Genomic DNA, 115,343 nt, shown 5'->3' with positions numbered 1-115,343 from the left:
CTGGAAAAGAGCCCGTCCACGGAAAAATGGTTCGCCGCCACCAACGGCGCCGCGCCGCTCAAGGGCGTGACCAACATCGGTTACGACGAATCGACCACCAGCACCCTCAACCTGGTGCCGTTCGAAACCGCGCTGGATGAGCAGTCGAGCCTGAAGTTTTCCGGTCTGAGCATGGACATCGCCGCCAGCGCCCAGGCGCAGAAGGTCAAGGCCGACGGCTACATGGACAACCTGAAACTGGTCACCGTGTCTGAAGACCAGGCGCCGGTGCAGGTCGAGCTCAACGGTCTGACCTTGGCCAGCAACCTCGCCAAGAGCAGCTACGGCTACTACACCGGCGAAAACACCCTGGAAGTGACCAGCAGCAAAACCACCTTTGGTGCCAAGCCCATGGTGCTGGGCGTGAAGAACTTCGAAATGAAGAACCGCACCGAAGAAAGCGGCAGCAATGCCTCGGGGCGTGCCGACTACAAAATCGGCGAAGTGTCGCTCAATGACAAGAAAGTGGGTTCGGCGGCCATGGCCATGAGCCTGAAGAACCTCGACATTCCGTCGACCATGTCGCTGATGCAGATCTACCAGACCAAGTTGCAGCCATACGAAAAAGCCGCCGCCGAGGCGGCAGCCCAGGGTCTGCCGGCGCCGGAGCTGAACCTGACCGAAGCGGAAAACGCCCAGGTCAAAGCCGATCTGCAGAAGCTGCTGGCCGCCGGCCCGCAACTGGCGCTGGAGAATCTGTCGTTCAACACCGCCAACGGCGAAAGCCGTGCCAATCTGGTGATCGACCTGACCAAGCCGCAATCGATGGATCTGCCGCCGGATCAACTCGGCAAGCAACTGATCGCGCTGCTCGACCTGAACATTCAGGTGTCCAAGCCGATGCTGGTCGATCTGCTCAGCGTGCAGGCGCAACTCGATGGCCAGACTGACGCCAAAGCCATCGTCGATCAGTCCAAGGAAGCGGCGGACATGTTCGCCGGCATGGCGGTTGGCTCGCAACTGGCTGTCGTCGACGGCACCAACGTGGTGACCAAACTGCATTACGCGGCCAATCAGGTCGAATTCAACGGCCAGAAAATGACCGTCGAGCAGTTTATCGGCTTCCTGATGAGCAAGTTTGCCGGCGTCACCCAAGTGCAATAAATCCACCGCGCGCTATCCAGACGCCCGGCCCCTGTGTGAACAGGCGCCGGGCGTTTTGCTGTGCGGGTTTTATACGGCGCTCATGCCGATTCTGAACAATTATTGCGTTGTGAAAATTCGACTACGCTTGCGTGCAGACTGCCTCACCAAGCTTGGCCGAGGGCTGTCATTGTCGGCCACCGTTACGAATGGGCAAGGAGGGCATTGCGACCCGGCTGGCCATGTAAGGATGCTGACGAATGCCGCGTATTGATGGTCCTGTAATACATCGTGGTTTGCGCCCTTTGTTCCGATTCGCCCTGTGCAGCCAGTTGCTCTGGCCGCTGCTGGCGTTGGCCGACACACCCTACGACGAGATGGTGCGCGATGCCCGTGCCGGGCATTACACGCCTGCGCTGACGGTGCTGCGTCAGGTGCCGCCGGGTCAGGCCAGCGACGGCCAGATCAGCGATCATCTGCAAATCGCCAGTTGGGCCGGGCTCGATGCCGAAGTGGTCAAGGTCTATGAGGCCCAGGGCCGCGACCGCGTTCTGCCGGTTCAGGCGCTGACCGCCGCAGCACGTGCCTATCGCAACCTCAAGCGCTGGGATCAGGCCACCCAGGTCTACAACAAGGCACTGGCGCTGGAGCCGGACAACGCCGACCTGCAACTGGGCCTGGCGCTGACCCAGGCCGATGCCGGCAAACCCGATCAGGCAGTCACCCGTGCGCAGGCGCTGGTCGCCGCCAAGCCCGACGATCCTTCGCGCCGCCTCGCCCTGGGCTATGCCCTCGGTCGCGCTGGCAAACCGTACGACGCATTATTCGAATTCGATCAGGCCTTTATCCGCGCCGGCAACAAACCGGAAGTCGCCCGCGAGTACGTGGTTGCCCTGCAAAAGGCTCGTCTGCCTGAGCCGGCGCTGCGTCTGGCCAGCCAACGTCCCGGTCTGATTGACCCGGTGACCTTGCGCCGCCTCGAAGGCGATCTCGCTGCCGAACGCGTACGCCTCGCCGAACTGGCTACCCGCAGCGAACAGGAACGCTACGTCATCGCCGACCGTGCGCTGGCCGACTACGACAAACTGCTCGCGACCTGGACGCCTGACGCCACTGCCCACGACGACGTGACGCGCTGGCGCATCGACCGCATGGGCGCGCTCAAAGCGCGGGCGCGCACCGCCGACGTCATCAGCGAATATCAAAAATTGCAGGCCGAGGGCGTGCAGATTCCGACCTACGCCCTGCGTTGGGTGGCGGCGTCGTATCTGGATCAGCGTGAGCCTGAGATGGCCACCGATCTGTATCGCCAGGTGCTTTCGGCACCGGACGCCGATGCCGGTGATCGTCTCGAAGACACCACGGCGCTGTACTACTCGCTGCTGGAAAGCGACCGCGCCGACGAGGCGCGCAAGGTCGCCGAAGATGCGGCAAAAGCCCAGCGGCCGCGCGTCGAACTGAAGGGCTTGCCGGTCGGCAATCCCAACGATGAGTGGATGGACGCTCAGCAACTCGCCGCCCAGGCCGGTACCTACAGTTCTGACTTGCCCCACGGTGAAGAGCGTTTGCAGGCTCTGGTCGATCAAGCGCCGGGCAACCTTGGCCTGCGTTTGGCCCAGGCTGATCTCTACCTCGCCCGGCAAATGCCACGCCGTGCGGAAAGCCTGCTCAAGGAAACCGAGGGCATGGCGCCGCGCGACGCCGGCCTGGAAGTCGCTCAGGCACGCACCGCCATGGAGTTGCAGGAGTGGCGGCAGAACGATGCACTGGTCGACGATGTGGTCGCGCGCTACCCGGACAACCGCCAGGTGCAGCGTCTGGCCCGCGAGCGCGAAGTGCATGACATGGCCGAACTGCGCGTCGAAGCCTACGGCGGCAAGGCCAACGGTGGCGGCAGCGGCGATGCCGGTGCGGTCAGCGGCAGCCGTGATTTCGGTATCCAGAGCACGCTGTACAGCCCGCCGATCAACGAAGACTGGCGCGTGTTCGCCGGCGCCGGTTATGCCACCGGCGATTTCGCCGAGGGCACCGGCCACCACCGCTTCCAGCGTGTCGGCCTGGAACGGCGCACCCGTGACATGACGCTCGAAGCCGAGGTGTCGAATCACGATTACGGCTTCGGTGACAAACAGGGCGCACGCCTGGCGATTGCCCGCGACATCAACGATCACTGGCAGTACGGCGGCAGCCTCGAATACCTCTCGGCCGAAACGCCGCTGCGCGCACTCAACAGCGATATCAAGGCCAACGGCGGCAGTGCGTTCCTGCGCTGGCGTGCCAACGAAAGCCGCGAGTGGCGCGTGTCGGTCAGTCCGTCGCACTTCAGCGATGGCAACAACCGTGTCGAAGCGCTGGTCACCGGGCGCGAAGGTATTTACAGCGCGCCGAATATTCAGGTCGACGCCGGTCTGGAAGTCGGCACCAGCCACAACTCGAAATCCGACGACGTGCCGTATTTCAACCCGAAATCCGACTTCAGCGTGATGCCGCTGGTCAACGTCAATCACGTGCTCTACCACCGCTACGAAACCTCCTGGAGCCAGCAGTTCCAGGCCGGCGCCGGCACCTACAGCCAGCGCGACCACGGCACCGGCGGCATGGCGTTGCTCGGTTATGGCCAACGGTACGCCTGGAACGACGTGTTCGATGTGGGCGGCATGTTCAGTGTGATCAACCGGCCTTACGACGGTGATCGGGAAACTGATCTCCGTTTGCTCGTCGACCTCACTTTCCGCTTCTAGAAGAGTTTGAAGATGCCATTTATCTCGCGTTTCATCCTTCTGCTGGGAGCGCTGCTGATCAGCGCCTGCGCCCAGCAAGCCCCGGCCTTTGCGCCGCCCTCCGAGCGCCCGGTCGCGGCCAGTGAACAACCGTGGCCGAAAAACCATGTGCTCGGCATCGCTTACCACGATGTCGAAGACCGTGATCCCGATCAGGCCGTGGTGGCGGTGCGCACCGAGCGCATGATCGAGCAACTCGCGTGGCTGCGCGAGAACGGCTACAAACCAGTGACCGTCGACCAGATCATGGCCGCGCGCAAGGGCGGCCCGGAGCTGCCGGCGAAAGCGGTATTGCTCAGTTTCGATGACGGTTATGCCAGCTTCTATACCCGCGTGCTGCCGGTGTTGCGCGCCTATAATTGGCACGCCTTGCTGGCGCCGGTCGGCACCTGGATCGACACGCCGCTGAACCAGCCGGTGGATTTTGCCGGCACGCCACGCCAGCGTTCGGATTTTCTGACCTGGGCGCAGATACGCGAAATTTCCAGGTCCGGGCTGGTAGAGATTGCTGCTCACACCGATGCCAACCACAAAGGCATCCTCGCCAACCCGCAGGGCAACCTGCAGCCGGCCGCTGCGACCCGGCGCTATGACCCTGTGACCAAGCGCTACGAATCCGAAGCCGATTTCCAGGCGCGCATTCGTACCGACGTGAAAAATATCTCCGAGAAGATTCGCAAGGTCACTGGCTACAAACCACGGGTCTGGGTCTGGCCGTACGGGGCCGCCGACGGTACGTCGCTGACCGTCGTCGGCGAGGAGGGCTATGAAATGGCCCTCACTCTGGACGACGGTCTCGACACGCTAGACAACCTGATGAGCGGGCCGCGCTTTCTCGTCGCCTCCGATCCTGACGGCGAGCATTTTGCCAACAGCATCGTCTCGGTGCAGGCCGAGGGGCCGATGCGCGTGGTGCATGTCGATCTCGACAACGTCTACGACCCGGACCCGGCGCAGCAGGACATCAACCTCGGCAAACTGGTGCAGCGCATGTCAGATCTGGGCGCCAGCACGGTATTCCTGCAAGCCTTCGCCGATCCCAAGGGCGATGGACTGGTGCACTCACTGTACTTTCCCAACCGTCACTTGCCGGTGCGCGCCGACCTGTTCGACCGCGTCGCCTGGCAACTGCGGACCCGCGCTCATGTGAAGGTCTATGCGTGGATGCCAGTGCTGAGTTTCGAACTGGATTCGAAGCTGCCGCGCGTGACCCGCTGGGACCCGGAAACCGGCACTGCATCGGTCGATCCGAAGCAGTACAAACGCCTGTCACCGTTCAATCCCGAAGTGCGCAAGATCATCGGTGAAATCTACGAAGACCTCGCGCGCCTGACCTCGGTCGACGGTGTGCTTTATCACGACGACGCGGTGCTGTCGGATTTCGAAGATGCCACGCCAGACGCGCTGAAGGCCTACGCCGCCCAGGGCTTGCCCGGCTCGATTGCCGCGCTGCGCGACGATCCGGCGGCGATGCAGCGCTGGACGCGCTTCAAGAGTCGCTACCTGATCGACTTCACCAACGAGCTGACCGCCAAGGTCCGTGCGATTCGCGGCCCGCAGGTGCTGACCGCGCGCAACATCTTCGCCGAACCGATGATCAATCCGCAGAGCGAAGCGTGGTTCGCGCAGAACCTCGATGACTTCCTCGCCACTTACGACTGGACGGCGCCGATGGCGATGCCTCTGATGGAAAAACAGACCGTGGCCGAGTCTGGCCCGTGGCTGGAAGCCTTGGTAGCGACGGTGAAAAAACGTCCCGGTGCGCTGAATCGCACGGTGTTCGAATTGCAGGCGCGCGACTGGAACCAAAAGGATCAGGCCGACATCGATGCCGCACAACTGGCGGACTGGATGGGCCGGCTCAAGCGTCAGGGTGCGACCAGTTTCGGCTACTACCCGGACAACTTCCTCGACAATCTGCCAGACCTGAAAACCGTAAGGCCTGCACTCTCCAACAAATGGAATCCATAACATGCTGGATAGACTGTTAGCCCTGCTTGTTCTGGCGATCGTGCTCGGCGTTCCGCTGGGGCTGATCTTCGTGGTCACCGGCCAGTTCCTGATGTCGTTCGTGTTCTTCTACCCGCTGTTCATGTCCGGGTTGTGGATCGCCGGCGGCCTGTATTTCTGGCTGCACTGGGAGCGCCACTGGCCGTGGCAGGACGACACGCTGCCGCCACCGCTGGAAGGCGAGCCGCTGATTTCGATCCTGATCCCTTGCTACAACGAAGGCGATAACGCCGCCGACACCATCCACGCGGCGCTGGCGCAGCATTACCCGAACATCGAAGTCATCGCGATCAACGACGGCTCCAAGGACAACACCGCCGAAGTGCTCGATGCGCTGGCCAAGGAAGACCCGCGCCTGCGGGTTCTGCATCTGGCGGAAAACCAGGGCAAGGCTGTGGCCCTGCGCATGGGCGCGATTGCTGCGCGCAGTGAGTATCTGGTGTGCATAGATGGTGATGCGTTGCTGGCGCCCAATACTGCGGCTTATCTGGTCGCGCCGATGCTGGATAACGCACGCCTTGGCGCGGTGACCGGCAACCCGCGCATTCGCACGCGTTCGACTTTGATCGGGCGCGTACAGGTTGGCGAATTCTCCTCGATCATCGGGCTGATCAAACGCACTCAGCGGGTGTTCGGACGCATCTTTACCGTTTCCGGTGTGATCGTCGCGTTCCGCCGCACTGCACTGAACCGGGTTGGCTACTGGAGCCCGGACATGATCACTGAGGACATCGACATCAGCTGGAAACTGCAGCTCGATCACTGGAGCATTTTCTACGAACCGCGCGCACTGTGCTGGATCCTCATGCCCGAGACCCTCGGCGGCCTGTGGAAGCAGCGTCTGCGCTGGGCTCAGGGCGGCGCCGAAGTGCTGTTCAAGAACATTCGCGGCATTTGGCAGTACCGCCATCGCTACTTGTGGCCGCTGCTGTTCGAATACTGCCTGTCCACCGGTTGGGCCTTCACCTTCCTGTTGTCGGTGATTTTCTGGGGCATGGGCAAGTTCATGGTCATGCCCGATGCGATCGCTGTCGATCACTTGATGCCACCGGCCTTCACCGGCCTGCTGCTGGCGTTCGTGTGCCTCGTGCAGTTCGGCGTCAGCATCATCATCGATCGCCGCTACGAGCCGGGCCTGGGCAAGACCATGTTCTGGGTGGTGTGGTACCCGTTGGTGTTCTGGCTCGTCAGTCTGCTGACCACGTTGGTCAGTTTCCCCAAGGTGTTGTTCAGCCAACACAAGAAACGCGCGCGCTGGGTCAGTCCTGATCGGGGCATCCGCCCGCTGGGCGACGACCAGGAGGAAGTCATCAAATGAAAATTATCCGCACTCGCCAACGGCCATTTCTGCTGGTGATCGACATCATCCTCACGGTGCTGGCCTGGGTCGGCCTGCTGTTGCTACTGGTGCGCGGCTTATGGCCATTGATCGAGACCACCGGCGGCCCGCGCATCGATAATTCGGCATTCGATGCCTTGGGCACTCTGCAGGTGTATATGTGGGTCGCGCTGGTCAACGCGGTGATCCTGATCGGGTGGGCGCGTTATCAACAACGCAAAAGTCGCAGTTTCGCCCAGCGTCGTCTGCCGTCGCCGGTGATTGGCGATGAAGGTCTGAGCCAGAGTTTCAAACTGTCCGACGAGCGTTTCCAGAAACTGCGCGCGCCGGGGGTAATGACCATTCACAACGATCACGAAGGCGACATCAGCCACGTCGAAACACACTTCTGGCCGGTACAGCAACAAGCCCTCCCCGCGCCCCTGGCGCCACTGGAAAACCCGCGGGTGATCTTTCTGCATGCCGAAGAAGACGACAGTCGCGAGCCGGTGAAACGCCTGACCTGATCTCCACGCGGCCTGTGTAGGAGCTGCCGAAGGCTGCGATCTTTTGATTTTGCTTATGTAAAAACAAGATCAAGAGATCGCAGCCTCGTTGCACTCGTCAGCTCCTACAGCACCGGTGTCAGGCCTGAATCAGCGTCGAGGCTTCTTTCATTCGTAAAGGTTGCTTCATCCGCTCGGCCAGCAATGCCATGGCGCGCTGTTTGTCGCAAGCCACCGCCGCAACGACGATACCGTTTTTCGCGAACAGGCCAATGAATGGCGGCTTTTCCGGCTCGCCGCTGAACTCGATTTCGTCCCATTCTGTCGCGTGACCGAGATAGTCGTAATTCTTGCCAAAGTGGTAGGTCCAGAAGAACGGCACATCCAGATAATGCTCCTCGCCGCCAAGCATGTTGGCAGCGGCGATGCGCGCGTGTTGCTGGGCCAGCCGCCAGTGTTCGATGCGGGTTGGCTGGCCGCTCAGCGGGAACGTGGCGATATCGCCAATGGCCCACAAGCCATCGGTCACGCGCATGCCGTCATCCACGCGCAACGATAGGTCTTCTTCCTTAGGCAGTGAGCCGAACGCCTCGGTAGCCGGATGGACGCCGACGCCGACGAGAACCAGATCTGCCGCCAGACGCAAACCATTGTCGAGCAGCACGCCCTCGACCTTGTCTTCGCCAAAGATCTCAGTAGCCTCGTGCTCGCTGATGAACTTCACCCCGTGCTCTTCGTGCAACGCGCGAATCGCCTTGCCCACGGCGTCGCCCAATTGCTTGGCAAACGGGACTGCGTGGCGGGCCAGAACGGTGACGTCGAGGCCGTACTCGCGCAGCGCCGCCGCGCATTCGAGGGCGATGAAGCTGTCGCCGATGATCACTGCGCGCTGCCCCGGTTGCGCAGCGTTGATGATCTGTTCAGCCTGGGCTTTTGAGCGCAGGACGAAGACGTTGGCCAGTTCGGCGCCGGGCAGTTTCAGCGAATTGGGCGCGCCACCGGTGGCGAGTACCGCAGCGTCGTAGTGCAGGATGCCGCCATTGTTCAGATGAAGGGTTTTGCCTGGAGCGTCGAGTGAACTGACTTCACCTTGCACGCGCTCGATGCGCTGCGCTTGATAGAAGGTTTCATCGCGCAGGGGCGGGACCTCTTTCGGTGACATTTCCCCCGCGAGCACAAATTTGCTCAACACCGTGCGGTCGTAGCCGGCATCCGGTTCGCCATCGACCAGCACGATGCGTCCGCCGAAACCCTTCTCCCGTAGCGCCGCCGCGCAAGCCGTGCCCGCCGCCCCGGCGCCGACCACCACGAACGTTCTTGGATCGTCAGCGGGCGGGGTGTGCGGATCGGGCAGGGGCTGGTCATCAACCCAGACATCATCGCCGCGTAGCTCCAGCGGGTAGCGCTTGAGACTGTCCAGCGATGGCGGCTCGCACAGGCCGCCGTCCTCGGCGCGGTAAGCGGCTTTATGCCAGGGGCAGATCAACCTGCCGTGACACAACGCACCCTCGGCCAACGGCGCACCGGCGTGTGGACACAGCCCCTGAAACGCCCGCAATTCTCCGTTGGCCCGCAGCAGAACAATCTTGCAGTCACCAATTTCGACTTGCAGGCCACGGTCTTGCGGGACATCGGATAGGCGGGCGACACGGTGCAGGGACATCTTCGGTTTCCTCGCAGGCATTTCTCATGTGAGTTGAGGTCGCCGCGCGAGGTTCAGCCATTTGCTAGTGCCAAGGCACGAACGGTACAGCTATAGTTTGCGGGCCGACGACGGCTTCACTGCACAAGGTGCTCCCGGAATGACCCGATTGACCTCTCTCAACCCATGGCTGGCGGCCATTGCCGTGACCCTTTGCGTGCAGTTCCCGGCACAGGCCCAGGAGCGCTTCACCCTGAGCATCCCGGGCGTGTCGGACAACCGCCTGTTCACTGCGGCCGCCGCCAGCGACGCGCCTGGTTGCGGCGGCAAGAACCAGTCGCCGGCGCTGAGCTGGAACGCCGGCCCGGCCGGTACCCAGAGCTACGCGATCGTCATGCACGACCCGGATGGGCAGAAAGGCCTGGGCGTGGATCACTGGATTCACTACGGCATCAAGCCCACCACCCACCAGATCGCGGCCGGTGTCGGCGCCAAATCCGCGCTCGAAGGCGTCGGCGGCACCAACAGCAAAGGCAACACCCATTACATGGGCCCATGCCCGCCAGTGGGTGACAGCGCGCACCACTACATCATCCAGATCTACGCCCTCGACCTCGCCCCGGACGCCCTGCCCGCCGGCCTGACCCGTGCCGAACTGATGGAAAAAATCAAAGGCCATGTGCTGCGCAACAGCAGTGCGGTGCGACGCTATCACCGCTGAGGTTCGCCGCTCCCGAGCGGCGGACTGCCCTGATACCCCAGGCATTTGGCATTGCCCCGCGAAAACGCGCACTATCAAGCCATTGCCAATGCGCTGGGAGGACACCGTGGCAGCAAAAATCGACCGCATCGCCCAACTGCTCAACTGCCCGGAGAAGGGCGAACAAATGCGGCGTGCAGTAACCGAGACACGTAAGGAATTTCTGCTGAATCAGCCGGAAGAAGACCTCGTTGAAGAAGATGAGGTGTTTGACGAAGCTGAGGAGGAGGGGGATGACGACGATGAATATGATGAGTTTGACTGGACGACGGAGTGAACTCAGCTGTGTGTTCACTACCTTCGAAACATCGAGCTTGGAAGTGTGATCTGAGAATGGTATTGGGGTCATTGGAAGAGTTTTTCTTGGACTACCCAAGAAAACTATCCAATAAAAAAAACTACTCAACAAACCACTAAAGAAAGCCAGTTGAATAAGGTCCGCGGTGCGAATCGTCATGTTTAACTTGATAGTTGCTTAAACTCGGACTCTCCACTCGTGAGTGGAGAGTCAGCAAGTCAGAGCGCGACAGGCAGATAGGTCATTTTTAGTGGTATCAGCCGCTTGGTCTCAGAATCCGTCTGCGCGTAGTGTTCAACCAGAGCGCGTACTAGATTATCCAGCGTCCAAAGCGTCAGCGGCACATTAGCTCGTTCAGCTTCGTAGTAAGCGTCCTTACTAAAACCTCCGGTACTGACATAGAGTCCGCGATCATCCTTGTGCCGTCCACCAAGGAAACTGCGTATCTGCTGACTGCCCATCTGCTCCTTGCGATGTTTAACTTCAACAATGATTCGTGGATTTTCAAATCCGAATCCGTCTGGTGACGCAATGATGTCTTTCCCGCGATCGGGCCCGGCCGGGGAGACCTGAGTTTTATAGCCCATCGCTCGCAAGATCCCGGCGACGAGATGCTGCATATCGTCCCACGGCAGCGCGCTGATCAAATCCTTGATGCGCTCGAGTGCCAGACTTTCCATTCCTGCCAGCGGATCGCTGTCTGGATACTCCTCTTCAACTGTCGGCAATGCAGGTGGTTTGTTTCCAGCAGCTTTAGCTTTCAATTCTTGAAGCGCGAAATCTGGAACGACGAATACTGTCAGCGTTGAGCCGAGGCTGTTTTTGCTCGCAGAGGTGAGACTGTCACGGTCGACTTCTTGATCAATCCACTGCACCGGACGTGTCAGAGACATGCCGAGATCGGCAAGATCTGGGTTGTGTTTGAAGTCACCAGTGATTTTGCCAACCAGATATGTGCGGTTGGCGGGAGAGTACGTAACGACCCAGTCGCCAGGCTGAATCTCATTGATAAACCGCCAGACTTGCGAAGCACCTGATATGGCAGTGCCTGGTTTGATGTTTGGCTCGACGTCTTGATAAAGGCGGGTGACTTCCTTTCGTGACATTCCAGGTTTGGCTAGCGGAGCAAGCTGTGACCATCCGATTGCTACTACACCGCGTTCACGGAAGTCATCGTACAGGCGACCAGATTCGCCGCGGATCATCCACATTTTGGTCATATCACCTCCTTGGTTTTTGTGAGTTGGTTGGAATCAGGACGCTAAAGCTAAAGCATCAGGTGAAACGCAGCTAGGTAGGTGCTCCGCGAACAACCACAGCCGATTTTCGTCAGTAGGGCTGTAGGGCTAAGGGCAGTTGTAAACTCTAAATTGACGACTGCCCACTCGGCCGACGACGCCGTGGTTCACCGGAGCCTATGTAACTCCTCCAAATAACCATAAACAGTCACCCACAAAAAAGCCCCGGACCATCACAGCCCGGGGCTTTCTCGTTTGATTCATGGTGCACCAGGCGGGATTCGAACCCACGACCCCTGCCTTCGGAGTCCTAAAAGTCGGCGTTTAGAATCAATACGTTAGCGGGGATTAGCTGGGAAATCAACGGGTTGTGTTAGCTGGGGTTAGCGAGTTTTCGCCCTGATTAGTGGGGCGAGTGTGGCAAATTTGTGGCATTTGATGTCCGACAGCGTAGCTACTCGGCTTGCCGTAAGCCCAAACATTATCATTCCATGATAAATACACGTGCTTCTGATTCGCTGGCATGATCCGGGCGTCAAGCTCATGCTGAGCTTAAATTTAGCGTTGTGAGCAGGAAAGCACGTGGCGATTGATGAAACGCATCACAGTGGTATGAGCGGCAACGACGAAGGAGGCCATACTGAGTTTGTACCCACATTAGATTGGTCAGACGAGGACTTACGTACCCACCTTGCGCAGAGATGGCAGCAGAAAAGCTCTTCGACTCTACGAGTAATAGGTCGTGTATCTCGCGCTGAAGGAAAAAACTTCGGATTTCTTAACGAATTACATCATCCCGACTCAGGCAACAGACTTCCTTCGGCAGTTGCCAGTCCAGGCGCGAGTATGTCTGTTTTCGTGCCCCCGTCAGAACTGCGCACTTATCTGAAAACGGGGCAGGTGGATGGCTTCGCTGTCGCCGAGTTGGATCTTTCGCCGTTGATCGAGCGAACAAGCCGCGCTGACCCATTAGCCTGCATGGTCCGCCCTAACACCCTAGAGCCCCTCAGCCACATACCCGAAAGTTGGTGGCATATTCAGGATATCCAATCAGCACCGTTGCCTTTTATTGTTACCAAGGTGCGCGATGCCGTGGAAGACCTAGTGCGAAGAGAGACCGCACAAGCCGGGGAGAAACTTCAGGCTATGCGCGAGGAGGTCGAGGCAACCGTCGATAGAAAAGCAGTACTTGATGATGAATACAGGCGCATCGAGGTCGAGATCGGTCAGCGTACTGACCGCATCGCAGCGTTAGAAGCAGAGTTTGCACAGAGGACGTCTACCTTGCAGAACAAGTTTGGAGAGCTGGAATCCTTTTTCCGTGAAAGAGGCGAGCGTATGGTCGCACTCAATCTTGTGGACAGGGCTGACATAGAGAAAGTGCTGCCCTCTCAAACGACATTTGATGCACGCAACGGCTATCACTTCGGCAAAGAGCTTGAAGGCAGTCTTGAGCGGCTTGCTTCGTACATCCAAGCTTTCCTATGGCGCAAGGGTGTTCTATTTACTCGTGCTCAGTTGCTCGACTTCATAACCCTACTACGCACTAATGACTTAATTGTTCTGGCGGGGGATTCAGGCTCGGGCAAGACCAGCCTAGTGAAGTCGTTTGCGCAGGCTGTAGGGGGGCGTTGCACCGTTGTACCCGTAAAGCCCAACTGGACTGGGTCGGACGACCTGCTTGGCTACTACAACCCGATTGAACGGCGTTATCACCCATCGCAGTTTTTACTGGCATTGCTGGAGGCGGCGCGTGAGCCGCAAATACCTCACTTCATCTGCCTAGACGAAATGAACCTCGCGCGGGTGGAATATTATTTTGCCGATTTTCTGAGTTTGCTGGAAACGAGGAGTCAGGCGCCTTGGATACATCTTTATTCTTCAACTGAAGAACGGCAGGCAATTGTCGATAACAAAATTTTCCTCACGCTCGAGGAAGAGGCCAGAAAACGCGCCGGCCTTGGAGACGATGCCTCGTTTTGCGAGATATTGATGAATGATCAGGCGAACCTCGAGCTTCGCAGGCTGGCGGGCTTTCAGGAGGCAGACACCCTACTCAACTACCACGCGAAGATCAGGCGCTCGCTATCGGGCATGATCGATATACCTGCCGGTTTCCGTTTTCCGGAGAACGTCTGGATCATCGGGGCAATCAACGTGGACGAGACCACCCACTATCTCTCACCTAAAATTCTTGATCGTGCCCACGTCATGCGCTTTCGCAATCCCGTATTGATGGACTGGGATGAAGTCGAGAGTGAGCTGCAGGCGTTCGATCTCGATCTGCAGCTGCCTATGAATATCTTGAGCACTGATATCGGTTCGCGCGCTGAGTATCCGGCATTTGATCAATCCGATGCTCAGGTAAAACTGCTGATTTCCCTGTCACGAGACTATCTCGATCCGCTTGGCATTGAGTTTGGTATGCGCGCTATCAGGCAGTCGCTGAATTACATCCTGAAGGCAGCCGAAGCGGGCATCGGGACAATAGTCGCGTTGAACAATGTCGTTGTGCACAAAATTCTGCCCAAAATTATCCTGGATGTCGAAAAGGCCTCATCCAACGGGCAGAAGCGACGTGATTTACTGATCGGATTGCGCGACTCATTGGCTCAAACATTGGTACAGCTTGACCGAAGCCAAGTGACCGAGTCAGCGGTCGAGTCTCTGGATGAGCTGATTTCGCGCTCTGAGAGTAACAACGGCATCGCGAATTTCTGGACCCGTTGATGTCACTGCAAATCGAAGTGCGATACCTAGTGATTAACTGGCAATCGGAAGGCGTTGCGCGGGACATTAAGGCGGCACCTCACGCGCTGGAGATAGAGCGGGATGCCAGCGGCGAGTTATCTGTTGAGAGCACCGTCTTCAACGATTTCCATCCCTGGCTCGGCATACGCCTTGAGTCCGCCCTCGACAATACAATCCCTGTTTTCGTCAGTGCATCCGGTGAAGAAACCCCCATGTTGCGCATTGCCGATCAGCAGGGCTGCGGCCAGTGGTGGTTGCAGCACGACGGTTGGGATCCGCTGAACAAACGTCACTTCAGCGAGCTTCATCGTAGTGCGGGCGCTTATTTCATTCGGCTCGGCAATTTGAGGCTGCGGATTGAGAACAGACTCTCGAGTTTCGGTCGCGCCGACATCCAGGCCTACATCAACGACTTTCGAGGTGATCTTCTCTGGATGATCATGAACGATGCCGCCGCAGCTACTGCCTCAGGCCAAGGTCCTGGGTCAGGTGCCGAGTTGGCTGTCGCGTTGAAAGCGTTGAACGCTGCCTCCAACAGAGTGCTGGCATCTCCCGCAGTCGATATTCGAGAAGGGCAGGCGCCGCAGTCGATCGCGAAGTTGCGGCCAAACGCAGCTACTTTTCATGAGTACTTACGCAATCCTGCGGCTCGATACTTTACAGGTCGGGTGTTCAACGAGTCAGCAGATATTCCCGAGAATCGGTACGTGCGTCATATGCTAGCGGTGGCCCTCAAGGTGGCCGCTGCTTATATGTCCGCAGCCACTTTGCAGACTGACTTCCTGCGTCGACTGACCTCACAGGAGGCCGAGCGTGCCTCGCGTGACAGCGCAATAAAATCGCGTGCTGTCGATCCCGAAGTTTTTGATCATCAGACGCAAGACATTGCGCGTCGGCTCGAAGCACTTACATGCTTCACCGGGCCGTCTACAGAATATCCCGACCAAATAGCTCGTTTCCCGATTCGCTTGGGCAAAAGGTACGGAGACAAATGTGCTTTTTTCTACGAGCGTCAGGACGGCCAACAGGCTTCCGGCGACGCAGAGATCGATTATAGAGTTGTGGTATTGCCTGAGGATGTGTTCGAGCTGATCCTTGCAGCTCATCACTTCTGCAAAGACCTGACACTGGCAGGCTGCGCGCAAACTTCTGTGAAGATTACCTCTAGTGGGAAACGATATCGCGAACTCAAGTTCATTTCGGTGCACGGAATTTGGGCACAAACCCATGCGCTCGAAAACCGGGCTGCGAAGCGCAAATACCTCGAGGTCAAAGATTGGCAGGTTGCGCTCTCCACCAATGAACTGCGCGAACTAAAGCGTGAGGCAGCCATTGCCCAGCGACGAGCGAAGCGCTCGTCCGAGAAGAGGATAGCCATTGCATCCTCTATACAGGAAATAGCCCGAGAGGCTGGGCTGCTGCAAGCGACAGATGCCAGCTTGGCAAAATTCGGGGTCGCACCGAGTTCGAGTTTTCCGCTCGGAATGCGGCTCGTGTCCAACCCGGACTACTCCGCATGCGTATCGGCATTCAATAAAATCCGTCAGCTGATTAATCGAGGTGGGCTAGACCTGTCCAAGCTGGACGAAATCAATAACATCGGAATACTGCATGCGAGTGAAATCTATGAAAAATGGTGCCTCATCAAAATACTCACGCTGCTGATCCACGACTTTCGCTTCGAGCCTGAAATCGGATGGGAAGAAAAGCTCATTACCAGCACGCTGACACGATCAAATAACGTCAGGTTTGAATGCTTGCGCCATGATTTGAAAATCAGTGCATCTCTCACCTGCCAAGCAGAAATGTTGTCGGGCCGCAGGCCTGATTTCGTCCTCGACATCACCCACACCGAAGACGAACAGTCGACACGTTACAACCCACCCAAAGGACGGCGTATCGGGCTTGTGATGGACGCTAAGTTTAGAAGCAAATGGAGGAAGGGCGAGCTTACCCAGATGCTCGATGAGCTGATACTCATTAAGGGCTACGACCAGGCGCTGGAGAATGCCAAGGTCTTCATTCTCCAGCCCTGCGGGCTCACCGTACGTCCGGCCAAATCACCACTCGAATGGGGCGCTCATAGCGATTACAGCAGAACGAACGCTCACCGCCAGGGCTGGATACAAGCAGGCGTCACCTCCTCCGGCGCCCAATCCACTCAACACCTCAAACGCCTGCTCGCCTTGGCATTCCAGAGCTCATTCCCTGCGCCGAGGCAACTGAGCTCGGATCAGGATGACACCATCTGGGAATCCCGAAGCTTCTGCATCGGCTGTGGCGAGCGCCACGACAATCAATCAATCAAAGCGAAGCGCACCAAGAGTGGTGCGATGCGATGGTTGCTGGACTGCAGACACTGTGGTGTGTGGACGACCAGAACCCACTGCTACTCCTGCCCTACGCCTCTTTTCAAAAACGGCACCGTCTGGACGTACCACACCACTATCGCTGATCAAGTGACGAATGTGATCTGTCCCAGCTGCGGCGCGTATTTTGATAAGGATTTTGAGTAGATGTTGGATATTTGCAATCTGCAGCTTGGCGTGAGGTTAATCTATGGGATATTTCGCAGTGCAGTCCGAGATATGGGCTCATACAAGGCCGCCGACACTCAAGCGAAGCCGTGTCCCTAGCCAGTCTTTGCTTGCGAGCAATGCCTCTATCGCTGCCCTTTAGGAAAGATACGGTAACAGATCGAGACGATTGAGTTGCGTCTATGCCTAAACCTAACCGCTGCTGGACTTCCTCAGTGGTGCCCGCAAAAATCTTGACTGAAAACCAGGGCTACATTCACCAAGCATCATGCGTTTTACACTTTTGAAGTGGAACCTATGCTTTTCGAGTAGCCGGCGATTGAGTACATCTTGCTGTTCTATTGTTCCAAATTCCTCCTTAGGCCAACGCCTGGTAGTAGCCATGCGCTACGGATACCATCGGTAGCTAGTCCCGAAAGTAAAAGCTGATGTCGATTATTCAAAACCATCGGAAAGCTATCGCGCGCCTATTGATGCGCTGCTTGGTAGACCGCGAGTTGGTAGCTCGCGACCTTGCCAATCCCCTGCATATCGTGCTTCCCCGCTGGGACGCTAAACTGGGCGACGCGATCGTTTCCTCATTCTTCTTTCGCGAAGCGCGTAAGCTCGGTGCCCGGGTCACTGTGCTCACCGTACCGGAGCTGGTCGACCTGCATAGGCTCGATTTTGGCGTCGACCGGGTCATACCTGTCAATGGCGCACCTACGCTGGCCGGGCTGGGCCCACTGGTACGGGAACTGGGATCGGTCGATGTGTTTGTCCACCTAGTTGGCCGTATCCAACCCATCGAGATGCTGTTCATCCGTTTGCTTAAGCCCGCCCGGGTCTACTCGCTGGATGACGCCTTGCACTGCGTCAGCGGCAAGCTGGGTGATGCCACCGCGCAGCTCAACGTGGTCGAGCGCTACACCCGGGTCCTGCTCGACCTTGGTGCGACCCTGATCAACCGCGACTATATTGTCCCGCTCCCGCTCCCGCTCCCGCTCCTGGAACGGCAGGGCGGCAGCAACATTACACATATCCTGATCAACCCCTATGCCAGCAGACCTGATAAAAGCCTTGGGTTCGCCAAAGCGCTCTCGCTGGTCCGGGCCTTGGCGGATGCCTGGCCGCAGCACCATATCGGCATTCTGTGCAGTCCCGCCAGCCGGGCTGAGGCACTGCAGCTCGAGCACGCCATCGCCCGCTGCAACGTCCGAACACTGGTCGAACTGGATACGCCCCGCGCGGTCGGGGGTGCAATCCAGCGGGCCAAAGTGGTTGTGAGTGTCGATACTGCCATCGTGCACATGGCCGTCGGACTGAAGGCGTCATTGGTCGCGATCTATCCGGCCAGCAACTCTTCCAATCCCTGGCTGCCGCCGCTTTCACACCATACCCGGATTGTGTTTAGTCGCCAGGGACAACGTCAGCACACGCATACCGGCAAGAAAAACATGAACGAATTCACTGATGTTGACGTGATTCAACCAGTCGCCGAACTGCTGCAAGAGTCGATCGCTGAGACTCTCGCAGTGGATGCGCATATCGTTTCAGGTCTGGGTGTGGCCACTGGCACACTGGCCCGCCAGCTGCCCTTGATTAGCCGCTCTTTTCCTGAAGTCGCCGATTGCCATCCCGGCACACTGAACCTGCAACTGCGACAGCCGCTGCGCTTGATCAATCCCCATCATCGCACCGCGCCGCTCGCCTGGACACCGAGCGGACGTACCAAGGAGGTGTTCGACTTGCTGCGCATCGAGCTGGAGTTCGACCACCTTGCCCACCGCGTGCCGGCTTGGCTGTACGTCGCCCATGGCTCGCCACACTGGCATACCCCGACCGTGCACGAGGTAATCGCTGCTCGCCTAGAGCTAAACGGGGCTCAACGTTGCCGCGTGCACATGCCGGCGCATGCGGTGGAACTTATCTAAACACTATCAGCCACAGTGTTGGATCAAGCGCTCACTCTCCCCCAGCCAATAGCCACGATCGGGTTGGATATGCAGAAAGATGCGTGACAGCAGGGTACCCTCGTCAAGGAATTCCGCCACCGTTTCGTCGCGTGTCACTGTCCGCTTGAACCAGGTGTTGTACAGCTTCAGCAGGCTTACGTCGTGGAGCAGGAAATCGCTCACTGCAATGTCCGTGCGCCTCATCACCGCGCAACTGTCGAAGTTGTAAACCGGTCGATAACCCGGGTCGCATACCGAGGGCGAAATTGGCACCAGCTGATGCGGCGACCTGGCGACAAGCTCCTTGATCCCTCCCGGGTTGCCCCAGGCATGTGTCTCGACCGCGAGCCCGGTCGCCAGTGCCTCAGCGAGATCGGCGTTTCCCGGCAGTGAGGCGAACAGGCATTCGCTGTGCCAGTGCAGTCGCTCGTCGAGTCCCGTCGGGAACAACAGGGAGGTCGGGTCGCGCAGCAGGATGCTGTCCGCGTCTATCCAGGCCCCGCCATGGCGATGAACGTAGGCCATGCGGATGAAGTCGCTCCTGGCGACGATCGCCTCGATCCCCTTGTCCATGCTGAAGGTAAGCGGCTCGAAGCGCCAATCCTTGCCGAGGATAGAAGCATCTATGCAATGCTCCAGGCTGCCCGGGGTTAGCAGGGTGAAATTGTCCCCCAGCGCCCGTTGCATGGAGACCAGGGCCAAGGCGATCCACGGCGGCATGCTTTGCCCCGCCGCCGTTTCCCAGTAGCTCACGTAGTTCACACGCACAACGGGGTCCTCTCTGCCGTCACGCCGCTACTGCCCAGCAGCCCGAGGTCCTCCAGGTAGTGCCGCAGCAGCGTCAGCGAGGGTATGCATTCGACCTGGCGCAGGAACTCGTTCCCCAGAGCCGCCTTGTACAGCCGCAACCAATTGGCCGCCGGCACCCGCGCCAGAAATGCCGGCAAGGCTTGGTAATTTTCCGTCGAAAACAGTAGACGCAACGTGCGCAGGATCGGTTGGTAATCCTCGGCCCCAAGCAGTTTGGCCAATGTGTCGTCCAGCTGGTGGCTGATTTCCACCATGTTCAGGCGCTCCTCGACGGTGGCATCCGTCAGGGCGACCCGCGGATCGATGGCAACCGGGTAGATCGCCTGGAACGAGCGGGCACCGGCTAGCAGCGACTCACGCAACACCTTGTCGGCGGTTGATCCCGTCACCAGCACATCGTCACCGAAGATGACGTGCACGCCGCTCCATCGATAAAAGTTCTCCGAGGGAATCACATGGTCCTGGACAAGATTGACCCGCTCACGCTCTTCAGTACTCAGGCTTGCGTAGTTCTCGCAGGGAGGGGCGATGCGCGGCAGCTTGACGTTGATCAGGGTGGGCAGGCCCATATGGGCGAGCTTGACGTTGATCTCCTCCACCACGATGTCGTAGAGCACGTTGGCCGTCGAAGGCACGTTGCGCCAGCCAGTGGTCATCAGCACCACATTGTCGTCGTGCTCCCGCGCGCTGGTGAACAGCCGTGCCCAGTGTGACTCCGGGTCATCCAGCTGCCGCTCCAGATAGTTGATCACCAGGCCGGCGAGAAAAAGGATGTCCTTCTGGCTGCCGTACTTGGCACGGCTATAGATGGCCGTAAGCTCGGAGGCGCTTGCACCACTGCTCATGTCGCGGAATCCGTTGGTGTCGTCGGGCGTAAGACAGTTCAGTGCATGACCACCGAGCACCGCGACATAGCTGTCCATATCGATCAGGTCTTGCGCAAGCAAGCCGCCAGCGAACGCGCGCAGACCTCTATTCACGTCCTCCGCCTGCGGCCGGGCCACGGCCTCGCGAAAGCGCGCCAGCTGTTCGTCGACAGGAGCCGTGGCGAGTAGTTTCCAGTCATTCGATCGGGAGTTCACGGGACAGTCCTTGTATCGGTGCCAGACGACAGGCTGAAGAAATCCAGGGGCATGTCGATGCGCCTACGCCCTTCGAAGTAGCTGATCCGGTCCAGGCCCAGCGGTTGCAGTTCATCGACCAGGGTGCGGATGCCGGCCCCCGCGTCCAGCGGATCGTGGGCGTCGGAACCTATGGTGAAGGCCGCGCCGTGGGCGATCAATTGGGGCAGCAGGGTGCGTGATGGATAGCTCCAGACGCCCTGAACTTCACGAGTCGAACCGGGCAACAGGCTCGACTTGCGAATACCCGAGGCATTCAGTTCGTAGGCCACACCATTGCGGGCGAACAGCTGCAGCAGCGGTTCCATCCGGCGCAGCACTACGTCTTCCGCCACGCCGCGCAGCAGCGTGTCGGCATGCCCAACTGCGTCGAACAACCCGCACTCCAGTAAGGCGTGCAGTTGGGCGAAATAACGGTCGAGAAAGGCCGGCGCGGATAGCCGGGGCAACTCCCAGACCTTGGCCATGGGCTCGCCCGGCAACTCGACGTAGTGGATCGAGCCGATGGCGAAATCCAGCTCGTACCGGGCCAGTATCTCGCGGTTGTAGGCATTCGCACCCGGCATGTAGTCGAACTCCAGTCCGCGCAGGATCTTGATCTTCCCCTGGTGCTCCTGTCGTGCCCGCTCAATATCGGCGAAATAGCGCTCCAGTTCCGCCTCCAGCAGGCGATTGTCGCTGTCCACCGGGAACGGCGCGTGATCGGTGATGGTGAGGATCTTCACTCCGGCGGCGATTGACGCCCGCACCAACTCATCCACCGTACCGACGGCATGCTTGGAATAAAAGGTATGGCTGTGGGAGTCGATCATGCCGGCACCATTCGTTCCAACAGACCATCGTGATTAGCCAGTTCCTTGACCAGCCAGTAGGGGTTATTCGCCTTGCGCAGGATCTTGTGCACCAGTTCGAGGTCGTCGAGACGCGCCAGCAGATCCCTCAGCGGTTGGCTGTAAAGGGCGCGGACCAGGGGCGTGTCGCGTACATGGCTGGCCAGTCGCTCCCAGCCAATCCGGTCAAAGTGGATATTGCCCAAGCGCTGGTGCTCGATGCCGTACAGGTAGACGTCACCATTAGGTTTCACCGTCAGGTCCATGCCGTTGGCGTGGGGAGGCGGGTTGAGGCTGCCGAGGGTGAAGCGCTTGTTGACCCGGGCTTCGATCGCGTCGATGTAGCCATGCAGATCCAGGTAACCCGGTGGCGTGTCGGCCGCCGGGTGGACGAGGTTCTTGTAGTCGATACCGAACCGTTCCTCGCCGACCACCAGCGTATCTTCCAGGGCATTGCCCGCGACGATCCCGGCGTCGAGGCCCCAGCGCGCCAGTTCCTCCCGGAGGTAGTCGCGGGTGAACTCCCGATCAGTGTCGATCGAGCGAAACGAAAAGCTCAGCCCGGCCGGTTTGTTTCGTCGCAGGTAATCCAGGCTGAAGCCATGAGCCCGCCATTTCACCTTTTCGATATGGTGGCTGTCCGAGCTCAGTCTGATATTGCAGGTGTCGCCCCGGCTGACCACGATTCGATTGGTGGCGTCATAGAACTCCGCCATCTTCTCGTGGGGAAAGAAGCCGCTTGTGATGAACTCGAAACGCTTGCCGCCCTGGGAAAGCTCAAGAATCTCGTGGAAGACTCTGGCGTTGTTGAGGGGTTCGCCCTCTCCGCTGATGGAGATGCGCTTGACGTCGGGGGCGTTGATCAGCGCCGCCAGGTTCTCCCGGGCGAGGCTCGATAACTCCATGCTCATCCCCGTCTTGTGCTTGTCGGCGTACATGCAGAACGCGCAACCGATGCCGCAGATTTGGGTGATATCGATGTACAGCAGGTGGCCTTTCAGATCCATCTTTCTTGACTCGTTGCTAGCCTGTACGAGCGCACAGGCGTGGGTTGTACATGACCGGTAGGCACCGGACGCGTGAGGCATCAGTAAGGCTGCAATACCTGCAGTTGCGGGATCTGCACAGAGTCGCGATGGACCACTGTATGCAGTACCCGATCCTCTCGGACCGCAGCCATGTCCGGGTAATCGCTGTAGTGGTCGTTGCTGATCACATAGGTCTCGACATCGAACTCCGCGGCGGCCAGCACCGGATGGTCGGCGGTGAGGCTGGGCGGCATAACCAGTACCCGGGCCTGCGGAAACATCGCTTGGAGTGCGTTGTCGCTCATATCGAGCTGGCGGCGGATGCCCGGATCGAAGACCAAGGTCACGCCATAAGTCGCGGCCAGGTGAGGCACAAGTGTCTTGAGCACCTCCAGACCGATGAAGCGCCGTTTTGCGCCCGCTTCGTTCAGGTAGCAAAGATTATTGCCATCTACCACCAAGTTGCGGATTTCGTTTTCCAGCAGGCGAATGGTGTCGCGCAGGCGCCGCTTGCGTTTTTCCTCTTCCCGTTCCAGTTTGCGCTGGTGGAATTGCCGATCCTTCAACACCCTATCCGGACTGCGTTGCCCGATACCAAAGCGGTTTTCACATTCGTCATGGGCCATCCTTTTATCGAATGAGCTTTGCGCATTGTCCAACTGGTTGATGAAGCATTCGGCATCGATGAGGTCCCGCTCCGTCGCCCGCAACTGGTCATGAGTAATTTTCCAATTGCGATACACCTCTCCGGCCACCGCCTCCCAGTGGGCGCTGTCCTTTCTGACTTCGTCGGCGACGCCCTGCAGGCGTTGCACGTCATTGTCCAGTTGCGTGATGGTGGCCTTGGCCTGCAATGAATCGAAGCCCTGGTATCGCCGCGAATTGGCGCTCAGGCGCAGCTGCTCCCGTTCGCTTTCGCCGAGCCCGGATACCAAGCCCTCTTGCCGGCTCTTGAACTGCGCCAGCCGCTCCTGCAGGGTGCTGACCTGGCGCTCAGCCACGCACCGTTCACTGGAAAACCAGTGCAACGGCGACCAGCCCGCCTCGGCAACGCCCTTGGCGCTGTTCAGCTCAGCGCGGCTGGCCTTGATGCTCTGTTCGACCCTGGCAAGCTGCTCCCGCGCGGCGAGAGTTTCCCGTTGCACCTGAGCGAGCCTGCTATGGTTGCTCTCCTGGTCGAATCGCTCGAACCATTCGAGGTCGGCACGCAGACTCTGGATGTCTGCATTGATCTTTATGATTTCCCCCTTGAGGGATACCAGTCGCTTGGCGTGATGGTTGCTGTACACGGTTCTCGCTCCTACTCAATCCGTTGGTTCAGGTGGCGCTCTGCGCGGCGCGTTTGCCGGAGGCATGCACGGCTTTCGCCGCAAGGTTCAGCGCGACCACCGTGGCCGCGCCGGCAGCAAAGCAGATGACGTTGGTCAGGAGAAATTCGAGAGGGGAAATCACAGGGTTCATGGACTCACTCCTTGGTCGTCTAAAGAGGGCATCAGGCGCCCAGGCGTATCCCGCATTTGCCACAGAAGTTGGCGTCGGCCGCGACTATCGCGTGGCAACCGGGACAGGTGGGTTTGAGCAACATCTTCTGGCGCATATGTCCGATCTGGATGACGCAGGGCACGGTGACCCGGTACGCCGGGCTTGCTAGGTCGAATGCCGTCCAGATCCCGGTGATGGCCCAGCCCACCGGGCCAGCCAGCACTGCTAGACCGCGACCCAGGGTGCTCGAACCCGCCAGCACCACGCCACGCCCTACCAGGCTGCTCATGGTCGCGCTGGCGACCACCGCTGCCACGTTGTAGGAAGCCAACCCGGAACTACCGAGTGAAGCCAGCAAGGCCGCCAATGCCCCCGGCCCCATGCCGGGTCGGTACGCCAGTCCGCCCAGGGATTCGAACAGTGTTTTGCGGTCTTCCTCGCTCATCCGCGCCAGGGACTGGGCGAATACCTTGGTGATGATTGCCATTTCCATCTCGGCGCAGCTGGCGCTCGCCTTGTTCTTCGCGCCGACGTGCCCGGCCACATCCGCCAACAGCTCGCGGTACGGCACACCACTGCCGCCGCGGAACAAGTTGACCAGTGAGTTGCCGCCAAAGCGAGTCAGCTCCTCGGCGAAAATAGCCCGGGTCGACTCGCCGACACCCTTGTCCTTGTCGGCCATCAACTGACGACAGACTGAAGATGACAGGGAGATGCGGCCCTTGCCGTTGTCGGTGATCACATCTATCAACAGGCCCACGTCGTCGGCGCTGGCACTCATCAATACATCCGCAAGATCGGGGTCGTGAATGATCGGCATCCCGGCACTCCTTATTGTTCGCTAGAAGAAGGATCGTGTGGCGTGGTCTGGCTGACCCAGGCGCCCGCTATCGCGGCCAACCACTTGCGTGGGCCGGATTTTGAAATCTCGCGCAGCATCAGCGCATCGAGCTTGAGACAGGCGCGTCTACGCCACTCATCGCGGGCATTGGCTCTGGCAACTTCTGGCGAGGCGCCCAAAAGGCTGGGGCGCTGATCCGGGTGGACCTTGCATTCGCGCAGGACCTTCTCCACTGGATTGACCGCCTGAAGTCTATCTTCGGCCTCCAACTTGTGAGCTGCAGCCAGGTAATCGCCACTGTTGTCGATCGCGCTGGCCAGCAGTGCCCAGTCCTGAGGGCGCATTAACAGGAAAGCTGGTGGCACACCTAGAGCCTCGGCAAGACGCTCGATCGTGCTCAGGTCCGGGTTGGCATCGCTACCATGAACTGGTGATTTCAGGGCCCGCAGCGTGCTGCGTGCGATACCGGTTTGCTGCTGGATCTTTACCGCAGACAAAGGTCTGGGAGCCAATGCATCGCGTTGCGTTTCCCGTTGCGCGCCTGCGACCGCGATAACGGCGGACAGATTGCGGCTAAACCATTGGCTGAGTGATAACTGAGTAGATTGCGGCGTGAGGGTATTCATTGCCATCATCTCGCTATTAGATGATGGCACTTTAGTTAAGTGGTTGGCGATTTGAAAGAGGCTAGTGGAGCGCATGAGCTCCATTTTTGCAGGCGTAAGGCGAACTAAGGATTTAGGTGGAGCGTAGACAATCCATTAATCCGTCCGCGCGGCTTGGCAGGGCCCGAAAGCCCCTACCAATGTTTTTTGAGGGTATTTCGGTTTACGAAGCTCAACCTGGCCCGATAGTTTAGTATCCGACCCATGAGTTGCAGCACAAATTTCCCTGTCTGGATCCAGCGGGAGTATGAGTCGGGGGAACAAGGACCGTGTCCAAGAAGCAGCGTGTATTGACTTGTTGGGTCGGAGGGAATGATCTCAAGGCACCAGGGGGGGGTGAGGTCGGCCCGATTTTATCGACCTTACAATCGGCGTCATTTGACTATGTTGAGTTGCTCAGCTCATATCCTGCAGAACGTGTTGAGCCTTACCTTGCCTGGCTTAAAGCGGGTGTGGACATAGGTATTGAGCTTCACTATGAGTCGCTGAGCTCCCCGGTGCATTTCGGTGAAATCTACAAGGCGGCGAATAAGCACTTGGAACGGCTGTCCTCGCCTCGAACAGATCTTTCAATACTGATCAGCCCTGGCACGCCTGCGATGCAGGCAATCTGGATTCTGCTAGGCAAAACACGCTATCCAGCTACCTTTTATCAGTCCTCTCTAGAGCAGGGCGTTCAGACAGTTGATGTTCCATTCGAGATCACTGCGGAGTATGTGCCTGCAGCTAACACCATCACCGGTGACAAACTGCTACAGCTTTCCGAGGGGCAAGCTCCGTTCAACGCGGCCTTCGACAGCATTATTACGCAAAGCAGCCGCATGCTGATTCTAAAATCTCAAGCCCAGATTTTGGCGCAAAAGCAGGTTCCGGTGCTTATTTATGGTGAAACTGGCACGGGAAAAGAGCTTTTCGCCAGGGCCTTACACAATGCCAGCTCTCGTTCATCCGAGCCTTTTATCGCAGTCAATTGTGGTGCCATCCCGCCAGAGTTGATCGACTCCACGCTTTTCGGTCACCGCAAGGGAGCGTTTACCGGGGCTGTCGAGAATCGAGTCGGTGTTTTCCAGCAAGCTCATGGGGGAACTCTCTTCTTGGATGAGTTCGGTGAACTCACTTCAGACGCACAGGTACGCCTGCTACGGGTGCTGCAAGAGGGTGTTGTAACTCCGGTGGGAGCTAGTCAGGACATTAAGGTGGATGTGCGTTTGATCACTGCGACCCATCGCAACCTGATGCAGGCCGTGGCGGACGGGCGCTTCAGGGAAGACCTGTTCTACCGCGTAGCCGTAGGTGTCTTGCACCTACCACCGCTTCGTGAGCGAGAGGGAGATCTGCTGCTGCTGGCGGATTCGCTGTTGAAGGAAATCACGGCTCAGGATAATTCCCTTAAAGGTAAGAGAATTTCCATAGATGCAAAAAATCTTATTATTCGCCACCCTTGGCGAGGCAATGTTCGGGAATTGCAATCGACTTTATTGCGAGCAGCGCTCTGGTGTTCTGGCAGCGTGATAGGCGCGGCTGACATCGAGCAGGCTTTGTTTCAGATGCCTCAGGATAAGCAAAGTCCAACGTCCCTAGATGTATCTCAAGGCATTGATTTGCAAGAAGTAATGTCTGGCGTGGCTGATCATTATCTTCGCCAGGCACTTAGGATTACGGGTAATAACAAAACCCGGGCGGCGGGCCTGCTAGGCCTCAAAAGCCAGCAGACGCTGAGCAACTGGATGAGCAAGTACGGTATCGACTAAAAATTTGGCACGGTCCTCGCTATAGGATCGATATGGACAGAATAGCCTTTATGAAATCAGTCAACTTCGAATTCCTCCGCTCCGGCAATGAATTACTGGCGAATCTTGCTGGCCTGGCCGAGGCGGTGCTGCATATCGATCCGGGCAGCGCGCTGACTCGCCTTCGCAGCTTCGCTGAGGAACTTACCAAATCCGTTTACAAGGAAGAGTTGCTGCCGCGTATGCCGCAGTCAACCTTCTACGACCTGGTGAAAAACTCGGTCTTCACGGACTGCGTCAGCAAGCCTCTTGTACACCAGATCAATTTTCTGCGCGTTCAAGGCAACGACACTGCCCATGGTGCGGAAGGTAATCTGCATAACGCCCAGCAGGCGCTGAAAACTGCCCATCAGCTGGCTATGTACATGGCTATCAAATACTACGGGGTTGCCCAAGCTGCGATTCCCGAGTTTGCCGATGTTCAGGACCCAACTGCTGCGCTAGCGACGCTGCAGAAAACTGTTTTCAGCTATGAAAAGGAACTGAGCCAGCAGCAGGAAGAGCTTCAGCGTGTGATGGACAAGCTTGAGCAAGAGCGCGTCCGCAACCTCTACAAGCTCGATCCGCCAGCCCGGCCCGATCAAGAAAAGCGCCAGCAACAGAGCCAGCAGGTTTCTGACAGCCTGCAATGGAGCGAGTCGAAGACTCGCAAGCTCATGATCGACCTAATGCTGCGCCAAGCCGGCTGGGATGTGAGTGATTCCGCGCAGGTTGGGCAGGAGGTCGACGTCGATTTCCCTGACAACGCCAGTGGCAAGGGCCGTGCGGACTATGTGCTGTGGGGTGATAACGGCCAGCCGTTGGCTGTGATCGAGGCCAAGAAGACCGGCAACGTCAGCCTGCAGGCCGGTCGCGAGCAGGCGCGCATGTACGCCGATGGTTTCGAGCGCATGGGCATGCAGAGGCCAGTGATCTTCTGCAGCAACGGCTACGAAACCTTCATCTGGGATGACGCGCAGTACAATACCTACCGCCCGGTGTACGGCCTCTACAGCAAGAGCAGCCTCGAGTACCTGTCGTATCAGCGCAAGTATCGTATCGCCGAGCTGGAGCAGCACAACCCCGACTTGAACATTGCCGACCGCCCTTATCAGATCGAGGCCATCAAGACCGTTGCCGCGCATTTCCAAAATCAGCGGCGCAAAGCCCTCATCATTCAGGCCACCGGTACCGGCAAGACCCGTGTGGCCATTGCCCTGGCTGAGCTGCTACTGCGCACCGGCTGGGCCAAGCGAGTGTTGTTTCTCTGCGACCGCAAAGAGCTGCGTGTTCAGGCTGACGATGCTTTCAAGCAGAACTTGCCGAGCGAGCCACGCTGCGTCATCGGTGAAACCAGCAAGGTGGATCAGACGGCGCGAATCTTCATTGCCACTTACCCGGGAATGATGAACCGCTTCGCTCAGCTCGACGTGGGCTTCTTCGACCTGATCATTGCCGATGAGAGCCACCGTAGTATCTACAACAGATATCGCGATATCTTCGACTACTTCGATGCGCTGCAAGTTGGCCTCACCGCCACGCCGGTCAAATTCATCAGCCGTAACACGTTCGATATTTTCGATTGCGAGACCACCGACCCTACGTTTGAGTTTGGTCTGGATGCCGCCATCAACAACGAGCCGCCTTATCTGGTGCCGTTTCGCGTCAAGGATTTAACCACCGATTTTCTGCGTGATGGCATTCATTACAGAGACCTGAGTGACGAACAAAAGGCCCAGCTTGAGGAAGATCTCGGCGAAGAGGAGGCCCAGCGCACGACCATCGCCGGCAAGGACATTGGCCGTAAGATCTTCAGTGAAGACACCGATCGCATCATTCTGGAAAACCTGATCGACAACGGCATCAAGGATGAAACCGGCTCTCTGGTAGGCAAGACAATCATCTTCGCTCAGCGCCAGGATCACGCCGAGCATCTCGAAAAGCTCTTCTGCAAACTCTACCCGCAGTACGGGACCAAGGTTTGCAAGGTTATCCATAACGGGATCACTCATGTGGGCTCGTTGATCAAGGAATTCAAAAAGCCGGATAACGACTTTCGGATAGCCATCTCGGTCGACATGCTGGACACCGGTATCGACGTGCCAGAGGTGGTGAACCTTGTGTTCGCCAAGCCGGTGAAGTCCTGGGTCAAATTCTGGCAGATGATTGGTCGAGGCACCCGTCTGCGTCCTAATCTGTTTGGTCGGGGCAAAGACAAGCTAGAGTTCCTGATCTTCGATCACTATGGCAACTTCGACTTCTTCGAGCAGGAGTACCAGGAGCCGGAAGACACTGGTAGCAAGTCCCTGCTGCGAACTACCTTCGAGGCGCGGCTGGAACTGGCCCAGGCAGCGCTGACACTCAACCATGCCGAAGCTTTCGATGCCGCCATTGACTTGTTGCGCGCCGACATCAATGACCTTCCGGAAACCAGCGTGGCGGTCAAGCGCGAGCTGCGTAACGTGCACCAGTTGCAGCAGACCGACCTGCTAAAACGTTTTGAGGCTAATACTCAGCATCTCTTGAGCAACACCATTGCCCCGCTGATGTCCGCTCGGGTATTGCACGACAAACACGCTACCGCGCTCGACAAGCTGGTCGCCAACATTGAACGCTGTCTGGTGGAGCAGGCCAGTTGTTTCGAGGACGGCAAGATCGCCCTTCTGGCTGAGCTGGACAAGCTTGCTGTGAATATCCAGGCCGTGCGCCAGAAGGATGAGATTCTCGCCGAGGTGCGCAGTGCGGCTTTCTGGCAGCAGCCGAGCATTAGCAAGCTGGAGAACGCCCGCCAGGAACTGCGCGGCATCATGAAATACCGGCAGACGGGGAGCGCGGTCAGTTACGGAGTTGGAGTCACCAAGGCCAAGGATGACAACGTGGTGGCTGAGGAGCGTCGAGTCGTGATCTCGGGTGCCAGCGAGGCGATGCAGTATCGTGGTCGACTGAAAAAAATTCTCACAGATATGCTCGCCGCCAATCCGATTCTACAAAAAATCCACAAAGGCGAGCCAATCGCTGAGCCAGACTTGAAAACCCTGACCTCGACTATTCTTACCAGCCATCCCGGAGTAAGCCTAGATTTGCTGAATGAGTTTTATGGACGTACCGCAGAGCAGCTACACGTCACGATTCGCGAGATGATCGGACAGGATGCGCAGGCCATCGAAGAGCACTTCAAGAATTTCCTTCACAGCCACCCAAGCCTCACTGCTCAGCAGGTGAGCTTCATGAACCTGTTGAAGAACTACATCGCCCAGCACGGCAGCATCGTCATCGAAAAACTCTACGATGCACCCTTCAACAGAATTTCCCATGAGGGAATCGATGGCGTTTTCAAGCCGACTGATATTGATCAGTTGGTCGCAGTGCTCAAACCCTTCCTTCGCGAGAACAACTCGCCATCTGGCGTTCAGGAGTGACCATGCAAGCCAGTCAATGGACTACGGACATCATTGTTATCACTACAGTGCTCGCTGTGGTTTCTGCGCTGCTCGGTTACTTCGCAGCAGCGTTGCGTCAGGGGCGGCAACTGAGCCAACTGACAGCCCAGCTTGAGCAGTCTCACACGGCTCAGGCATCGGTAATCGCAGAGAAGGCTGCTCTCACTGAGCAGCTCAAGGTGGCAGAAGAGCGCGGCCACGGGCTGCAAGTTGCAGAAGGCAAGTTGAATGCACAACTGCAGTCCGCCTTAGAAAACGTGACGCGGCTGAACACGGAGCAACAGCAGAGCCGGGACGTCATTGCTGCTGTGCATCTGAAGCTGGAAGATGCAAACCGGCAGCATCACGAAGCAGCCAAACGTTTGGATACTGCCCAAGCTGAGGGGCGGGCACTCCAGGAGCGTGTCACCGATCTGCGTGATCGTCTGGAAAAAGCGCAGACTTCCAACGACCAGTTGCAGGCAGACCGTGACCGCCTCAAGGATGAGCTGGCCAACGAGGGTAAGCGGGCCAAGTCTCTGGAGACTTCCGAGCGTGATTTACGTGAGCAGTTGAGCGAAGCCAAGCAGGCGTTGACTGAGCGGGCGCAGGTACTCAATGCATTGCAGGAGCGTTTCGGCGGACTGTCGTCCGAGCACACTGAACTTAAAACCACTTTGCAAAAGCGCGAAGAGCACTTCCAGGAGCAAATGCTTCAGTTGGCTGATACCCGAAAATCGCTGACTCAGGAATTCGAAAATCTGGCTAACAAGATCTTTGAGGAAAAAGGCAAGACCTTCACCCAGACCAGCCAGACCAGCATTGACGGCATGCTCAAACCCTTCCGTGATCAGATCGAGGGCTTTCAGAAGCGCATCAACGATGTTCACGATGCTTCTCTGCAAGGCAACACCAGCTTAAATACTGAGATCAAGAAGGTACTGGATATTGGGCTGAAGATGAGCAGCGAGGCCAACAACCTGACCTCGGCCCTCAAGGGTGACTCTCAGCAACGTGGCGCGTGGGGCGAAGCACAATTGCGTCGCACCCTGGAAATGAGCGGGCTGGTCGAGGAGGCGCACTACGAAGTGCAGAGCGCGTTCAAGGATGCTGAAGGCCGGAGCAAGCAGACGGACTACCTGATCAAGATTCCAGACGGCAAGCACATGATCATCGACAGCAAAGTTTCGCTGGTCGCTTATGATCGCGCCGTCTCTGCAAGCACGCCGGAGGAATATCAACTGGCATTGGTGGAGCACGTAAAGTCTGTGCGCAGGCACATTGACGACTTGGCATCCAAGGATTACACCAACCTGATTGGTATGCGCAGTCCCAGCTTTGTACTGATGTTCATGCCCATCGAGCCAGCTTATATCGAGGCCATGAAGCACAACAAAGATCTGTTTGAGTATGGTTACAGGAAGGGTATCGTGCTGGTCTCGCATACCACGCTGATCCCAATTCTGCGCACCGTCTCTAACCTGTGGATGCTTGAGCGCAGCAATGCCGATGCTCGTGAGATTAGTGAAAAGGCCGGGGAAATCTATAATCAGGTTTGCATCGTTGCCGAGCGCCTCAGCAAATTGGGCGGTAGCCTCAACACAGCCAGCAATCATTACAACAACACCGTAAAAGCCTTGGCGGGGCAGCAGGGCCTCTACGGCAAGGTAGAGCGCTTTGACAAACTGTCCGCAAAGGTCAGCAAGACTCTGCCGCAACTCGAGCCAGTACATGTGGATTTTGAGGTGGAGCGACTGTCCCTCATCTTCGAAGCCATTGAAGACACGCCTGCGTCAAACGAACCCTTGCTCCCCAGCGCACATGACCGTGTTGCTGGCGAAGTCTCCGCCCAGCAGTAATTCCGAATTCTGATAAAGAGAAGTAGCAAAAAATGCTTACTGGCAAAATCCGTAACAATATCGACAAACTCTGGGAGAAGTTCTGGACCGGCGGTATCACCAACCCGCTGACCGTGATCGAACAGATCAGTTACCTAATGTTCGCTCGGATGCTCGACATGCAAGAAGACGTGGCCGAGCGTAAGGCCAATCGTACCTGCAAGTCTTTCGATCGTCTGTTCCCCAATACGCCGGAAGGCCAGTTGCTGCGTTGGAAGAATTTCCATCACCTCAGTGGCAAGGAGTTGCACAAGCATCTCAAGCAGAACGTCTATCCGTACTTCGCCAAATTGGGCACGAAGTCCGATGCGGCGGACGGTCTGGGTGAGGACGGCAGCGCGCTAGAAGGTTTGGGCCATATCGGCGAATACATGCAGGACGCTGACCTGGAGATCAAAAACGAGTCGGTACTGACCTCCGCCGTGGAGATGGTCAATGCCTTGCCGCTGACTCAGAGCGACGTCAAGGGTGATATCTACGAATACCTGCTGAGCAAACTCACCACCGCCGGCATCAACGGCCAGTTCCGCACGCCCCGGCATATCATCGATGCAATGATCGAGCTGATCGCGCCACTGCCCACCGACGTGATCTGCGACCCGTCCTGCGGTACCGCAGGCTTCCTGGCTCGGACCATGGAATACCTCAACAAAGTGCATTCCAGCGATGCCGGTATCTTTAAGGATGAGGATGGCAATCCGCACTACAGTGGCGACCTGCTTGAGCCGTATCGTGACCACATCAACAAGGAGATGTTCTGGGGTTTCGATTTCGACACCACCATGCTGCGGGTTTCCAGCATGAACATGATGCTGCACGGGGTGAATGGCGCGAATATTCGCTATCAGGACTCCCTTAGTAAATCCATCAAAGAGTACTACCCGCGTCAGGAGCAGGACTTCTTCGATGTGGTGCTGGCCAATCCGCCGTTCAAAGGCACGCTTGATGAAAGCAACACCAATCCCGACGTGCTGGGCCTGGTGAAAACCAAAAAGACCGAGCTGCTGTTTGTCGCTCATATCCTGCGCTCGCTCAAGCTTGGTGGCCGTGCGGCGGTCATCGTCCCGGACGGTGTGCTCTTTGGCGCCAGCAAGGCTCACCAGCAACTGCGCCAGGAACTGCTCGATAACAACCAGCTCGAAGGCATCGTCAGCTTGCCCAGCGGCGTGTTTAAGCCCTACGCCGGTGTCAGCACTGCAATTCTGATTTTCACTAAAGGCGGTACCACTGATCGCGTATGGTTCTACGACCTGCAGGCCGATGGCTACTCGCTGGACGACAAACGCACTGAGCTTAAAGGCGAGGGCAGCAATGACCTGCCTGATGCCATTGCGCAGTGGCACAAATATCGTCAGATGGTCGAAGGAAATGTCAGCGGCAGTACCATCAACACCCTGTTCGGTGATAAGCGCAAAAAGGCGTTTGTCGTGCTTGCAGAGGACGTCGCTACAAATAAGTACGACCTCTCCATTAACCGCTACAGAGAAGTGGAGTACCAGCACGAACAGTACGAAGACCCTAAGGTGATTCTGCAACGGTTGAAAAGTTTGGAGCAGGAGATTTTGGCAGACTTGGATGCGCTGGAGGGTATGCTGTGAGTTGGCCTTTGGTTAAATTGGGCGATGTTGCGCCTGCAAAGGCTAGCAAACATGCCTTTTCTACGAGCGACGAGGTGTGGACACTAAACTTGGATCAGGTAGAGGCTGATACAGGCAATCTTCTGAGGAAAGTCATGGCGCCTGTCTCAGAGGCCGGCACCTCCACACATGGCTTTGATGAGCGGCATGTTCTTTATTCCAAGCTTCGGCCGTACCTGAATAAAGTGGTTCTCCCTGACGAGAAAGGGTTAGCAACTACTGAACTGGTACCGATGCTGCCTGATCCGTTACGCCTTGATCGTAAATATCTAGCCTATTACTTGCGATCAAAAAGCTTTGTTGACTGGGTTAGTTCGCAGGTGGCTGGCGCAAAAATGCCGCGAGTGTCCATGCAGCTATTCTGGCAGCACGAGATCCCCCTCCCACCCATGCCCGAACAAAAGCGCATCGCCGCCATTCTTGATAGGGCCGATGCTATTCGCCGCAAACGCCAGCAAGCCATCCAGCTCGCCGACAATTTTCTACGGTCAGTATTTTCAGCTATTTTTGGCGACGTAGTTGCTAACTCAAAAGGTTGGGATTTAAAAGAGCTCGGAGGTCTCTGCGATGTCCAAGGTGGATTGCAAGTTAGCAGTAAGCGCACTGGCCTGCCAATCACAGGGCCGTATTTGCGAGTCGCAAACGTGCTTAGAAACAAGCTGATGTTGACTGAAATTAAAAACATTGAGATGTTGGAGTCGGAGTATCGTCGAGTAAAGCTGATTGCTGATGATATATTAATTGTTGAAGGTCATGGAAATCCTACTGAGATAGGAAGGTGTGCGGTCTGGACGGGGGAAATTGATGGGGTTGTTCATCAAAATCATCTGATACGTGTTCGTGTTCAGTCGAAGGGTATAAGTCCCCGCTTTTTAAATGATTATTTGAATTCGGCTGGTGGGCGGCGTCAGATGATGAGGGCAAGTAATACGACTTCAGGTCTGAATACCATTAGTACTGGAATAGTTAAATCTACAAAGATAATTGTTCCGCCTCGAGATCTGCAGGATAAGTATGTCTCGATTGTGGAAAGGACAAATAGTCATCTCTTTCGTTACATGTCTGCCCAAGTGCTTGGAGATGAAAATTTTTTTTCGCTGAGCCAAAGAGCATTTTCTGGGCAACTTTAAAATAGATCTTTCTGCGCTCACACTACTTACGATGTAACACTACCGCAGCCACTCCGATATAATCGGCTGCGGTAATTATCGTTGGCTGCAATGACCACGGCAGACGGACAGTACTCGTTTCCATGCGGTTAGGGACGCAGCAGTGCAAGCCTTTGGCTCGATGGCGTCGAGCTATTTCGGCGCACAGGAAGTGCGCTCTTGACGCTTAATTTAGGTAACACCTTAATGATGGGTGTCCTGGCCACACTATTCTACATGAGGGGATCAGACCGAATGTTTAAGGCTGCACTGAAGGTGAAGCCTGAAAGCGCGGTCCACAGCTATTGTTATATGCAAAAGCGAAAGGACGTTGCGCTGCAGCCGGGTATCGGTTCACATGGTGGACGCATTGCCCGATCTCAACCAGCGTGTTGAAAGCAGTGACCTATCCCCGCTGGTCGAAGTTAAGGTGGTGTCTCGCAACAGCCCTGACACAGGTATCCGCGTGCTCAAAACCATTCGCCGGGATCAGTTGGCGATCACGCGCTCGGCATTCACCGGTGGCGAGTCAGTGGCCGACTACATGGATGCCTTCGATGTCGATCTGTTGCTCACTAACAACGTAGACGACGCGCAAAAGGAGATCGACTCCCGGCGCGCCGCTGCGATCCTCAAGGCGCCGCCAGCCAACGCTCCCAAGATCCCTAAAGGGCAAGTACGAATCGCCTTCGACGGTGACACGGTGCTCTTTTCCGATGCCAGCGAGCTGGTCTACAAAACCCAAGGCTGGATGCCTTTCAGGCGCAGGAAGCGGCACTGCAGCACACCCCCATGTAAGAGGGGCCCTATGCCAGCCTGCTCATAAAACTGGCCAAGTTGCAGGAGCGTTTACCCACCGGTAGCAAGGATTCACCGATCAGAATCGCCATTGTCACCGCTCGAAACTCCCCGTCGGAAATGCGCGTGATCAATACTCTCCGTGCCTGGGGCGTGTATGTTGACGAAGCCTTCTTCCTCGGTGGTGTCGGCAAGCCCAAAGTGCTCACGGCGTTCAACCCGCACATTTTCTTCGATGACCAAGACGTACATTTGGAAGCGGCGGCAAATCTGGTACCCTCGGGCAAAGTGCCATACTTGACCAGACTTGATCCGGTGGACCTATACCGGCTCAGGCTGAGTAGATTCGCCGCTTATGCGTGCAAAGGAATGCTAATGTCAGCTCAGAAGTACTCCGTTAACCAGCACCTGATCGAAACTCTCCTGAGCTGGGTCAAGTCTGGAGAAATTGCAATTCCGGAAATTCAGCGCCCTTTCGTTTGGGATGCCAGCAAGGTGCGCGACCTGATGGACAGCCTGTACCAAGGTTTCCCGGTCGGCTATATCATCGCGTGGCGCAACCCCACTGTTAAGCTCAAAGACGGCTCGTTGGCCGAAGGCAAGAAGGTGTTGATCGACGGCCAGCAACGCGTTACGGCGTTGACAGCGGCCATCGCTGGCCAGCAGGTGATCAACCAAGATTATCAGCAGATACGCATCCGCATTGCTTTCCACCCGATCGAAGAGCGCTTTGAGGTCAGCAACCCCGCGATCGAGAAGGACAAAGCCTGGTTCGCCGATATCGCACCCATCGTCAACGGCGAGCTTAAGTCGCACAAAGCCGCAAGGGATTACCTGGCTGCAAACCCTGACTTGAATGAAGATCTTGTCTATGAGCGATTGGACAGGCTTTGCGATATCACCAAAAAGCAGATCGGTCTGATCGAGCTAGCAGCTGATCTGGATATCGAGACGGTGACCGAAATCTTCATCCGCATTAACTCAAAAGGCGTTGTGCTCAGCCAGGCAGATTTCGTCATGTCGAAGATTGCCGCCAACGAAGAGTTCGACGGCAACACTCTTCGCAAAGCAATCGACTATTTCTGCCATCTTTCCATTGCGCCTGAGTTCTACGCACACATCGAAAACAACGACAAGACGTTTGTTCAGACCGATTATTTCCGTGCGATGCGTTGGCTGAAAGGTGAGAACGACGATTTGTACGATCCCAGCTACTCGGACATGCTCAGGGTTGCGTTCACCACTAAGTTCACTCGTGGACGCTTGTCAGATTTGGTTGGACTGCTATCAGGTCGCAATTTCGAGACCCGTAGCTACGAAAAAGAGATAGAAGAATCGTCCTTCAAGACGTTGAGCGAAGGGGTCAAAGAGTTCATCAACGAGACACACTTTAAACGCTTTCTGATGATCATCCGCTCTGCAGGGTTTGTCGATCGCTCCATGATCGGTTCGACTAATGCGCTGAATTTTGCATACGTGCTCTATCTCAAGCTAAAGCGCGACTTGGGCAATAACCCCAATATCGAAAGCTGGGTACGCCGTTGGTTTGTGATGTCGCTGCTGACTGGGCGCTACTCTGGTTCGCCAGAGTCGCGCTTTGACAAGGATATTAGGGAGATCCATGAGCGGCCCTTCGTAGAGGTATTGGGCGAGATTGAGGCGGCTGAGCTTTCTGATGCCTTCTGGGACTTCGGCCTGCCGCAGGCTTTGACCACATCCTCTGTCAATGCGCCAGCAATCAAAGTGTTTTGGGCAGCGCAGGCTAATCGCGGCGACAAAGGCTTCCTGTCAAAAGACATCACCGTCCGGGACATGCTCACGCACCATGGTGATATTCACCACATTTTCCCGAAGAACTTCTTGAAGCAGCGGGGATTGCAACGAAGCAAGTACAACCAGGTTGCCAACTACGTGTACGTGCAGCAGGAAGTGAATATCAAGATTGGCCACACCGCCCCTGCAGCCTACATGGCCGATGTGCTCGCTCAGTGTGATAGCGGCGTGGCGCGCTATGGAGCTATCACACGCTTGGATGATCTCAAAATTAACTTGGCCGCCAACTGCCTTCCAGAGGCTTTGGCCGCCTACCAGCCTGAGCAATTCGATGCCTTCCTTGCAGAACGTCGCCGGCTGATGGCGCAGAAAATTAAGCAGTATTACTCTGGGTTGTAAGGGCCTACTGGCAGGGCTGTCGAGCCCTCTCTAGGGAACCGGTAGGCTAACGCGCGCAGCAATTTGTGACGCCCTTTGTTAGGTCGTGGCTCAATCAGGGAAGTAGCTCATGCATCAGTCTATATTCAGATTCTCTAATTGGCTCGGCAGATTTCTTCTGCGACGGGGTATCCCGTCCCCTGATTATCGTGGTCTGTACGCCTACCATTGCAGCCATGAAGAGTATCTAGACCTGTTGCACCTGCTCAGAGAGTTAGAAACCTTCGACAAGGCAGTAAATGACACGGCTGCAAGCGCCTGTTTGGTTCTCTTCTGTTCCGAGTGGTACCGGCGTGAGTACCAGCGAGATCATGGCTGGAGCTGGGAACCGATCTGGAAGACGCTGGGGTACAGTCTATCGCCCGGCGATCTCGGCAAAACGATTCCAAAAGGGCTGGAGCACTACTGGAAGCGCCCGATACACTTTTACGAGTCTGAGCGGAGGGATTTTCTCGGCTCATTGTTCAGTGAGGGCGGGCTGCCTTTTCAAGTGCTACGTGAAGGAGGAAACCGTTTTCACGCACTGTTCGACCGAATCCTCAAGCAGTATGACCAGTGGCATATCCTAGGCTATAGCACTGCCCAGCAAGTAGTGCAGCAGATGGAGAAGGCGAGCTTACCGAAGGTGTTTTCCTCGCAGACTTCAGTGGAACTGGTTGCGCATATGGCCGATCAGCTGGTGTCTTTGGTGCGGGACTATGGCCTGGTCCAGACCGCTGAGCCTGTTGCTCGCTTGGATGCCATGAATCCGAAATGGCGTGAGCTGTTCCCGCTACCGCTGGATAACCAAACTGGCAGTGAATTGCTTAACGGGCTCTTGAAAACTGCCACGGTCGAGAGTGGAAGATGTCGCAAAGAATCTGGCGGCTGGGCTTGTAGACACTTCTTGCAAGAAGCACCACCCAATGTATTGAAGGTCCAGCTATCGCTGCCGGCAGAAGCGGTTTTCCAATTAGCGATGCAGCCCTCTACAACTCGCTTCGAGCTCGTGATTTTGGAAGGCAGTACGGTTATCGCTAAGTTAGGCCCCGGTTATGCCGTCGTGGACAAGGGGGTCGCCCGGATCAGGTTGCGGCAGCGAGAGGTAATGGGACTCCGTTGTGACTGCTCGTTGTCACTGAGCTTGGTAGCGATGGTAGGGGGGGTGGTGATCGCTTCTTTACCTATCGAGAACAGCACCGTAGCGCTAGGTGAGGTCCCAGTTGGCTTTGAACCGGTAAATGATGGGTGGCAGCTATGTGGTCAGGCTTCATTCAATAGCGCCAGTGAAGAACTATTGCTTGTGCTGCCGGTCGGCACTGCATTGGAGCAGGTAGGAGACGCCGACAATGTCAGTATCACTGATTTAACTCCGATATTTAGTCTACGAGCACTTAAAATACAGGGAAGAGTCGAGTTAAAAGTTGATTGCGAGGGGCCATACAGAGTTCGAACAGGACACTCGGCCGGTACAGCCCCCGGACTAGAGCTGGCAGGTAGCGAGCTAGGCTGGTCGACAAAGCCCACACATACTTTTGTAGGACTGCCCAAGGTGCAATGGCCTGGAGCTACAGGCGAGCTGCAAAAACAAGGTGGCGATCTTTTCGTTGGCGGTAAGCAACCCGGTAGCAGCTCTTTACAAGAAATGCTCGGTGCTCAATATGTAGCCGTTCGCAACAGCAGTGGCGATACCTTGTTGCGTCGTAAGATCGGCATCTTACCGGCTGACTTCCGTCTTGAATTGCGCAGTGGCGAAAGGCCCGGTCAGGGCAGAATTCTAGTGCACACCCAGCAGCGTTGTTTGTTGAGAATAGTAGGCGAAGGTTTTTACACTCAGCAGATCAAGCGGGAGGATCATGTCGAGCTAAAACTCTCAACAGAGGGTTTGCCGCCGATCAGGGTTCGTCTTTTAGTCACGCCAAGCCTGATGTCAGATCCGGTTGAGATTGAGCTGCCCTTCCCCAACTCGGGCTGCCTGGCGATTGATGGTAATGGTAAGCAACTTAAGCGCGATATCAGTATTGATGATCTGCTAGGCGCGCGTATTTATTTGTTTGGCCGCCACGGCGCGCCTACCAAGTTCGGGCTTGAGTTGACTCTCAAGGGGAATACCGCCAAGAACGCTTCTTACAGTTGGTCCTATACGGCTAATGAAAAGCCTGTAGAAATCAGCCTGTTTAACATTCGTGAGCAGATTGTGAATCTGCTTTCATTGCAATCTGGCATCGATCAGGTCGTTGAATTGCGGGTGTTTGGTAATGGCCAAGACACCAATTTCCGAGTTCGCAAGTACGCAACCGAGATGATGCTGGATCGTGATCGTCAGGTGCTGCGCGCCTCCAGCCTTCAGGATGGCAATGCCGGATTACCTGAGCCGATTTTGATGTTGCTGCATGAGCCGATACGCGGTGCTGTTCACCTTGGTTCGCGTTGTAGCGAAGGTGTCCCCACCGGCGAGTTTGAGCTACCGGCGTTGGTGGAAAAAAATGGACCATGGCTTTTGCTCCCCAAGCAAGGATCAGCTGTTTCATTCAGACCTCTGTTTATTGTCGGAGGTTGGGAGCCGGTACCGCAAAGTGATGACGCACAGAGTCTGCAGAAAGCGGTCCTGACCTTCGACTATGCCTCTCCTGTCAGTTCATTTGCGCCTGTTCTGGATTCCATGGCAGTAAATCCGATGCACAGCGGATGGCAGTTCCTGAGAACGCTGTACGAGGGTTACGGTTATCTGCCTTTAGCCACGTTTGAGGCTTGGAGGGCGCTGGTGGGACACCCCCGTGCTTTGTCGATGGCGCTTTTCAAGTTTGAAATGGAGCCAAAGTTTCTAATTCGAATTGAGTCCGAGTTCCCCATTTTTTGGGAATTTCTCCCCGTCACTGAAATTCATCTAGCTGCTAAGCGTTTTGGCGCTTTCCTTGAGATTAAGGGCGTTACTGATGAAGCCGTATCTGCGTTGATTGGCCGAATGTTCGCCAAATTAGGGGAGACCTTCCCAACGTATGGGGAGAGTGTGCAACGTTATCTTTCAGGGAAACCTGTAGGGCCGGAAATCAATATGGATCTCAAGACATTCAGGGCTGTACTTCACGGCTGGTACGTTCAATTGATGCGAGATCGGAGTGAGGCCTCTTGGCCTGAATATGGTGGCAAGAGATTGGAGCGCTGGCACAACAAACAGAGTGATTCAGTAATTTCATTTCGGTTGGAAATGGATTACCGCAATGCTGTGGTTTACCTGCCTGTTTTCGCTGCTGCTATCGCTAGCGGTAAAGCAAAGTTTTCGGATGTTTTCGAGGATAGTGTTGAAGCGATATTTTTCCTTCGACAGGTTCGCGATTTTGATTCGAGTTGGTTTAACAGCATTTACCAATATTGTCTGTTGAATAATGTCATGGGTATGCATAAGGCAGTACCAGTCAATGGATAAGTATTTCTCTGCGCTTGTCGAGCAGGCGTTGTCCCGCACCACAGAATCAACCTTAAGTGTTTTGAGCATTACGGATCCGGGCTTGCGTGAGCACCTGGGCGGACTCATGCGAGCCGAGTGCGGCAAGGAAGGCTCATTCCTGGCCCCGCCCTTGTTTGAGCAGACCTTCGGTTGGGAGGAGTCGCCTTTTACTATGGCGCAGTTGGCGGCTCAAAAGCAGCTGCTTAGTAAAGAGATCGTGGCGTCGCTTGATGGTGAGGCCAATGGGCGCTACCGCTTTGGATCGACTTGGAGGCCGTTCACGCACCAATTAGCCAGTTGGCACTCCCTGCTGGAAAAGAAGCACTCAGTGGTGGTCACCAGCGGTACTGGCTCGGGTAAGACCGAGTGCTTTATGGTTCCGGTTCTTGATGATCTCTACCGGGAGTACCGTGATGTCGGCAGTAAGCCGCTGGTGGGTGTGCGAGCACTATTTCTCTATCCGCTCAATGCACTGATCAACTCGCAGCGTGAGCGTTTGAATGCCTGGACACAGAGTTTTGGTTCCGGGATACGTTATTGCTTATATAACGGCAATACCGAGGAGTTGCAGGCCAAAAAACGCACCGAGCAGATTGAACGTCCCAACGAAATTCTGTCGCGCGAGCTGATGCGTGAGCAGCCAGCCCCGATCCTGGTTACCAACGGCACCATGCTTGAATACATGATGGTACGTCAGGTCGATGCACCGATAGTGCGCAGATCGAGAGAGCAGAAGTCGCTCCGCTGGATTGTCCTAGATGAAGCTCACACTTATGTAGGCTCGCAGGCTGCTGAACTGGCTCTGCAGTTACGACGCGTGATGACAGCCTTCGGTGTCACGCCTAAGGATGTCCGCTTTGTTGCGACCTCTGCAACTATTGCCGGTGACGATGCTGCTGAGCAACTGAAACAGTTCCTCTCTGATTTGTCAGGGGTTCCGGTCACTCAGATTGATGTCTGGGGTGGTAGGCGTGTCATTCCTGAGCTTGCATCGTGCGAGCATAAATCGGTTAGTTTGCAGCAGCTCGACTCTATGCCTGCTGTTGACCAAGACGATCCGGAGATTCATCCCGAGCGTTATAAAGCCCTTGTGCATTCGCCCATCGCTCATGAATTGAGAGACTTTCTGGTTAGCGCTCCTAAACCGTTAAAGCTGACCGAGATGGTCAGCCATATGAGTCGAAATCAGGGGCGGTCTTTAACGCAAGCTGAGATTTTGCGTTGGTTGGATCTGTGCTCTGGCACTCGCCCCAATGAATCTGAGCCTGCGTTCCTGAAACTGCGTGCCCACTTCTTCCAACGCACCACCCACGGTCTCTGGGCTTGCTTCGATACACACTGTTCAGCCAAAAATGGGACGCCGCTGCAGGAGAAGTGGCCCTTTGGATATGTCTATGTGAACCAGCGACAAGCGTGCACCTGTGGCAGCCCCGTTTTCGAGTTGGTTTTCTGCAATGACTGCAATGAGCCACACTTACTGGCGCGCGATCATGGCGGAAAGCTAATCCAGTGGGAGAGTTCCGCTGGGGATGAGTTTTCGCTCCAAGCTGAAGCCTCGGTTGAGGACGATGCAGATAGTCTCGATGAGAAGCTAACAACCAAGACTCCTTTGGTGCTGGGCACTGTTAGCAGTGATGGCCCGTCGTATATCCCTGTTGAGTTCGATAAGCATGCAGGGGCTTTTATGAATGTCTCCGGCGAGCGTGTGCCGCTGCGCATGAATGACCACGATGTGGTTTGTAGCCGTAAAGACTGCAGCTACAGCGGATATCAAAGTGCTTTCCCGTTTCGTCGTGCGATGTTGGGTGGTCCATTTTATGTTGCGAACGCTGTGCCGACGGTTCTTGAGTATTGCCAAGACTATCAAGATGACGAGCAAAAACCGGAGTTTGGTCCGCAATCTTTGCCGGGGCGAGGGCGGAGACTGATTACCTTTACAGACAGCCGACAAGGTACGGCGCGTATGGCGGTGCGTATGCAGCAAGAGGCCGAGCGCAGTAGGTTGCGTGGACTCGTTGTAGAGATTTTGAACTGGCATCAGAAGAGCTGCGGCAATGCTCAGGCACCATCAAGTAGTATCGAACCAGAAGTTCTGCAGCAACTAATTGCTAAAGCGAACGAAGAGGTGGCGCTATACCGCAGCCTAGGTCTCAAAGAGGAGATCAAGGTTGCTGAGGACAAGGTTGTGCGCTTCACGGCGCTACTTGCTGCAGCCAATGGGATTAAGCTTAGGCCCGCGCTAATGTCCTTGACTTGGGCAGAGCTTGTGAGTGAGCTTAAGCAACGGGCCGACCTTAAAGACAAAGGCCCGATGCTGCTAGCGAACAAGTATCAGAAGCCGGAGATATTCAAAGAGACGGATGGGCCACAAAAGCTGGCTGAGATGCTCCTTTTTCGTGAGTTTATGCGCAGGCCTAAGCGCCAAAATAGTTTAGAAACTCAAGGGCTGGTGAAGGTCAGTTATCTTGGGTTAGAAAAGATTAAAGAAGCCCCGGCCTATTGGGAGCAGAAGGGGCTGAAGGCAGACGATTGGCGTGACTTCTTGAAAGTCGCTCTGGACTTTTATGTGCGGGAAAGCAGCTTCATCCAGATGTCTGAGGAGTGGAAGGATTGGATTGGTAGCCGTTTTTCTTCCAAGACTTTGCGCAACCCTGAGTCTAAGGAGGCTGACGAGAGTCGAGTGAAACGCTGGCCGCAGATTCGTAATGGCAACCATTCGCACCGCTTGACTAAACTACTGCTGTTAGGCGCAGGTTTGGCTCCCTCAAGCTCATCTGATGTTGACTTGGTCAACGCCTGGTTACGAGCGGCTTGGTTGCAGTTAACTAAGCCTGGCGCAGCACTTAAATCCGATGAAAATCGGTACTATTTGCCAAGAGAACACATGCTTTTTTTGTTGGTTGATCAAGCGTTTGTTTGTCCAATTACTAACAAGCTGCTGGATACGACCTTCAAAGGATTTACACCCTACCTACCCGCGCACTTGGATTTTTCCCAGCTTACCGATGAGAAGCGTAAAAGTTTTATGTGTGAGCCGATTGAGCTACCCAGTGTTTGGGAGTTTGATCGCTCCCAGGAAGACTATGCTCCGGGCCTTGCAAAAATCAGAACTCAGGTTGCGACAGATGCGCACATCACTGAACTGCGTGCGCGTAATCTTTGGACAGATATCAATGACAGGTCGATTGAAGGCGGCTTCTATTACCGTACTGCTGAGCATTCGGCGCAGCAGTCTTCCGAGCGTCTTGGTTCATATGAAGATATGTTCAAAAAGGGCCAGATCAACGTTTTGAATTGTTCCACTACCATGGAGATGGGTGTCGATATCGGCGGTATCTCCGCCGTGGTTATGAACAACGTGCCGCCACATCCGGCCAATTATCTCCAGCGCGCTGGACGGGCAGGCCGCAGCAACGAGTCCAGAGCTCTCGCTTATACGCTTTGCAAAAACAATCCGCATGACCAGCAAGTCTTTGCCAACCCTAGCTGGCCATTTGAAACAAAAATCCCTGCACCGGCAGTAGCGCTAAACTCTGCTCGGCTTGTACAGCGGCATGTGAACTCATTGGTGCTGTCTGACTTCCTCTGCAATGTTGTAGGCCCAACTCAAACTGAGAAAACCAGTCTCAACGCGCAGTGGTTCTATGACGATTCGAATGGTGGCTCGCAATGCGACCGCTTTCTTGAACGTTTGGGGTTCGCTGTTTGCGACATCGATGAGGCGCTTTCGCTATTGGTCAAGGGAACCGCCTTGGCAGGGATAACGCCTGATCAACTGCGCAGACGCTCAATGGATCAGTTGAAGGCGTTACAAGGCCGCTGGTTGGGGAGTTTCCGCTATCTGCTTTCAGAAGAGCAGCAGGCAAAGCCTAACAGCCCCTACCTCAAGCGTCTTCAGGTCGAGAAAGCCCGTCATTGCAATGAGTACCTGTTGCGTGACCTATCTGCCCGGACCTTCCTACCGGGCTATGGGTTTCCTACTGATGTGGTCAACTTCGATAATTTTACAATTGAGGACTATATCCGTGAGGGAGGAGCCGAGAGGAAGGTAAAGCGCGACCGTGAGGATAATGTGTCCCGGTACAAGGGGCTTCCTTCTCGCAACCTCGCGATTGCAATTAGAGAGTATGCGCCGGGAGCCGAAATTGTTTTGGATGGACGAGTCTTTAGGTCCGTTGGTGTTTCTTTGCATTGGCACAATTTGAACGCTGATACCAATGAAGCTCAGAAGATGGACATCGCCTGGCGTTGTGACGTCTGCGGCGAGCTTGGCTATGAGGAAGGCTTGGTCAAAAGCGATGAGCTTACGTGTACCAACAATGAATGCCTCGCCATCATTAAGTCGTCAAATGTCCGCAAGGTACTGCAGCCATCTGGTTTTGTTACTGATGCTTATCAGTCTGCGTCGAACGATATCCAGCATCAAAAATTTGTACCCGTTGAAACTGCATGGGTCTTTGTGAGAGCGGCCAAAACGCCGCTACCGAATCCTGCGGTGGGAGCAATGGCCTATGGTACGGAAGGCCAGGTTTTTCATCACAGTTCCGGCGAGAACGGTGCTGGATTCGCACTATGCATGAGTTGTGGTCGCGCGGCATCAATGCTGACAGCAGATGAGTTTCCTCTAGGCTTATCCCCATCAGGCGAGCACTTTCCACCCCGGCCTAGCAAAGCTGATAAAGACCAGAACAATAGAAGACTGCCTTGCCAAGGAAGCGGGAGTATTGTCCCCAATGTCAGCTTGGGTGTTACCTCCCTTACTGACGTGTTCGAGTTGATATTGCACCATCCAGTAAGTGGTGAGTACATTGCAGATAACGACCAAGGGCGTTGTATCGCGATGACCTTGGCTGTGGCCATGCGTTCAGCTCTTGCCGAGATATTAGGGGTTTCGGCCTCTGAACTTGGTTATGCAACACGACCAAGCAAGCTGGAAAACGGTCAGCCAATAAGAATTTTGCAGCTTTATGACGTGATTAGCGGTGGCGCGGGTTTCGCCTCAAGTGCTCCCTTGCATATCGAAGATCTGCTGAGCCGGATGCTTAAAACTCTGCACTGCGATCATTGCGAGAGCGGTTGCAGTGAATGCCTATTGGACTCTCAGACCCGACATGATCATGACAAGCTTGATCGAAAGTTGGCTAGGGAGTGGCTGGGCGATGAATTCGCCCACTACGTCGGCCTTTCCGTGGAAGACAAGCTGTCGTTGCCAGATGGACAGTATGCGCCCGGCAGTATCGAAAGCGTTTTGCGTCGCTTAATCAATGAGGGCGTGGAGACGGTTACGCTGGTAGCTACAGGTGATCCGAGTGAATGGGATCTACTTGCCCCGCAATTTCGTAAGGCAATCCAGCGCTATTTGAATATTGATGAAGTGGCCGTCGAGCTTCTTGTGCCTGATGGCCTCACCGATGAAGATCTTTTACAGGATCTGCGGCGTCTTTCTCTTCTTGGTGTTAGTGTCGGCCGCTACTCGTCTGATCGTGAAAATCATGTCCTCGTACAGGCAAGCAGGGCGGGCGAGATAATTACGCTTGCCTCGCGCTCAGAGCTGGCAGGTGTGCCAGGTCGTTGGTGGCATCAGAGTGATGCGCTGGTAGTGGTTTCCCGGTCTCAATCTGGACTCAGTTGGAGCGCTCTTGACCTTGCAAGCGCTGCGAGTAAATCGACCGACAGTAGCCTAATCATAGACTTGCCCATTCACCAAGAACTCAACGGTCCTTTACTAACGTTTGGCGATCGCTTCTGGTCGCTTCTCGCTGAGAACGCGCAAATTGCGGACGTACTTGAAACTGCAACCATCTGCCGAATCAGGTACTCCGATCGATATCTCCAAAACCCATCCGTAATCGCGATCTTGGGTACGTTTTTTAAGTTTTTAAAAGGGCGTATTGCTGCTGATGCTGAGCTTCAGGTTTCGACGTTGTTCAAGCTCGGCAAGCTTCAAGGCCGCAAGGCTTTTGATGATTGGTCCAGAAAAGACGACTTCGAATTCTTTGTTAGTAAATGGTTGTCTGCGATGGCTGGTCAGACCATAAATCTCGTGGTTGAGACCTCAAACCGTGATATCCCCCATCGGCGCCGACTTGATTTGGAGTTTGACGATGGTAGAAGCCTGACGGTTAGGTTTGACCAAGGAATTGCATATTGGCAGGTTCGTTTCCGTTCGCATGCAGACATGTGGTTTGACTTTGATCTCGAGGCCCGGGATCAAGTGATGCACATGGCTAAAGTGGTGGAGACAGCCCAAGTGCAGAACTCAGAGCAGAAGTGGTCGACGGATGTACTTGTCGAGCTTCGTGGTTAGCTCCTAAGGAGGCCTTCTTGCGCTGCTCTGGTGCACTCGTAGTCGGGAGATCAAGCTCCGGCTCGAGTGTATCGTGGCGCCCGGATGCCAGTGACATGTTCTACGAAGAGTCTTTAGCGCTGACTGGAAGTAACAAATGAGTTACCAAATGGTAAATAAGTTTACTTAACTTAGTTGTGTGTAATCTGAAATAAACCACTCAAGCCTATGAAATATATGCGTTTTATTTTTTTGGCATGAAACGCGCAAGGTGTGGATGTCTCTTATTTGAAACAGGGAAAGTGCTAATGTCAGAACTGAAGAAATTCCAAGTCCAAACCGCTCGCCCGCTGCCGATCATCGTATTGGCTGACACCAGCGGCAGCATGGCGGTAGACGGCAAGATTGAGGCCCTGAATAAAGGGCTCAAGGACATGATCGCCAGCTTTTCCAGCGAGAGTCGTCTTCGCGCAGAGATCCAAGTCAGTGTGATCACTTTTGGTGGTAGCCAAGCTGAGCTGAATTTGCCGCTGACACCGGCTCACCAGTTGCAGAGCTTTACACCATTGGTGGCAGAGGGTATGACCCCGCTGGGTGGAGCTCTCTCGCTAGCCGGCCAAATGATCGAAGACGCTACCCGCGTCTATACACCGGTTGTCGTGTTGGTATCTGATGGCTACCCCAATGATGATTGGGAAGTGCCTTTTGCTCGCCTGATCAATGGCGAGCGCTCCTCTAAAGCCACTCGCTTTGCCATGGCCATTGGCGCCGATGCGGATGAGCAGATGCTCCGTGACTTCGCCAACGACCCCGAAGCGCCATTGTTTCGTGCCGAGAATGCTCGAGACATTCACCGTTTTTTTCGGGCAGTGAGCATGAGTGTCAGTGCTCGGAGTCAGTCCGCTACGCCCAATCAATCAACCCCCCTACTGATACCAAGCGCCGACGATCAAGACTGGGAGTTCTGATGCGCCTGCTGGGAGGCGGTGCGTCGGTGCGAGGTCCGGCGCATCAACTGGACGGCACGCCTAATCAAGACGCCCTTTGTGTCAGCGGTTTGCGCGGCGGTTGGTGTATTGCCGTGGCAGATGGGTTAGGCAGTCGCCCACTCAGCCATTTTGGCTCTCGAAAGGTCGTTCAGCTCTTCAGGCAAATAGCCCGTCAGAGACAAAGCGTGCCGCATGGCGCGATAGCCTCAGCCTTGCGCGATGCTTGGCTTGCCCACTTTGGTGACCGTTACAGGGCCTATGAAACAACATGCCTCTGGGCTCAGGTAGATGCTTCTGGGAGAGGTGTGGTTGGTCAGGTGGGCGATGGTTTGCTGCTTGTTAGAAGCCTGGGCGTGTTCAAGGTGCTGACTAGCCAGCGTCTGGGCTTCAGCAATCAGACCACTACCTTGGCGCAGGCAGATTCTAACGGAAGCTACAGCGCCGATCTCGAGCTCAGTCAGCCAGGAGACGGGGTGGTGCTGATGACAGATGGCATATCGGATGACCTGATCCCTGAACAGCTTGAGCCATTTTTCGATGCGATCTATCAGCGTCATTTGCGCAGCAGCAGGCGCGGTATGCGCCATTGGCTAACTCGAGAGCTGCACGGATGGACCACGCCCCGTCATGGCGATGACAAGACTATCGCTGGAATATTCTTAACGGATTGAAGCAGATGACCGCTACTACGACAGTGCAGCAGAAGCGCCTGGTGCAAGATACCAAAGGCTCAGTATACGAGCTGAGGGAAGAGTTGAGCCGAGGCGGGCAGGGAATCGTTTATCGGACACAGTACCCGCAGGTTCTGATCAAGGGTTTTACGAAGAAGGACGAGCACGCCCGCCTTCGCTGGCAGCAACATATCGCCTGGCTGGTGAATCTGGATCTAGGCGGACTGAAACTCGCCAGACCGCTGGCGCTTCTAGCAGCTCCACGTTTTGGCTATGTCATGGAACTTATGGATGGGTTGGTGCCATTACAAAGTCTGCTCGATAGCTTCGTAAATGCCGAAGAGGCTGCATCTGCCGATTATCTGCGGCAGGGTGGCTTGCGACGTCGCATTCGTATTCTGGGCCAGTTGGCCAGAACACTGAATCAACTTCATACGCGTGGCATGCTTTATGGCGATCTATCCCCGAGCAACATTTTCGTGTCGGATGACCCTGAACATGCAGAGACCTGGCTGATCGATTGCGACAACATCAGCCTGGATGCACATAGCGGTCTGACCGTGCACACAGCCGACTATGGGGCGCCTGAGGTGGTGCGTGGAGATGCGCTTCTTTCCAGCCTGACGGATAGCTGGAGCTTCGCCGTCATCGCCTATCAGCTGCTTACCCACAATCACCCCTTCAAGGGCGAGCTGGTCTGTGATGGGGAGCCCGAGGAAGAGGAAGCCGCTCTACGGGGTGAGCGTCCTTGGGTTAACGATACGCAGGACGATGCCAATCAGTCCTTTGCCAACCTGCCTCTTCAATTGATTGAGCACAGCACGCTGCCTGCGCTTTTTAGCCGCTGCTTTGAACAGGGACTTCATCGCCCTAGCGAGCGCCCGAGCATGGCCGAGTGGCTTGAGGCTCTGGTTGAGATTGATGAGCGCACCTATTGCTGCGCGGGTTGCGGCAGTACCAGCCTGCTGCCAGTGGATGTGAATTCTGTCGACGACGCTTCGTGCTTTTTCTGCGATGAGCCTGCGGATACTCGCTTGGTGCTTTTTGAGGAGTTCATTGCTTTGCCTGCTGAGTCGCAGGCTTCCTCTGATACACCTGCCCAGATGATCGCAACGGGCCGAAAGGTCTGGCTGCAGCCGGGGGGCGAGGTGGAGCTCAAGCGGCTACTACCAACTTTCAGCTATGACCAATGGCCTGCCGACCACATCCGTATCGAGTATGGCGAGAAGGGGCTGGGTATTCACCCGCTGCCGCAGCGCAAGCTGTATATCCAACGGGGAGCGGCGACGAAGCCACTGGAGCGTTATCAAGGCCTCAAGGAAAGTCTGCGCGGACAGCATGCAGAGCCTTACCAGATCCATGTCGGCGAACTGGACCGATCCCATGTAATTTGGCAGTTCAGGTGGTGATCGCGCATGGAATTTAAAGACTTCCCGATGCTATCCGAAGATGTGCTACCGCTCTCTACGGATGAGCGCATCGATACCCTTCAGGCTGGTCAGGCGATTTTCCTGCAGGGCTATCAGGATGAATGGCTCGCAGCGCAGGGTGACGCACGCATCAGGGTCAAATGCTCTGCGGCTGATCATGGCCTGTTTAGCCGCTTGGTACTGCGTGACCAGACCCGTTGGCTGCTGACTAGTAAACAAGGCGGCAAGCTCCTGATGCAGTACTGCGCACCTGTCGAAGTATCCGCCATGCAACTTGAACTGGGTGTCGACGAGTTGCTTGCCGATGAGCTCTACACCAAGCAGGAGATCGCCGATAACAGCATCGACCTTGCCTGCCGCTGGTTCGCAGAGCAGTTTCTGGTGAGCGGGCAGTCCGAAGGTGACTGGCTCAGCGTCGCCAGGTTTAGCAACAGCACCTCCAAAGGTAGTTTCCAGTTGCTGGGCAAGGGCTGGCGCGCCGACGTGGAACAGCGGCAGGACCGTGGGCTGCTGATCAAACGTGTTACTCGCCACTCTCGTCGTGACAGTGCATTTTCATTGCTGATTGGCCAGTTTGAATTTCGTGACGCCTCTGTCGCAACGTCTCTCAACAGCGCCAGTCAGCAAGCGTTGTTGGATGCCGCTTTACGCGACAACGCCAGCTATTTGGAGTTGTGGAACCTCTACAACGATAAAGAGTGGCAGGGTGAGTTGATGAAGGCAGAGACCTTACGTTCTCTGCGTTATGTGCATTGTCAAGGGGATGAAGAAGGGCGTGAAAATATTTGGCGTCTGACGCCGAAATCTCAAGACGACTATAGAGAGTTCAGAGAGCGCTGGCGCAATCTTGAGTTGGCCGCTGATACCCAAGTTGACCTAGGTGATGAGCGACCTGACTGGTTGGAAGAGCTTTCCACTGAGGAAACGAAGACAGCTGCAAATACACCAAGAGGTACCTTACGGTTCGAGCCCGATTGTGTGGTTTTCAAACCGGCCTCTAGTAAGCGTGACGTTCGTCCAAAGCAGGGCGAAGGGTGGCTGTATCTGTCATTGGCTGGCCAGCGCTCTGTAGGCAAGCGCCGTCTTGCTGCCAAACAATCGATTGACTCAGGCAAGCGACTGCCGCAATTGAAATGGCTGCTGGAGGGAGTGGCGGTGCCTGCGGCAAGGCGCCGGACCATCGAAGGACTTACACCTTATGTGCTGGAGGCCTTTAATGGGGGGGAGCCTACAGAGAGGCAAAAGCTGGCTCTGGTAAGCGCACTTAATACCCCTGATCTCGCGATCATTATCGGCCCGCCTGGTACAGGGAAGACGCAGGTAATTGCGGCATTGCAACGCCGTCTGGCCGAGGTGGCAGAGGAGCGGAATATAGCCTCGCAGGTTTTGATCAGCAGCTTTCAGCACGATGCGGTCGACAACGCGCTGGATCGCAGCGATGTCTTCGGGTTGCCCGGGGCTCGTGTGGGCGGTAAGCGCGGCACCCATGATGAGGCGGCGCTGATTGATCCATGGCTGGAGCGGCAAGCGGTCCACTTGCAAGAGAAGATAGCCGCAGAGTATTGCAAGTACCCTGAACTGGAACTGGTAAGGGGGCTATCAGTCAAGCTGGCACTTGCCCGAGTTTCAGGTGCATTACCCGCTCAACAAGCTCAAGCATTCGAGAGCATTCTGGATGGTTTACGCGACTTGGATCAGCGAGGCGTGGTATTGCCGCCCAAGCTTGAAAGCCAGCTTGAGGACTATGTCGCGAAGTTAAAGCAACAGGCGCCGAGCCCTACCGGGAGCCGGCTGGATGTCCAGGCCTTGCGACATATCCGAGCACTGCGTGTCGAGACATCCTCATTCGCCGACGATGGCCCGGATCGAGCATGGGATCTGCTCAACTGGTTGAGGCGCCACGGTCAGAACTGCCGCGCCGAGCTACTGGCCTTGCTGCAAGAGGCGGCAGACAGCTCTGAGCTGGCTGAGCCGACCTTGCATGCACTCGCAGATTGCCAGACCAGCCTGCTTGAGCAGTATTTGCCGGACTATCGGCCTGCAGAACTGAAGCGTCAGGCGGACCCCGAAGGTCTGGCTCTGCTGGACGATATCGACCGACATCTGGAGGGCAAGCTTCGGCAGCGCAAGCAAGGCGTCGCCTGGGTGCTGGAGCAACTTGCCGATGGCTTGGCAGTTGATCGCCATGCAGCCAAGGCCGTGGTCAACGAATACTCCATGGTAGTGGGAGCAACCTGTCAGCAATCGGCTGGTCGGCAGATGGCAAGTCTGAAGTCGGTGGCGGGCTTCGATAGCACCGAAATCGAATTCGATACCGTGGTCATCGACGAGGCCGCTCGTGCCAACCCCTTGGACCTGTTTGTGCCGATGGCCATGGCCAAACGTCGCATCGTCTTGGTGGGGGATGACCGGCAGCTACCGCACATGCTCGAGCCAGACATTGAGGGGAAGTTGCAAGAGGAACATGCCCTGACAGAGCTGCAACTTGCTGCGTTTCGGTCCAGCTTGTTCGAGCGCATGCGCATAAAGCTGCGGGATTTGGATGTGCCGGGCTCGATTCCTCGGGTGGTGATGCTGAATACCCAGTTCCGTATGCATCCGATACTAGGCGATTTCATCAGCAAGCAGTTCTACGAGTCTGTTGGCCTGGAAGTCCTCGATTCTGGTAAGGGGGCGGAAGAATTTGCTTTCACTCGCGAGTTTCTCGACGGTCTGGGCCTATCGGCAGAGCATTATCGCGAACATGTTTGTCAGTGGCTCGACGTCCCTGCAGCGCAAGGCCGGGATCAGCACCGGGAAGGCACCCGCAGCCGAATCAGGGAAAGCGAAGCTAAACGCATTGCTGAGGAAGTTGTAAAGCTTCTGAGGGCCGGTGGCGATGTCTTGTCGATTGGCATCATCACCTTTTATGCGGCACAGCGAGATCTGATCATGGAGAAGCTTGCCCAGCATCAGATCGACGGTGTGCCGTTGATGGAGCGACGTGACGGCACATACGAGCCACATGAGCACTTCAAATGGGCTAGAAAGGTCCGCAGTGACGGAACGGTTAGTGTCGAAGAGCGTCTGCGCGTCGGGTCTGTCGATGCTTTCCAAGGCAAGGAATTTGATGTGGTGCTGCTGTCGTGTGTTCGTACTTACCAGCAAATGAAGGCGGGTAATGATGCTGGCGATCAAGCGCTTGATCATGAACAACAGCTGAACCGCCAGTTTGGCTTTCTACGATTACCAAACCGTATGAACGTGGCAATGAGTCGTCAAAGGCAAATGCTGATCTGTGTGGGAGATGCGAGTTTGGCGACCAGTCCGGATGCCGAGGTAGCGGTGCCGGCCTTAGCCGCGTTGTATAAACTTTGCGGAGGTGAGCATGGCTGTATTCGCTGAGACCCGCTCATATCTGAAGTTTGGCGCGGCTCCAAGAGGGGCTAAAAAGCCTGTCCTCTGGCCGGTTTTAGTGCATCGCGTGCTATACCCCGAGGCTAAACGGCCTCTGCTGAATCTTTTTCAGCGTGCAGTGTTTGGTCTTATCCGTGCGCGTACCAGCCATCCCGAGATCATTGCCGAGCTAACTGGACTTCATCTGAATTTGATCAAGCTGGTGCTTGCACAGGGCATTAGCAATGGGTGGTTAGTTGATGGTGCGAGTGCGCTGACTCCCAAGGGCGAAAAGACCCTGAATGATGAGGCGGAAGGCGATGGCAACCTTAAATCTGGCTACTTGCTACAAGACGCTCTGACCGGAAAGTTCTGGCCGCGGTTGATTGCAGAGATCAATCAGGTCGAGCCCAGAGATCCTTTGGCTCGGTATCCAGAGTTCACGGATGAAAGAAAAACCGGTCGTACGATCAAACCCTTCATGATCCCAAGCGGGAAATCCGACTTGCCAGCCCTTGATCACGAATCCTTGATGCTGGCTTACCGGGATTATCGGGAAGACTATCGAGCCAACCAACAACTTGACCAGGGTAGTTGGGTACTTAGGCAAATCAGTCTGCAGGGGGGGCAGCGACTTGATGATGCTCCTCAATCAGCGCGGGTTCTGGTTTGGATAACGGGGGATGCTTCCGGCCTTGAACTGTGGTCAGTCAGGGATCCGTTTGAGCTCCGAGAAAATGCCTGGTGGCTGCAGAGCACCCTGCGGCAGGTGATCGATCGTGACCCAAAACTGGTGGCCCGATTGGAGTCATTAGTGGGTATGGCGCGTGCGGACGATCAGACGGTGGAGCAGTGGCTGGAGGCAGTGCGTAAGCAGGCTGAGCTGCAAGTTCTCATCGAATTCCCCTGGGTGGAACGCCAGCCCGATATCAAACGCCATTTAGCTGCACTGCTAGTGCGCAACGAGAAGCTTCATCAAGGTGATAGCCACGACCAAGAGTTGGACGCGGCGCTGATGGAGTGTCAGAAGCTACTGGAGGTCGTCATGCAGTGGCTAATTCGCACATATCCAGCGAACGTAGGGCAGTTACCAAAACTGCAGAGATCCGACCAGAAGCTCAATCAACGGATTCTCTTAGCGCTGCAGATCCCGGCCTTCACCGAGGGTGTTATCAGGCTGCTGGCTAGACAGAAGATTGATCAGGTTATCTGGGCTTGCTCCAAGCCTGAGTCCTCTCTTAAAGCGCTCACTTTTGCCGCAGCCATAGGCACTCTTAATACGCCGCAGCATCCGCTCATGGTGTTGGGTGATCGTGACCTTCAGCTGGATAAGCTTTTAGATCTTGCTGATCTGCGAAATCGAAGTAGTCACGCCCAGAGCAGCTTTACCGGACGAGAAACAACACAACTCACCCGTCAGATGGCGCTGGACAGCATTCAGTACGCCCTGAGCTTCACTGCATGTTTTAAGGAATGGATGTAATGGCGAAGAAGAACCCGAACAAATTTGGCTCGCCGCATATTCCGGCGGCACCTGTCATCACAGGAGCTTCACGTTCTTCACTGGAAAAGCTAGTTCCTGTCTGGAGCGCTTCATTTGAGAGTGCATCCAGAGTTTATCAGTCGTTTGATGTGAAGCTGGACATCCAGATCGATCAGGACTGGCTGCATAGCGTAATCGAGCGTCTTCAGCGCGACACCCATCTGGTCCGTTGGATTGAGCAGTTTGCAGATGTTTGCAGGGAGTTGACGAGATTCAAGGAACGCCTGCATGACGAGTACTCCGAGCGCTGGAATGCGGCCAATTTAATCGCTTCGGATGCTGAGCTGAGCAAGCAGGCGGTGACGGACCTGCAGCAGACGCTTGAGCTTGCCCGCGCAGACTTGGAGCGTGGCAAGGCGGATCTAGCGAGTGAGCAGCAGGTATTTGCTATTAGGAAGTCTGAGCTGCTGGATACTGAGCGCTCACTGAGTGTTCGTGAAGCAAACGCGCAAGCCAACTTCCTCGAGCAGAACGAAGAAGCGCTGCGTCAGCTCGAGGATCGTAAGCTTCAGTTGGCTCGGCAATCTGAAGCTCAATTGCAGCAGTTGCAGGAAGAGAAGCGCAAGCTGGATGCCGAGCTTTCGCAGACAGCCCGGCGTCTGGCGGAGGTCAAGTTTAATTGCACCGAGGAAGAGGCCGAGCGGATCAGGCAACTGGATCAACGTGAGCATGAAATCAACCAGAGTAAAATGAGACTCGATCGAGAGCGTAGCAGGCTTGATCGCGAGTGGGCTGATATCAAGGCTGCAGAGGATGAACTGGAGCTGCGTATCGCCACTGAGATGGATGCGGAGCGTGCTAGGCATGTCCAAGCGATTTCCAGTCTGGAGCGTCAGCGTGACAGTGCCTGGGATAAAGCCGAAAAGCTGAAGGAACAGTGGGCAGAGATTCAGGAGCTCAACCAGGCACTGGGTGAGCAATCGGGGGCTGAGATTCTCGAGCAGTTGGAAAACTTGAAGCATGACAATAGAGCCCTGAAGCGCGATCTGGAACAGTCTGACGCCACCGAGCTGCAAAGGGAGAATGAATATCTGCGTAGCAGCAAAGCTGATCTGGAGCGGGACATCTCAGTTCTTCGACCGGAGCTCGATGAGTTGCGGCGAGAGATGAGCATCAAGCGCGTTGCCTCGACTGAGTTGGAGGCTGTCGCGCGGGAGAAGCGTGTGCTGGAACAGCATAAAAACACGCTGGCTGTGCATATTGATGACCTTGAAAGCCGAATCCAGCAACTGACCAACTCCCAGAAAACGCAGACACCCTTCCCGGCCATGTCGCTTATGGATTCCGACCGTGAGTACAGGGCTAGCATGGATTTGGATGAGGTGCCTGACCTCAAAATATTTGCTGAGCAGTTGCAGCATCGGATTGCCCGAGCTGAGGAGCATGTAGAGCTGTTCTACCCCCTAGAAGATATCCGCGTGTTGCTTGGCGGCTTGGCCATGAGCCAGTTGCACGTCTTCCAGGGTATCAGCGGTACAGGCAAAACGAGTTTGGCCAAGGCTTTCACTAAAGCGATGGGTGGTTTTTGCACGGACATTGCCGTGCAGGCCGGCTGGCGCGATCGAGATGATTTGCTCGGGCATTACAACGCTTTTGAGCGGCGTTTTTATGAGAAGGATTGCCTGCAGGCGCTGTACAAAGCGCAGACGCCTCGTTGGCAGGATACCTGCAACGTCATCCTGCTGGATGAGATGAATCTCTCGCGGCCAGAACAGTACTTTGCTGAGTTTCTCTCGGCGCTGGAAAAGAACAACCGGGGCGAGCGCTTGATCAGTCTCTCCGAGACCGCGCTTCCCAATGCTCCCTCCATGTTGAGCGAAGGGCGAAAGATCCTGGTTCCAGAAAATGTGTGGTTCATTGGCACGGCCAACCACGACGAAACGACCAATGAACTGGCTGACAAAACTTACGATCGCGCCCATGTCATGACGCTGCCTAAGCAGGATCATCGCTTTGAAATCAAGGGAATGGAGCCGGCAAGCTACTCCTATCGCTCACTGCGCAAAGCGTTTACTAAGGCTCGGGCAGACCATAAGGAGGAGGTTGTCGAGTTGCTGCAGCGCTTGACGGGGGATGCCTTCACTGAGCAATTAGGTAGCCGGTTCGCGTTGGGATGGGGCAACCGTTTTGAAAAGCAGGCGTTGGATTTCATTCCGGTGATGCTGGCATGCGGTGCTTCCTCGGGAGAGGCGCTCGACCACTTGCTCTCCACACGTGTCATGCGCCAGGGCAAGGTCACAGGCCGCTATAACGTCGGCGTTGAAGCAGTCAGAAACTTGAGAGGCGCCTTAGAAGACTTCTGGGTCGAAGCTAGTCTTGACGGCGAGCCACAGAAGTCCATCGAATTGCTGGATGCGGATATTCGACGTTTGGACGGTCGACACTGATGTGGCTCGATCGACTCACTGGCGAGCAGTTCCGGCAGCTATCAGAAATCGTCGAGCCGGGCCGTTATCAGCACGCCGGTGATGGGCCAGCCTTCAATGGGCACACGCCGGTTTTTACTGGCGTTCTAGTGAGTGATGGAGGCGAACGCTGCCAGTTGGGCAATGAGGTGCACTCTTTCTCTTTATCCCCGCAAGCGCAATCTGCGGAAATAGAGACGTTGTGCAAAGCCGTAGCGGCGATTGATGTTGGCCTGTCTCAGGATCCGTTGATGTCTCCGCTGATGCCTGCCGCGATCATTGATACCCAGAGTCATCTTCTGCCGTTTGAGGAGCATTTGCTTGATGTAGTGCAACAAGGGCACCTGCACCAAATTTCGCAGAGGCCACGGCTGGATCTTCACTACGAGGATGAAGTCGCCGATGTCGCGCGGGCACGTAGATTGGCTAAAGGAGCCCTTGTTCATCTGGCATCCCATTCGGAGCTCTGGCAACGGCAGACACTTAGTGGGGTGATCCCCAAGAAGGTTTTGGCACGCTTCAGCGAGGATGACTACGGTATCTACGAAAACCGCATATACGCCCGGTTGCTTGATAAAACCGAGGGCCATCTACGGGGACGTCTGTCAGCGCTTAAGGGATTGCAGGCAACCTTGGATCAGGCACTGAAGTTCTACGAATCTGAGGGCGTTGATTTTCGTCTTTCTCGCGAGGTTTGCCGACTCTGGGGGATGACATTTGACCAAGCTGCAACCAGTAGGGTTTCTGAGTTGTTGAGCCAAACGTTGGAAACTGTAGAGTATTTGCACCGAGTCATTTCGGGGTTGCAGCAGAGTGGTGTGTACCTGTTGGTCAGCCGGCAAGCCCAGGTCGTGGGTGCGCTGCATTTGACTAACATCCTGAGTCATGACCCGCATTATCGGCATGTAGCCTTACTCTGGGATCTTCTGGGCCAAACGACGATGGCTACTCGAAGCAGCCCTGAAGAGCGGTTCAGTCATAATCAGTGGTTGGCTGATGCCTACTCACGTTATGCCGGTCTAGTGCTGCGTCATGCGCTACGCCCATATCTGCCTGATCAAGACGAGGGCATCTGGGCGGGCAGATGTATACGTCTTCAGCAGAGCGGGTTGGATTGGCAATTGGTCAGCGTTGTTTCAGGTGAGCATGCTTGTGAGGAAGTTCTTCTCACTATAGTGCCATGGTTAACCGATGCGCATTTGTTGGATGAAACTCTGCAGCTTCCTCTGGAGAGATTCATCGCTTGGCCTGCTATTCGACAGCAGCCTCAACAGGCTGCATATCAGGGGCAGTGGATTGCTCTGTCACCATCTGACATGTACTGCGTGGAGCGCTTTGGCCAGCTCGTTGATACAGCCCTTTACCGTATGGTGTTGCGATCTTACGGCCAGCCGCTAACCAAAATTCCGGTGAAGGTACTGGCTTTGGCTGGCGGTATTCATGGGCTGCATGTTGATCATCAGAGTCACACATTTGAGGTGAGGGAAGCCGTCTCAGAAGGCTCGATTGCTGTGCTCAAACATGCACTCATCGCGGCTAACTCAACTCGGCAAGCGGAAGCCCTGGAGCAACACAATCAAGAAATCGTTGCCTTGGAAAAATGCCCTGTTTGTGGCGCTAAGGCGAATCTATTTTTTCAAAGTCCTCTCGGCTTTCGAGCAAACTGCGATAGCTGCGGCACTGACCGCTACCTACGTCGCAAGGGCGATCAACTCGTGTTTGACCAAAGCGTCTCAGATTGCAGGGATTTTGCTGCTCTAGGCCGCAGAGCATTTTCTATAGATATTACGCGGGTGGCGATTTCCACTCGCTAGAGATCGTGTCAATTATCCTTCCGGCTTCGTTTTGGCTCGGCATCTAGTGATCGCCGTCGGGGAAGCTATTGACGACGGCGTTAAGCCGAATAATGGGTAAAAAATAGCGGCAGAATTAGGGTATTGCTGCTTGAAACAGAAATGAACGGCCTATCAACTCCTTGCGGACTCAAGTTTTCCAGCATAAAGCACCGCCCCGCGGGCTCTCAGCGGACTGCTGGTGGGGTAGTCTCACGTCGATATCATGGTTGAACCCAAGTCGGTGGTAGCACCTCTCTCATTGCAAGATCATTAGCCGTCTTTACCGAGCTTCAACTTACCGAGTTTTTGCAAACGCTCACGCATATATGCGCCATCCCGCTTCATTTCAGCGCGCAAGTCCTCTATCTCTTCCGGTGAAAGAGAAAACAAGGTCCGGGGCGGCGGCTCTTTACTAGTTCTTTGATCATCGACCTTTTCCGGATCGAATTGCCCTCTATCGAATTTCATTCCATGGACCTCTACAAAATCGAAATCAGCGTGACACTCACGGCCCCAAGGGTCATGCACCCACAAATCTCCATATCCGTCCCTTACGACGTAGTAGTCGCCGGGATCGTTTCTGACTATTAGGGGAGCTACGCTGTGAAATTCTTGTGCTTCAGCATCGAAGCGCCATGCGTACTGCATTCGTTCTAACAAATGGCCTCCTTACTAATTTTGCTGCTCGAAGCATTTCGGCAGACTGTGGTAAAGGCGAATGAACGCATCATGGGCTTTTTCGATCATCCTCTCAGATAAAAGCAGTTAGTTATCCATCAAAACGAGGGGGATATCAGGGACCATGAGCATCTTCAGAGTCGTTATCTGCCAACCAGACGCCTCATGCCTAGCCATTGAAAAGCACATTGCACCGGGTACACCACTCTTGTGCTGCGCGCTGACTCATTGGAAAGCGTAGGGTCGGATGGCTTGCATCAGCAACCGTCAAAACCAGTGCGAAGTCTTTAAGTCGACGTGTGCGCTGGAATGTTGGAACGCTCATGCCTGTCGCGTTGACGACTCGGGCACTGCCTCCCATCTCCACCGCCTCAACCTCCCGCCATTCGCAATGCCAGCCCATGACCCACGAGAAGTCTCGGATTCGATAATCCCCAGTCGCACTTTGGCATTGGGCGAGCTTCTTCTTGGTTTGGTCAAATACTATGAATGCCGGGCTTGGATAGCCGAGCAACTGGGTACCGTCGAGGCCCAAGCATTCCTGATGGTTGACAGAGGCGACGAGTGATTTCGCTCGTTTTTGCTGTTGTACCAAACACCACATCGCGAGACAGAGAATTGAAACGACTACTAGGAAAAATTGAAATACGTCGGTTGTCCGGTTCTCACTCGAAAGGGCCATGGCCAGTGATGACCCTATTGTCGCGAGTCCTGATAGGCCCGCTGCAGGTATCGCGATACCACTGGCTAGGCGGATCCCCGCGATCTTCAAAGCATTTTTCATAGCTACCTCCAATGTCACTCATAGAGGACATGCTAGGGTATGTTTTTACATTTGTCACTTATAGAGCGTGAACTCATAGGGCGTGGTCCTATAGTAGGGGTACTCATAGCATCCTCTCCTTTACGGGAGAGAATAATGGCGATTGACCCACGTACCGCCTTCGGCTTGCGGCTGATTGAGATCAGGAAGGCGAAAGGTTGGTCGCAGGAGCGATTAGCGCTGGAAAGCGGCTTGGCGCGCAGCTATCTCGGGGGCGTGGAGCGTGGGCAGCGCAATATTGCATTGTTGAACATCTACAAGCTTGCAGAGGCCTTGGCAGTCACGCCAGGATCACTGATGGATTCCGCTGCGGCGAAATAAGTGCTTTCAGCGATAGTCTCTTCTGGTCTGAGGAGTAGGGTACTCCTCCGAGCCTCAAAGGCTGTGCACAACATCCGCTAGTGGCGGCAACCCGTCACTGGGACGCAATTGGGATTCAGGTCAAGAAGGGTTGGACGCATTGAAAGCATAGGTTGTCCCCAAGGCCGCAGAGACTGATTTCTAACGAAATCAGTCTCTGCGGCCACATTCTTTGTGCTGGGCAGAGCCAGCACAAAGAATGTATGAAATCGCTGGGGACAAAAAATCAGGATGTTGCGTCCAAGGTAAATCAGCCACAACAGTGTGTAAGCATTGTGGCTGGAATGTGTCGTTAGTATGGTAAAACTTCGGTTACATTGTGGCAGGAATGTGTGCCTATGATGGTAGGATTGTGGTGAGAGTGTGGAAGGTTTGGTTGTTCTATTCCTAATGAGTTACTAAGGCTCTATTGATTCCGGGGCCGATTGACGCCGAGGATCTGTCGTAAACGTTCGAACCGGATTGGTCGCCACTATAGCTAAAGGAGTCAAGCCATATTTGCCACCCTGGCTTGCTGTTCCATAGGTGCGCCGGGTTTTTGCGGAAGCATGTCCTAAGCCACGGCTAACGCTATCTCCGTCGGTGAAAGCTTTCATATCAGCCGCCCATTGGTGCCGAAAACAGTAAGCCGTGACGGACTGTTTGTGCTGTGGCCATAGGTCGTTGGCTATGCGTCGTACCTCAACCGTAAAATTCAACGCGCTCTCAATTTTTACTTCTTGTACCGGTACGTCGTCGCTGCAGTATGCGAATTTACATATTTCACGGACGAGTGGATGAGGATCATCCACACTGTATTTGATTATCCGCCATGATTGTCCTTGCCCGGATTTAACTTTGGCGCCTCGTATACAAAAAGCAATAAAATCTTCACCGGTCGTCGGATCTATTTCTCTACATACTGCCACGCCGTGTTGAAGCTCTGCGGGCCGGCAGCCTGTTAGAGAGGCCACTAGTATCGGTAAGGCATATTTTCCGTGGTCGGCGCGTTCATATAGGTCATGCCGCCAACTGGCGGGTAGTCCCCGGAGAGCCTGGCGTTTACTGCGGCGTTTACGTCTAGTATGTATGAAGCCAATGTCTTGTGATTCGCGTAATTGCATCAGTCGCCTTAAATGGAAATTAAGCTGATGTGTCAAATGTCTAGATTGGATCGCATCAGTTGTCTCGGCCAGGCGCGCCATCAGCAGTTCATGATGTTGTAGCAATGTATATTGAACGGCCGCTAGGCGCTTGTAAAAGGTGCTACTGCACTCCGTTGCTTGTAATACTTCCGACAATCCACCGGGTGTGTATAACGACCGTTTTATCAAAGTTGCAGCCAGTCTCAGGTATTCTTGAGTCGTTCTTTTTTGGGGGGCTTCGCGTTTCGCCGATCTCTTCTGCAGGCTAGATACAACTTTCTGGCACTCATCGGCTAATTGGTGCAGTGGTGCTTGTGGGTCTACTCTCATCATCACTTTGCTCCCTCCAACTAGAATGGCCAGCCTCGCAGTGGTTGTCCTATGGCAGCATCAATCATTGGTAAGGCTGAGTTTTTGACATCGGGGTGGCATACCGACTGGTCCGCACGGGGTACCTAAATCGAGTTTTCAAGCGTCCTCGGCCTTATGGTTTTTTCTCTTCTTGTATGGGTGACCCTGTGTCACCTCAAACCACGTTTCACATGACATGCAGTCAGCCGAAGCGATGCGGTACCTGTCCATATGTCATGTGACTGTCAGTCCTGTGTATAACTTACTCGTCGTTCCGATTGCGCTCATGTATTGCGCTTCGTATGGATAGGAGCTTATTGAAAAGGTCTGGATTGCTCTCAGCCAAATGGTCAAGGTCGGCTTGATTGATCTGGAAGCCGATATTGGTTTGTCTCTCAATGATCTGCAGGTGCTCGATATGTATGTGATGACCTTCAGTTTCTTTGCTAATTAGCATGCGCTTAAGCTCCTGCACCGCGTCTTTGATCTCGCCGGGCCGATACTTCCATTGCGCATGACCGCGGTGGCGACCCTGAGAGTCGCTGATCATTATTTTTTCAGTCAGCTGATACTGGTTGTACTTTCGAGCGCGTGATTTGGAAATATAGCCTTGGTCTTCGAGCGATTTTATTTTTCTCATAACCTGGCGCTCACTGATTCCTGCCTTCTTTGCGATCGTCTGAACTGAGGGGATTGATAATCCTGTTCTCAGATCACAATGGGATTTGATGACGCAGTAGACTGCGAAGGCATCTGGCCCCAGCTTCGAGAGCTCGTGTTCCACCATCGCCTGAAAAACGTGAAACCAGTGTGTATTGGATTTCAACCGATCCTCTGGGTCTTGGCGATCAATGGAATTTAGCGATATCTCCAGGCTGCTCATTTTCGTCCCTCCACCTGAGTCTTCTTGGTTGGACGTCCACCAGTATGGCGAGCGCTCGCATGTACCGGAGGGGGAATAAGTGCAGAAGTCGCCGCCGGTCCACCACGCATCCACTGCCTCAAGTCCCCGAGTCTCCATCTCAGGCGTGAAAGACCAGGAACAGGATCAAGACCTGGCAATTTCCGTTGACGCACTGTCAGCAAGCTGAAGCCGGTCAGCGCTGCTACCTCTGCTACGCCAACGAGAACGTCGTCCCCAAGCTTTTGGATTTTCAGAATGGTTTCGTAGTCTACTGTCATCTCGGTTCCGCTCGATTGGTCTGAAGTGACTCCAGTTTTCGCCAATCAAGCGCTCCATTTCTAGGACAGCTTTTTGGCAGGGGATATCGGCCTCATGAGCGCAAGCATTCAGTCGCAGCTGCTTTTACCTGACGTCCCAGATGAAGACGTTTCGAATTTCGTGGCGCTTGAAATGACAAGGCATCGAGAATCGGGACGAAAGAATTTCTTGGTTCGAGTGCCAGTAGACAGAGTCAAGCATCTGTTCGCGCTCATGTTGCGATCGTCAAAAATGTCAAAGATCTCGCTAGAAGATCAGCTGACAAGCATCACAGGGCTGGAAAATGGGAGGACCCTGCGGCGCTACGTTAGCGGTGAGGCCCATATGGCTTGGCCCACGTATCGAAGGATGTTGATGTGGGCGCTGGCCGAAGGCTGGATCAAGGATTACGTCTTTGGATTTTTGGTCATGGAGTCGTTCCATAGCGAAGCCGCGCAGCTCGCAGTGCGGGGGTTAATGGAAAAGACTAGGAGACAAGCTACAGAGATAATTTTAACGAAAGAAGAAATTATCAGTGCATTCAACACGGCTTACAGAGCCGGGGAGTTCGAACGTAATGCCATTGTCGTTCGTCGAGCCGAACTCAATAGTCAGTTTAAGGCGTTGGCTATCGAATTCGGTTTCCAGTTCGACTGATCAGGCCAGCTTCGCCGCCAGCTCCTCCGCAGTAATGTTGTAATACCGCTTCAGCATATTCACCTCCCGATGCCCCGTCACGCTAGCAAGCTCGATCAGATTCGGTAGCTTGGTCGCAAGCCGACAGGTCGCTTCATGCCGCAGGTCGTGAAAGCGCAGATTGATCAGGAAGTCTTCCTGAGGCCTGATCTGCGCTACGTCGCAATCTCCCAAGTATTTCAGCCTCGCACGCTCCAGACCTCTCACAAACGCCTTCTTGAGAGCATCAGCCGTGGTGGGAAAGACTCGCCCGCACAGCGAGCGCGGTAAATCCTTGAGCAACTGAATAGCTTTCGGTGAAAGCGGGACGGTTCTGGGCAGTCCGTTCTTCGTCGCTGGTAGATGCGCGGTTCTACGATCCAAGTTCACATGCTTCCAGCGCAGCTCGAAAATCTCACCTCGGCGCATCGCTGTCTCAATCGCCAGTTGGACGATGGGCCGTATCCAGGGATTGTGTGATGCATCGGCGTAGGTCCCATCAGCACGGCGCTCACGTAGTTCTAGGGCACCGAGCATGTATTGCTCTTCAATTGGGTCAAGCCGTCGCGAGCGCTCGTCGTTGTAGCTGGGACGGCTGACCATCCTGACTGGATTTTCCGCAAGGTGAATTCCCCATTCGCGGCGAGCGACCTCGATCACGCACTGAAACAAAGCCAGCTCACGCTTGACCGTATTGCCTTTGCGGATCTTCAGGCGCTCGTCACGGTAGCGGGCAAAATCTGAAGAGGTGAGGGTGGCAACGATGCGTGTCGCCAGTGGATGACGCTTGAGCGCTTCCAGGCGTTTGATTTCCGAATAGGCGCCTTTGTGCTTCGGAGCGATCTCGGAGATGTAGCGATCAATGAGTTGATGAAAGGCGGTGCGTTCAGCTTCGACCCGAGAGACAAAGATACCCCTGTCGATTTCGCTTTCGATCATGCGTGCCCAGGCTTGGGCATCGGATTTGGTTTCGAAGGTTTTGCGCTGGGCTGGATAGCCCTTACGGCGAATTTGCGCTTCCCACTGATACTCGCCGCGATTCCTGATTGTTGCCATTTCGACCATTCCCGCCACACTTGAGTGTGGCAAATTTGTGGCAAAAACGACTTTCAGGACTAGGACAGGTTTCTGGCAGTGGAGCTAACCCCTTGTAATACAAGGGATAGAAGGTGGTGCACCAGACGGGATTCGAACCCATGACCCCTGCCTTCGGAGGGCAGTACTCTATCCAGCTGAGCTACTGGTGCAGCGGGCGACATCATACCTAGGTCGGCTCGGGGCGTCCATGCCGGGTTTGGCGGGTTTTGTCAGTGTGCGTGTCGGCGCAAATCGCTGCATTCCTTAAAGCGGTAACGTCCTGCAAAACCCTCGCTTGGCGCTTTGCCGGGGTTGATCTATGGTTTTTCCTGCGGCAAGGGTTTTTGATGCGTTGATCTGAAAAGCGGCATTTTTGTTCTTTTTTTCGAACGACCTATTGTCCTTTACCCCCTTTGAACCTACGATCCGTTTGAGATTTCAAACGCTCGTTGACGGGATGTTGCAGCGCAGGTGCGCCCGCTCGTGCACTGTAGATGCGCCACACTCCGCTCACTGATTTCCCTGACGGCAGCCTTGCGAGGCGCCTTTCTACAATCATAATTTGCTCCGCGCAGGCCGCGGTGCTGTTAAGGAAAGCCGACATGCAGCTTAAAGACACCCAGTTGTTCCGCCAGCAAGCCTTCATCGATGGCGCTTGGGTCGATGCGGACAACGGTCAGACGATCAAGGTCAACAACCCGGCCACTGGCGAAATCCTCGGCACCGTGCCGAAAATGGGCGCTGCCGAAACCCGTCGTGCCATCGAAGCCGCTGACAAGGCGCTGCCGGCCTGGCGTGCACTGACCGCCAAGGAGCGTGCCGGCAAGCTGCGTCGCTGGTTCGAACTGATGATCGAAAACCAGGACGACCTCGCACGCCTGATGACCCTTGAGCAGGGCAAGCCGCTGGCCGAAGCCAAGGGCGAAATCGTTTACGCCGCGTCGTTCATTGAGTGGTTCGCCGAAGAAGCCAAGCGCATCTATGGCGACGTGATTCCGGGACATCAGCCGGACAAGCGCCTGATCGTGATCAAGCAGCCAATCGGCGTCACCGCCGCGATTACTCCGTGGAACTTCCCGGCGGCAATGATCACCCGTAAAGCCGGCCCAGCGCTGGCCGCAGGTTGCACCATGGTGCTCAAGCCGGCATCGCAAACTCCATTTTCCGCTTTCGCCCTGGCCGAACTGGCCCAGCGCGCGGGCATTCCGGCGGGCGTGTTCAGCGTGGTCTCCGGCAGCGCCGGCGACATCGGCAGCGAGCTGACCAGCAACCCGATCGTGCGCAAGCTGTCGTTCACCGGCTCGACCGAAATCGGTCGCCAGTTGATGGCCGAATGCGCCAAGGACATCAAGAAAGTCTCGCTGGAACTGGGCGGCAACGCGCCGTTCATCGTGTTCGACGACGCCGATCTGGATAAGGCCGTTGAAGGCGCGATCATTTCCAAATACCGCAACAATGGCCAGACCTGCGTCTGCGCCAACCGTCTGTACATTCAGGACGCGGTCTACGATGCGTTCGCCGAAAAGCTGAAAGTGGCAGTGGCCAAACTGAAGATCGGCAACGGTCTGGAAGACGGCACCACCACCGGCCCGCTGATCGACGAAAAAGCCGTAGCCAAGGTGCAAGAGCACATCGCTGACGCCGTGAGTAAAGGCGCCACCGTTTTGGCTGGCGGAAAGGCGATGGAAGGCAACTTCTTCGAGCCAACCATTCTGACCAACGTGCCGAAAAACGCTGCGGTGGCCAAGGAAGAAACCTTCGGCCCGCTGGCGCCACTGTTCCGCTTCAAAGATGAAGCCGAAGTGATCGCGATGTCCAACGACACCGAGTTCGGTCTGGCCTCGTACTTCTATGCGCGCGACCTCGGCCGTGTGTTCCGTGTTGCCGAAGCGCTGGAATACGGCATGGTGGGCGTCAACACCGGGCTGATCTCCAACGAAGTCGCGCCGTTCGGCGGCATCAAGGCCTCGGGTCTGGGCCGCGAAGGCTCCAAGTACGGCATCGAAGATTACCTGGAAATCAAATACCTCTGCCTGGGCATCTGAGCCGGGAAAGGGATCGCTGCAAACGCAAAGGGCACGAGAGCGCTGTCCCTTTGCGTGGTTTAAAACCTGCATTTTCTCTGCGGCCGGGAACGCCGTGGCAGTCGATCATCGCATGCTGCCACCGCCGCTTCCTCCCGCTTCATCCTTGAACCGCGCCGCCCGATGAGCGGCGAATGAGGACTGTAATGAGCAAGACTAACGCTGAACTGATGGCCCGCCGCACCAATGCCGTACCTCGTGGTGTTGGCCAGATCCACCCGATCTTCGCCGAGTCGGCCAAGAACGCCACCGTGACCGACGTTGAAGGTCGTGAGTTCATCGACTTCGCCGGCGGCATCGCTGTACTGAACACCGGCCACGTGCACCCGAAAATCATTGCCGCCGTGACTGAACAGCTGAACAAGCTGACCCACACCTGCTTCCAGGTGCTGGCCTACGAGCCGTACGTTGAGCTGTGCGAAAAAATCAACGCCAAGGTCCCGGGTGATTTCGCCAAGAAAACCCTGCTGGTCACCACCGGTTCCGAAGCGGTGGAAAACGCCGTGAAGATCGCCCGTGCCGCCACTGGCCGCGCTGGCGTGATCGCTTTCACCGGCGCCTACCACGGTCGCACCATGATGACCCTGGGCCTGACCGGTAAAGTCGTGCCGTACTCGGCTGGCATGGGCCTGATGCCAGGCGGCATCTTCCGTGCGCTGTACCCGAACGAACTGCACGGCGTCAGCATCGACGATTCGATCGCTTCCATCGAGCGCATCTTCAAGAACGACGCAGAGCCGAAAGACATCGCTGCGATCATCATCGAGCCGGTGCAGGGCGAAGGTGGTTTCTACGTCGCGCCGAAAGAATTCATGAAGCGCCTGCGCGCGCTGTGCGACCAGCACGGCATCCTGCTGATCGCTGACGAAGTGCAGACCGGCGCTGGCCGTACCGGTACCTTCTTCGCCATGGAACAGATGGGCGTTGCCGCCGACCTGACCACTTTCGCCAAATCCATCGCTGGCGGTTTCCCGCTGGCCGGCGTCTGCGGCAAGGCCGAATACATGGACGCCATTGCTCCGGGCGGCCTGGGCGGCACCTACGCCGGTAGCCCGATCGCTTGCGCCGCTGCGCTGGCGGTAATGGAAGTGTTTGAGGAAGAGCAACTGCTGGACCGCTGCAAGGCTGTCGGTGAGCGTCTAGTCACTGGCCTGAAGGCGATTCAGGCCAAGTACCCGGTGATCGGCGAAGTGCGTGCGTTGGGCGCGATGATCGCGCTCGAGCTGTTCGAAAACGGTGACAGCCACAAGCCAAACCCGACCGCTGTAGCCGCTGTGGTGGCCAAGGCGCGTGACAAGGGCCTTATCCTGTTGTCCTGCGGCACTTACGGTAACGTGCTGCGTGTGCTGGTGCCGCTGACTTCGCCGGACGAGCAACTGGACAAAGGTCTGGCGATCATCGAAGAGTGCTTCTCTGAACTCTGATCCATTGCTGTGACCTGCTCGACAAAAACCCGCTTCGGCGGGTTTTTTTATGGCTGTAGAAACACATCGGACGTGTTTGCGCTGTATCGAATCGCCAGCATTGGCTAAGGTTCAGGCATTGCAAGGAGAGCGCGCATGACTGCCGTTGATTTACCCGCCGTACCCCGGGTGCTGATTGCCGAGGCCGATCCGTGGTCCCGCGACCTGCTCAAACAAGTGCTGCTCAACGTGCGCTGCGATGCGCGGCTGGATCTGTGTGCCGATGGCCAACAAGCGTTGTCGTTGCTTGGCGAGGTGCCCTATGACCTGGCCATCGTCGATTGGGAGTTGCCCGGCGTCGATGGCTTGAATGTGCTGCGCAGCGTGCGTCAGCGCAAACGTAATCCGCCGCTGCCGTTCATTTTGATGAGCAGCCGCAACGACAGCGCCAGCGTGCGCGAAGCGATTCCGCTGGCGCCGACGGCGTACCTGACCAAACCGTTGAACATGGAAGGCCTGACCGAGCGTTTGCAAGGTTTGCTGCTCAATGCTGGCGAAGCGGTGGTTTGCGAAGTGCCGGCATTGGCGCCGGGCATGACCCTGTCGGTGTTCCTTGAGCGGCGTCGCGAGCAGGCTGATGGCGCGCCGCTGATGACCGATGTGCAAGTGGCGGTCAAGCGCAGCCTCAATCCCGAGGGGCTGGATCTCAAGCTGCTGGAGGAAGAGGTGCGCACCGATCCGCAGATTACCGCCGTGCTGATCGCAGCCGCCAACAGTGCCGCGCAACACTACGGCGCGCCGGTGCAGACCCTGGCTCAGGCGCTGCATCGACTCGGCACCGGGCAGAGCATGAACCTGATTCTCGGGCTGGCGCTCAAACGCAGCGCGCGGCTCAGCGATCCATGCCTGGCGGACTACGCAGAGCGTTATTGGGGGCTTTCTCTGCATACTGCGGAATATGCGCGTACGCTGGCGCGCTTGCTCGATCTCGATCAGGAGCGCTGCTATTGCGCGGGTATGCTGCATCGGCTCGGTGATCTTGCGCTGCTGCGCTGTTTGCAGGAATGGCAGCAGGCCGGCGGCGAGCTGGACGAGTTGGAAGAGGTCGGTGAAGCGTTGGCGAAGTATGGCGCTTCTTATGGCTCGGCATTGCGCACTCGCTGGCGACTGCCGCTGGAGTTGCGCGAGTTGATTGCTTCGGTCTACCAGCTGGGCGGCGGCGTGTATTCCCGCGAGGCGCTGGTGATGAACATGGCGGCGCAGATGGCCCGGCTGACCGAGCACGAAGGCGTCGAGGAGCTGGCGAAGAGCCGGACGGCGCGTTTGCTCAAGATCGGCTTGCCGGAATTGATGCGGATGCGCAAATAACCTGATTCCGCATTTCAAACTGTGGGAGCGGGATTGCTCGCGAAGGCGTCATGTCAGTGCATACAACACTTGACGGACACGACGCTTTCGCGAGCAAGCCCGCTCCCACTTCGAATATTCATATGACTGAACGGTGTGCTCAGGCCGCAATAATCCGGTTCTTGCCCTGCCGCTTCGCCTCGTACATCGCCGCGTCCGCCCGGGCGAACAGGCTGTCGAGGCTCTTGTCTTCGTCCGTGAGGTTGGTCAGGCCCTGGCTCACGGTGATGCTGAACGGCTGACCGTCGTGGTTGAAGCGCAGTCGCTGGATCTCCTGCTGCAATCGTTCCGCCACCTGCACGGCCATCTCGGGCGCACAGCCGGGGAACACCGCCGCGAACTCCTCACCGCCAATCCGCCCGAACAGGTCGCCACGGCGCAATGAGCCGCGGCCGCACTCAGCAATCCGTTGCAGCACGTTGTCGCCTTCAGGGTGGCCGTAGCTGTCGTTGATCACTTTGAAGTCATCGATGTCCAGCAGCAGGAAGGCCAGCGGCGTGCCTTGCCGGCGCGCCTCGGCGAACTCGCGATGGGCGCATTCGAAGAAGTGGCGGCGGTTGCTGCTTTGCGTCAGCACATCGGTGGTGGCCAAGCGCTGCAGCTCGGTTTCCATGTGCTTCTTGTCGGTGATGTCTTCGGCGATGCCGACGATGATCACCGGTTGCCCAGGCTCGTCCTGCCGATTGATAAAACATTTGTCGCTGAGCCAGCGTACCTGGCCGTCAGCAGCGATGATGCGGTATTCGCGATCTTCCACCGCACCTTGGTGCAGAACTTCGGCGAGGCTCTGTTCGGCGTACTCCAGATCATCTGGGTAAATACTGTCACGCCACTGGTTGTAGTCAGCGAGCAACAGCGCGGCGGAACGGCCGAAAATCCGTTCATAGGCCGGACTGACGTACAGCACCTGTCGGGTTTCCCAGTTGAAGGCCCAGAGCACGGCATTGACGCTGACCAGCAGCGAACTGATCAGCTGTTCGCGCTCGCTCAGGCGCGCCACTTCGCCTTGCGCATGCATCAGCGCCATCAGCGTTTGCGCGGCCTCGGGCCATTGGGTGAAGGATGTGTCTTTCTGGTTGTTGTTGACCATCGGCACAAATCTCAAAGGGCGCGTCGCAATGTCGACAACGGCCACAGGACAGCCCGCCGGGATGGCGAAGTGTCATTGAGATAGAGGATTTTCGGCGAAGTTCCCGGCCACTACCGAGTCCCGCCAGGCGGCGAGGTGCAGGAGCTGATGCAGGCAACGAGGCTGCGATCTTTTGATCCAGAATCAGAAGATCGCAGCCAATGGCGGGTCAGACCGCCGCAGGACGCAGCGAGTAGGTTTTCAGCTGATCGGCAAAGTCACGCAACGACTGGATGCCACTGGCCTCCGCCTCGTGAATCCATTCCTTGATGGCGGCGAGCATGTCGTGGCCATTGGAGCTGGTCTTGACCCAGATCTGCTGCAGAGCCAAACGTTTCTCGTAAATGACTTTCAGCGCCTGGCTGTGTTCGAGCATGGTCTGGATGCGCAGGTGATGACGGTCTTCCAGCAGGCTGGTTTCCCGCGACAGCAGGCGTTTGGCCCGGTAGAACTGGTGGCGCACCGAATGATCGACCTTGGCCAGCTCTTGCTTGACCAGCGGGCCGATCACCAATTTGCGGTACTGGGCCATGATCTGGAACCGGTTGTTGAGGATCGCCATGGCGGTGTCCATATCCAGGCTGCCCTTGCCTTCGACGCGGTGGGCGATCGGTGCGACTCGCTGCACCTTGGCCAGACGCAGGAAGCAGAAGACCTTGATCCACGCCCAGCCGAGGTCGAATTCCCATTTCTTCACCGACAGCTTGGCCGAGTTGGGGTAGGTGTGATGGTTGTTGTGCAGTTCTTCGCCGCCGATCAGGATGCCCCACGGCACCAGATTGGTCGCCGCGTCACGGCATTCGAAATTGCGATAGCCGACAGCATGGCCCAGACCATTGATAACCCCCGCAGCCCACACCGGAATCCACATCATCTGGATGGCCCAGATAGTGATGCCGATGGTGCCGAACAGCAGCAGGTCGATGACGCCCATGATCGCTACGCCCAGCAGTGGGTAGCGGCTGTAGACGTTGCGTTCGATCCAGTCTTCGGGGCAGTTCTTGCCGTAGATGCGCAGGGTTTCCGGGTTCTGCGCTTCGCTGCGGTACAGCTCGGCACCGGTGCGCAGCACGGTGGACAGACCCTTGATCACCGGGCTGTGCGGGTCATCTTCGGTTTCGCATTTGGCGTGGTGTTTGCGGTGGATGGCAGTCCACTCGCGGGTGTTCTGTGCCGTGGTCAGCCACAGCCAGAAACGGAAAAAGTGCTTGAGACCCGCATTCAGCTCGAGCGAGCGGTGGGCCGAGTATCGGTGCAGATAGACCGTGACGGCAATAATAGTCACATGGGTCATCAGCAGGGTGACCGCGACCAGTGACCAGGCCGACAAGCCAAGAAAACCTTCGTACCACATAGGCTATAGGGCCCTCGATAAAGATAAAAACAGCCGTTGCATTATCACCAAGCACACAGATAAAACCAGTCGGCCTTTCAGATAAGAAGTCGCTGAATGTTTCTTCACCTATAATTCCAACCTTTTTGTAGGGACATGGACGACCGAATGTCTGCGACTTACCGCGATGCCCTGCGTGCAGCGCTGCTCTACCTCGTACTGGCCGCCGTATGGCTGCGGGTTTCTGATCATTTATTAAGCAAATTCTTCGATGACTCCGCTGAGCTGGCCCGTTGGCAACTGATCAACGGTTATCTGCTGGCGGCGGTCAGCGCCGGGCTGATTTTTCTCGCGCGGGCGCGTCTTTGCCGGTTTCTCGGCATTGGTGCGCGTCTGCGCGAGCGCCATAGCGACCGTGAGCGCCTGCGTCAGGCGGCCGCCGTGTTCGACTGCACCCGCGAAGGTGTGCTGGTTACCGATCATCGGGGCCTGATCGTGCACGTCAATCGCGCCTTTATTGAGATCACCGGTTATCGGCGCGACGAGGTGATCGGCCAGCAGCCCAGCCTGTTCAAGTCCGGCCACCATCCGTCGGGCTTTTATCAGGCGATGTTTGCCACTCTTCAAGCCGAAGGTGAGTGGAGCGGGGAGATCTGGAACCGACGCAAGACCGGCGAGATTTATCCACAGTGGCAAACCATCCGGGCGATTCACGATGATTTCGGTCGGCTCAGTCACTACGTGGCGGTGTTCTCCGATATCAGTGCGATCAAGGATTCCGAGTCCGAGCTCAAACACCTGGCCCATCACGATCCGTTGACCGATCTGCCCAATCGTCTGCTGTTCAGCGACCGCGCCGAGCAGGCGCTGGCGTCGGCGCAAACGCACAAGCGTGGCTGTGCGCTGCTGATGCTCGATCTGGATCACTTCAAGATGATCAATGACAGTCTCGGGCATAACGTCGGTGACCGATTGCTCAAAGCGGTGGCGACGCGTTTGCAGGAACTGTTCGGTTCCGGCATCACCCTGGCGCGGTTGGGTGGCGACGAGTTCGCGGTGCTCGCGGAAAGTTGTCCACAGCCTGCGCAGGCGGCGGCATTGGCGCAACGGATGCTGGACGCGTTAAAGGAGCCGATGCTGATTGACGGCAATCAACTGTTCATCAATGCCAGCATCGGCATCAGTCTGTTCCCCAGCGATGCCTTGAGCGCCGAGCAGTTGTTGCGCAATGCCGACAGCGCGCTGTTCAAGGCCAAAAGCAGCGGGCGCAATGGCTACGCGCTGTATACCGAAGAGCTGACCGCCCACGCCCAGCAACGGGTCGAAATCGCCTTCGAACTGCGCCGCGCACTGGAGCAAGAGGAACTGCGCGTCTATTACCAACCAGTGCATGACCTGCAAAGCAGCCGTCTGATCGGCGTCGAAGCACTGGTGCGCTGGCAACATCCGCAGCGCGGGCTGGTGTCGCCGGCAGAATTCATTCCGATTGCCGAGCGCACTGGGCTGATCGCCGACATTGATGCCTGGGTGATGCAGCAGGCCTGCCGGCAGATGTGCCAATGGCAGCAGAGCGGTGTGGTGCTGGCGTTCGTCGCGGTGAATGTTTCGTCGCGGCTGTTTGCCCGGCGTGAGCTTTATCAGCAGGTGGCGCAGGTGCTGCACGACACGGGGCTGGATCCGGCGTATCTGGAACTGGAAGTCACCGAAAGCGCGGTGATGGACGATCCGGAGGTGGCGCTGGAGCAGATGCATCGTTTGCGTGAATTGGGTGTGCGCCTGGCCATTGATGATTTCGGCACCGGTTATTCCTCGCTGCTGCGGCTCAAGCGGCTGCCGGTGCAGAAACTCAAGATCGATCAGGGCTTCGTCGCAGGTTTGCCGTGGGATGAGGATGACGTGGCGATCGTCCGGGTGATCATCGCGCTGGCGCGGAGCATGGGCATGCAGGTGCATGCTGAAGGGATCGAGCAGGTTGAGCAGGCGGCGTTTTTGCTGGAGCACGCGTGTGATCTGGGGCAGGGGTATTGGTTTGGGCGGCCGTTGCCTGCGCAGGATATCGATTGGGCAAGAGCGCCTGTGATTGAGTGAAGGATCAAAAGATCGCAGCCTTCGGCAGCTCCTACATGGATCGGTGTAGAGCTGCCGAGGGCTGCGATCTTTTGCTTTTAGAGGCTGCAACCCCTTGTGAAGGCAGGTAAACAATTCTGGTTATATAAACATTCTTAAATAGTCTTTTTAAGAATATCCATGCCTCTCTTATATTGCTCCCACGCCGAACGCAGTGCCGCCCACTGCCAGGCAAATCCCCTTCAAAGGAGCAGCACCATGAGCGCATCCCTTCGCAGCGTTGACGGTCAGGACGAAAGCACCATCTTGCGTGAAATCCAGAGCGCGCTGCGCGATCTGCGGTTTGGCGCGGTGGAGATCACTGTGCATAACGCCCAGGTCGTGCAGATCGAACGCAAGGAGAAATTCCGCTTGCAGCAGCCCGGTAAGCAGCCGGGCTGAAATCAAAAGATCGTTCGATCGCGGCCCGAGCCTTCGGCGGCGCCTGCAGGGGGCTGTGTGTGTAGGAGCTGCCGAAGGCTGCGATCTTTTAAACGGCACCACAATTTCCGAAATACATAAGAAAAAGCCACCACCAGGAATTCCAGGAGCTTTCACCATGTCGTCGATTCGCCGTTACGCTTTGGCCGCGCTGGTCAGTGCCGTGTTTGCCGGTTCCGCCGTTGCCAAGGATTACGAACTGCTCAACGTGTCGTATGACCCGACGCGCGAGCTGTATCAGGAATACAACGCCGAATTCATCAAGTTCTGGCAGAAAGATCATGCCGGCGACACGGTGAAAATCCAGCAATCCCATGGCGGTTCGGGCAAGCAGGGTCGTGCGGTCATCGACGGTCTGCGTGCTGACGTGGTGACCCTGGCGCTGGCTGGTGACATCGACGAAATCGCCAAGCTCGGCAAGAGCCTGCCCGCCGACTGGCAGACGCGCCTGCCGCAAGCGAGCACGCCTTACACCTCGACCATCGTGTTCCTGGTGCGCAAGGGCAACCCGAAAGGCATCAAGGACTGGGGCGATCTGGTCAAGAACGACGTCTCGGTGATCACGCCGAACCCGAAAACGTCGGGCGGTGCGCGCTGGAACTTCCTCGCCGCGTGGGCCTATGGCCTGAAAGCCAACGGCGGTGATGAAGCCAAGGCCAAGGAATATGTGCAAACCCTGTTCAAGCATGTGCCGATCCTCGACACCGGCGCCCGTGGTTCGACCATTACCTTCGTCAACAACGGCCAGGGCGACGTGTTGCTGGCTTGGGAAAACGAAGCGTTCCTGGCGCTGAAAGAAGACGGCGGCGCAGACAAGTTCGACATCGTCGTGCCGTCGCTGTCGATTCTTGCCGAACCACCCGTGGCGGTGGTCGACAAGAATGCCGAGAAGAAAGGCAACGCGCAGATCGCCGAGGCCTACCTCAAGCACCTGTACAGCCCGGCCGGCCAGGAAATCGCCGCGAAAAATTTCTACCGACCTCGTGACAAGGACGTAGCGGCCAAGTACGCCCAGCAGTTTCCGAAACTGGAACTGGTGACCATCGACAAGGACTTCGGCGGCTGGAAATCCGCGCAGCCGAAATTCTTCAACGACGGCGGCGTGTTCGACCAGATTTATCAGGCGCAGTAATCTGACCCATAACGGGCCTGAAGCTCAGGCACGAAACCATGTGGGAGCGGGCTTGCTCGCGAAGACGGTATGTCAGGCGACGTAAATGTTGAATGAATACCCCCATTCGCGAGCAAGCCCGCTCCCACATTGATGCGTTTTCAACCAGGGACTTTTATGTCGCGTCGTATCTCCCCCGTCATACCCGGCTTCGGGCTGACGCTGGGTTACACCTTGGTGTACCTCAGCCTGATTGTGCTTATCCCGCTGGCGGCGATGTTCGTCCACGCCGCCCAGCTGACCTGGGATCAGTTCTGGACGATCATTTCCGCACCGCGGGTGCTGGCGGCGTTGAAGCTGAGCTTCGGCACCGCGCTGTGCGCGGCGATCATCAACGGCATCATCGGCACGCTGCTGGCCTGGGTGCTGGTGCGCTACACCTTCCCGGGGCGCAAGGTCATCGACGCGATGATCGATCTTCCGTTCGCGCTGCCCACCGCCGTGGCCGGTATCGCACTGACTGCGCTGTACGCCCCGGCCGGACTGGTCGGGCAGTTTGCCGCTGACCTGGGTTTCAAGATCGCCTATACCCCGCTGGGCATCACTTTGGCGCTGACCTTCGTCACACTGCCGTTCGTGGTGCGCACGGTGCAACCGGTGCTGGCCGACATTCCCCGTGAAGTCGAAGAAGCGGCGGCGTGCCTGGGTGCGAAGCCATGGCAAGTATTTCGCCACATTCTGGTTCCGGCACTGCTGCCCGCCTGGCTGACCGGTTTTGCTCTGGCGTTCGCGCGTGGCGTCGGCGAGTACGGTTCGGTGATTTTCATCGCCGGCAACATGCCGATGAAAACCGAGATCCTGCCGCTGCTGATCATGGTCAAGCTCGACCAGTACGATTACACCGGCGCCACGGCCATCGGCGTGTTGATGCTGGTGGTTTCCTTTGTCCTGTTGCTGCTGATCAACTTGCTGCAGCGGCGCATCGAAACCCCATAAGGAGGCGCGAACATGTCCCAATCGTCTATTGCGGCTGCCTCTGCGGCCAACGCTGCGCGGCGTGGCAGTGCGACTTCGCGCAGAGTCCTGATCGGTCTTGGCTGGCTGATCTTTTTCCTGTTTCTGCTGCTGCCGTTGTTCATTGTGGTATCGCAGGGTTTGAAGAATGGCCTTGGTGCATTTTTCACCGCGATTTTTGAACCGGACGCGCTTTCGGCGTTGAAACTCACCGTGTTTGCAGTGCTGATATCGGTGCCGCTTAACCTGGTGTTCGGCGTCAGCGCCGCGTGGTGCGTGAGTAAATACTCGTTCCGCGGCAAGAGCATGCTGGTGACACTGATCGACCTGCCGTTTTCGGTGTCGCCAGTGATCGCCGGTCTGGTCTACGTGCTGATGTTCGGCGCTCAGGGTCTGTTCGGGCCGTGGCTGCAGGATCACGACATCCAGATCGTCTTCGCCCTGCCGGGCATTGTGCTGGCGACGATTTTCGTCACCGTGCCATTTGTGGCCCGCGAGCTGATTCCGCTGATGCAGGAACAAGGCACGCAGGAAGAAGAAGCGGCGCGCCTGCTCGGCGCCAATGGCTGGCAGATGTTCTGGCACGTCACCGTGCCGAACATCAAGTGGGGCCTGATTTATGGCGTGGTGTTGTGTACCGCGCGGGCCATGGGTGAGTTCGGTGCGGTGTCGGTGGTGTCCGGGCACATTCGCGGGGTGACCAACACCTTGCCGCTGCACGTCGAGATCCTCTACAACGAATACAACCACGTGGCCGCGTTCGCCGTGGCGAGCCTGTTGCTGATCCTGGCGCTCTTCATCCTGCTGCTCAAGCAGTGGAGCGAAAACCGTATCAACCGCCTGCGCGCCAGCGCCGCGGAGGAATAATTCATGTCGATCGAAGTGCGTAACGTCAGCAAGAATTTCAACGCGTTCAAGGCGCTGGACAACATCAGCCTGGATATCCACAGCGGTGAGCTGGTCGCGCTGCTTGGTCCGTCGGGCTGCGGCAAAACCACCTTGCTGCGCATTATTGCCGGTCTGGAAACCCCGGATCAGGGCAACATCGTTTTTCACGGCGAAGACGTTTCCGGCCACGATGTGCGTGATCGTAACGTCGGTTTCGTGTTCCAGCATTACGCCTTGTTCCGCCACATGACAGTGTTCGACAACGTCGCGTTCGGCCTGCGCATGAAACCGAAAAACCAGCGCCCGAGCGAAAGCCAGATCGCCAGCAAGGTTCACGAACTGCTGAACATGGTGCAACTGGACTGGTTGTCGGATCGCTACCCGGAGCAGTTGTCCGGTGGTCAGCGTCAGCGTATCGCTTTGGCCCGTGCTTTGGCGGTGGAGCCGAAAGTGCTGCTGCTGGATGAACCGTTCGGCGCCCTCGATGCCAAGGTGCGCAAGGAACTGCGGCGCTGGCTGGCGCGGCTGCACGAAGACATCAACCTGACTTCGGTGTTTGTGACCCACGACCAGGAAGAAGCGATGGAAGTCGCCGACCGTATCGTGGTGATGAACAAAGGCGTGATCGAGCAGATCGGCTCACCGGGCGACGTCTACGAAAACCCGGCCAGCGATTTCGTCTATCACTTCCTCGGCGACTCGAATCGCTTGCTGCTGAGCGACGACAACCACGTGCTGTTCCGCCCGCACGAAGTGTCGTTATCCAGGCATGAGCTGGAAGATCACCACGCGGCAGAGGTGCGTGATATCCGGCCGTTGGGCGCGACTACCCGAGTGACGCTGAAGGTTGAAGGGCAGACGGATCTGATCGAGGCTGAAGTGGTGAAGGATCACGACAGCCTGATCGGGTTGGCCAAGGGTGAAACCCTGTTCTTCAAGCCGAAGGTCTGGCAGAAAGTCGCCAGCCTCTAAGATCAAAAGATCGCAGCCTGCGGCAGCTCCTACAGGGGTTTCGGTTGGTCACACATTTCGTGATCGACCAAACCCACTGTAGGAACTGCCGCAGGCTGCGATCTTTCAAGCGGCCTAAGCCGCCGCTTTGCGATTCGGATTGACCCGCACCACCCCCGCCCGCAACTCGATCTCTTGTTTCAATTCCTGCCGCATCCCCAGCAAAAACGCCAACTCGGCGACGACAAACAGCGGCCCGACAATCAGCCCGCTGATGTCATCGACAAATGCCGGTTTGCGCCCTTCATAGTGATGCCCGACAAACTGGATCACCCAGCCGATCACGAACATCGCCAGGCCGCTGCTCAGCCAGACCAGGGTGCTCTGCTGCGCCAGCGCATGCCCGGCCCACACCGACAGCCCCATCAGTACTGTCATCAACACGCCAAGCTTCACCTCCAGACGCAGGTAAAACCACGCCGAGGCCAGCGCCACCACAACCGCCGGAGATATCCACAGCCCGCTCAGCGCCCATTGCGGCCGTGACAGCAGCACAGCCACCGCCACCACGATCAGCGGAATGCCGATAAAGTGGCTGGCGATGTTGCGCGGGTCGCGGTGGTAGGCGGCGTATTGACTGAGGTGGTCGACGAGGCTTTTCATTGTTGTTCCTCCAGTGGGGTTGGATGCATCATCCCTCGGGATCCGCGTTCGCTCTGTCGGGCAGGCGACACTCCAGGAGTGGTTATGCAAATTCGTGCACGGTTGCTCAGCGGCCAGTGGTTCAGTCATCTGCCTGGATCTTTTCAGGATAGCCTGCTGGCGCTGGCCCGGGAGCGGCGGCTGACGGCGGGGCAACGGCTGTTCCAGCGCGGCGATGCGCCGTGCGGTCTGTACGCGGTGCTCGATGGCGCCGTGCGCATTGGCGCGGTGAGCGAGCAGGGCAAGGAAGCGTTGTTGAGCCTGGTGGAGGCGCCGCACTGGTTCGGCGAAATCTGCCTGTTCGACGGTCAGCCACGTACCCATGACGCCTATGCGGTCGGGCCGTGTACCTTGCTGAATATTGCGCAGGCGGCGTTGCTCAAATTGCTCGACGAACAGCCGCAGTATTGGCGGCATCTGGCGTTGCTGATGAGCCACAAGTTGCGCCTGGCCTTTATTAATCTCGAACAGCTGAGCTTGCTGCCGGCCCCGGCGCGTCTGGCCCATCGCTTGCTGATGATCGCCGAAGGCTATGGCGAACTCGACGCACCACGCCGGGTGCTGCAACTGCCGCAAGAGCAACTGGCCGCAATGTTGTCGCTGTCGCGGCAGACCACCAACCAGATCCTCAAGGATCTGCAGGGGCAGGGGATTATTGGTTTGGCGTACGGCGAGATCGAAATCCTCGATGCCGCGCGATTGCGTGCACTGACCACGATTTGACTAACGCTTCACATCAACTGCGGGATCGGGCTTGCTCGCGAAAGCGGTGTGCCTGTAAACGCATCCGTCGACTGACACTGCGCCTTCGCGAGCAAGCCCCCACATTTGATTGGCGTAGAGATCAAGAACCGCGATAGGTCGAGAAACCGTACGGGCTCAGCAGCAGCGGGATGTGGTAATGCTGATCGGTCTGCTTGACCTGAAAGATCACCGGAATTTCCGGGAAGAACGTCTCGTGCTTGATCTTCTGGTAGTACTCACCGGTCTTGAACACCACGCGGTATTCACCGGCTTCAAAAGTCTGTTTGGCCGGGAACAGTTCGGCGATTCGCCCCTGTTCGTTGGTGGTGCCCTGGGCCAGTGGCTGCCAGTTTTCACCGACGTGTTTTTCCAGGGTGACGTTGATGCCCGGTGACGGCAGGCCGTTTTCCAGGTTGAGCACGTGCACGCTCAGCGGGTTGCCAGCGGCCAGTGCCAAGCTTGAAACAGCGCTCAGGCCGAGGGCTGCAAGGGTCATGCGCAAGGTGGTCATGGTTGGATCTCCTTAGTGGAACGGGTGGTGGTCAGGCCGGCTTTGTCGGCGGCGGCGCGAGCGCAATTTTCGTCTTGCTCACCGCCGCCGGAGCCGGCCACGCCCATGGCGCCGACCAGTTCGCTGCCGGCGAACAGCGGAATGCCGCCGCCGAGCAACAGCAATTCATCGAGTGTGTTGAGGTTGGCGGTTTCCGGGTTGCTGCGGGCGCGCTCGGCGAACAGCCGCGTCGGCGTCTTGGTCGAGAGCGCGGTGTAGGCCTTGCGCTGACTGGCGGCGGTGTTGTGCGGGCCGACGCCGTCACCACGCAACGTCACCAGCAGATTGCCGCCACGGTCGAGCACCGACACTGTGCCGGTGCAACTGCTCATCGCTTTGTCGGCCAGCCAGCGAGCGGTTTTCAGGTCGAGATCGGCGTGGCGCGGCAGTTCTGGCGTGGCGCTCGCGGCGCCGCTGAGGCCGATGATCAGGCTGGCGACAAGGTATTTGACGGTCATGTGCAGGCTCCGTTTGGGAAGGTCTGCACCTTAACCGGCGCACTTCGTCAGAACCCCGTCAGGCGGATTACAAGTTTGTAATGGGCAACGGCGCCGAACACGCCTAGCCTGTGTACCTGATCAATCGAGGTGTGCCATGCGTTTGCTGGTCGTAGAAGATGAAGCCAAAACCGCCAACTTCCTCGCCAAGGGCCTGGGCGAGTCGGGTTATGCCGTGGATGTGGCGCTCAATGGCCTCGATGGCCGCTATTTCATCGAGCAGCAGGAATACGACCTGATCATCCTCGATGTGATGCTGCCGGGCCTCAATGGTTGGCAATTGCTGCAACTGATCCGCCAGCGCGGCGCCACGCCGGTGCTGTTTCTCACCGCCAAGGACGCCATCGAAGACCGCGTCCGTGGTCTTGAGCTGGGCGCCGATGATTATCTGCTCAAACCTTTCGCCTTCGCCGAACTGCTCGCGCGGGTGCGCACACTGCTGCGACGCGGGCCGATGCGCGAAGCCGAGTCGTACAGCATCGCCGATCTGGAAATCGACGTGCTGCGCCGCCGCGTCAGTCGCGGTGGCCAGCGCATCGCCCTGACCAACAAGGAATTCGCCCTGCTGCAATTGCTCGCCAGCCGCCAGGGCGAAGTGCTTTCGCGCACGCTGATCGCTTCGCAGGTGTGGAACCTGAATTTCGACAGCGACACCAACATGGTCGAGGTCGCCGTCCGGCGTTTGCGCGCCAAGGTCGACGATCCGTACATGCCGAAACTTATCCACACCGTGCGCGGCGTCGGTTATCAACTGGAAGCGCCGGACGATGTGGAGTAAATCGATCGCCTGGCGTCTGGCACTGGCGTTCGCCGTAGTCTGCGCGCTGGTGCTGAGCGCAATCGGCGTTTTTCTCTACCGCTCGCTGGCCTCGGAATTGGCCTTTCGGGACGACATGGCCCTGCTTGGTCGTCTCGAGCAAGTGCGCGCCTTGCTCGCCGACAGCGACAGCCTCGACGCCTTGCAGGCACGACCACGGCTGTACCAAAACATGCTCGGCAATCTCGACAGCCTGCTGCTGGTGCGCCGGGCTGACGGTTCCAGCGTGATCGCGATCAACCCGCGCCAGCGTGAGTTGCCTGCGCTCAATGCATTACCGCGAGAGCAAATGCCGCAGCGCCGCGACGTGCTCACCTGGCAGGCGCACGACGGTGCCGAACTGGCCTTGCTGTCCGGCCAGGCGCTAGGCCCCAACGGTGAAACCCTGACCGTGATTGCCGGCAAGGTGCTCAGCGAGCGCGAGCAGATGCTCGGCATTTATCGCCTGCGCCTGTATTTGTCCGTCGGCCTCGGCGCGTTGCTCGCTTTTGCGCTGGGCCTGTTGTTGCTGCGTCGGGGACTGCAACCGTTGCATCAGTTGAGCGAGGCCGTACGCAGTATCGATCTGCGCAGCCTTGATCGACGCCTGCCGGTTGACGGCACGCCGACCGAGTTGCGCGAACCGGTGCACGCGCTCAACGCCATGCTCGTGCGGCTGGACGACAGCGTGCAGCGCCTGTCGCAATTCTCTGCCGACCTCGCCCATGAAATCCGCACGCCGCTGCACACCTTGCTCGCGAGCAACGGCCAGGCCCTCAACCACCCGCGCAGCACGGCTGAATATCAGGAAGTGCTGGCCTCGAACATGGAAGAGTTCGAACGGCTCAAGCGCATGGCCGAGAACCTGATGTTCCTCGCCCGCGCCGAACAGGCCGAACGCGCGCTCAATCTGCAACCACTGGACTTGCGCAACGTTGGCGACGAGCTCTGCGATTACTTCGAAGCCCTGGCCGATGATCGCGAACTTCAGCTGCAAAACCGCATGCACGGCAAATTGCTCGCCGACCAGCAACTGCTGCAACGCGCCCTCGGCAACCTGCTGGCCAACGCTGTCCGCCATGCCGACCCCGGCACCCTGATCAGCCTGCAACGCCGCGACGAACCGGATAGGTGCTGGCTGCAAGTGCACAACCACGGCCCGGTCATCGCGCCTGAGCATCTTGGCAAACTGTTCGACCGCTTTTATCGCGTCGATCCTTCGCGTGCTGAACCGGGGGATTCGGGTGGGTTGGGACTGGCGATTGTGCAGTCGATCATGCAGTTGCATGGCGGGCAGGTGCGGGTGAGGAGTGATGCTGACGGCACCGTGTTCGAGCTGGGCTTTTTGGTGATTTGAAGGACGCCTTCGCGAGCAAGCCCGCTCCCACAGGGGAATGCATTTCAAATATGGGAGCGGGCTTGCTCGCGAAGAGGCCAGTCGATGCACGGCAAATGCCGAGTTACTCAACGCAACCCATCGCGAAACTGCCCCGGCGTCATACCCGTCCAGCGCTTGAACGCGCGGCTGAAGCTGCTGGTGTCGGCGAATCCCAGCAGATAACTCACCTCACTCAACGAGCATTGCGGGTCGCGCAGGTGCAGCAGCGCGAGGTTTTCGCGGCTTTCGTTGAGCAAGGTGTCGAAGCGGCAACCTTCATCCGCCAGATGCCGTTGCAGGCTGCGCAGGCTCAGGTGCAAGGCCTGGGCGATGCGTTCGGCGCTCGGTTCGCCTTCGGGTAATTGTTCTTCAATGGCATCGCGCACTTTGCGTTCCCAGGTCAGCGGCTTGAGCTGGGCGAGGGTGCGTTTGAGCACCGCTTCGTTGTGTTCGGCCAGTTCCGGGTTGGCGTCGTCGAGGTGGCTATCGAAGTCGGCGAGGGCGAATTCCAGGCGATCCTCGGCGCAGCCGAAATGCACAGATGCGCGAAAGACTTTGTGCCATTGATGGGCATCGGTCGGTTCAGGGCGGCGCAGATAAACCGCCAGCGGCGCGTAATCACGGCCGAGTCGATTGCGGCAGGTGCGCACATAGATCGCGGCGAAGGCGTCGATGGCTTCGAAGGCCGGCGCCGGGTTGCCTGGGGGAATTTTCAGGCGGAATTGATAGCGGTCTTCGTGGCGGCTCAGTTCCAGTTCCAGCGCATCGCTGACCACCGGGTGATAACGCACGATGCGCTCGAACACCTCGCGCAAACTGCCGCTGGCTACCAGCGCGTACCCGAGCGCGTGGAAAGTGGTCGGGCTGACAAAACGCGACACGCGCAAGCCCAGCGCCGGGTCGCCGCTGGCCTCGACGGCAAGCGCCCATAAACGCGTGGTGCCGGACAGCGGATAGCGCGCGTTGGGGTCGTCCATCAGGCTCGGGTCGAGCCCGGCCCGTTGGCACAAGGCAAAGCTGTCCAGCCCCAGCGCGTCGAGTTGTTTGCGCAAGGCGCGGGTCCAGCTGGCAAGGGAGGTCGGTTCCTTCATGCGGATTGGCGCGTCCGGTCAACAGGTTGGCGTTCTTGGCTAGCGCGGATCGAACCACGGCGAGGCACGATGCATTCATCTTAGACCCGAGGATGGAAGCATGGACGGTACTTCTGCAAGCCCCGAACGACTGAATGCGGCGCAGCGCTCGGCACATATTCGCCAGGTGGTGCTGGCCAAAGGTGTGGAATTGCGTGAGCGCTACCCGATTCTTCAGCATCAGGATGCTCTGGGCACGGGGATTCTGGCGTTCGCGCTGGCCGGAATGATCGGCTCGGCGGCGCTGTACATCACCGGCCATATGGCTTGGTGGGTGTGCCTGCTGCTCAATGCGTTTTTCGCCTCGCTGACCCATGAGCTGGAACATGACCTGATCCACAGCATGTACTTCCGCAAACAGCGCGTGCCGCACAACCTGATGATGGCCCTGGTCTGGCTGGCGCGGCCGAGCACGATCAATCCCTGGATCCGTCGGCATCTGCACCTCAACCATCACAAAGTGTCCGGCACCGAAGCCGACATGGAAGAGCGCGCGATCACCAACGGCGAGCCGTGGGGTTTTGCGCGACTGTTGATGGTGGGCGACAACATGATGTCGGCGTTCATCCGCCTGCTCCGCGCCAAGACCTGGGCGCACAAGCTGAGCATCGGCAAACGCGTGCTCAAGGTCTACGCACCGCTGGCGCTGCTGCACTGGGGCGCGTGGTATGTATTTCTCGGCTTTCACGCGGCCAACGGCATCGCGCATTTGCTCGGCTCGCCCATCGAGTGGTCGGCCACCACGCTCTCGGTGATGCAGGTGATCGATATCGCCGCCGTGGTGATCATCGGCCCCAACGTATTGCGCACTTTTTGCCTGCACTTCATCAGCTCGAACATGCATTACTACGGTGACGTCGAACCGGGCAATGTGCTGCAGCAATGCCAGGTGCTGAACCCTTGGTGGCTGTGGCCGTTGCAGGCGTTCTGCTTCAACTTCGGCAGCAGTCACGGGATTCATCATTTCGTGGTCAAGGAGCCGTTCTACATTCGCCAGATGACCGTGCCGGTGGCACACAAGGTGATGCGCGAGATGGGCGTGCGCTTTAATGATTTTGGGACGTTCGGGCGGGCGAACCGGTTTGTTCGGCAGGCTGAGATGGTGAGTAAAGAGGTACGTTCAGCTCAGGCCTGATGGGTTGTTTTCAAGCGCCTCTTCGCGAGCAAGCCCACATTGAATCTGTGATCGACACAAATCCCCTGTGGGAGCGGGCCTGCTCGCGAAGGCGTCAGGTCAGGCAACGTCAATCCGGCTGAAACGGCGAAGCACTGAGGATCACTCCGGTCTCCTCGACATAGCGCTGCCAATGCCCGATCAGATCAGTGAGTTTCAGCGGCTGACTCAACGCCAGATCATGAATCTCCCCCGGATCGCTAGCCAGATCATAGAGCTGCCAGGTCGCCGGCCCTACATGCCCGGGAATCCACACGGCCTTCCACGAGCCCTGGCGAATCGCCCGTCGGCCGAACAACTCCCAACCGGTCACCGTGTGTTCGTCATGCACCTGCGCGGTCTCGCCGGACAAAAAGCCCAGCCACGACTTGCCGCGCAGTGGCGCCACCGCTTTGCCTTTCCACTGTTTGCCCGGATGCCGCACGCCAGCCAGATCGAGAATGGTCGGGGTGATGTCCATCACCGTGCCGAAACCATGGCTGATCTGCCCTTTGAGTGGCAGTTGAGGATAGTGCAGCAGCGCCGGCACGCGGATCCCGCCCTCGGTGGTGAAAGCCTTGAACAAGCGTGACGGCGCGGTTGCCACTTGCGCCCAGTTCGGCCCGTACCAGACGTAGGAATTGGCCCGGCCGATGTTGTCGAGGCTGTTGTCGTAGTGCTGGTTCAGGTAGGTCATCAGCTCCGGACCGAACTTGGGGAACGCTTCCAGCAGCGCGCCTTCGGCACCGTTGTCGGACATGAACAGGATGAAGGTGTTGTCGAGCTGGCCTTGCTGGCGCAGGTAATCGACGACCCGGCCGATGTTCCAGTCCATGCGCTCGACCATCGCCGCGTAGACCTCCATGGCTCGTGCGGAAATCTGCTTTTGCTCATCGCTCAACGCGTCCCACTGCGCGCTGAGCTGAATCAGCGGGTGCGGCTCGACGTCCGCGTCGATCAGGCCCAGCGCCTTGAGTTTTTCCAGGCGTTCGAGGCGCAGCACTTGCGGGCCGGCGTCATAACGGCCACGGTATTTCTCGACGATCTCGGCCGGTGCCTGCAGCGGCCAGTGCGGCGCGGAGAAGGGCAAGTAAGCGAAGAACGGCCGGGTCTGATCGCGTTCCTTGAGGTACTGCAGCAGCTTGTCGCCGAAGGCGTCGGAGGAATAGAAATCCTTCGGCAGCTCATCGACAAACTGATCGTCCTCGATGTACAGCGCCGGGGTGGATTTCAGCAGGCCCGGCGTTTGCTCATCGTAGGTCGGCTCGAAACCATAGTGGTTGGCAGCGCCCGGCAACAGCGAAAACGAACGCTCGAAGCCGCGCGCATGGGGTGCCAGTTCGGCCTTCAGACCAAGATGCCATTTGCCACTCATCAAGGTTTGATAGCCGGCCTCGCGCAGCAGCTCGGGCAGCGCGACGACGCGGTCGTTGAGGTAGCCCTCGTAACCGGGTTTGCCGATCAGTTCCGGGGTCAACGCTTCGGCCATGGTGCCGATGCCGGCGATGTGATGATCGGTGCCGGTCAGCAGCATCGAGCGCGTCGGCGAGCAGGTCGGTGCGGTGTGGAAATCGGTCAGGCGCAGGCCGTTGCGGGCCAGTGCATCAAGGTTAGGCGTGGCGATTTCGCCGCCGAACGCACCGATGTCGGAAAAGCCTAGGTCGTCGGCCAGAATCACCAGAAAGTTGGGACGTTGCGGCATTGCGAAACTCCTGTTCAGCAGGCAATGAACGTCAGCGGCAGATCGCGGATCTGCACCGGTGCGCTCGGTTGGTAATGGTCGTCACTGGTCAACTCGTGCAGCAGTTCTTCACGCAACTGATGGAAGTCGTAACTGCTGCGCTGGCGCGGGTGCGGCAAAGCGATGCCGACCACTTGCTTGATCCGCCCCGGACGCGGCTCCATCACCACCACGCGGTCGGCCAGAAAAATCGCTTCCTCGACATCGTGGGTCACCAGAATCGTGGTGATCTTTGCTCGCTCGCGGATTGCCAGCAGCTCGTCCTGCATTTGCTGGCGAGTCAGCGCATCGAGGGCGCCGAAGGGTTCATCGAGCAACAGGATTCGCGGGCTGGCGACGAGGCCGCGCGCTATCGCCACGCGCTGCGCCATGCCGCCGGAGAGTTGATGCGGATAGGCTGCGGTGAAATCGCTGAGGCCGACCAGCTCGATAAAGTCTGTGATGCGTTGTTGTTTCTGCGCTGTGCTCAGCGGCTCATTGACCAGGCCCAAGCCGATGTTGTCGGCGACCGTCAGCCACGGAAACAGACGATGTTCCTGAAAGACGATGCCGCGCTCGCCGCCGATGCCGCTGACGGCCTTGCCATCGACACTGATCTGCCCGCGAAACTCGGTGTCGAGGCCGACCAGCAGACGCAGCAAAGTGGATTTGCCGCAGCCGCTGGAGCCGACGATGGCGACGAATTCGCCCTCGGCGATGTCCAGGTTGAATTCGCGAATTGCCTCCAGTTCGAAACCGTTGACGGCGAAGGATTTGCCTACGTGGTTGAAGCTGACAATCGGTGCGTTCATGCGTGTCTCCAGCGGGTCGCGCGAATTTCCAGGCGTTGGCCGATCAGGTTGAGCAGGGCGCCGGTGAGGCCGACCAGCAGCATGCCGGCCATGATCAGATCCATGCGCAGCAACTGTTGCGCGCCGATCATCTGGCTGCCGATGCCGCCATTGGACGGCATGAAATATTCAGCGCCGATGGTGCCCAGCCAGGCGTAGATCAGGCTCAATCGCAGCCCGGCGAAAATTCCCGGCGCAGCGCCGGGCAGCACCAGTCGGCGCAGACGCTGGCCGAGGCTCAGGCATAGCACCTGCGCGGCCTCGTTGAGTTGCGGCGAGAGGTTGACGACGCTGCGCTGGGTGGCGATGAACAGCGGGAAAAATGCGGCGAGCGCGACGAACACCCACTTGGCCAGTTCTCCGAGGCCGAACCACGCGGTCAGCAGTGGCACCCAGGCGAAAATCGCAATCTGCCGCAGTGCGGCGAGTGTCGGGCCGAGCAACCGTTCGCTGAAACGCGACAGGCCGAGGAGCAAGCCCAAGGCGAAACCGAGGCCGCCACCGATCAGCAAGCCGCCGAGGGTGCGGCTCAGGCTCAGCGCCATGCCGTTGACCAGCGTGCCGTCGAGCAGTCCGTCCCACGTCGTGCTCAGCACAGTCGCCGGGCTGACCAGAATATTCGCGTCGATCCACTGCTGATCATTGGCCATCTGCCAAAGCGCCAACAAGCCCAGCGGCAGCAACCACGGTTGCAGGCGTTGCCAGCCTTGGTAGCGCGGGCCGCGTGTGATGTGTGCAGTGGCCGAGTGCGGCCAGTGCACCAGTTTGCGGTCGAGCAGACCGATGCCGCGATCCATCGCCACGCCGATCAGACCGATGACCACAATGCACACGAACACGATGTCGAGCATGAACAACTGCCGCGCCCAGACCATCAGATAGCCGATGCCTTCACTGGAGGCCAGCAGCTCGACCGCCAGCAATGAGGTCCAGCCGGCGGCGAGTGCCAGGCGCACGCCGGCCATGAACGCCGGCAGCGCAGCGGGAAGCACCAGGCGACGAATCAGCAGACGCGGCGGCAGGCGCAATACGGCGGCGGCTTCGCGCAGTTTCGGTTGTGCATCGCGCACGCCGACCAGTGTGTGCAAAGTCACCGGCACCACGATGGCCTTGATCAGCACCACCAGTTTCAGCACTTCACCGATGCCGAAAAACACCATGAACAGCGGAATCCACGCCAGCGTCGGCACCTGCGCCAATCCAGCAAATGTCGGAAAAACCGGGCGCTCCAGACGTTGGCTGAAACCCAGCGCGGCGCCGAACACCGCGCCGGTCGAAACGCCTGCAAGCAAACCCAAGAACAGCCGTTGCAGGCTGATCCACAGATGGCTCCACAGCTCGCCATGCGCCTGTTCCACAGCGCTGCTCCACACCAGCGATGGCGCCGGCAGGATCTGCTCGCTCATCCACTGATTGCGCGCGGCCAGCCACCACAGGACGAACAGGCTGACGGGCAGCAGCCAGGGCAACAGGCGTTGATTCAGACTGGGCCAGGTGCGACGGCTTTTCAGCGGCGGCGCGGCCAGCGGCAGACGGAGCAGGGATTGACGGGCCATGGGTGACCTCCGTTGTCGGGTTGGATCAAGATCGAGTCAAGAGAAGATCGCATTCCGCCTGTAGGGGCTACCGAAGGCTGTGATCTTTAGCGGTATTAGCCACGTTAAAACAGTTATAAGGGAAAATAATAAATATCAATTTGGGAATAAGCGAAGCCATTTAAGGCTTGCAGCCCTTAACGCATCCAATGCATTCGAAGAATATTTTCGATGCTGTTAATGCATATCCCGCTGCAAGCCGCTCACATCGTCGCTTAGCTCATAAAGATATAAAAATGTGCATTTATAGTATTTAAGTGAAGGTGCGCATTCAGCCTACTTTCGCCTCCTCAGCGATCAAGGAGCCGCACCCATGAACCTCCCTTTCAAACGAATCATCCGCCTGCTGACCGCCCCGGCGCTTGCAGGCTTTCTCGCGCTCAGCGCCCAGGCCGAGGAGCTCAAGGAAATCCGCATCGCCGTGCCCGACCTCAGCGCCGGCACCCAACACAGCGGCGGCGGCATTGTCGATGTGCTGCGCGATCAGCAGATCTTTGAAAAGGCCTTCGCCGAGCAGGGCATCAAGATCCAGTGGAGTTTCTTCAAGGGCGCCGGGCCGGTGATCAATGAGGCGTTTGCCAATGGCCAGGTCGATCTGGCCTATCTCGGCGACCTCGCCGCGATCATCGGCAAATCCAATGGTCTGGACACGCGCCTGCTCAGCGCCACGGCGCGCGGGGTCAAGCAATACCTGGGCGTTGTGCCGGGCTCGGGGATCAAAACCCTCCAGGATCTCAAAGGCAAACGCGTGGCGATCTTCCGCGGTACGGCGACGCAGCTGTCGTTCGATGCGGCGCTTGCCAGTCAGGGCCTCAGCGAGAAGGACGTGAAGGTCATCAATCTGGATTTCAACGCGGCGGTCTCGGCACTCGCGGCCAAGCAGATCGATGCCTCGTGGGGCAGCTCCGCGCTGAGTGCGTTGCAAGCCAAAGGCCTGGCGGAATTGCCGCTCAACACCAAAGACCTCGGCGGCGCTGGCAGCGTGCAGGCGGTGTTGCTGGGTAATGGCAAATTTGTCGACGCCCATCCTGAGGTCATTGCCAAACTGCTCAAGGCGCAGCAGCAAGCGGTCGAGTGGCTGACTCAGGACAGCAACAAGGACGCCTATGTGCAGCTGGTATCAGGGCTGGCGAGCTATCCACCGGTGATTCTGGCTCAGGATCTGAAGGATCAGAATTTGAGCGAGATCTTCCCGTCGACGCTGGATCCGGTGTTCTTGAGCGGCCTGCAAGACAAGGTCGACCTGGCGGCGCAGCAGAAGCTCATTCGCAAGCCGTTCAAAGTCAGCGATTGGGTGGCGCCTGAACTCTCAGCGGCCAAGCTCTAGAAGCAAAAAATCCAGATCGTTCCCACGCTCCGCGTGGGAATGCAGCCGAGGACGCTCCGCGTCCTTTGTGACGCAGAGCGTCACGGGATTCATTCCCACGCAGAGCGTGGGAACGATCGGCGTCTGCCAAAGGTTTTTCAGACAGCGACGCTGACGTCCCGCCGATCCAACGCCACCAGCGTCTCGATCATTGCCCTCGCCGCTGGCGACAAGCGGAATCCGGTGCGGCTGACGATGCCGCAGCGCGCGTTCATGCTTTCGAGGTTCTGCGGCAGGTTGCGCCAATGCAACAGCGCCAGCGAACCCTTGGCGACATCCTCGACAAACGCCTCCTCCGTGCCGACGCCGATCGCGTTGGATTGCAGCACCACTTTGACCAGCGCCGGAAAGTGCTCGGTTTCGATGGTCGGAGAGAAATCGATGCGCCCGCTGAGGTTCGCCAGCAGCTTGCGAATGCCCGGTGGAATCAGCGTCGCGGCCAGCGGATAGTCGAACATGTCGTTGGTCGACAGGCTTTCCTTGGCCAGCAACGGATGCCCCGGCCGGCAGAAAAACACGCCGCGCTTGGGCGTCAGCGGTTGCGTCTGGAAATTCGGGTCGGACTCGAAATGGCGGATGTCGGCGATGAAGAATTCGATCTCTTCGCGACTCAGCGCGCGGCTGAGTTTTTCCCAGTTATCCACCTGAAAACAGGTGCGCACTTTCGGGTGCGCATTGATGAATTGCGCCACCGCGTCCGGCACCAGTTTCACCGCCGGCGCCGGCCCGCAACCAAAATGCACTTCACCGGCGTCGAGCTTGGTCATTTGTGTCACTTCAGCGCTGAGCAATGCCGCGCCCTGCACCAGGCTCAGGGCGTGTTGCAGCACCACTTGGCCTTCGGGCGTGGGGCGCAGATCCTTGTTGCCGCGATCAACCAGCACGCAGCCGAACTCTTGCTCCAGCCCCTGAATGCTTCGGCTGAACGCCGGTTGAGTGATGCCCATGGCGTCGGCCGCGCGGACAAAGCTGCGGTGTTCGTTGAGGGCGATGAAGTAGCGCAACTGGCGAAGATCCATATGCTTTTCCGGCATCCTAAAAATAGCTCGAAGGCATTTGCGAGGAGGGTTGCTTGAGGTTTTAAATGCAAGTTCTTATTCCGTCAACGAAGCATGTGAATATCTATTAGATATAAATGGAATATGGATAGAGCGTTGTTTCGCTGCCGTCAAAACCGCAAACCGTCGATGAGGGTCTTCCCATGAGCAATGCCGCACTCGCCGTAAAACCCGTTTCTCACGCGTTGGAAATTCACCCGGTAGCCGGTCGTATCGGTGCCGAAATCCGCGGCGTGCACCTGTCCGGTGAGCTGGACGCCGCCACGGTCGAAGCCATCCAGCAGGCGCTGGTCGAATACAAAGTGCTGTTCTTTCGCGAGCAGACGCAGCTCGACGATCAACGTCAGGAAGCCTTCGCCCATCTGCTTGGCGAACCGGTGGCGCACCCGACCGTGCCATCGCGCGAAGGCACCCGTTACCTGCTCGAGCTGGACGGCGCCGAAGGTCAGCGCGCCAACTCCTGGCACACCGACGTAACCTTCGTGGACGCCTACCCGAAAGCCTCTATCCTGCGCTCGGTGGTCGCCCCGGCCTTTGGCGGCGATACGCTGTGGGCCAACACCGCAACGGCATACAGCGGCTTGCCGAGCGAGCTGCGTGAACTGGCCGACAAACTCACCGCCGTGCACAGCAACGAGTACGACTACGCCGGTGCGAAGCCGGACGTCTCGGCGGAAAAACTGGAGCGCTATCGCAAGGTCTTCACCTCGACCGTTTACGAAACCGAGCATCCGGTGGTGCGCGTGCACCCGATCAGCGGCGAAAAGAGCTTGCTGCTGGGGCATTTCGTCAAACGCATCAAAGGTTATTCACAGGCAGATTCGGCACACCTGTTCGGTTTGCTGCAGAGCCATGTGATCCGCCAGGAAAACACCGTGCGCTGGCGCTGGCAGGCTGGAGATGTGGCGATCTGGGACAACCGCTCGACGCAGCATTACGCGATTGATGATTACGGCACCCAGGATCGCGTGGTGCGCCGCGTGACGCTCAAGGGCGAGGTGCCGGTGGGGGTGAATGGGCAGCGCAGCCAGACTATCAAAGGTCCGGATATCGTCGGCGTCTGAATGATCGTTCCCACGCTCTACGTGGGAATGCCTCGATGAACGCTCTGCGTTCGCTGTTGGGACGCGGAGCGTTGTGGGCTGCATTCCCACGCGGAGCGTGGGAACGATCGCTTGAACCTGTGGGAGCGAGCCTGCTCGCGAAGGGCTTTCACCACACTCCGATCTGAACGACCTTCTCGGTTTCCGGCTCGCCATAACGAAACCGCTGCCCGCGCAAATCGATCTCTTGATGGCTGATCGTCGTACGCCGCTTCAATCCGCGCAGCCATTCAAACAGATACCCCGCATGCTCCTCGCGCACCGCCGCGTACGCCGGGTCCTCACCCAGATCGCGCAGCTCCTGCGGATCATTCAGCAGATCAAACAGCTGCGGTCGAAAGCCGTCGTACGCCAGGTATTTCCAACGCTCGCTGCGCACCATGGTCATGCGGCAACGGTCGATCGGCTGGCCGAGGCGTTGCCGCGCCGGGGCTTGAAAGGCGTAGTCGTATTCGCTGATTGCATAGCGACGCCAATCGGGATTTTCCCCGTGCAGCAACGGGATCAATGAGCGCCCTTCCAGTCGATGTTCCGCGCCCGCTAATCCCAGCGCTTGAATAAACGTCGGCAACGCATCAATGGTTTCCGCCAGCCGATCATCGACAGTGCCGCGAGTGACATCCGCCGCCGCCCGGGGATCGCGAACGATCAACGGCACGCCTACCGCCTGCTCGAGCAAAAACTCCTTCTCGCCCAGCCAATGATCGCCAAGGAAGTCGCCGTGATCGCTGGTGAACACGATCAGCGTGTCGTCCCAGCGCCCATTGCTCTGCAGAAAATCGAACAGCCGCCCCAACTGATCATCCACTTGCTTGATCAGGCCCATGTAGGTGGGGATTACATTCAATCGTACTGAATCGCGGGAGAAGTTGAGGCTTTCCTCATGCTGGCGAAAGGCAGTGTATACGGGGTGTTTGCTGGCTGCGGAGGGCGTCGCGCGGACCGCTTCGAGAATCGATTTAGTACTGTACAAGGCGTGGTACGGTGCCGGTACGATGTAGGGCCAATGGGGTTTGATGTACGAGAGGTGTAAACACCAGGATTTCTCACCTTGCTCGGTGATGAAGTCGATGGCGCGATTTGTAGTGTAGACAGTCTCTGAGTGTTGCTCGGGAATTCGCGCTGGCAAATTCGCATGACGCATTTTCCAGCCGCTGAGGATTTCCCCGTTCTCGCCTTCGGCGGCATTCGCCCAGTCATGCCAGGGATTGCGCCCCTCGAAACCGTGTTCGCGCAGGTAATGGGTATAAGGGGCGGATTCGCGCTTGTCGTCGAACAGCGTGTCGTCGGGATAGATGCCGTCGTGGCGCAGGTACGGTTCGAAGCCGACCTCATTGAGCAGCTCGGCTTGCGCGCTTTGCGGGTTGATCGCCAGGCGCTGCAAGGCGTCGACATTGGCCGTGGCGTGCGTCTTGCCGACCAGCGCGGTGCGAATGCCGTGAGGTCGCAAGTAATCGCCAATCGTCAGCTCATCCAGCGGCAACGGCACGGCGTTCCACGCCACTTGATGACTGCTGACATAGCGCCCGGTGTAGGCCGACATCCGCGACGGGCCGCAGATCGTGCCTTGGGTGTAGGCACGGCTGAAACGCACGCCTTGGGCAGCGAGGCGATCGATGTTTGGCGTGTGCAGATGCGGGTGTCCGTAGCAGGACAGGTAATCGCGGCGCAGCTGATCGCACATGATGTACAGCACGTTGCGCACGGGGTTGGGAGGAGTGGGCATGGGGTTCACCGGTCAGTGGGACAGGTGAGGGTTTTCGCTGTCGGTGGGGGTTTTCGGCAAGTGCATTTGGGGAATGGGTTTGATGTAGTCTCTGCATAACCTACGGTGGAGAAGGTACGTGCGGACGATCAGTTAGGACTTTATGTTTAAGCAGGCACCAGCTAACCAAGCTATCATCTGTGAAATTTTTGCCAGCGGTGACGTTTTCTTGGTTTCAATCCTGTTAATACAAATCCTTCGATACTTCAACATAGGTTACGTTGGCGTCGCTATTGACAACTCAGCTCGTGCCGCCGCTCTGCAATCTACGAGGTCACCATGCTCAAGCAACTTCACCTGAAAAATTTCACAGTCTTTGAAGAGGCTAATCTCCGGTTTGCGAAGCAATTGAATGTGATTGTCGGGGAAAACGGTGCTGGCAAAACGCATCTCTTGAAACTGGCATATGCGGGGTTGGCGACAAGCTCTGAGGAAAGTAACAGGCCTGCCGTTCTGTCTGTAGAACCTACCAAGTCAGCATTGCAACTGCGTATGGCAGAGAAACTGATTGGCGTGTTTCGCCCTGAGTCCCTCGGTCGGCTGGCTCGACGAAAGCGGGGACGCGAGCGGTGTGATGTCAGTATTTCATTCGATAATAACGATTACGACCTCGCTTTTAGCTTTGCAACTAACAGTAAGACAGAAGTCAGCGTCGAACATCTTCCTAAGCGTTGGCTCGACGCCACGCCCACATATTTGCCGACTCGTGAATTGCTAAGTATTTATCCTAACTTTCTTGCTGTTTATGAAAGCCACTATTTAGAGTTTGAAGAAACTTGGAGAGATACCTGCCGTTTGTTGGGTGGTTTGTTGCGTAAAGGTCCTACTGAGGAGCGAGTTCGTGAATTGCTGGCACCTTTGGAAAAGGCAATGCAGGGCAGCATTGAATTGGATAAAAGCGGACGATTTTATTTGCGTAATAGTAATGGTCGAATGGAAATGCCTCTCGTTGCGGAAGGTCTGCGTAAATTAGGGATGCTTGCTCGCTTAATAAGTACCGGCGCACTTCTTCATCAAGGGTATTTGTTTTGGGATGAGCCCGAAGCGAATCTTAATCCGCGATTGATCAAACAAGTCGCGCGCACAATCATTGAGCTAAGTAACAGTGGTATTCAGATTTTTGTGGCTACTCACAGTTTATTCTTGTTGCGTGAACTGGAAATACTACTAGCGGAGCGGCCTGCGGACACTGCATTTTTCGGATTGCATTCTAGCGAAACGGGTGTTGTTATTCAGCAGGGACTTAGTTTGGAAGATATAGGAGATATCACCGCGCTCGAGGAAAGTCTCCAGCAGTCCGATCGTTATCTGGAATTGGAGTCTTGATATGCTCACGCTCAACGTGGATGGGCTTTTTTTTAGTTTTCCTGACAGGTGGCGGGCTAGCAAGTTTGACGAATGGGGATATTATCGAAATCAGTTTGTAAAACAACGAAACGAGATCCAGGCGATCGATATTCTGGTCCTTTCTCCCGAAAATACTGCGTTCTTGGTCGAGGTGAAAGACTATCGTCATCCACAGGCGGTTAAACCTTCAGATCTGCCAGGAGCAATTGCAAATAAGGTATTTTGCACGCTAGCGGCGTTATTACCTGCTCGACTGCATGCCATCGACTTGGATGAGAAGCAATTGAGCCGGGATGTTCTGAATTGCCAGAGACTTCAAGTTGTCGTTCATATTGAGCAGCCACAAGCTCATTTGCCAAGAGTCGATTTGGCCGACTTGAAACAGAAATTGAAAAAGTTGCTACGTGCGATTGATGCTCATCCAAAAATCATCAGTATGACCAAGCCTCAAAGAATGGGTTGGGATGTTTCTGCTCGATCGCCGGTCGTGGTGGTCGCATGACCGCGACGATTCAGACTGCGAGGCCAGCCAGCGAACACACCTCCTCATCCACCGCGTCAATCGCCTTGATCTGCTCGATCATCGCTTCGGCCAGGGGCGACAACCGATACCCGGCGCGGCTGACAATGCCATAGCGGGTGTACAGCTCCTCCAGGTCATCGGCCAGGCCTTCAATCTTCAAACAGACCAGCTCACCCTTGGCCAGATGCAGCGCATCGGAATACGCGCCGACAATCCCGATCGCTTCTGATCGCAGCACCACACTCAACAGACTCGAGCCGTTTTCGCATTCCACATTCGGGGTGAAATCCGGGCGACCGCTGAGGTCGACGATGACCTTGCGCAGGTTTGGCGGGCGGATGCTGACCGCCAGTGGATAACTCAGCAACTGCTCGGCAGTGATGCGTTCAAACGCTGTCAGCGGATGCCCGGCGCGGCAGCAGAAATGCCATTTGCGCGTTCGTAAGCGGTGGGTCTGGTAATCCGGGTCGGCCTCGAATTGCCGGGTATCTGCGACGAAGAATTCGAATTCTTCGCTGAGCAGGCGTTTGCTCAGGCTTTGCCAGTCATCGACCTGAAACTGCACCCGCGCTTTCGGGTAGCGGCCGATGAACGCGCCGATCGCGCGCGGAATCAATCCGGCCGCCGGAGCCGGCCCGCAGCCAAAGCGCAACTCCCCGGCTTCGAGGCCGTTGAACTGGCTGATCTCGTTGGCCATCTGCTGCGCACCGCTGACCAGCCGCCGCGCATGTTCGAGCAGCACCTGGCCCTGTTTGGTCGGCGGCAATTCCTTGCGTCCACGGTCGACCAATTGGCAGCCGACGCTGTGTTCCAGCGCCTGAATGCTGCGGCTGAAAGCCGACTGCGACAGGTTCACTGCCTGCGCGCCGGCGACGAAGCTGCGTTGCTCAACCAGAGCGATGAAGTGACGCAGTTGGCGCAAGTCGATATGCATTTTTCACATAAAAAATATCCGGGAAATGCATTGGATATGCATTAGGTCGACTCCTTATAAAGGCAATCTCTTATGCAGTAAATATTTGTAAATCCATAAATAAATAACTGAAAAGAATATGCAGCGTTGAAAATATCTGTGTGTTTTTTGACCAGGAGCCGCGTCATGAGTCCGTTGAATCTCGCGTTACCCCCATCCTCCCGACGGCTCAAACGCCTGCCTTTGGCGCTGTTACTGGCGGGCAGCGCCAGCTGGACTCACGGTTATGCTGCAGAGGCCGAAACCCCGCCACCGGTCCCGGCAGGCACAGCGGCGGCCAACGGTTCGCAGCTGGAAACGGTGACCGTTACCACCCGCCGCCGCGAAGAAAGCTCGCAAGATGTGCCGACGCCCATGAGTGTGGTCAGCGGGCAGAATCTGGAGACGCAACGGGTCTACCGAATTCAGGATTTGCAGCAACTGGTGCCCAGCGTCAACGTCGCCTACATGCATGCGCGCCAGTCCAGCGTGTCGATCCGTGGCCTGGGCAACAACCCGGCCAGTGATGGGCTGGAAGGCAGCGTTGGCCTGTACATTGATAACGTCTATCTAGGCCGTCCGGGGATGGCGGTGTTCGATCTGATGGACATCGAACAGCTCGAAGTTCTGCGCGGGCCGCAGGGCACCCTGTTCGGCAAGAACACCACTGCCGGGGTCATCAACATCAGCACCCGCGCGCCCAGTTTCACGCCCGAGCGCAGCATCGAAACTTCGGTCGGCGAGGACGGTTATTTCCAGACGAAGGGCACGATCTCCGGGCCGCTCAATGATCAACTGGCTGGGCGTTTTTCCGCGTATCGCACGCGCAGTGACGGCGACATCAAGAACGAATACGACGGCCACGACCTCAACGGCGGCTCCCGCGAGGGCTTTCGCGCGCAGCTGCTGTTCAAGCCCAATGAAGATTTCAACCTGCGCTGGATCGGCGATTACAACGAAGAAGATTCCAGCGCTGGCACCCGCGTGCTTTACAACACCGGGCCGACCATCAACGGCGTCAACCTGTATGAATCTCGGGCCAGCGCGGCCGGGGCTACGCTGGTCAACGGTCGGCAGCGCAAGGTCAATCTCGACAACGACCAGCACGTCACCGTGCATCAGGGCGGCACGTCGGTGGAAGCCAACTGGACCTTGCCGAGCGACTTCACCCTGACTTCGGTCAGCTCGTACCGCTTCTGGAATTTCACCCCGCGCAACGACGACGGCCTCAACGTGCCGGCCAGTTACAACGCTGGCGTGTCGGTGGAAGACAAACAGTATTCGCAGGAATTTCGCCTGGCCTCGCCCAAGGGTGAGTTCTTCGATTACGTGGTCGGCGCCTACTATTTCGGCTCGGATCTGGACAACAAATCCTTTGCCTATTACGGCCCGCAGGCCGACATCTGGAACGGCACGCCGGCCGGCAGCCTGGCCAATGTCACGAGCGTCGGCAAGGGGCACATCAAGACCGACAGTTTCGCCCTGTTTGCCCAGGGCACCTGGCACCTCAGCGATCGCCTGGATTTCACGGCCGGGGTGCGTGGCACCTACGAAGAGAAAAACGCCTCGGTCAGCCGCAACGCGCCGCTCGGCGGTGTAGCGGTGGCGGGCGCGGCAGCCAATGCGCGCCGCGGGCGTGCCGGCGCTTACGATTCCGGTGACTTGAATCAGTACAGCTCCAGCCCCTCGGGACTGCTTAATCTGAGCTATCGCATCACCGACGACGTGCTTGGTTACGCCACGCTGTCCCACGGCGAGAAATCCGGCGGGGTCAACCTTGCGGTCGGCTCCGCACCTACCGCTGGCGCCGACTCACTATTGATCGGCACCGAGCGCGCCAACAACGCCGAACTCGGATTCAAAAGCACCCTGTGGGATCACCGTCTGCAACTTAACGCCAACGTGTTCTGGACCCAAGTCAACGCTTACCAGACCAACGCCTATGACGCCGCCAACCGCGTGCAATACCTGACCAACGCCGGTTCGGTGCGCTCGCGCGGCATCGAGTTCGAAAGCACCGTGGTGCCGTTGCGTGGCCTGACGCTGAACTTCAACGGCTCGTACAACGATGTCAGTTACCTCTCTTACAAAGATGCGCCGTGCCCGCCGGAAGTCAGCCAGGCCCCGGGCGCGCCGGCCTCATGCGATCTCAGCGGCCATCAAGTGGTGGGCGCGTCGAAATGGATCGGCAACGCCAACGGCGAATACAAATGGAATCTGGACAACGGCTTAGAACCCTACGTCACCGGCAGCTATGCGTTCCGCTCCAAAGCGGTGGGTACGGTCGAGGATTCCGACTACGGGCAGATCCCCAGTTACGCGGTGGTCAACCTCTCCACTGGCCTGCGCGGCGATTTCAATCAGGGCCAGTGGGATGTCTCGCTGTGGCTGAAAAACGCCTTCGACAAAACCTACTACACGACCCTGTGGACCGGCGGCAACGGCGGCTATGAAGGCCTGCTCGGCACGCCACGGACCCTCGGCGTTACCGGTCGCTACGACTTCTGATCGAGCTTTCAAGGAGCTGCACCATGTTGCCCATCAAAAGCGTTTTACCTCTGCTGTTATCCGGCGCAGTCCTGAGCAGCGGCGCCTTCGCCGCGCCCAGTGTGTACCCGACCGGCGTCACCCGTTATGACCCGGACAAGGCGTTCAACCAGTACGTGATCTTCAGCGGCGCCGACAAGCAGACGCACCTGATCGACATGAATGGCAACGAAGTGAAAACCTGGGCGCAGGCCGGTTTCCCTTCAGCCATCATCGACCCGCAACTGGTCGGCGGTAAACGCGGCCACGTACTGCTGCAATTGAGTGACAAGGATCCCGGCAAGCTCGGCTCGGCGGGCAATGGCTTGGGCAATCAGAGCGTCGGCGAACTCGACTGGGACGGCAAAGTCGTCTGGCAGTGGGGCGACAAGGCACCCGGTGGGGCGGCGCAGCAGCATCACGACCAACGCCGCTTGAGCAATGGCAACACCGTGGTGCTGGCGAACAAAGTGCACAAGGTCAATGGCTTCAAGACGCCCGAAGTCATCGACGATGTAATCTACGAAGTCAGCCCCGACGGCGCAGTGAAATGGCAGTGGCTCGCCTCGGAACATCTGGGCGAATTCGGCTTCAGTGCCGAGCAGTTGAAACTGGTGCGCGCCAGTGACAACCCGGATTACCTGCACATCAACAACCTCAGTCTGGTCGGGCCGAACAAGTGGTTCGACGCCGGTGACAAGCGCTTCAGCCCGGACAATCTGTTGATCGATTCACGCAACGCCAACTTCATCGCCATCATCGATAAAAACAGCGGCAAAGTGGTCTGGCGACTGGGGCCGAACCTGCCGCTGATCAATCCGAAAACCGCGCAGAAACTGCCGCGCCCGGTCGATCAGTTCGTCGGTCAGCACGACGCGCACATCATCCCCGCCGGACTGCCTGGCGCCGGCAATCTGCTGGTGTTCGATAACCAGGGTTCGGCGGGCTATCCGAACGTCACCCTCGGCTTGATATCCGGTTCACGGGTGCTGGAAATCGACCCGCAGCAAAACCAGATCGTCTGGCAGTACAGCGCGGCCAATTCGAAGCAGCCGGGCTGGGCGTTCTATAGCTCGTTCATCAGCAGCGCGCGGCGTTTGCCCAACGGCAACACCTTGATCGACGAAGGCATGAATGGCCGATTTTTCCAAGTCACCGCCAGCGGTGAAAACGTCTGGGAGTACGTCAGCCCTTATCTGGGCAAAGCGCCGGGCAGTGACGCGATCAGCAATTGGGTATATCGAGCGTTGCCAGTGAGCTATGACTGGGTGCCGACCGGTACGCCGCGCTCGGAAACTGCAGTGATCGCGCCTACCGTCGGCGTCCGGCAAACCAATGCCAGTCGTTAAACGAGCGCGGATGAATGCCGTGAACGAATACTTTTCATGCCGTAAAAGCATGCGATTTGTCGTCGGTTGCTGCAGCCCTTGTGGCGCGCGGCCTCGGTAAAAAAGGCATTTTGTATATTCCTCGAAGGTCTATACATAACGTCAAAGATTACTTTCGGTGATAAGCGTCCACAGCCAATGATGATCCCGTCGACTACGCCGTGGGGGCATTACGAAGGGCAAGTCGATCGCTTTGATTAGTAGAACGAAAGAGACCGCAGGGAGTTGAACAATGGGCAATGTCCAGACCGTCGCCAGCGCAGGGGATTTGCTGTGGCGGCCAACGCCGGGTGGCGAACTGGTCGATCTTGGCCGGCCGCACCGGGTGCCGTTGGGGCAGTTGCGTTTGCAGCGTGCACCCAAGGGCATTTTGAGTCGGCGCGAAACCCTTCTGCTCGGTGTGCTCGCATTGGTCGTGCATGGCGCGGTGATTTACTGGGTCAGCCAGAAACCAACGCCAGCGCTGCCGGTGGTGCCGCCGGAAATTCCGCCGATGAGCATCGAGTTTTCGCGTCCGGCTCCGCCAGCGCCGCCGGTTGTTGCGCCGCCACCACAGGCGCCGGTGGTCGAACCGCCACCGCCGATGGAAGAGGAATTGGCGGTAAAACCGCCGCCGCCCAAGCCGATCGCCAAACCCAAACCGGTGGTGAAACCGCCGCCCAAACCCGCGCCCAAGGCACTAGAGCAGCCGCCAGCGCCAGCGAAACCGGCAGCCCCGGTCGCCGCGCCAGCGCCTCCTGCGCCACCAGCACCAGCGCCCGTCACTCCGGCTTCAGCCAACGCTGCGTATCTGAAAAACCCGGCACCGGAATATCCGTCGCTGGCCCAGCGGCGCGGTTGGGAAGGCATGGTGTTGTTACGGGTGCATGTGTTGGCCAGTGGTAAGCCGGGGGAGATCCAGATAGCCAAAAGCAGCGGTCGGCAGCAGCTCGACGACGCGGCGCTGAATGCCGTCAAGCGCTGGAGTTTCGTTCCGGCCAAGCAGGGTGATGTCGCCCAGGACGGCTGGGTCAGCGTGCCTATCGATTTCAAGATTCATTAAACCGAAACCAAATTCGCGCGAAATGTTTACACGAGGGAACACATCATGACGTTACTGGCATCTCCACTGGAATCCATCGAAAGCGCGGTGATCTGGCTGCTGGTGGTTTTTTCCGTCGCCACCTGGGGCCTGGCGTTGCTCAAGGCTGTGCAGTTCGGTCGTCTGAAGGCGCAGGATCGGCGCTTTCACAAACGTTTCTGGGCAGCGTCGAGTCTGGATTCCGCGGCAGAGTTGAGCGAGACCCAGCCCGGCGCCGCAGCGCGGGTGGCGCAGGCCGGTTACGCGGCGATCCAGGTGGGCGAGGCGCCGCCGGCGAATGACCTGAGCCAGGCGATCAACCATCAGGATCGCCTCGAGCGCGCCCTGCGCCAGCAGATCGTCCGCGAACGGCGTTCGCTGGAAACCGGCCTGGCGGTGGTCGCGAGTATTGGCAGCACCTCGCCGTTCATTGGTTTGTTCGGCACGGTGTGGGGAATCATGGAGGCGTTGAAAGGGATCAGCGCGGCGGGTTCAGCGAGCCTGGAAACGGTGGCCGGGCCGATCGGTGCGGCACTGGTAGCGACCGGCGTGGGTATTGCCGTCGCGGTGCCGGCGGTGTTGGTTTACAACTACTTTCTGCGCCGTCTGAAACTGACGGCGGCGGATCTCGATGACTTCGCCCACGACTTCTACAGCCTGGCGCAGAAGAGTGCGTTCCGCGTACTGATCCACCCGACCGCGCACAAGGTGGCGACGCCGGGCAACGCGGCAGAAGCGAAGGAGGCGTCTTGATATGGCCTTCTCCACGCAAGACGCGGATGAGGTGCTCAGCGAAATCAACGTGACGCCGCTGGTGGACGTGATGCTGGTGCTGCTGGTGGTGTTCATCGTCACCGCGCCGCTGTTGACCAATGCGATACCGATCAACCTGCCGAAGACCGAAGCGGTGGCGCCGGTCGAGCAGAAGGATCCGCTGGTGGTGAGCATTGACGGCGCCGGCAAGCTGTTTATCAACAAGGACGAGATTCAGCCTGACTTGCTCGAATTCAACCTCAAGTCGGCCAAAGCGAAGGACCCGCAAGTGCGCGTGCAGTTGCAGGCCGATGATGGGGTGAATTACGGCGAAGTGGCGCGAGCCATGGCTTCGATCGAACGGGCCGGGATCACCAAGTTGTCGGTGATCACTGCGCGGTGACAGATTTTGTTTTTCCGGGGCCGTCTCCTTGGCAGGGTGCGGCCCTTTTTTTATTCCGCAACTTTTGTCCCGCCAGGCACCGCCCCTACACGGTTCCTTATATTCAATTCAGATATTAATAAATAGCTTATTATTCCTTAACGGATATATCTCATCTCCCTATACTCGACCCGGAACAGACACGACGCAGGAGAGCTCCCCATGCGCAACGAATCAATCCGCTACCTGATTGTGCCGGGCTGGCAAGGATCGCCAGAAGATCATTGGCAAACCCATTGGCAGAACAGCCTGCCGAACAGCGCGCGGGTCGAGCAGGCCGATTGGCTGGCGCCGCGCCGTGAGGACTGGGTCGCCGCGCTGGCCGAAGCGATTGCCGCCGACAGCACACCGGTGATCCTGATCGCTCATAGTCTCGGCTGCATCACCGTCGCCCACTGGGCGGCGACTGCGCCGCTGCAATACCTGCGTCAGGTGCGTGGGGCGTTGCTGGTCGCGCCGGCCGATGTCGAGCGTCCTGCGTGCGCACCGGCGCTGCGCAACTTCGCACCGATTCCGACGGGTCTGTTGCCGTTCCCCACTCAGGTCGTCAGCTCCGACAACGACGCCGCCGTCAGTGCGCCTCGCGCATTGGAACTGGCGCGCGACTGGGGCGCGGAGGCGGGGATTCTTGCCGGGGCCGGGCACATCAACGTCAAGTCCGGGCATCAGCGTTGGGAGCAGGGGTTTGCCTACCTCTATCGCCTGCAAAACCGCTTGGAACACCACGCCCGCCGTCGCGCCTGACCTTATTATTCAACGCCCCCGTCGGCTGGCGGTTTTGGGCGGGAGCCTGCCATGAGTTTGGAAACCTTCGGTCAGCCCTTGCTGACCTTTCCCGATGCGGAAAAAAGCCCCCTGAGCATTCGCGCCAAAGCGCTGGTGTTTGTCGATCCCCGCTCGCGGCAATTGCGTGAAGAGCTGGAGCAACTGGCACCGCGCTCGATCTCGATTTTGATCCGTGGCGAGACCGGCACGGGCAAGGAGTTGCTCGCCCGGCATATCCATCGCGCCAGTGACCGCAGCGGTCTGTTCGTTTCGGTGAACTGCGGCGCGATCAGCCCGACCTACGCCGACGCCGAACTGTTCGGCTACGCCGCCGGCAGTCATAGCGGTTCGGCCAGCAGTCGCGCCGGCTGGTTTGGTTCGGCCAATGGCGGCACGTTGTACCTCGACGAAATCGGCGACTTGCCGCTGCCGATCCAGGTCAAATTGCTCGCGGCATTGGAAAACCACGAAGTCACCCGTGTCGGTGCGCATCAGCCAAGTCCGGTGGATGTACGCCTGGTTGCGGCGACCAGCATCGATCTGGCCCAGGCTGTGGATGCCGGGAAATTCCACGAGCGACTCTATCACTACCTCAGCGAAGGTCATCTGGAGCTGCCGGCGTTGCGCGTGCGCACCGGCGACATCCTCTCGCTGGCCGAGTATTTCCTTGGCATCTACAGCCAGCGTCTGGACTTGCCCGTGCCGCTGATCAGCGAAGCCGCTCAGCATGTACTCGAACAACACAGCTGGCCGGGCAACACTCGCGAACTGGAAAACGTCATCCACTTTGCCCTGCTGGTCAGCACCGGCGACGAGATCCTGCCGGAACATCTGAACCTGCCTGACGCGTCTGCGCCGCAGGTTCAGATCGAACGTCTGGTCAGGCAGACCCATACAGGTGGTAGCAGTGCAGAGCGTAAGACCTTGAAAGATTGGCTGATTCGCTTGAGCGAGGCGGTGTGAACACTTTCTTCAACATGAACAAAATGGAATATGAAGCTGAATAAACGTTATTGTCCGGGAATAAAAAATCCGGGTATTGTCCGCCTCACGCCAGCGATATCACTTCACTGGCACACGTATTAAATGCCGTCGTCGCTGACGACCGTGATTTTCGATAAGGACACTGCATGAAAAAGGTTCTGTTGTTTACCGCATTGGCGGCTGCGCTGACGGCTTCTTTCGCCAACGCCGGTGAGAAACTGGTGGTTGCCGCGACGCCGGTGCCCCACGCTGAAATCCTTGAGCTGATCAAACCGACCCTGGCCAAAGAAGGCGTGGATCTGGAGATCAAGGTTTTCACCGACTACGTGCAACCGAACGTACAGGTTGGCGAGAAGCGTCTGGATGCCAACTATTTCCAGACCCTGCCCTACCTGAACAGCTTCAACCAGGGCAAATACAAGGACGATAAATCCAAGTATCTGGTGACCGTGCAGGGCGTTCATGTTGAACCGTTCGGTGGCTACTCGAGCAAGTACAAGACCCTGGCTGAACTGCCGGACGGCGCGACCATCGCCATCCCCAACGAAGGCAGCAACAGCGGCCGCGCACTCATCCTGTTGCAGAAGGCTGGCCTGATCGAACTGAAAGATCCGAAAAACGCTCTGGCCACGCCGAAAGACATCGCCAAGAACCCGCACAACTTCAAGTTCAAGGAACTGGAATCGGCCCTGCTGCCGCGCGTGCTGAAAGAAGTTGATCTGGACATGATCAACACCAACTACGCGCTGGAAGCCAAGCTTAATCCGCAGAAAGATGCGCTGGTGATCGAAGGCGCTGACTCGCCGTACGTGAACTTCCTCGTTGCCCGCGAGGACAACAAGAACAGCGACGCGATCCAGAAACTGGCCAAAGCGCTGACCAGCCCGGAAGTCAAAGCGTTCATCGAGAAGAAGTACAGCGGCGCGGTGTTGCCGGCGTTCTGATCTGACGCTTCGTTCCGATATGAAAACGCCGATGGCCAGTGATGGTCATCGGCGTTTTTGTGCTTTTTAGAGAAAAGATCGCAGCCTTCGGCAGCTCCTACAGGGGAATGCGGTCTCCTGTAGGAGCTGCCGAAGGCTGCGATCTTTTGATCTGGCCCTTGCTTCAGGCCACCCGCGTTTTCAAGGCCCGGCGCAGCGCCCTCAGCAATTTCAAGATGTCCTGCGGATCCAGCCGCTGCGGCACTTTTACGTCCATGTTGTTGTTCCTTGTGATGAATGGCCCGAGAGTCTGGCCAAAAGCTGTGGGTCCTTGGAGGTCTTTCGTGAAAAAAAGATATGTCCTACAACGCAAAGGAAAATAGCCTTCTTATTCCTTCCCGGCAAACCTGCAGGATAGTTTTTTGGGTGATATCAATATGCTTTAACGGTATTTAAATTCTTGTTTTTATACCTATAAAGTCAGTGCCTGCCGGACAGCCACCCGCTGTCCATGGATTGCATCACCGCCGCTTACCGAGCGGCGTCAGGACGCTTCATGACTTTCGACTACGCCTTTATCCTCAGCACCCTGCCGGCCTTTCTCAAAGCCGTGGGCGTGACCCTGCAGGTCGGTCTGATCGCGATCGGCACTTCGCTGCTGGTGGCGCTGCTCAACGCGACGATTCTGGTGTTTCGCACGCCTTATCTGCAAAAACTGGTCGGCTGCTATGTCGAGCTGGCGCGTAACACGCCGCTGCTGATCCAGTTGTTCTTCGTTTACTTCGCTCTTCCGGCTCTGGGAATCAAGGTCTCCGGTTACGCCGCAGCAATCATCACCATGACTTTTCTGGGCGGCGCCTACCTCACCGAAGTGCTGCGCGCCGGGGTCGATGCGGTGCCCCAGGCGCAACTCGAATCAGGGCGTTCGATTGGCCTGTCCCACGGCCAGTTGCTGCGCTACGTGATCCTGCCGCAGGCGGGGATCCTCAGCCTGCCGACACTGTTCGCCAATTTCATTTTCCTGTTGAAGGAAACCACTGTGGTCTCGGCGGTGGCGGTGCCGGAAATCCTCTACACCACCAAGAGCTACATCGCGCTCTATTACAAAACCTACGAAATGCTCGCCGTGCTGACGCTGATCTGCGTGCTGCTGTTCTTGCCGCTGTCGCTATTGCTCAGCCGTCTGGAAAGGAGGCTTCAGCATGGCCAGTTCGGGTCTTGAGTTGCTTTGGGTGTCGTTGCCGCAATTGGCTAAAGGCGCCGGGCAGACGCTTTCAATCTCGTTTCTGAGCATCGCCATCAGCACGGTGGGCGGTGTGCTTTACGGTGTGTTGCGCACGTTGAACGTAACGTGGCTGAACGCGATTTTGCGCGTTTATCTGGAGCTGTTCCGGGCGATTCCGGTGCTGGTCTGGTTGTATCTGCTGTTCTTCGGTTTGCCGATTTTCTTTGGCCTGAGCCTGCCGAGCTTCTGGTGCGCGGTGTTGGTGCTGTCGCTGTGGGGCGCCAGTGAGGTCGGCGAAGTGGCGCGCGGTGCGCTGCATTCGTTGCCGCGCGGGCAGCGCGAAGCGGGGCTGTCGATTGGTCTCAATACTGCGCAACTCTATGGCTACGTGCTGCTGCCGCAAGCGCTCAAACGCATGACGCCGCCGACCATCAACGTCTACACGCGGATCATCAAGACCAGTTCGCTGGCGGTGCTGATCGGCGTCGTCGACGTGATCAAGGTCGGCCAGCAGATCATCGAGCGCACCTACGAATCGGTGCTGATCTATGGCGCGCTGTTCCTGTTTTTCTTTTTTATCTGCTACCCGCTCTCGGCCGCCTCGCGCGTGCTGGAGCGGCGCTGGACGCAAGCATGAGCGCACTGATCGAGTTTCACGGTTTCAACAAATTCTATGGCGCGCAGCAGGTGCTCAATGGCATCGACCTGCAAGTGCAGAGCGGCGAAGTGATCGTCATTCTTGGCCCCAGCGGTTGTGGCAAAAGCACCTTGCTGCGTTGCCTCAATGGTCTGGAAGAAGCGCACAGCGGCAGCCTGAAATTCGTCGGGCGGGAGCTTCTGGACAAAGCCACTGACTGGCGCGAAATCCGTCAGCAGATCGGCATGGTGTTCCAGAGTTATCACCTGTTCCCGCACATGAGTGTGCTCGACAATCTGCTGCTCGGCCCGCTCAAGGTGCAGAAGCGCCAGCGTCGCGAAGCGCAACAGCAGGCCGAAGCCCTGCTTGAGCGTGTTGGCCTGCTCGACAAGCGCGATGCTTTCCCGCGTCAGCTCTCCGGCGGCCAGCAGCAACGCATCGCCATTGTTCGTTCGCTGTGCATGAACCCCCGGGTGATGCTCTTCGACGAAGTCACCGCCGCCCTCGACCCGGAGATGGTCAAGGAAGTGCTGCAAGTCATTCAGGACCTGGCCCGCGAAGGCATGACCCTGTTGATCGTCACCCACGAAATGGCCTTCGCCCGCGCGGTGGCCGATCGCATCGTGTTCATGGATGCCGGGCGCATCCTCGAACAGAACCCGCCCGAGATTTTCTTTACGAACCCGCAAACCGCACGCGCGCAGCAGTTTCTGGAGAAGTTCTCCTTCGTTGCAACATCGCCAAAAACGAATCCGAAAAAGGAACTGGAACCGCTATGAAAACTGCCGCGTTGTTACTGCCTCTGCTCAGCCTCGCCTTACTCGCCGGTTGCGGTAAAACCGAAGAGCCGCCAAAGCCGAAAGTCGCCAGCGAAAGCGCTGCGCCCGCCGGTTATCTGGACAAGATCAAGGCCCGCGACAAACTGATCGTCGGCGTCTTCACCGACAAGCCACCGTTCGGCTTCGTCGATGAGGCCGGGCGCTACGTCGGCTTCGACACTGACATCGGCCGGCGTTTCGCCAAGGATCTGCTCGGCGATGAAAACAAGGTCGAGTTCGTCGCTGTCGAACCCGCGAGCCGCATTCCGTTTCTGCAAAGCGACAAGGTCGACCTGATACTCGCCAACATGACCGTCACCCCGGAGCGCAAGGAAGCGGTGGAATTCACCAACCCGAACCTCAAGGTGGCCGTGCAGGCGCTGGTGCCGCAGGGCAGTTCGGTGAAGGCACTCGATGATCTGGCGACGCGCACCACGATTGTCACCACCGGCACCACCGCCGATATCTGGCTGACCAGGAACCACCCGGACTGGAAACTGCTCAAGTTCGAAAAAAACTCCGAGTCGCTGCAGGCCTTGGCCAATGGTCGTGGCGATGCCTACGCGCAGGACAATCTGGTGCTGTTCAGCTGGGCCAAGCAGAACCCGGGCTATCGCGTGCTCGAGGAAAAACTGGGTGCCGAGGCGCCGATTGCGCCGGCAGTGAAGAAGGGCAATCTCGAGTTGCGTGATTGGGTCAACAGCGAGTTGGCCAAGTTGGGCGAGGAGAAATACCTGCTCAAGCTGTATGACCAATATGTGCGCAAGGAACTGAGTGATGACACCCGGCCTGAGAGTGTGATTGTTGAAGGAGGCAAGTGGCAGGGGTGATTGCCTGTCGATCGTTCCCACGCAGAGCGTGGGAACGATCGGAGTGGGTTAGTCCGGCCAGTGCCACGCCGGCTCATCCAGCACTCGCTGGCCGACAATCCCGGTCTGCCCCAGCGTCTTCTCCAGCACGATGCAATTGCACTCCGGATCTTCCTGCAATGCCGAGATCAGCCGCCGCGCATGGGACACCACCCACACCTGGCACTGTTGCGAAGCGCGAATGATCAGCCGCGCCAGCGCCGGCAGCAGATCCGGGTGCAGACTGGTTTCCGGTTCGTTGAGCACCATCAGCGACGGTGGCCTCGGCGTCAGCAACGCCGCAACCAGCAGCAGATAACGCAAGGTGCCGTCCGACAGCTCTGCCGCCGACAACGGCCGCAGCAAACCTTCCTGATAAAACTCGATGGCGAAACGGCCGCCGGCCTGCGCTTCGATATGCACCCGTGCGCCGGGGAACGCATCGGTGATCGCTGCACGCATTGCGTCGCCGTCACCGATTTCGATAATGGTCTGCAGCGCCGCCGCCAGGTCGCGGCCGTCGTGGTGCAGCACCGGCGTGCGTGTCCCCAGTTGCGGCTGACGCACCGGCGCGTCGGCATCGCTGCGAAAGTGATCATAGAAACGCCAGCGGCGGATGAACTCGCGCATCTGGAACACTTCCGGCGAGCTGCGCAGGCTGCCGACCTGATCGAACAGGCTGTCGAAATTCGGCGTGTGCTGCGCCAATACATCCCATTGGCGCTCGGTACGTGCGCGGATCAGCGGGCCGTCGCGATCCACCAGCAGGCTGGCGGGACGGTAATGCGGGCCAGCCCAGATACATTCGCGCTTGATCTGCGGATCGAGACCGAAGCGCGACGGGATCGGTCGCGAATGTTCAGGGAGCATGAAATGCCCGTTGGAGTCGGGCAGACCGAGACTGATCGAGTAACTGAAATCCTCACCGGCAAATCCCAGTCGCAGTCGCTTCACCCCTTGGCGCACCGTCGGCTGGATCGCCACTTCTGCGTTGCGCATGCGCCGGCTGATGGTTTCCGGCCCGGCCCAGAACGTCGAATCCAGCCCGCCTTCGCGCGCCAGCGCATTGACCACGCCGCCCTGCGCGGTTTCCGCCAGCAGGCGCAAGGCGCGGTAGAGGTTGGACTTGCCGCTGCCATTGGGCCCGGTGATCAGGTTCAGGCGCCCGAGCGGAATCACCAGTTTGTTGATCGAGCGGTAATTGGCCACCGCCAGGGTATGCAGCATGGAATTCCTTCTCTGTAGGTGCCCCTTGTAGGAGCCGCCGAAGGCTGCGATCTTTTGATCTTGATCTTGATCTTTAAAAACAAAGATCGCAGCCTTCAGCAGCTCCTAAAGGGAAATGTTGTGATCGCTCAGGCGAACGTTGAACCCTGTCCTAAGCTCACAGTCGTATCGTCACTTGCACGTTCGTACACAGGAAGGAGTCTGCATGGCAAGTCCCGGAATGAAAACAGCGGTCATGCTGAGTCTGTTCATGTTGCTGACCGCGTGCGGCGACAAGAAACCTGCTGAGGAATATTTGCCACGGGTCTTTGTGCAAGAGGTCGAACCGGCCAACTACGCCGCAGCGGTGACCCTCACCGGTGATGTGCAGGCGCGAGTGCAGACGCAGCTGTCGTTTCGCGTCGGCGGCAAGATCATTGAGCGTAGGGTCGATGTCGGCGACCGCGTCACCGCCAAACAGGTGCTGGCCAGACTCGATCCGAAAGATCTGCAGACCAACGTCGATTCCGCTCAAGCCCAGGTCGTCGCCGAACAGGCCCGCGTCAAGCAGGCAGCAGCGGCGTTCGTCCGTCAGCAAAAGCTGCTGCCCAAGGGCTACACCAGCCAGAGCGAATACGATTCGGCGCAAGCGGCGCTACGCAGCAGCCAGAGCGCATTGAGCGCGGCGCAGGCGCAATTGGCCAACGCCAGGGACCAGCTCAGCTACACCGCGCTGATCGCCGATGCACCCGGCGTGATCACCGAGCGCCAGGCCGAAGTCGGCCAAGTGGTACAGGCCACCGCGCCGATTTTCAGCCTCGCCCGTGATGGCGACCGCGACGCGGTGTTCAATGTCTACGAATCGCTGCTGGCCGAGCGGCCATCCGATCGTTCGATCGTGGTCAGCCTGCTCGATAACCCCGAGATCAAAACCACCGGCACCGTGCGCGAAATCACCCCTTCGGTGTCGGCACAATCGGGCACCGTGCAGGTCAAGGTCAGTCTCGACAAGCTGCCGCCGGGCATGCAGCTCGGTTCGGTCGTGAGCGCTACCGCCAAAGGCACCGGCAAATCGGCGGTGGAACTGCCCTGGTCGGCACTCACAAAAAACATCAGCGACCCGGCGGTATGGCTGGTCGATGACAAGGGTGAAGCGCAGTTGCATACGGTCACGGTCGGTCGTTACCTGACCGGCAAAGTGATCATCAGCGAAGGCCTCAAGGGCGGCGAGAAAGTCATTGTCGCCGGCGGCCAGTTGCTGCACCCCGGCATGAAAGTCGAGATTGCCGAAAACACTTACAAGGATCTGCAGCCGGGAGCGCAGCCATGAAGCGCCTCGGCCTGTTGTGCATCGCGCTGCTGCTGGGCGCCTGCTCGGAAAAGGAAACACCGCCGGAACCGGTACGGCCGGTGCTGTCGGTCACGGTCAAGGCACTGAACGAAGAGAGCCTCGGGCGCTTTGCCGGCAGCATTCAGGCGCGCTACGAGAGCAACACCGGTTTCCGCGTCGGTGGACGTATCGCCAGCCGTAACGTTGACGTCGGCGCCGAGGTGCAGAAGGGCACCTTGCTCGCCACCCTCGACCCGTCCGACCAGCAGAACCAGTTGCGCTCGGCTCAGGGCGATCTGGCGAGAATCCAGGCGCAACTGATCAACGCCCAGGCCAATGCACGTCGTCAGCAAGCGCTGTTCGACCGCGGCGTCGGTGCACAGGCGCAACTGGATGTCGCCAACACCGAGCTGAAAACCACCCAGGCCTCGCTCGATCAGGCGCGGGCGGCGGTCAGCCAGAGCAAGGATCAATTGAGCTACACCGAGCTGCGCTCTGATCACAAAGCCGTGGTCACTGCGTGGAACGCCGAAGCCGG

General features: G+C 57.5%; 86 protein-coding genes, 1 tRNA gene and 1 pseudogene (2 of these 88 running past the window's edge). 59 read left to right on the top strand and 29 right to left on the bottom strand.

Going from position 1 to position 115,343, the window contains the following annotated elements; genetic code table 11:
• The 5 genes from CXF97_RS05845 to pgaD form a co-directional block, all read left to right on the top strand.
• Positions 1 to 1,143 carry the 3' portion of a YdgA family protein gene (locus CXF97_RS05845; protein ID WP_101157060.1) on the top strand. The gene continues 363 nt to the left of window position 1, outside the view, so only the last 1,143 of its 1,506 coding nucleotides appear in the window; the start codon falls outside the window, past its left edge; the stop codon is at positions 1,141 to 1,143.
• 239 nt (positions 1,144 to 1,382) lie between these two features.
• Complete coding sequence (gene pgaA, locus CXF97_RS05840) at positions 1,383 to 3,863, top strand: poly-beta-1,6 N-acetyl-D-glucosamine export porin PgaA (RefSeq protein WP_101157058.1); 2,481 nt, start codon at positions 1,383 to 1,385, stop codon at positions 3,861 to 3,863.
• A 12-nt stretch (positions 3,864 to 3,875) separates the two neighbouring features.
• On the top strand, positions 3,876 to 5,873 hold the full coding sequence (gene pgaB, locus CXF97_RS05835; RefSeq protein WP_101157056.1) for a poly-beta-1,6-N-acetyl-D-glucosamine N-deacetylase PgaB: 1,998 nt from the start codon (positions 3,876 to 3,878) through the stop codon (positions 5,871 to 5,873).
• A 1-nt stretch (position 5,874) separates the two neighbouring features.
• A complete protein-coding gene (gene pgaC, locus CXF97_RS05830; protein ID WP_101157054.1) occupies positions 5,875 to 7,230 on the top strand; it encodes a poly-beta-1,6-N-acetyl-D-glucosamine synthase in 1,356 nt (451 codons plus the stop codon).
• Positions 7,227 to 7,757: a poly-beta-1,6-N-acetyl-D-glucosamine biosynthesis protein PgaD gene (gene pgaD, locus CXF97_RS05825; RefSeq protein WP_101157052.1), complete on the top strand. Its 531-nt coding sequence runs from the start codon at positions 7,227 to 7,229 to the stop codon at positions 7,755 to 7,757. The genes pgaC and pgaD overlap by 4 nt, the downstream gene beginning before the upstream one ends.
• Before the next feature lie 118 nt (positions 7,758 to 7,875).
• Here the strand turns inward: pgaD and CXF97_RS05820 are convergent, their stop codons facing one another.
• Positions 7,876 to 9,399, bottom strand: a complete 1,524-nt coding sequence (locus CXF97_RS05820; RefSeq protein ID WP_101157049.1) for an FAD-dependent oxidoreductase — start codon at positions 9,397 to 9,399, stop codon at positions 7,876 to 7,878.
• Between the two features lie 139 nt (positions 9,400 to 9,538).
• On the opposite strand from CXF97_RS05820, the gene CXF97_RS05815 reads away from it, so the two are divergent.
• Both CXF97_RS05815 and CXF97_RS05810 read left to right on the top strand, forming a co-directional pair.
• On the top strand, positions 9,539 to 10,099 hold the full coding sequence (locus CXF97_RS05815) for a YbhB/YbcL family Raf kinase inhibitor-like protein (RefSeq protein WP_101157047.1): 561 nt from the start codon (positions 9,539 to 9,541) through the stop codon (positions 10,097 to 10,099).
• Positions 10,100 to 10,205: 106 nt separating this feature from the next.
• Positions 10,206 to 10,415: a hypothetical protein gene (locus tag CXF97_RS05810; protein ID WP_024011130.1), complete on the top strand. Its 210-nt coding sequence runs from the start codon at positions 10,206 to 10,208 to the stop codon at positions 10,413 to 10,415.
• 239 nt (positions 10,416 to 10,654) lie between these two features.
• Here CXF97_RS05810 and CXF97_RS05805 read toward each other — a convergent pair whose 3' ends face one another.
• Positions 10,655 to 11,656: a restriction endonuclease gene (locus CXF97_RS05805; RefSeq protein ID WP_101157045.1), complete on the bottom strand. Its 1,002-nt coding sequence runs from the start codon at positions 11,654 to 11,656 to the stop codon at positions 10,655 to 10,657.
• Between the two features lie 600 nt (positions 11,657 to 12,256).
• Between CXF97_RS05805 and CXF97_RS05800 the strand changes: the two genes are divergently transcribed.
• The 3 genes from CXF97_RS05800 (at position 12,257) to CXF97_RS05790 (ending at position 18,875) form a co-directional block, all read left to right on the top strand.
• A complete protein-coding gene (locus tag CXF97_RS05800) occupies positions 12,257 to 14,404 on the top strand; it encodes an McrB family protein (RefSeq protein WP_256589703.1) in 2,148 nt (715 codons plus the stop codon).
• Complete coding sequence (locus CXF97_RS05795) at positions 14,404 to 16,941, top strand: hypothetical protein (protein ID WP_101157042.1); 2,538 nt, start codon at positions 14,404 to 14,406, stop codon at positions 16,939 to 16,941. The genes CXF97_RS05800 and CXF97_RS05795 overlap by 1 nt, the downstream gene beginning before the upstream one ends.
• A gap of 449 nt (positions 16,942 to 17,390) precedes the next feature.
• Positions 17,391 to 18,875, top strand: a complete 1,485-nt coding sequence (locus CXF97_RS05790) for a glycosyltransferase family 9 protein (protein ID WP_101157040.1) — start codon at positions 17,391 to 17,393, stop codon at positions 18,873 to 18,875.
• A 6-nt stretch (positions 18,876 to 18,881) separates the two neighbouring features.
• Here the strand turns inward: CXF97_RS05790 and CXF97_RS05785 are convergent, their stop codons facing one another.
• The 8 genes from CXF97_RS05785 to CXF97_RS05755 form a co-directional block, all read right to left on the bottom strand.
• A complete protein-coding gene (locus tag CXF97_RS05785; protein WP_099315391.1) occupies positions 18,882 to 19,664 on the bottom strand; it encodes a glycosyltransferase in 783 nt (260 codons plus the stop codon).
• Complete coding sequence (locus CXF97_RS05780) at positions 19,655 to 20,788, bottom strand: hypothetical protein (protein ID WP_055102837.1); 1,134 nt, start codon at positions 20,786 to 20,788, stop codon at positions 19,655 to 19,657. The genes CXF97_RS05785 and CXF97_RS05780 overlap by 10 nt, the downstream gene beginning before the upstream one ends.
• Positions 20,785 to 21,639: a histidinol-phosphatase gene (locus tag CXF97_RS05775; RefSeq protein ID WP_101157038.1), complete on the bottom strand. Its 855-nt coding sequence runs from the start codon at positions 21,637 to 21,639 to the stop codon at positions 20,785 to 20,787. Before CXF97_RS05775 ends, CXF97_RS05780 begins: the two co-directional genes overlap by 4 nt.
• Positions 21,636 to 22,664, bottom strand: coding sequence for a radical SAM protein (locus tag CXF97_RS05770; RefSeq protein WP_101157036.1), 1,029 nt, complete (start codon positions 22,662 to 22,664; stop codon positions 21,636 to 21,638). The genes CXF97_RS05775 and CXF97_RS05770 overlap by 4 nt, the downstream gene beginning before the upstream one ends.
• An 80-nt stretch (positions 22,665 to 22,744) precedes the next feature.
• Positions 22,745 to 23,974: a hypothetical protein gene (locus CXF97_RS05765; RefSeq protein ID WP_101157034.1), complete on the bottom strand. Its 1,230-nt coding sequence runs from the start codon at positions 23,972 to 23,974 to the stop codon at positions 22,745 to 22,747.
• A gap of 28 nt (positions 23,975 to 24,002) precedes the next feature.
• Entirely contained in the window at positions 24,003 to 24,146 is a 144-nt protein-coding gene (locus CXF97_RS28170; RefSeq protein ID WP_164488184.1) for a hypothetical protein, read from the bottom strand.
• Between the two features lie 31 nt (positions 24,147 to 24,177).
• The gene (locus tag CXF97_RS05760; protein WP_055102833.1) at positions 24,178 to 24,987 is read right to left on the bottom strand and encodes a ubiquinol-cytochrome C chaperone family protein; all 810 of its coding nucleotides are present in this window, start codon (positions 24,985 to 24,987) and stop codon (positions 24,178 to 24,180) included.
• 11 nt (positions 24,988 to 24,998) lie between these two features.
• On the bottom strand, positions 24,999 to 25,634 hold the full coding sequence (locus tag CXF97_RS05755) for a helix-turn-helix transcriptional regulator (RefSeq protein WP_256589702.1): 636 nt from the start codon (positions 25,632 to 25,634) through the stop codon (positions 24,999 to 25,001).
• Between the two features lie 308 nt (positions 25,635 to 25,942).
• Between CXF97_RS05755 and CXF97_RS05750 the strand changes: the two genes are divergently transcribed.
• From CXF97_RS05750 to CXF97_RS05675, 16 genes and pseudogenes are all read left to right on the top strand, one after another.
• Positions 25,943 to 27,424, top strand: a complete 1,482-nt coding sequence (locus CXF97_RS05750) for a sigma-54-dependent Fis family transcriptional regulator (RefSeq protein ID WP_101157032.1) — start codon at positions 25,943 to 25,945, stop codon at positions 27,422 to 27,424.
• Between the two features lie 50 nt (positions 27,425 to 27,474).
• On the top strand, positions 27,475 to 30,861 hold the full coding sequence (locus tag CXF97_RS05745) for a DEAD/DEAH box helicase family protein (RefSeq protein ID WP_101157030.1): 3,387 nt from the start codon (positions 27,475 to 27,477) through the stop codon (positions 30,859 to 30,861).
• A 2-nt stretch (positions 30,862 to 30,863) separates the two neighbouring features.
• The gene (rmuC, locus tag CXF97_RS05740) at positions 30,864 to 32,720 is read left to right on the top strand and encodes a DNA recombination protein RmuC (RefSeq protein WP_101157028.1); all 1,857 of its coding nucleotides are present in this window, start codon (positions 30,864 to 30,866) and stop codon (positions 32,718 to 32,720) included.
• Between the two features lie 32 nt (positions 32,721 to 32,752).
• Positions 32,753 to 34,357 carry a class I SAM-dependent DNA methyltransferase gene (locus CXF97_RS05735; RefSeq protein WP_101157026.1) on the top strand — a complete coding sequence of 535 codons (1,605 nt, stop codon included), beginning with the start codon at positions 32,753 to 32,755 and terminating at the stop codon, positions 34,355 to 34,357.
• Positions 34,354 to 35,526, top strand: coding sequence for a restriction endonuclease subunit S (locus tag CXF97_RS05730; RefSeq protein ID WP_101157024.1), 1,173 nt, complete (start codon positions 34,354 to 34,356; stop codon positions 35,524 to 35,526). Before CXF97_RS05735 ends, CXF97_RS05730 begins: the two co-directional genes overlap by 4 nt.
• A 376-nt stretch (positions 35,527 to 35,902) precedes the next feature.
• Positions 35,903 to 36,582: pseudogene (locus CXF97_RS28395) on the top strand (5'-nucleotidase); the annotation flags it as partial.
• A 129-nt stretch (positions 36,583 to 36,711) separates the two neighbouring features.
• Positions 36,712 to 38,514 carry a DUF262 domain-containing protein gene (locus CXF97_RS05720; protein WP_371918372.1) on the top strand — a complete coding sequence of 601 codons (1,803 nt, stop codon included), beginning with the start codon at positions 36,712 to 36,714 and terminating at the stop codon, positions 38,512 to 38,514.
• 109 nt (positions 38,515 to 38,623) lie between these two features.
• The gene (locus CXF97_RS05715; RefSeq protein WP_101157022.1) at positions 38,624 to 41,959 is read left to right on the top strand and encodes an STY4851/ECs_5259 family protein; all 3,336 of its coding nucleotides are present in this window, start codon (positions 38,624 to 38,626) and stop codon (positions 41,957 to 41,959) included.
• Positions 41,952 to 48,287: a DEAD/DEAH box helicase gene (locus CXF97_RS05710; protein WP_101157020.1), complete on the top strand. Its 6,336-nt coding sequence runs from the start codon at positions 41,952 to 41,954 to the stop codon at positions 48,285 to 48,287. Before CXF97_RS05715 ends, CXF97_RS05710 begins: the two co-directional genes overlap by 8 nt.
• A 287-nt stretch (positions 48,288 to 48,574) precedes the next feature.
• Entirely contained in the window at positions 48,575 to 49,234 is a 660-nt protein-coding gene (locus CXF97_RS05705) for a VWA domain-containing protein (protein WP_099315379.1), read from the top strand.
• The gene (locus tag CXF97_RS05700) at positions 49,234 to 49,926 is read left to right on the top strand and encodes a PP2C family serine/threonine-protein phosphatase (RefSeq protein ID WP_101157018.1); all 693 of its coding nucleotides are present in this window, start codon (positions 49,234 to 49,236) and stop codon (positions 49,924 to 49,926) included. Before CXF97_RS05705 ends, CXF97_RS05700 begins: the two co-directional genes overlap by 1 nt.
• A 5-nt stretch (positions 49,927 to 49,931) precedes the next feature.
• Positions 49,932 to 51,335, top strand: a complete 1,404-nt coding sequence (locus CXF97_RS05695; protein WP_101157016.1) for a lipopolysaccharide kinase InaA family protein — start codon at positions 49,932 to 49,934, stop codon at positions 51,333 to 51,335.
• A gap of 6 nt (positions 51,336 to 51,341) precedes the next feature.
• Positions 51,342 to 54,740: a DEAD/DEAH box helicase gene (locus CXF97_RS05690; protein ID WP_101157014.1), complete on the top strand. Its 3,399-nt coding sequence runs from the start codon at positions 51,342 to 51,344 to the stop codon at positions 54,738 to 54,740.
• The gene (locus tag CXF97_RS05685) at positions 54,724 to 56,214 is read left to right on the top strand and encodes a hypothetical protein (protein WP_101157012.1); all 1,491 of its coding nucleotides are present in this window, start codon (positions 54,724 to 54,726) and stop codon (positions 56,212 to 56,214) included. Before CXF97_RS05690 ends, CXF97_RS05685 begins: the two co-directional genes overlap by 17 nt.
• Positions 56,214 to 58,661 carry an AAA family ATPase gene (locus CXF97_RS05680; protein WP_101157010.1) on the top strand — a complete coding sequence of 816 codons (2,448 nt, stop codon included), beginning with the start codon at positions 56,214 to 56,216 and terminating at the stop codon, positions 58,659 to 58,661. The genes CXF97_RS05685 and CXF97_RS05680 overlap by 1 nt, the downstream gene beginning before the upstream one ends.
• On the top strand, positions 58,661 to 60,493 hold the full coding sequence (locus CXF97_RS05675) for a hypothetical protein (RefSeq protein ID WP_256589699.1): 1,833 nt from the start codon (positions 58,661 to 58,663) through the stop codon (positions 60,491 to 60,493). The genes CXF97_RS05680 and CXF97_RS05675 overlap by 1 nt, the downstream gene beginning before the upstream one ends.
• 291 nt (positions 60,494 to 60,784) lie before the next feature.
• On the opposite strand, the gene CXF97_RS05670 is transcribed toward CXF97_RS05675, so the two are convergent.
• Entirely contained in the window at positions 60,785 to 61,174 is a 390-nt protein-coding gene (locus CXF97_RS05670) for a hypothetical protein (protein ID WP_256589698.1), read from the bottom strand.
• Between the two features lie 187 nt (positions 61,175 to 61,361).
• Positions 61,362 to 61,976 carry a hypothetical protein gene (locus CXF97_RS05665; RefSeq protein WP_101157006.1) on the bottom strand — a complete coding sequence of 205 codons (615 nt, stop codon included), beginning with the start codon at positions 61,974 to 61,976 and terminating at the stop codon, positions 61,362 to 61,364.
• 135 nt (positions 61,977 to 62,111) lie between these two features.
• On the opposite strand from CXF97_RS05665, the gene CXF97_RS05660 reads away from it, so the two are divergent.
• Positions 62,112 to 62,336, top strand: a complete 225-nt coding sequence (locus tag CXF97_RS05660; protein WP_010431177.1) for a helix-turn-helix domain-containing protein — start codon at positions 62,112 to 62,114, stop codon at positions 62,334 to 62,336.
• A gap of 437 nt (positions 62,337 to 62,773) precedes the next feature.
• Here the strand turns inward: CXF97_RS05660 and CXF97_RS27925 are convergent, their stop codons facing one another.
• Complete coding sequence (locus CXF97_RS27925; RefSeq protein ID WP_157830859.1) at positions 62,774 to 63,832, bottom strand: site-specific integrase; 1,059 nt, start codon at positions 63,830 to 63,832, stop codon at positions 62,774 to 62,776.
• Positions 63,833 to 64,112: 280 nt separating this feature from the next.
• Positions 64,113 to 64,733 carry a helix-turn-helix domain-containing protein gene (locus tag CXF97_RS05655; RefSeq protein ID WP_101157004.1) on the bottom strand — a complete coding sequence of 207 codons (621 nt, stop codon included), beginning with the start codon at positions 64,731 to 64,733 and terminating at the stop codon, positions 64,113 to 64,115.
• Between the two features lie 393 nt (positions 64,734 to 65,126).
• Here CXF97_RS05655 and CXF97_RS05645 point away from each other — a divergent pair, with 393 nt between their 5' ends.
• Positions 65,127 to 65,708, top strand: coding sequence for a hypothetical protein (locus tag CXF97_RS05645; protein ID WP_101157099.1), 582 nt, complete (start codon positions 65,127 to 65,129; stop codon positions 65,706 to 65,708).
• On the opposite strand, the gene CXF97_RS05640 is transcribed toward CXF97_RS05645, so the two are convergent.
• Both CXF97_RS05640 and CXF97_RS05635 read right to left on the bottom strand, forming a co-directional pair.
• Positions 65,709 to 66,782, bottom strand: a complete 1,074-nt coding sequence (locus CXF97_RS05640) for a site-specific integrase (RefSeq protein ID WP_101157000.1) — start codon at positions 66,780 to 66,782, stop codon at positions 65,709 to 65,711.
• A gap of 114 nt (positions 66,783 to 66,896) precedes the next feature.
• Positions 66,897 to 66,973 (bottom strand) — tRNA-Arg (locus CXF97_RS05635).
• Between the two features lie 432 nt (positions 66,974 to 67,405).
• Between CXF97_RS05635 and gabD the strand changes: the two genes are divergently transcribed.
• The 3 genes from gabD to CXF97_RS05620 all read left to right on the top strand — a co-directional run bounded on the left by gabD (position 67,406) and on the right by CXF97_RS05620 (position 71,658).
• Positions 67,406 to 68,848 carry an NADP-dependent succinate-semialdehyde dehydrogenase gene (gabD, locus tag CXF97_RS05630; protein WP_024011131.1) on the top strand — a complete coding sequence of 481 codons (1,443 nt, stop codon included), beginning with the start codon at positions 67,406 to 67,408 and terminating at the stop codon, positions 68,846 to 68,848.
• Between the two features lie 185 nt (positions 68,849 to 69,033).
• Complete coding sequence (gene gabT, locus CXF97_RS05625; protein ID WP_101156998.1) at positions 69,034 to 70,311, top strand: 4-aminobutyrate--2-oxoglutarate transaminase; 1,278 nt, start codon at positions 69,034 to 69,036, stop codon at positions 70,309 to 70,311.
• Positions 70,312 to 70,446: 135 nt separating this feature from the next.
• Positions 70,447 to 71,658, top strand: coding sequence for a response regulator (locus CXF97_RS05620; protein WP_101156996.1), 1,212 nt, complete (start codon positions 70,447 to 70,449; stop codon positions 71,656 to 71,658).
• A gap of 139 nt (positions 71,659 to 71,797) precedes the next feature.
• Here the strand turns inward: CXF97_RS05620 and CXF97_RS05615 are convergent, their stop codons facing one another.
• Both CXF97_RS05615 and desA read right to left on the bottom strand, forming a co-directional pair.
• A complete protein-coding gene (locus CXF97_RS05615) occupies positions 71,798 to 72,787 on the bottom strand; it encodes a sensor domain-containing diguanylate cyclase (protein WP_101156994.1) in 990 nt (329 codons plus the stop codon).
• A 208-nt stretch (positions 72,788 to 72,995) separates the two neighbouring features.
• Positions 72,996 to 74,180 carry a delta-9 fatty acid desaturase DesA gene (desA, locus tag CXF97_RS05610; RefSeq protein WP_101156993.1) on the bottom strand — a complete coding sequence of 395 codons (1,185 nt, stop codon included), beginning with the start codon at positions 74,178 to 74,180 and terminating at the stop codon, positions 72,996 to 72,998.
• Positions 74,181 to 74,327: 147 nt separating this feature from the next.
• Here desA and dibA point away from each other — a divergent pair, with 147 nt between their 5' ends.
• The 6 genes from dibA to CXF97_RS05580 all read left to right on the top strand — a co-directional run bounded on the left by dibA (position 74,328) and on the right by CXF97_RS05580 (position 80,691).
• Complete coding sequence (gene dibA, locus CXF97_RS05605; protein ID WP_101156991.1) at positions 74,328 to 76,247, top strand: phosphodiesterase DibA; 1,920 nt, start codon at positions 74,328 to 74,330, stop codon at positions 76,245 to 76,247.
• 237 nt (positions 76,248 to 76,484) lie between these two features.
• A complete protein-coding gene (oscA, locus tag CXF97_RS05600; RefSeq protein WP_007917682.1) occupies positions 76,485 to 76,667 on the top strand; it encodes a sulfur starvation response protein OscA in 183 nt (60 codons plus the stop codon).
• Positions 76,668 to 76,824: 157 nt separating this feature from the next.
• Positions 76,825 to 77,838, top strand: coding sequence for a sulfate ABC transporter substrate-binding protein (locus CXF97_RS05595; RefSeq protein ID WP_101156989.1), 1,014 nt, complete (start codon positions 76,825 to 76,827; stop codon positions 77,836 to 77,838).
• Between the two features lie 156 nt (positions 77,839 to 77,994).
• The gene (cysT, locus tag CXF97_RS05590; protein ID WP_007917680.1) at positions 77,995 to 78,813 is read left to right on the top strand and encodes a sulfate ABC transporter permease subunit CysT; all 819 of its coding nucleotides are present in this window, start codon (positions 77,995 to 77,997) and stop codon (positions 78,811 to 78,813) included.
• Between the two features lie 12 nt (positions 78,814 to 78,825).
• Positions 78,826 to 79,698, top strand: a complete 873-nt coding sequence (gene cysW, locus CXF97_RS05585) for a sulfate ABC transporter permease subunit CysW (protein WP_090288166.1) — start codon at positions 78,826 to 78,828, stop codon at positions 79,696 to 79,698.
• Positions 79,699 to 79,701: 3 nt separating this feature from the next.
• Positions 79,702 to 80,691, top strand: a complete 990-nt coding sequence (locus CXF97_RS05580; RefSeq protein WP_101156987.1) for a sulfate/molybdate ABC transporter ATP-binding protein — start codon at positions 79,702 to 79,704, stop codon at positions 80,689 to 80,691.
• Positions 80,692 to 80,805: 114 nt separating this feature from the next.
• Here the strand turns inward: CXF97_RS05580 and CXF97_RS05575 are convergent, their stop codons facing one another.
• Entirely contained in the window at positions 80,806 to 81,333 is a 528-nt protein-coding gene (locus CXF97_RS05575; RefSeq protein WP_101156985.1) for a DUF962 domain-containing protein, read from the bottom strand.
• Positions 81,334 to 81,417: 84 nt separating this feature from the next.
• On the opposite strand from CXF97_RS05575, the gene CXF97_RS05570 reads away from it, so the two are divergent.
• Positions 81,418 to 82,095 carry a Crp/Fnr family transcriptional regulator gene (locus CXF97_RS05570; RefSeq protein WP_101156983.1) on the top strand — a complete coding sequence of 226 codons (678 nt, stop codon included), beginning with the start codon at positions 81,418 to 81,420 and terminating at the stop codon, positions 82,093 to 82,095.
• A gap of 121 nt (positions 82,096 to 82,216) precedes the next feature.
• Here CXF97_RS05570 and uraH read toward each other — a convergent pair whose 3' ends face one another.
• The gene (gene uraH / locus CXF97_RS05565) at positions 82,217 to 82,627 is read right to left on the bottom strand and encodes a hydroxyisourate hydrolase (protein ID WP_101156981.1); all 411 of its coding nucleotides are present in this window, start codon (positions 82,625 to 82,627) and stop codon (positions 82,217 to 82,219) included.
• Positions 82,624 to 83,124: a heme-binding protein gene (locus CXF97_RS05560; protein WP_101156979.1), complete on the bottom strand. Its 501-nt coding sequence runs from the start codon at positions 83,122 to 83,124 to the stop codon at positions 82,624 to 82,626. Before CXF97_RS05560 ends, uraH begins: the two co-directional genes overlap by 4 nt.
• A gap of 136 nt (positions 83,125 to 83,260) precedes the next feature.
• On the opposite strand from CXF97_RS05560, the gene CXF97_RS05555 reads away from it, so the two are divergent.
• Positions 83,261 to 83,941, top strand: coding sequence for a heavy metal response regulator transcription factor (locus tag CXF97_RS05555; RefSeq protein WP_101156977.1), 681 nt, complete (start codon positions 83,261 to 83,263; stop codon positions 83,939 to 83,941).
• Positions 83,931 to 85,316 carry a heavy metal sensor histidine kinase gene (locus CXF97_RS05550; RefSeq protein WP_101156975.1) on the top strand — a complete coding sequence of 462 codons (1,386 nt, stop codon included), beginning with the start codon at positions 83,931 to 83,933 and terminating at the stop codon, positions 85,314 to 85,316. The genes CXF97_RS05555 and CXF97_RS05550 overlap by 11 nt, the downstream gene beginning before the upstream one ends.
• A 107-nt stretch (positions 85,317 to 85,423) precedes the next feature.
• Here CXF97_RS05550 and CXF97_RS05545 read toward each other — a convergent pair whose 3' ends face one another.
• Positions 85,424 to 86,428: an AraC family transcriptional regulator gene (locus CXF97_RS05545; RefSeq protein ID WP_101156973.1), complete on the bottom strand. Its 1,005-nt coding sequence runs from the start codon at positions 86,426 to 86,428 to the stop codon at positions 85,424 to 85,426.
• Between the two features lie 100 nt (positions 86,429 to 86,528).
• On the opposite strand from CXF97_RS05545, the gene CXF97_RS05540 reads away from it, so the two are divergent.
• A complete protein-coding gene (locus CXF97_RS05540; protein WP_101156971.1) occupies positions 86,529 to 87,602 on the top strand; it encodes a fatty acid desaturase in 1,074 nt (357 codons plus the stop codon).
• A gap of 109 nt (positions 87,603 to 87,711) precedes the next feature.
• Here the strand turns inward: CXF97_RS05540 and CXF97_RS05535 are convergent, their stop codons facing one another.
• From CXF97_RS05535 to CXF97_RS05525, 3 genes are read right to left on the bottom strand one after another with little or no spacing between them, the layout of a single operon-like run.
• Positions 87,712 to 89,322 carry an arylsulfatase gene (locus CXF97_RS05535; RefSeq protein ID WP_101156970.1) on the bottom strand — a complete coding sequence of 537 codons (1,611 nt, stop codon included), beginning with the start codon at positions 89,320 to 89,322 and terminating at the stop codon, positions 87,712 to 87,714.
• A gap of 14 nt (positions 89,323 to 89,336) precedes the next feature.
• A complete protein-coding gene (locus tag CXF97_RS05530) occupies positions 89,337 to 90,152 on the bottom strand; it encodes an ABC transporter ATP-binding protein (protein WP_101156968.1) in 816 nt (271 codons plus the stop codon).
• The gene (locus tag CXF97_RS05525) at positions 90,149 to 91,747 is read right to left on the bottom strand and encodes an ABC transporter permease (protein ID WP_101156966.1); all 1,599 of its coding nucleotides are present in this window, start codon (positions 91,745 to 91,747) and stop codon (positions 90,149 to 90,151) included. Before CXF97_RS05525 ends, CXF97_RS05530 begins: the two co-directional genes overlap by 4 nt.
• Positions 91,748 to 92,099: 352 nt before the next feature.
• On the opposite strand from CXF97_RS05525, the gene CXF97_RS05520 reads away from it, so the two are divergent.
• Entirely contained in the window at positions 92,100 to 93,113 is a 1,014-nt protein-coding gene (locus CXF97_RS05520; protein ID WP_101156964.1) for an ABC transporter substrate-binding protein, read from the top strand.
• A gap of 137 nt (positions 93,114 to 93,250) precedes the next feature.
• Here CXF97_RS05520 and CXF97_RS05515 read toward each other — a convergent pair whose 3' ends face one another.
• Complete coding sequence (locus tag CXF97_RS05515) at positions 93,251 to 94,171, bottom strand: LysR family transcriptional regulator (protein WP_101156962.1); 921 nt, start codon at positions 94,169 to 94,171, stop codon at positions 93,251 to 93,253.
• Between the two features lie 182 nt (positions 94,172 to 94,353).
• Here CXF97_RS05515 and CXF97_RS05510 point away from each other — a divergent pair, with 182 nt between their 5' ends.
• Positions 94,354 to 95,274 (top strand): TauD/TfdA family dioxygenase, encoded by a 921-nt coding sequence (locus tag CXF97_RS05510; RefSeq protein WP_101156961.1) that lies wholly within the window; start codon positions 94,354 to 94,356, stop codon positions 95,272 to 95,274.
• 148 nt (positions 95,275 to 95,422) lie between these two features.
• Here CXF97_RS05510 and CXF97_RS05505 read toward each other — a convergent pair whose 3' ends face one another.
• Positions 95,423 to 97,039, bottom strand: a complete 1,617-nt coding sequence (locus CXF97_RS05505) for an alkaline phosphatase family protein (RefSeq protein ID WP_101156959.1) — start codon at positions 97,037 to 97,039, stop codon at positions 95,423 to 95,425.
• 318 nt (positions 97,040 to 97,357) lie between these two features.
• Here CXF97_RS05505 and CXF97_RS05500 point away from each other — a divergent pair, with 318 nt between their 5' ends.
• Positions 97,358 to 98,404 carry an ATP/GTP-binding protein gene (locus CXF97_RS05500; RefSeq protein ID WP_101156957.1) on the top strand — a complete coding sequence of 349 codons (1,047 nt, stop codon included), beginning with the start codon at positions 97,358 to 97,360 and terminating at the stop codon, positions 98,402 to 98,404.
• Position 98,405: 1 nt separating this feature from the next.
• A complete protein-coding gene (locus CXF97_RS05495; protein WP_101156955.1) occupies positions 98,406 to 98,927 on the top strand; it encodes a hypothetical protein in 522 nt (173 codons plus the stop codon).
• 10 nt (positions 98,928 to 98,937) lie between these two features.
• On the opposite strand, the gene CXF97_RS05490 is transcribed toward CXF97_RS05495, so the two are convergent.
• On the bottom strand, positions 98,938 to 99,882 hold the full coding sequence (locus CXF97_RS05490) for a LysR family transcriptional regulator (protein ID WP_101156953.1): 945 nt from the start codon (positions 99,880 to 99,882) through the stop codon (positions 98,938 to 98,940).
• A 165-nt stretch (positions 99,883 to 100,047) separates the two neighbouring features.
• On the opposite strand from CXF97_RS05490, the gene CXF97_RS05485 reads away from it, so the two are divergent.
• The 12 genes from CXF97_RS05485 to CXF97_RS05430 all read left to right on the top strand — a co-directional run bounded on the left by CXF97_RS05485 (position 100,048) and on the right by CXF97_RS05430 (position 112,251).
• Positions 100,048 to 102,408 (top strand): TonB-dependent receptor, encoded by a 2,361-nt coding sequence (locus CXF97_RS05485; protein ID WP_101156952.1) that lies wholly within the window; start codon positions 100,048 to 100,050, stop codon positions 102,406 to 102,408.
• A gap of 23 nt (positions 102,409 to 102,431) precedes the next feature.
• Positions 102,432 to 103,775: an aryl-sulfate sulfotransferase gene (locus CXF97_RS05480; RefSeq protein ID WP_101156950.1), complete on the top strand. Its 1,344-nt coding sequence runs from the start codon at positions 102,432 to 102,434 to the stop codon at positions 103,773 to 103,775.
• Between the two features lie 271 nt (positions 103,776 to 104,046).
• On the top strand, positions 104,047 to 104,856 hold the full coding sequence (locus CXF97_RS05475; RefSeq protein ID WP_101156948.1) for an energy transducer TonB: 810 nt from the start codon (positions 104,047 to 104,049) through the stop codon (positions 104,854 to 104,856).
• A gap of 45 nt (positions 104,857 to 104,901) precedes the next feature.
• Positions 104,902 to 105,627, top strand: a complete 726-nt coding sequence (locus tag CXF97_RS05470; protein ID WP_101156947.1) for a MotA/TolQ/ExbB proton channel family protein — start codon at positions 104,902 to 104,904, stop codon at positions 105,625 to 105,627.
• Between the two features lies 1 nt (position 105,628).
• Complete coding sequence (locus tag CXF97_RS05465; RefSeq protein ID WP_101156945.1) at positions 105,629 to 106,030, top strand: biopolymer transporter ExbD; 402 nt, start codon at positions 105,629 to 105,631, stop codon at positions 106,028 to 106,030.
• A gap of 201 nt (positions 106,031 to 106,231) precedes the next feature.
• Positions 106,232 to 106,813: an alpha/beta hydrolase gene (locus CXF97_RS05460; protein ID WP_101156943.1), complete on the top strand. Its 582-nt coding sequence runs from the start codon at positions 106,232 to 106,234 to the stop codon at positions 106,811 to 106,813.
• Positions 106,814 to 106,864: 51 nt separating this feature from the next.
• On the top strand, positions 106,865 to 107,797 hold the full coding sequence (locus CXF97_RS05455) for a sigma 54-interacting transcriptional regulator (RefSeq protein WP_101156941.1): 933 nt from the start codon (positions 106,865 to 106,867) through the stop codon (positions 107,795 to 107,797).
• A 167-nt stretch (positions 107,798 to 107,964) separates the two neighbouring features.
• Entirely contained in the window at positions 107,965 to 108,762 is a 798-nt protein-coding gene (locus tag CXF97_RS05450) for a MetQ/NlpA family ABC transporter substrate-binding protein (RefSeq protein WP_016772222.1), read from the top strand.
• 535 nt (positions 108,763 to 109,297) lie between these two features.
• The gene (locus CXF97_RS05445; protein WP_101156939.1) at positions 109,298 to 109,963 is read left to right on the top strand and encodes an amino acid ABC transporter permease; all 666 of its coding nucleotides are present in this window, start codon (positions 109,298 to 109,300) and stop codon (positions 109,961 to 109,963) included.
• Positions 109,944 to 110,603 (top strand): amino acid ABC transporter permease, encoded by a 660-nt coding sequence (locus CXF97_RS05440; protein ID WP_101156937.1) that lies wholly within the window; start codon positions 109,944 to 109,946, stop codon positions 110,601 to 110,603. Before CXF97_RS05445 ends, CXF97_RS05440 begins: the two co-directional genes overlap by 20 nt.
• Positions 110,600 to 111,382, top strand: a complete 783-nt coding sequence (locus tag CXF97_RS05435; RefSeq protein ID WP_101156935.1) for an amino acid ABC transporter ATP-binding protein — start codon at positions 110,600 to 110,602, stop codon at positions 111,380 to 111,382. The genes CXF97_RS05440 and CXF97_RS05435 overlap by 4 nt, the downstream gene beginning before the upstream one ends.
• Positions 111,379 to 112,251, top strand: coding sequence for a transporter substrate-binding domain-containing protein (locus CXF97_RS05430; RefSeq protein ID WP_101156924.1), 873 nt, complete (start codon positions 111,379 to 111,381; stop codon positions 112,249 to 112,251). The genes CXF97_RS05435 and CXF97_RS05430 overlap by 4 nt, the downstream gene beginning before the upstream one ends.
• Before the next feature lie 48 nt (positions 112,252 to 112,299).
• Here CXF97_RS05430 and CXF97_RS05425 read toward each other — a convergent pair whose 3' ends face one another.
• Entirely contained in the window at positions 112,300 to 113,496 is a 1,197-nt protein-coding gene (locus CXF97_RS05425; RefSeq protein ID WP_101156922.1) for an AAA family ATPase, read from the bottom strand.
• A 205-nt stretch (positions 113,497 to 113,701) separates the two neighbouring features.
• On the opposite strand from CXF97_RS05425, the gene CXF97_RS05420 reads away from it, so the two are divergent.
• Positions 113,702 to 114,805 (top strand): efflux RND transporter periplasmic adaptor subunit, encoded by a 1,104-nt coding sequence (locus CXF97_RS05420; RefSeq protein ID WP_101156920.1) that lies wholly within the window; start codon positions 113,702 to 113,704, stop codon positions 114,803 to 114,805.
• Positions 114,802 to 115,343, top strand: the 5' portion of a protein-coding gene (locus tag CXF97_RS05415) for an efflux RND transporter periplasmic adaptor subunit (RefSeq protein ID WP_101156918.1). 523 nt of this gene lie beyond the right edge of the window; only the first 542 of its 1,065 coding nucleotides appear in the window; the start codon lies at positions 114,802 to 114,804; the stop codon falls past the right edge of the window. The genes CXF97_RS05420 and CXF97_RS05415 overlap by 4 nt, the downstream gene beginning before the upstream one ends.

It is taken from the genome of Pseudomonas sp. Choline-02u-1 (genome assembly GCF_002836515.1).
Lineage (GTDB): Bacteria > Pseudomonadota > Gammaproteobacteria > Pseudomonadales > Pseudomonadaceae > Aquipseudomonas.
Note: the sequence above shows the minus strand (reverse complement) of the source record. Positions and strands in the feature narration are given on the sequence as shown.

Coding starts and splice junctions, on each gene's coding strand:
- CXF97_RS27925 (WP_157830859.1), bottom strand. CDS start 63,832: ATGATGAGAGTAGACCCACAAGCACCACTGCACCAATTAGCCGATGAG.
- CXF97_RS05675 (WP_256589699.1), top strand. CDS start 58,661: ATGTGGCTCGATCGACTCACTGGCGAGCAGTTCCGGCAGCTATCAGAA.
- CXF97_RS05495 (WP_101156955.1), top strand. CDS start 98,406: ATGCTCACGCTCAACGTGGATGGGCTTTTTTTTAGTTTTCCTGACAGG.
- CXF97_RS05805 (WP_101157045.1), bottom strand. CDS start 11,656: ATGACCAAAATGTGGATGATCCGCGGCGAATCTGGTCGCCTGTACGAT.
- CXF97_RS05660 (WP_010431177.1), top strand. CDS start 62,112: ATGGCGATTGACCCACGTACCGCCTTCGGCTTGCGGCTGATTGAGATC.
- CXF97_RS05645 (WP_101157099.1), top strand. CDS start 65,127: ATGAGCGCAAGCATTCAGTCGCAGCTGCTTTTACCTGACGTCCCAGAT.
- pgaD (WP_101157052.1), top strand. CDS start 7,227: ATGAAAATTATCCGCACTCGCCAACGGCCATTTCTGCTGGTGATCGAC.
- CXF97_RS05735 (WP_101157026.1), top strand. CDS start 32,753: ATGCTTACTGGCAAAATCCGTAACAATATCGACAAACTCTGGGAGAAG.
- CXF97_RS05575 (WP_101156985.1), bottom strand. CDS start 81,333: ATGAAAAGCCTCGTCGACCACCTCAGTCAATACGCCGCCTACCACCGC.
- desA (WP_101156993.1), bottom strand. CDS start 74,180: ATGTGGTACGAAGGTTTTCTTGGCTTGTCGGCCTGGTCACTGGTCGCG.
- oscA (WP_007917682.1), top strand. CDS start 76,485: ATGAGCGCATCCCTTCGCAGCGTTGACGGTCAGGACGAAAGCACCATC.
- CXF97_RS05690 (WP_101157014.1), top strand. CDS start 51,342: ATGGAATTTAAAGACTTCCCGATGCTATCCGAAGATGTGCTACCGCTC.
- pgaC (WP_101157054.1), top strand. CDS start 5,875: ATGCTGGATAGACTGTTAGCCCTGCTTGTTCTGGCGATCGTGCTCGGC.
- CXF97_RS05460 (WP_101156943.1), top strand. CDS start 106,232: ATGCGCAACGAATCAATCCGCTACCTGATTGTGCCGGGCTGGCAAGGA.
- gabT (WP_101156998.1), top strand. CDS start 69,034: ATGAGCAAGACTAACGCTGAACTGATGGCCCGCCGCACCAATGCCGTA.
- CXF97_RS05595 (WP_101156989.1), top strand. CDS start 76,825: ATGTCGTCGATTCGCCGTTACGCTTTGGCCGCGCTGGTCAGTGCCGTG.
- CXF97_RS05700 (WP_101157018.1), top strand. CDS start 49,234: ATGCGCCTGCTGGGAGGCGGTGCGTCGGTGCGAGGTCCGGCGCATCAA.
- gabD (WP_024011131.1), top strand. CDS start 67,406: ATGCAGCTTAAAGACACCCAGTTGTTCCGCCAGCAAGCCTTCATCGAT.
- CXF97_RS05450 (WP_016772222.1), top strand. CDS start 107,965: ATGAAAAAGGTTCTGTTGTTTACCGCATTGGCGGCTGCGCTGACGGCT.
- CXF97_RS05530 (WP_101156968.1), bottom strand. CDS start 90,152: ATGAACGCACCGATTGTCAGCTTCAACCACGTAGGCAAATCCTTCGCC.
- CXF97_RS05820 (WP_101157049.1), bottom strand. CDS start 9,399: ATGTCCCTGCACCGTGTCGCCCGCCTATCCGATGTCCCGCAAGACCGT.
- CXF97_RS05760 (WP_055102833.1), bottom strand. CDS start 24,987: ATGCCGATCATTCACGACCCCGATCTTGCGGATGTATTGATGAGTGCC.
- CXF97_RS05755 (WP_256589702.1), bottom strand. CDS start 25,634: ATGAATACCCTCACGCCGCAATCTACTCAGTTATCACTCAGCCAATGG.
- CXF97_RS05525 (WP_101156966.1), bottom strand. CDS start 91,747: ATGGCCCGTCAATCCCTGCTCCGTCTGCCGCTGGCCGCGCCGCCGCTG.
- CXF97_RS05485 (WP_101156952.1), top strand. CDS start 100,048: ATGAGTCCGTTGAATCTCGCGTTACCCCCATCCTCCCGACGGCTCAAA.
- pgaA (WP_101157058.1), top strand. CDS start 1,383: ATGCCGCGTATTGATGGTCCTGTAATACATCGTGGTTTGCGCCCTTTG.
- CXF97_RS05620 (WP_101156996.1), top strand. CDS start 70,447: ATGACTGCCGTTGATTTACCCGCCGTACCCCGGGTGCTGATTGCCGAG.
- CXF97_RS05465 (WP_101156945.1), top strand. CDS start 105,629: ATGGCCTTCTCCACGCAAGACGCGGATGAGGTGCTCAGCGAAATCAAC.
- CXF97_RS28170 (WP_164488184.1), bottom strand. CDS start 24,146: ATGAACCCTGTGATTTCCCCTCTCGAATTTCTCCTGACCAACGTCATC.
- CXF97_RS05520 (WP_101156964.1), top strand. CDS start 92,100: ATGAACCTCCCTTTCAAACGAATCATCCGCCTGCTGACCGCCCCGGCG.
- CXF97_RS05475 (WP_101156948.1), top strand. CDS start 104,047: ATGGGCAATGTCCAGACCGTCGCCAGCGCAGGGGATTTGCTGTGGCGG.
- cysT (WP_007917680.1), top strand. CDS start 77,995: ATGTCGCGTCGTATCTCCCCCGTCATACCCGGCTTCGGGCTGACGCTG.
- CXF97_RS05795 (WP_101157042.1), top strand. CDS start 14,404: ATGTCACTGCAAATCGAAGTGCGATACCTAGTGATTAACTGGCAATCG.
- CXF97_RS05710 (WP_101157020.1), top strand. CDS start 41,952: ATGGATAAGTATTTCTCTGCGCTTGTCGAGCAGGCGTTGTCCCGCACC.
- CXF97_RS05695 (WP_101157016.1), top strand. CDS start 49,932: ATGACCGCTACTACGACAGTGCAGCAGAAGCGCCTGGTGCAAGATACC.
- CXF97_RS05815 (WP_101157047.1), top strand. CDS start 9,539: ATGACCCGATTGACCTCTCTCAACCCATGGCTGGCGGCCATTGCCGTG.
- cysW (WP_090288166.1), top strand. CDS start 78,826: ATGTCCCAATCGTCTATTGCGGCTGCCTCTGCGGCCAACGCTGCGCGG.
- CXF97_RS05440 (WP_101156937.1), top strand. CDS start 109,944: ATGGCCAGTTCGGGTCTTGAGTTGCTTTGGGTGTCGTTGCCGCAATTG.
- CXF97_RS05510 (WP_101156961.1), top strand. CDS start 94,354: ATGAGCAATGCCGCACTCGCCGTAAAACCCGTTTCTCACGCGTTGGAA.
- CXF97_RS05505 (WP_101156959.1), bottom strand. CDS start 97,039: ATGCCCACTCCTCCCAACCCCGTGCGCAACGTGCTGTACATCATGTGC.
- CXF97_RS05570 (WP_101156983.1), top strand. CDS start 81,418: ATGCAAATTCGTGCACGGTTGCTCAGCGGCCAGTGGTTCAGTCATCTG.
- CXF97_RS05775 (WP_101157038.1), bottom strand. CDS start 21,639: ATGATCGACTCCCACAGCCATACCTTTTATTCCAAGCATGCCGTCGGT.
- CXF97_RS05425 (WP_101156922.1), bottom strand. CDS start 113,496: ATGCTGCATACCCTGGCGGTGGCCAATTACCGCTCGATCAACAAACTG.
- CXF97_RS05540 (WP_101156971.1), top strand. CDS start 86,529: ATGGACGGTACTTCTGCAAGCCCCGAACGACTGAATGCGGCGCAGCGC.
- CXF97_RS05715 (WP_101157022.1), top strand. CDS start 38,624: ATGCATCAGTCTATATTCAGATTCTCTAATTGGCTCGGCAGATTTCTT.
- CXF97_RS05480 (WP_101156950.1), top strand. CDS start 102,432: ATGTTGCCCATCAAAAGCGTTTTACCTCTGCTGTTATCCGGCGCAGTC.
- pgaB (WP_101157056.1), top strand. CDS start 3,876: ATGCCATTTATCTCGCGTTTCATCCTTCTGCTGGGAGCGCTGCTGATC.
- CXF97_RS05555 (WP_101156977.1), top strand. CDS start 83,261: ATGCGTTTGCTGGTCGTAGAAGATGAAGCCAAAACCGCCAACTTCCTC.
- CXF97_RS05720 (WP_371918372.1), top strand. CDS start 36,712: ATGCTAATGTCAGCTCAGAAGTACTCCGTTAACCAGCACCTGATCGAA.
- CXF97_RS05665 (WP_101157006.1), bottom strand. CDS start 61,976: ATGAAAAATGCTTTGAAGATCGCGGGGATCCGCCTAGCCAGTGGTATC.
- CXF97_RS05535 (WP_101156970.1), bottom strand. CDS start 89,322: ATGCCGCAACGTCCCAACTTTCTGGTGATTCTGGCCGACGACCTAGGC.
- CXF97_RS05770 (WP_101157036.1), bottom strand. CDS start 22,664: ATGGATCTGAAAGGCCACCTGCTGTACATCGATATCACCCAAATCTGC.
- CXF97_RS05490 (WP_101156953.1), bottom strand. CDS start 99,882: ATGCATATCGACTTGCGCCAACTGCGTCACTTCATCGCTCTGGTTGAG.
- CXF97_RS05500 (WP_101156957.1), top strand. CDS start 97,358: ATGCTCAAGCAACTTCACCTGAAAAATTTCACAGTCTTTGAAGAGGCT.
- dibA (WP_101156991.1), top strand. CDS start 74,328: ATGTCTGCGACTTACCGCGATGCCCTGCGTGCAGCGCTGCTCTACCTC.
- CXF97_RS05560 (WP_101156979.1), bottom strand. CDS start 83,124: ATGACCGTCAAATACCTTGTCGCCAGCCTGATCATCGGCCTCAGCGGC.
- CXF97_RS05615 (WP_101156994.1), bottom strand. CDS start 72,787: ATGGTCAACAACAACCAGAAAGACACATCCTTCACCCAATGGCCCGAG.
- CXF97_RS05655 (WP_101157004.1), bottom strand. CDS start 64,733: ATGAGCAGCCTGGAGATATCGCTAAATTCCATTGATCGCCAAGACCCA.
- CXF97_RS05745 (WP_101157030.1), top strand. CDS start 27,475: ATGAAATCAGTCAACTTCGAATTCCTCCGCTCCGGCAATGAATTACTG.
- CXF97_RS05515 (WP_101156962.1), bottom strand. CDS start 94,171: ATGGATCTTCGCCAGTTGCGCTACTTCATCGCCCTCAACGAACACCGC.
- uraH (WP_101156981.1), bottom strand. CDS start 82,627: ATGACCACCTTGCGCATGACCCTTGCAGCCCTCGGCCTGAGCGCTGTT.
- CXF97_RS05455 (WP_101156941.1), top strand. CDS start 106,865: ATGAGTTTGGAAACCTTCGGTCAGCCCTTGCTGACCTTTCCCGATGCG.
- CXF97_RS05680 (WP_101157010.1), top strand. CDS start 56,214: ATGGCGAAGAAGAACCCGAACAAATTTGGCTCGCCGCATATTCCGGCG.
- CXF97_RS05445 (WP_101156939.1), top strand. CDS start 109,298: ATGACTTTCGACTACGCCTTTATCCTCAGCACCCTGCCGGCCTTTCTC.
- CXF97_RS05790 (WP_101157040.1), top strand. CDS start 17,391: ATGTCGATTATTCAAAACCATCGGAAAGCTATCGCGCGCCTATTGATG.
- CXF97_RS05705 (WP_099315379.1), top strand. CDS start 48,575: ATGTCAGAACTGAAGAAATTCCAAGTCCAAACCGCTCGCCCGCTGCCG.
- CXF97_RS05640 (WP_101157000.1), bottom strand. CDS start 66,782: ATGGCAACAATCAGGAATCGCGGCGAGTATCAGTGGGAAGCGCAAATT.
- CXF97_RS05470 (WP_101156947.1), top strand. CDS start 104,902: ATGACGTTACTGGCATCTCCACTGGAATCCATCGAAAGCGCGGTGATC.
- CXF97_RS05545 (WP_101156973.1), bottom strand. CDS start 86,428: ATGAAGGAACCGACCTCCCTTGCCAGCTGGACCCGCGCCTTGCGCAAA.
- CXF97_RS05420 (WP_101156920.1), top strand. CDS start 113,702: ATGGCAAGTCCCGGAATGAAAACAGCGGTCATGCTGAGTCTGTTCATG.
- CXF97_RS05550 (WP_101156975.1), top strand. CDS start 83,931: ATGTGGAGTAAATCGATCGCCTGGCGTCTGGCACTGGCGTTCGCCGTA.
- CXF97_RS05435 (WP_101156935.1), top strand. CDS start 110,600: ATGAGCGCACTGATCGAGTTTCACGGTTTCAACAAATTCTATGGCGCG.
- rmuC (WP_101157028.1), top strand. CDS start 30,864: ATGCAAGCCAGTCAATGGACTACGGACATCATTGTTATCACTACAGTG.
- CXF97_RS05430 (WP_101156924.1), top strand. CDS start 111,379: ATGAAAACTGCCGCGTTGTTACTGCCTCTGCTCAGCCTCGCCTTACTC.
- CXF97_RS05685 (WP_101157012.1), top strand. CDS start 54,724: ATGGCTGTATTCGCTGAGACCCGCTCATATCTGAAGTTTGGCGCGGCT.
- CXF97_RS05580 (WP_101156987.1), top strand. CDS start 79,702: ATGTCGATCGAAGTGCGTAACGTCAGCAAGAATTTCAACGCGTTCAAG.